Annotated in this window: 115 protein-coding genes and 1 tRNA gene (2 of these 116 only partly in view); 49 read left to right on the top strand and 67 right to left on the bottom strand. The window is 29.7% G+C overall.

Annotation, left to right across the window (positions count from 1 at the left end):
* Together OD91_RS07285 and rnpA are read right to left on the bottom strand one after the other, a co-directional pair.
* Positions 1-1228: the 5' portion of a S41 family peptidase gene (locus OD91_RS07285; RefSeq protein ID WP_255513203.1), read on the bottom strand. 401 nt of this gene lie to the left of the window's left edge; only the first 1228 of its 1629 coding nucleotides appear in the window; it begins with the start codon at positions 1226-1228; its stop codon lies beyond the left edge, outside the window.
* Positions 1225-1605 carry a ribonuclease P protein component gene (gene rnpA / locus OD91_RS07290; RefSeq protein ID WP_144895729.1) on the bottom strand — a complete coding sequence of 127 codons (381 nt, stop codon included), beginning with the start codon at positions 1603-1605 and terminating at the stop codon, positions 1225-1227. The genes OD91_RS07285 and rnpA overlap by 4 nt, the downstream gene beginning before the upstream one ends.
* Positions 1606-1786: 181 nt before the next feature.
* Here rnpA and OD91_RS07295 point away from each other — a divergent pair, with 181 nt between their 5' ends.
* The 6 genes from OD91_RS07295 (at position 1787) to OD91_RS07320 (ending at position 6683) form a co-directional block, all read left to right on the top strand.
* Positions 1787-2965, top strand: coding sequence for an acyl-CoA dehydrogenase family protein (locus OD91_RS07295; RefSeq protein ID WP_144895730.1), 1179 nt, complete (start codon positions 1787-1789; stop codon positions 2963-2965).
* Positions 2966-3062: 97 nt separating this feature from the next.
* Positions 3063-3296 carry a hypothetical protein gene (locus OD91_RS07300; RefSeq protein WP_144895731.1) on the top strand — a complete coding sequence of 78 codons (234 nt, stop codon included), beginning with the start codon at positions 3063-3065 and terminating at the stop codon, positions 3294-3296.
* Between the two features lie 90 nt (positions 3297-3386).
* On the top strand, positions 3387-4280 hold the full coding sequence (locus OD91_RS07305) for a metallophosphoesterase (protein WP_144895732.1): 894 nt from the start codon (positions 3387-3389) through the stop codon (positions 4278-4280).
* Positions 4280-5476, top strand: coding sequence for a GNAT family N-acetyltransferase (locus OD91_RS07310; protein ID WP_144895733.1), 1197 nt, complete (start codon positions 4280-4282; stop codon positions 5474-5476). The genes OD91_RS07305 and OD91_RS07310 overlap by 1 nt, the downstream gene beginning before the upstream one ends.
* Positions 5466-6335, top strand: coding sequence for an acyl-CoA thioesterase II (locus OD91_RS07315; protein WP_144895734.1), 870 nt, complete (start codon positions 5466-5468; stop codon positions 6333-6335). The genes OD91_RS07310 and OD91_RS07315 overlap by 11 nt, the downstream gene beginning before the upstream one ends.
* 3 nt (positions 6336-6338) lie before the next feature.
* Positions 6339-6683: an SdpI family protein gene (locus tag OD91_RS07320; protein WP_144895735.1), complete on the top strand. Its 345-nt coding sequence runs from the start codon at positions 6339-6341 to the stop codon at positions 6681-6683.
* Position 6684: 1 nt separating this feature from the next.
* On the opposite strand, the gene OD91_RS07325 is transcribed toward OD91_RS07320, so the two are convergent.
* The 3 genes from OD91_RS07325 to OD91_RS07335 are packed head-to-tail and all read right to left on the bottom strand — an operon-like array spanning position 6685 to position 12187.
* Entirely contained in the window at positions 6685-9138 is a 2454-nt protein-coding gene (locus tag OD91_RS07325; protein ID WP_144895736.1) for a TonB-dependent receptor domain-containing protein, read from the bottom strand.
* Positions 9138-9860, bottom strand: coding sequence for a DNA repair protein RecO (recO, locus tag OD91_RS07330; RefSeq protein WP_144895737.1), 723 nt, complete (start codon positions 9858-9860; stop codon positions 9138-9140). The genes OD91_RS07325 and recO overlap by 1 nt, the downstream gene beginning before the upstream one ends.
* Complete coding sequence (locus tag OD91_RS07335; RefSeq protein ID WP_144895738.1) at positions 9860-12187, bottom strand: two-component regulator propeller domain-containing protein; 2328 nt, start codon at positions 12185-12187, stop codon at positions 9860-9862. The genes recO and OD91_RS07335 overlap by 1 nt, the downstream gene beginning before the upstream one ends.
* Before the next feature lie 77 nt (positions 12188-12264).
* Here OD91_RS07335 and OD91_RS07340 point away from each other — a divergent pair, with 77 nt between their 5' ends.
* The gene (locus OD91_RS07340) at positions 12265-12738 is read left to right on the top strand and encodes a CYTH domain-containing protein (protein WP_144895739.1); all 474 of its coding nucleotides are present in this window, start codon (positions 12265-12267) and stop codon (positions 12736-12738) included.
* Positions 12739-12976: 238 nt separating this feature from the next.
* Here OD91_RS07340 and OD91_RS07345 read toward each other — a convergent pair whose 3' ends face one another.
* Both OD91_RS07345 and OD91_RS07350 read right to left on the bottom strand, forming a co-directional pair.
* A complete protein-coding gene (locus tag OD91_RS07345) occupies positions 12977-13618 on the bottom strand; it encodes a hemolysin III family protein (protein ID WP_144895740.1) in 642 nt (213 codons plus the stop codon).
* Positions 13590-14381, bottom strand: a complete 792-nt coding sequence (locus tag OD91_RS07350; RefSeq protein WP_144895741.1) for a 1-acyl-sn-glycerol-3-phosphate acyltransferase — start codon at positions 14379-14381, stop codon at positions 13590-13592. Before OD91_RS07350 ends, OD91_RS07345 begins: the two co-directional genes overlap by 29 nt.
* A gap of 90 nt (positions 14382-14471) precedes the next feature.
* Between OD91_RS07350 and trpS the strand changes: the two genes are divergently transcribed.
* Positions 14472-15440, top strand: a complete 969-nt coding sequence (gene trpS, locus OD91_RS07355) for a tryptophan--tRNA ligase (RefSeq protein ID WP_144895742.1) — start codon at positions 14472-14474, stop codon at positions 15438-15440.
* On the opposite strand, the gene OD91_RS07360 is transcribed toward trpS, so the two are convergent.
* From OD91_RS07360 to OD91_RS07415, 12 genes are all read right to left on the bottom strand, one after another.
* Positions 15434-16471: a hypothetical protein gene (locus tag OD91_RS07360; protein ID WP_144895743.1), complete on the bottom strand. Its 1038-nt coding sequence runs from the start codon at positions 16469-16471 to the stop codon at positions 15434-15436. The genes trpS and OD91_RS07360 overlap by 7 nt on opposite strands.
* Before the next feature lie 5 nt (positions 16472-16476).
* The gene (locus tag OD91_RS07365) at positions 16477-17595 is read right to left on the bottom strand and encodes an MBOAT family protein (protein ID WP_370511743.1); all 1119 of its coding nucleotides are present in this window, start codon (positions 17593-17595) and stop codon (positions 16477-16479) included.
* 429 nt (positions 17596-18024) lie between these two features.
* Positions 18025-18522, bottom strand: a complete 498-nt coding sequence (locus OD91_RS07370; RefSeq protein WP_144895745.1) for a DUF1761 domain-containing protein — start codon at positions 18520-18522, stop codon at positions 18025-18027.
* A gap of 94 nt (positions 18523-18616) precedes the next feature.
* Positions 18617-19600, bottom strand: a complete 984-nt coding sequence (locus OD91_RS07375) for a DUF4837 family protein (protein WP_144895746.1) — start codon at positions 19598-19600, stop codon at positions 18617-18619.
* Between the two features lie 4 nt (positions 19601-19604).
* Positions 19605-21122: a lytic transglycosylase domain-containing protein gene (locus OD91_RS07380; protein ID WP_144895747.1), complete on the bottom strand. Its 1518-nt coding sequence runs from the start codon at positions 21120-21122 to the stop codon at positions 19605-19607.
* A gap of 1 nt (position 21123) precedes the next feature.
* Positions 21124-21885: an exodeoxyribonuclease III gene (locus OD91_RS07385; RefSeq protein WP_144895748.1), complete on the bottom strand. Its 762-nt coding sequence runs from the start codon at positions 21883-21885 to the stop codon at positions 21124-21126.
* 93 nt (positions 21886-21978) lie between these two features.
* Positions 21979-22635 (bottom strand): 3-oxoacid CoA-transferase subunit B, encoded by a 657-nt coding sequence (locus tag OD91_RS07390; protein WP_144895749.1) that lies wholly within the window; start codon positions 22633-22635, stop codon positions 21979-21981.
* A 32-nt stretch (positions 22636-22667) separates the two neighbouring features.
* Positions 22668-23018 carry a four helix bundle protein gene (locus OD91_RS07395; RefSeq protein WP_144895750.1) on the bottom strand — a complete coding sequence of 117 codons (351 nt, stop codon included), beginning with the start codon at positions 23016-23018 and terminating at the stop codon, positions 22668-22670.
* Positions 23019-23051: 33 nt separating this feature from the next.
* Entirely contained in the window at positions 23052-23753 is a 702-nt protein-coding gene (locus OD91_RS07400) for a CoA transferase subunit A (RefSeq protein ID WP_144895751.1), read from the bottom strand.
* Positions 23754-23771: 18 nt separating this feature from the next.
* Positions 23772-26069 carry a transglycosylase domain-containing protein gene (locus OD91_RS07405; RefSeq protein WP_144895752.1) on the bottom strand — a complete coding sequence of 766 codons (2298 nt, stop codon included), beginning with the start codon at positions 26067-26069 and terminating at the stop codon, positions 23772-23774.
* A gap of 5 nt (positions 26070-26074) precedes the next feature.
* Entirely contained in the window at positions 26075-26572 is a 498-nt protein-coding gene (locus OD91_RS07410; protein ID WP_144895753.1) for a gliding motility lipoprotein GldH, read from the bottom strand.
* Entirely contained in the window at positions 26547-27863 is a 1317-nt protein-coding gene (locus OD91_RS07415) for a regulatory iron-sulfur-containing complex subunit RicT (protein WP_144895754.1), read from the bottom strand. The genes OD91_RS07410 and OD91_RS07415 overlap by 26 nt, the downstream gene beginning before the upstream one ends.
* 298 nt (positions 27864-28161) lie before the next feature.
* Between OD91_RS07415 and OD91_RS07420 the strand changes: the two genes are divergently transcribed.
* Entirely contained in the window at positions 28162-28356 is a 195-nt protein-coding gene (locus OD91_RS07420) for a hypothetical protein (protein WP_144895755.1), read from the top strand.
* 45 nt (positions 28357-28401) lie between these two features.
* Complete coding sequence (locus OD91_RS07425) at positions 28402-28788, top strand: hypothetical protein (protein ID WP_144895756.1); 387 nt, start codon at positions 28402-28404, stop codon at positions 28786-28788.
* A gap of 87 nt (positions 28789-28875) precedes the next feature.
* Here the strand turns inward: OD91_RS07425 and OD91_RS07430 are convergent, their stop codons facing one another.
* Positions 28876-29847 carry an IS110 family transposase gene (locus OD91_RS07430; protein WP_144894406.1) on the bottom strand — a complete coding sequence of 324 codons (972 nt, stop codon included), beginning with the start codon at positions 29845-29847 and terminating at the stop codon, positions 28876-28878.
* Positions 29848-30212: 365 nt separating this feature from the next.
* Between OD91_RS07430 and OD91_RS07435 the strand changes: the two genes are divergently transcribed.
* Positions 30213-31874, top strand: coding sequence for a serine hydrolase (locus OD91_RS07435; protein ID WP_144895757.1), 1662 nt, complete (start codon positions 30213-30215; stop codon positions 31872-31874).
* Between the two features lie 160 nt (positions 31875-32034).
* Here OD91_RS07435 and OD91_RS07440 read toward each other — a convergent pair whose 3' ends face one another.
* The gene (locus tag OD91_RS07440; RefSeq protein ID WP_144895758.1) at positions 32035-33066 is read right to left on the bottom strand and encodes a rhodanese-related sulfurtransferase; all 1032 of its coding nucleotides are present in this window, start codon (positions 33064-33066) and stop codon (positions 32035-32037) included.
* 204 nt (positions 33067-33270) lie between these two features.
* On the opposite strand from OD91_RS07440, the gene OD91_RS07445 reads away from it, so the two are divergent.
* The 4 genes from OD91_RS07445 to OD91_RS07460 are packed head-to-tail and all read left to right on the top strand — an operon-like array spanning position 33271 to position 36519.
* Positions 33271-33768: a GNAT family N-acetyltransferase gene (locus OD91_RS07445; protein ID WP_144895759.1), complete on the top strand. Its 498-nt coding sequence runs from the start codon at positions 33271-33273 to the stop codon at positions 33766-33768.
* Between the two features lie 5 nt (positions 33769-33773).
* On the top strand, positions 33774-34763 hold the full coding sequence (locus tag OD91_RS07450; RefSeq protein WP_144895760.1) for an aspartate-semialdehyde dehydrogenase: 990 nt from the start codon (positions 33774-33776) through the stop codon (positions 34761-34763).
* A gap of 10 nt (positions 34764-34773) precedes the next feature.
* Positions 34774-35820, top strand: coding sequence for a ferredoxin--NADP reductase (locus tag OD91_RS07455; RefSeq protein ID WP_144895761.1), 1047 nt, complete (start codon positions 34774-34776; stop codon positions 35818-35820).
* Positions 35821-35838: 18 nt separating this feature from the next.
* Entirely contained in the window at positions 35839-36519 is a 681-nt protein-coding gene (locus OD91_RS07460; RefSeq protein ID WP_144895762.1) for a LysE family translocator, read from the top strand.
* Here the strand turns inward: OD91_RS07460 and OD91_RS07465 are convergent.
* The 7 genes from OD91_RS07465 to OD91_RS07495 all read right to left on the bottom strand — a co-directional run bounded on the left by OD91_RS07465 (position 36516) and on the right by OD91_RS07495 (position 42367).
* A complete protein-coding gene (locus OD91_RS07465) occupies positions 36516-37121 on the bottom strand; it encodes a HupE/UreJ family protein (protein ID WP_144895763.1) in 606 nt (201 codons plus the stop codon). The two genes, OD91_RS07460 and OD91_RS07465, sit on opposite strands and share 4 nt — an antisense overlap.
* Entirely contained in the window at positions 37106-38962 is a 1857-nt protein-coding gene (locus tag OD91_RS07470; RefSeq protein ID WP_144895764.1) for a M1 family metallopeptidase, read from the bottom strand. Before OD91_RS07470 ends, OD91_RS07465 begins: the two co-directional genes overlap by 16 nt.
* 76 nt (positions 38963-39038) lie before the next feature.
* Entirely contained in the window at positions 39039-40676 is a 1638-nt protein-coding gene (locus OD91_RS07475; RefSeq protein ID WP_144895765.1) for a S8 family peptidase, read from the bottom strand.
* A gap of 13 nt (positions 40677-40689) precedes the next feature.
* Positions 40690-41535 (bottom strand): MBL fold metallo-hydrolase, encoded by an 846-nt coding sequence (locus OD91_RS07480; RefSeq protein WP_144895766.1) that lies wholly within the window; start codon positions 41533-41535, stop codon positions 40690-40692.
* Between the two features lie 116 nt (positions 41536-41651).
* Positions 41652-41722, bottom strand: a tRNA-Cys gene (locus OD91_RS07485).
* Between the two features lie 49 nt (positions 41723-41771).
* Entirely contained in the window at positions 41772-42134 is a 363-nt protein-coding gene (folB, locus tag OD91_RS07490; RefSeq protein ID WP_144895767.1) for a dihydroneopterin aldolase, read from the bottom strand.
* Between the two features lie 17 nt (positions 42135-42151).
* Positions 42152-42367 (bottom strand): zinc ribbon domain-containing protein, encoded by a 216-nt coding sequence (locus tag OD91_RS07495; RefSeq protein ID WP_144895768.1) that lies wholly within the window; start codon positions 42365-42367, stop codon positions 42152-42154.
* Positions 42368-42478: 111 nt separating this feature from the next.
* Between OD91_RS07495 and OD91_RS07500 the strand changes: the two genes are divergently transcribed.
* Both OD91_RS07500 and OD91_RS07505 read left to right on the top strand, forming a co-directional pair.
* Complete coding sequence (locus tag OD91_RS07500; RefSeq protein ID WP_144895769.1) at positions 42479-44164, top strand: glutamine--tRNA ligase/YqeY domain fusion protein; 1686 nt, start codon at positions 42479-42481, stop codon at positions 44162-44164.
* A 50-nt stretch (positions 44165-44214) separates the two neighbouring features.
* On the top strand, positions 44215-44523 hold the full coding sequence (locus tag OD91_RS07505; RefSeq protein ID WP_144895770.1) for a DUF6370 family protein: 309 nt from the start codon (positions 44215-44217) through the stop codon (positions 44521-44523).
* A gap of 1 nt (position 44524) precedes the next feature.
* On the opposite strand, the gene OD91_RS07510 is transcribed toward OD91_RS07505, so the two are convergent.
* Together OD91_RS07510 and pgk are read right to left on the bottom strand one after the other, a co-directional pair.
* Positions 44525-45565 (bottom strand): aldo/keto reductase, encoded by a 1041-nt coding sequence (locus OD91_RS07510; RefSeq protein ID WP_144896940.1) that lies wholly within the window; start codon positions 45563-45565, stop codon positions 44525-44527.
* A 192-nt stretch (positions 45566-45757) separates the two neighbouring features.
* Positions 45758-46945, bottom strand: coding sequence for a phosphoglycerate kinase (pgk, locus tag OD91_RS07515; RefSeq protein WP_144895771.1), 1188 nt, complete (start codon positions 46943-46945; stop codon positions 45758-45760).
* Between the two features lie 238 nt (positions 46946-47183).
* Here pgk and OD91_RS07520 point away from each other — a divergent pair, with 238 nt between their 5' ends.
* Positions 47184-48326, top strand: a complete 1143-nt coding sequence (locus tag OD91_RS07520; RefSeq protein ID WP_144896941.1) for a DNA polymerase III subunit delta' — start codon at positions 47184-47186, stop codon at positions 48324-48326.
* Positions 48327-48422: 96 nt separating this feature from the next.
* Here the strand turns inward: OD91_RS07520 and OD91_RS07525 are convergent, their stop codons facing one another.
* Positions 48423-48980 carry an MOSC domain-containing protein gene (locus tag OD91_RS07525; RefSeq protein WP_144895772.1) on the bottom strand — a complete coding sequence of 186 codons (558 nt, stop codon included), beginning with the start codon at positions 48978-48980 and terminating at the stop codon, positions 48423-48425.
* 93 nt (positions 48981-49073) lie between these two features.
* Between OD91_RS07525 and OD91_RS13665 the strand changes: the two genes are divergently transcribed.
* From OD91_RS13665 to OD91_RS13495, 4 genes are all read left to right on the top strand, one after another.
* Complete coding sequence (locus OD91_RS13665) at positions 49074-50135, top strand: 7TM diverse intracellular signaling domain-containing protein (RefSeq protein ID WP_144895773.1); 1062 nt, start codon at positions 49074-49076, stop codon at positions 50133-50135.
* Positions 50136-50312: 177 nt separating this feature from the next.
* On the top strand, positions 50313-50573 hold the full coding sequence (locus tag OD91_RS07535) for a hypothetical protein (protein ID WP_144895774.1): 261 nt from the start codon (positions 50313-50315) through the stop codon (positions 50571-50573).
* A 19-nt stretch (positions 50574-50592) separates the two neighbouring features.
* Positions 50593-54090 carry a LamG-like jellyroll fold domain-containing protein gene (locus tag OD91_RS07540; protein ID WP_144895775.1) on the top strand — a complete coding sequence of 1166 codons (3498 nt, stop codon included), beginning with the start codon at positions 50593-50595 and terminating at the stop codon, positions 54088-54090.
* A gap of 28 nt (positions 54091-54118) precedes the next feature.
* Entirely contained in the window at positions 54119-54289 is a 171-nt protein-coding gene (locus OD91_RS13495) for a hypothetical protein (RefSeq protein WP_186434420.1), read from the top strand.
* Between the two features lie 43 nt (positions 54290-54332).
* On the opposite strand, the gene OD91_RS07545 is transcribed toward OD91_RS13495, so the two are convergent.
* The 11 genes from OD91_RS07545 to OD91_RS07595 form a co-directional block, all read right to left on the bottom strand.
* Positions 54333-55829: a GH3 auxin-responsive promoter family protein gene (locus OD91_RS07545; RefSeq protein ID WP_144895776.1), complete on the bottom strand. Its 1497-nt coding sequence runs from the start codon at positions 55827-55829 to the stop codon at positions 54333-54335.
* A complete protein-coding gene (locus tag OD91_RS07550) occupies positions 55830-56687 on the bottom strand; it encodes a M23 family metallopeptidase (protein WP_144895777.1) in 858 nt (285 codons plus the stop codon). It lies immediately after the preceding gene.
* 65 nt (positions 56688-56752) lie between these two features.
* A complete protein-coding gene (locus OD91_RS07555) occupies positions 56753-57622 on the bottom strand; it encodes a hypothetical protein (RefSeq protein WP_144895778.1) in 870 nt (289 codons plus the stop codon).
* Between the two features lie 75 nt (positions 57623-57697).
* Positions 57698-58147 carry a hypothetical protein gene (locus OD91_RS07560; RefSeq protein ID WP_144895779.1) on the bottom strand — a complete coding sequence of 150 codons (450 nt, stop codon included), beginning with the start codon at positions 58145-58147 and terminating at the stop codon, positions 57698-57700.
* 53 nt (positions 58148-58200) lie between these two features.
* Positions 58201-58575: a hypothetical protein gene (locus tag OD91_RS07565; RefSeq protein WP_144895780.1), complete on the bottom strand. Its 375-nt coding sequence runs from the start codon at positions 58573-58575 to the stop codon at positions 58201-58203.
* 6 nt (positions 58576-58581) lie between these two features.
* Positions 58582-59145: an RNA polymerase sigma factor gene (locus OD91_RS07570; RefSeq protein WP_144895781.1), complete on the bottom strand. Its 564-nt coding sequence runs from the start codon at positions 59143-59145 to the stop codon at positions 58582-58584.
* A 134-nt stretch (positions 59146-59279) separates the two neighbouring features.
* Positions 59280-60140: a hypothetical protein gene (locus tag OD91_RS07575; protein ID WP_144895782.1), complete on the bottom strand. Its 861-nt coding sequence runs from the start codon at positions 60138-60140 to the stop codon at positions 59280-59282.
* Positions 60141-60245: 105 nt separating this feature from the next.
* Complete coding sequence (gene nadD / locus OD91_RS07580; protein WP_144895783.1) at positions 60246-60830, bottom strand: nicotinate (nicotinamide) nucleotide adenylyltransferase; 585 nt, start codon at positions 60828-60830, stop codon at positions 60246-60248.
* Between the two features lie 3 nt (positions 60831-60833).
* The gene (gene gmk / locus OD91_RS07585; protein WP_144895784.1) at positions 60834-61415 is read right to left on the bottom strand and encodes a guanylate kinase; all 582 of its coding nucleotides are present in this window, start codon (positions 61413-61415) and stop codon (positions 60834-60836) included.
* A 1-nt stretch (position 61416) separates the two neighbouring features.
* Entirely contained in the window at positions 61417-62283 is an 867-nt protein-coding gene (locus OD91_RS07590) for a YicC/YloC family endoribonuclease (RefSeq protein WP_255513206.1), read from the bottom strand.
* A 33-nt stretch (positions 62284-62316) separates the two neighbouring features.
* Positions 62317-63213: a DMT family transporter gene (locus OD91_RS07595; RefSeq protein ID WP_144895785.1), complete on the bottom strand. Its 897-nt coding sequence runs from the start codon at positions 63211-63213 to the stop codon at positions 62317-62319.
* A gap of 96 nt (positions 63214-63309) precedes the next feature.
* Between OD91_RS07595 and OD91_RS07600 the strand changes: the two genes are divergently transcribed.
* Positions 63310-64344, top strand: a complete 1035-nt coding sequence (locus OD91_RS07600; RefSeq protein WP_255513207.1) for a glycosyltransferase family 9 protein — start codon at positions 63310-63312, stop codon at positions 64342-64344.
* Positions 64345-64397: 53 nt separating this feature from the next.
* Here the strand turns inward: OD91_RS07600 and lysM are convergent, their stop codons facing one another.
* On the bottom strand, positions 64398-64868 hold the full coding sequence (gene lysM, locus OD91_RS07605; protein WP_144895786.1) for a peptidoglycan-binding protein LysM: 471 nt from the start codon (positions 64866-64868) through the stop codon (positions 64398-64400).
* A 116-nt stretch (positions 64869-64984) separates the two neighbouring features.
* Here lysM and upp point away from each other — a divergent pair, with 116 nt between their 5' ends.
* Complete coding sequence (gene upp / locus OD91_RS07610; RefSeq protein WP_144895787.1) at positions 64985-65638, top strand: uracil phosphoribosyltransferase; 654 nt, start codon at positions 64985-64987, stop codon at positions 65636-65638.
* Here upp and OD91_RS07615 read toward each other — a convergent pair.
* Positions 65633-66544 carry a DUF6427 family protein gene (locus OD91_RS07615; protein WP_222428673.1) on the bottom strand — a complete coding sequence of 304 codons (912 nt, stop codon included), beginning with the start codon at positions 66542-66544 and terminating at the stop codon, positions 65633-65635. The two genes, upp and OD91_RS07615, sit on opposite strands and share 6 nt — an antisense overlap.
* 41 nt (positions 66545-66585) lie before the next feature.
* Here OD91_RS07615 and OD91_RS07620 point away from each other — a divergent pair, with 41 nt between their 5' ends.
* The 9 genes from OD91_RS07620 to hppD all read left to right on the top strand — a co-directional run bounded on the left by OD91_RS07620 (position 66586) and on the right by hppD (position 74213).
* Entirely contained in the window at positions 66586-66807 is a 222-nt protein-coding gene (locus OD91_RS07620) for a hypothetical protein (protein ID WP_144895789.1), read from the top strand.
* 12 nt (positions 66808-66819) lie between these two features.
* The gene (gene trmB / locus OD91_RS07625; RefSeq protein WP_144895790.1) at positions 66820-67491 is read left to right on the top strand and encodes a tRNA (guanosine(46)-N7)-methyltransferase TrmB; all 672 of its coding nucleotides are present in this window, start codon (positions 66820-66822) and stop codon (positions 67489-67491) included.
* Between the two features lie 56 nt (positions 67492-67547).
* Positions 67548-67877 carry an MGMT family protein gene (locus OD91_RS07630; RefSeq protein WP_144895791.1) on the top strand — a complete coding sequence of 110 codons (330 nt, stop codon included), beginning with the start codon at positions 67548-67550 and terminating at the stop codon, positions 67875-67877.
* Positions 67878-68201: 324 nt separating this feature from the next.
* Positions 68202-69341, top strand: coding sequence for an Mrp/NBP35 family ATP-binding protein (locus tag OD91_RS07635; protein ID WP_144895792.1), 1140 nt, complete (start codon positions 68202-68204; stop codon positions 69339-69341).
* A gap of 3 nt (positions 69342-69344) precedes the next feature.
* Entirely contained in the window at positions 69345-69581 is a 237-nt protein-coding gene (locus OD91_RS07640; protein WP_144895793.1) for a NifU family protein, read from the top strand.
* Positions 69582-69718: 137 nt separating this feature from the next.
* On the top strand, positions 69719-70774 hold the full coding sequence (locus OD91_RS07645) for an NAD(P)/FAD-dependent oxidoreductase (protein ID WP_144895794.1): 1056 nt from the start codon (positions 69719-69721) through the stop codon (positions 70772-70774).
* A 72-nt stretch (positions 70775-70846) separates the two neighbouring features.
* Complete coding sequence (locus OD91_RS07650; protein WP_144895795.1) at positions 70847-71410, top strand: hypothetical protein; 564 nt, start codon at positions 70847-70849, stop codon at positions 71408-71410.
* Between the two features lie 213 nt (positions 71411-71623).
* Positions 71624-72781, top strand: coding sequence for a homogentisate 1,2-dioxygenase (locus tag OD91_RS07655; protein WP_144895796.1), 1158 nt, complete (start codon positions 71624-71626; stop codon positions 72779-72781).
* 268 nt (positions 72782-73049) lie between these two features.
* On the top strand, positions 73050-74213 hold the full coding sequence (gene hppD / locus OD91_RS07660) for a 4-hydroxyphenylpyruvate dioxygenase (RefSeq protein ID WP_144895797.1): 1164 nt from the start codon (positions 73050-73052) through the stop codon (positions 74211-74213).
* A gap of 105 nt (positions 74214-74318) precedes the next feature.
* On the opposite strand, the gene OD91_RS07665 is transcribed toward hppD, so the two are convergent.
* The 7 genes from OD91_RS07665 to OD91_RS07695 all read right to left on the bottom strand — a co-directional run bounded on the left by OD91_RS07665 (position 74319) and on the right by OD91_RS07695 (position 82349).
* Entirely contained in the window at positions 74319-76100 is a 1782-nt protein-coding gene (locus OD91_RS07665) for a ribonucleoside-diphosphate reductase subunit alpha (RefSeq protein WP_144895798.1), read from the bottom strand.
* Between the two features lie 3 nt (positions 76101-76103).
* On the bottom strand, positions 76104-77378 hold the full coding sequence (locus OD91_RS07670; protein ID WP_144895799.1) for a ribonucleotide-diphosphate reductase subunit beta: 1275 nt from the start codon (positions 77376-77378) through the stop codon (positions 76104-76106).
* A 331-nt stretch (positions 77379-77709) separates the two neighbouring features.
* Positions 77710-78222 (bottom strand): hypothetical protein, encoded by a 513-nt coding sequence (locus OD91_RS07675; protein ID WP_144895800.1) that lies wholly within the window; start codon positions 78220-78222, stop codon positions 77710-77712.
* An 18-nt stretch (positions 78223-78240) separates the two neighbouring features.
* Entirely contained in the window at positions 78241-78768 is a 528-nt protein-coding gene (locus OD91_RS07680) for a hypothetical protein (protein WP_144895801.1), read from the bottom strand.
* Positions 78769-78911: 143 nt separating this feature from the next.
* Complete coding sequence (locus OD91_RS07685) at positions 78912-80501, bottom strand: T9SS type A sorting domain-containing protein (RefSeq protein WP_186434421.1); 1590 nt, start codon at positions 80499-80501, stop codon at positions 78912-78914.
* A gap of 12 nt (positions 80502-80513) precedes the next feature.
* A complete protein-coding gene (locus OD91_RS07690; protein ID WP_144895803.1) occupies positions 80514-81068 on the bottom strand; it encodes a hypothetical protein in 555 nt (184 codons plus the stop codon).
* A 12-nt stretch (positions 81069-81080) separates the two neighbouring features.
* Positions 81081-82349 (bottom strand): DUF4412 domain-containing protein, encoded by a 1269-nt coding sequence (locus OD91_RS07695; protein WP_144895804.1) that lies wholly within the window; start codon positions 82347-82349, stop codon positions 81081-81083.
* A 98-nt stretch (positions 82350-82447) separates the two neighbouring features.
* Here OD91_RS07695 and OD91_RS07700 point away from each other — a divergent pair, with 98 nt between their 5' ends.
* The gene (locus tag OD91_RS07700; RefSeq protein ID WP_144895805.1) at positions 82448-82996 is read left to right on the top strand and encodes an RNA polymerase sigma factor; all 549 of its coding nucleotides are present in this window, start codon (positions 82448-82450) and stop codon (positions 82994-82996) included.
* A 1-nt stretch (position 82997) separates the two neighbouring features.
* The gene (locus OD91_RS07705) at positions 82998-83621 is read left to right on the top strand and encodes a tetratricopeptide repeat protein (protein ID WP_144895806.1); all 624 of its coding nucleotides are present in this window, start codon (positions 82998-83000) and stop codon (positions 83619-83621) included.
* Here the strand turns inward: OD91_RS07705 and OD91_RS07710 are convergent.
* From OD91_RS07710 to OD91_RS07730, 5 genes are all read right to left on the bottom strand, one after another.
* On the bottom strand, positions 83601-86399 hold the full coding sequence (locus tag OD91_RS07710; RefSeq protein ID WP_144895807.1) for a CHAT domain-containing protein: 2799 nt from the start codon (positions 86397-86399) through the stop codon (positions 83601-83603). The two genes, OD91_RS07705 and OD91_RS07710, sit on opposite strands and share 21 nt — an antisense overlap.
* A gap of 111 nt (positions 86400-86510) precedes the next feature.
* Positions 86511-90701: a leucine-rich repeat protein gene (locus OD91_RS07715; protein ID WP_144895808.1), complete on the bottom strand. Its 4191-nt coding sequence runs from the start codon at positions 90699-90701 to the stop codon at positions 86511-86513.
* Positions 90702-90707: 6 nt separating this feature from the next.
* Positions 90708-91193, bottom strand: coding sequence for a hypothetical protein (locus tag OD91_RS07720; RefSeq protein WP_144895809.1), 486 nt, complete (start codon positions 91191-91193; stop codon positions 90708-90710).
* A 5-nt stretch (positions 91194-91198) separates the two neighbouring features.
* A complete protein-coding gene (locus OD91_RS07725) occupies positions 91199-91777 on the bottom strand; it encodes a hypothetical protein (protein ID WP_144895810.1) in 579 nt (192 codons plus the stop codon).
* Between the two features lie 14 nt (positions 91778-91791).
* Positions 91792-93201, bottom strand: coding sequence for a hypothetical protein (locus tag OD91_RS07730; protein WP_144895811.1), 1410 nt, complete (start codon positions 93199-93201; stop codon positions 91792-91794).
* Between the two features lie 233 nt (positions 93202-93434).
* Here OD91_RS07730 and OD91_RS07735 point away from each other — a divergent pair, with 233 nt between their 5' ends.
* Complete coding sequence (locus OD91_RS07735; protein ID WP_144895812.1) at positions 93435-94169, top strand: LytTR family DNA-binding domain-containing protein; 735 nt, start codon at positions 93435-93437, stop codon at positions 94167-94169.
* A 14-nt stretch (positions 94170-94183) separates the two neighbouring features.
* Positions 94184-95644 (top strand): sensor histidine kinase, encoded by a 1461-nt coding sequence (locus OD91_RS07740; RefSeq protein ID WP_144895813.1) that lies wholly within the window; start codon positions 94184-94186, stop codon positions 95642-95644.
* Here OD91_RS07740 and OD91_RS07745 read toward each other — a convergent pair.
* Positions 95624-96205: a DUF3109 family protein gene (locus OD91_RS07745; RefSeq protein ID WP_144895814.1), complete on the bottom strand. Its 582-nt coding sequence runs from the start codon at positions 96203-96205 to the stop codon at positions 95624-95626. The two genes, OD91_RS07740 and OD91_RS07745, sit on opposite strands and share 21 nt — an antisense overlap.
* An 85-nt stretch (positions 96206-96290) precedes the next feature.
* Between OD91_RS07745 and OD91_RS07750 the strand changes: the two genes are divergently transcribed.
* Positions 96291-96872: a MarC family protein gene (locus OD91_RS07750; RefSeq protein ID WP_144895815.1), complete on the top strand. Its 582-nt coding sequence runs from the start codon at positions 96291-96293 to the stop codon at positions 96870-96872.
* A complete protein-coding gene (locus OD91_RS07755; RefSeq protein WP_144895816.1) occupies positions 96872-97480 on the top strand; it encodes an NAD(P)/FAD-dependent oxidoreductase in 609 nt (202 codons plus the stop codon). The genes OD91_RS07750 and OD91_RS07755 overlap by 1 nt, the downstream gene beginning before the upstream one ends.
* 115 nt (positions 97481-97595) lie before the next feature.
* On the opposite strand, the gene OD91_RS07760 is transcribed toward OD91_RS07755, so the two are convergent.
* The 5 genes from OD91_RS07760 to OD91_RS07780 all read right to left on the bottom strand — a co-directional run bounded on the left by OD91_RS07760 (position 97596) and on the right by OD91_RS07780 (position 102887).
* A complete protein-coding gene (locus OD91_RS07760) occupies positions 97596-98162 on the bottom strand; it encodes a helix-turn-helix domain-containing protein (RefSeq protein WP_144895817.1) in 567 nt (188 codons plus the stop codon).
* A 146-nt stretch (positions 98163-98308) separates the two neighbouring features.
* The gene (locus OD91_RS07765; protein ID WP_144895818.1) at positions 98309-98494 is read right to left on the bottom strand and encodes a hypothetical protein; all 186 of its coding nucleotides are present in this window, start codon (positions 98492-98494) and stop codon (positions 98309-98311) included.
* Between the two features lie 134 nt (positions 98495-98628).
* Positions 98629-100485, bottom strand: a complete 1857-nt coding sequence (gene glmS / locus OD91_RS07770) for a glutamine--fructose-6-phosphate transaminase (isomerizing) (RefSeq protein ID WP_144895819.1) — start codon at positions 100483-100485, stop codon at positions 98629-98631.
* A gap of 14 nt (positions 100486-100499) precedes the next feature.
* On the bottom strand, positions 100500-102065 hold the full coding sequence (locus OD91_RS07775) for a DUF4270 family protein (RefSeq protein WP_144895820.1): 1566 nt from the start codon (positions 102063-102065) through the stop codon (positions 100500-100502).
* A 6-nt stretch (positions 102066-102071) separates the two neighbouring features.
* Entirely contained in the window at positions 102072-102887 is an 816-nt protein-coding gene (locus OD91_RS07780; protein WP_144895821.1) for a glycogen/starch synthase, read from the bottom strand.
* Positions 102888-102983: 96 nt separating this feature from the next.
* Here OD91_RS07780 and panC point away from each other — a divergent pair, with 96 nt between their 5' ends.
* The 5 genes from panC (at position 102984) to radA (ending at position 107768) form a co-directional block, all read left to right on the top strand.
* The gene (gene panC, locus OD91_RS07785) at positions 102984-103832 is read left to right on the top strand and encodes a pantoate--beta-alanine ligase (protein ID WP_144895822.1); all 849 of its coding nucleotides are present in this window, start codon (positions 102984-102986) and stop codon (positions 103830-103832) included.
* Positions 103833-103859: 27 nt separating this feature from the next.
* The gene (gene panD, locus OD91_RS07790) at positions 103860-104210 is read left to right on the top strand and encodes an aspartate 1-decarboxylase (protein ID WP_144895823.1); all 351 of its coding nucleotides are present in this window, start codon (positions 103860-103862) and stop codon (positions 104208-104210) included.
* Between the two features lie 2 nt (positions 104211-104212).
* Positions 104213-105157, top strand: a complete 945-nt coding sequence (locus OD91_RS07795; protein WP_144895824.1) for a lysylphosphatidylglycerol synthase transmembrane domain-containing protein — start codon at positions 104213-104215, stop codon at positions 105155-105157.
* A gap of 65 nt (positions 105158-105222) precedes the next feature.
* Positions 105223-106356, top strand: a complete 1134-nt coding sequence (locus tag OD91_RS07800) for a peroxiredoxin (protein WP_144895825.1) — start codon at positions 105223-105225, stop codon at positions 106354-106356.
* A 53-nt stretch (positions 106357-106409) separates the two neighbouring features.
* Complete coding sequence (gene radA / locus OD91_RS07805; protein ID WP_144895826.1) at positions 106410-107768, top strand: DNA repair protein RadA; 1359 nt, start codon at positions 106410-106412, stop codon at positions 107766-107768.
* A gap of 64 nt (positions 107769-107832) precedes the next feature.
* On the opposite strand, the gene OD91_RS07810 is transcribed toward radA, so the two are convergent.
* Together OD91_RS07810 and OD91_RS13725 are read right to left on the bottom strand one after the other, a co-directional pair.
* Positions 107833-108579: a uroporphyrinogen-III synthase gene (locus OD91_RS07810; protein ID WP_144895827.1), complete on the bottom strand. Its 747-nt coding sequence runs from the start codon at positions 108577-108579 to the stop codon at positions 107833-107835.
* Positions 108580-108593: 14 nt separating this feature from the next.
* Complete coding sequence (locus OD91_RS13725) at positions 108594-109223, bottom strand: DUF4271 domain-containing protein (RefSeq protein ID WP_144895828.1); 630 nt, start codon at positions 109221-109223, stop codon at positions 108594-108596.
* Positions 109224-109307: 84 nt separating this feature from the next.
* On the opposite strand from OD91_RS13725, the gene OD91_RS07820 reads away from it, so the two are divergent.
* Genes OD91_RS07820 through OD91_RS07835 form a run of 4 tightly spaced genes read left to right on the top strand, consistent with a single transcriptional unit; the run spans position 109308 to position 112302 of the window.
* Positions 109308-110030, top strand: a complete 723-nt coding sequence (locus OD91_RS07820) for a polyprenol monophosphomannose synthase (protein ID WP_144896944.1) — start codon at positions 109308-109310, stop codon at positions 110028-110030.
* A complete protein-coding gene (locus OD91_RS07825; RefSeq protein WP_144895829.1) occupies positions 110030-110491 on the top strand; it encodes a GNAT family N-acetyltransferase in 462 nt (153 codons plus the stop codon). The genes OD91_RS07820 and OD91_RS07825 overlap by 1 nt, the downstream gene beginning before the upstream one ends.
* A gap of 8 nt (positions 110492-110499) precedes the next feature.
* Positions 110500-111840: a dihydroorotase gene (locus OD91_RS07830; protein ID WP_144895830.1), complete on the top strand. Its 1341-nt coding sequence runs from the start codon at positions 110500-110502 to the stop codon at positions 111838-111840.
* Positions 111841-112302, top strand: a complete 462-nt coding sequence (locus tag OD91_RS07835) for a DUF4296 domain-containing protein (RefSeq protein ID WP_144895831.1) — start codon at positions 111841-111843, stop codon at positions 112300-112302.
* On the opposite strand, the gene OD91_RS07840 is transcribed toward OD91_RS07835, so the two are convergent.
* Positions 112286-113281: an SDR family oxidoreductase gene (locus OD91_RS07840; protein WP_144895832.1), complete on the bottom strand. Its 996-nt coding sequence runs from the start codon at positions 113279-113281 to the stop codon at positions 112286-112288. The genes OD91_RS07835 and OD91_RS07840 overlap by 17 nt on opposite strands.
* A gap of 62 nt (positions 113282-113343) precedes the next feature.
* Here OD91_RS07840 and tyrS point away from each other — a divergent pair, with 62 nt between their 5' ends.
* On the top strand, positions 113344-114639 hold the full coding sequence (gene tyrS, locus OD91_RS07845) for a tyrosine--tRNA ligase (protein ID WP_144895833.1): 1296 nt from the start codon (positions 113344-113346) through the stop codon (positions 114637-114639).
* A gap of 75 nt (positions 114640-114714) precedes the next feature.
* On the opposite strand, the gene OD91_RS07850 is transcribed toward tyrS, so the two are convergent.
* Together OD91_RS07850 and OD91_RS07855 are read right to left on the bottom strand one after the other, a co-directional pair.
* Entirely contained in the window at positions 114715-115155 is a 441-nt protein-coding gene (locus tag OD91_RS07850) for a YHS domain-containing (seleno)protein (protein ID WP_144895834.1), read from the bottom strand.
* Positions 115155-115343 carry the 3' end of a YHS domain-containing (seleno)protein gene (locus OD91_RS07855; protein WP_144895835.1) on the bottom strand. The gene runs 267 nt beyond the window's last position, so the window shows 189 of its 456 coding nt (coding positions 268-456); its start codon lies beyond the right edge, outside the window; it ends in the stop codon at positions 115155-115157. Before OD91_RS07855 ends, OD91_RS07850 begins: the two co-directional genes overlap by 1 nt.

A 115343-nucleotide genomic window follows, 5' to 3' on the forward strand; every position in this document is an offset into this window, starting at 1 on the left:
CAAAATTAAAAATCGCCCTCGATCTTAATAAACCTTTTGTATTGTCATTTTGTTGTGTTCGATTTATTTTAACGTCAGGCATAACACCACCACCATCAAAAACTTTTCTGCCATTTGTTGTAGTAAAACTATTTACAATACCATCTGAAAACTTAGGGACTTTATTTGTTTTACTATCTCTATTAGCATAATCTAATTCTTGAATACATCTTCCACTAGGCGTATAGTATTTAGAAATTGTGATTTTTGCCTGCGTTCCATAAGTTAATGGAAAATAACGTTGTACCAATCCTTTTCCAAAAGATCGCTCTCCTAAAACAACCGCTCTATCGTAATCTTGCAACGATCCTGAAACAATTTCTGAAGCAGATGCAGAACGTCCATTTATTAAAACTACAATCGGAATTTCTAAATCTAACGGTTCTTTATTTCCTTTATAGGTCTTCGTCATTTTTTTAATCTTCCCTTTAGTAGTAACAATTAAACTGCCTTTAGGTAAAAAGAAATTTGAGATGTTAATTGATTCAAATAAAGATCCTCCAGGGTTAGACCGTAAATCAAACACTAACTTTTTCATGCCTTTATCCTTAAGGGATTTAAAAGCTTTTTTAACTTCTTTAGAAGCTTTTGCGTTAAAACGAGTGAGTACAATATATCCTGTATCCTCATTTATCATATCAAAAAATGGAACTGGATTTACAGTTATCTTATCTAACGCTAAATTAAAATCTACAGTTTTTCCAAGTCGATTTACTTTTAAATTAAGTGGTTTTTTTGGGTTCCCTTTTAATTGCATCGATAATTGATCTCTTTCCAACCCTTTTAATGATTGACCATTTACTTCTGTAATTAAATCACCAACTTTTAACCCAGCTTTATCTGCAGGATACTCTTTGTAAATTTCTGAAATTGTAATTCCTTGTTTGCTGTAAAAAACCGAAACACCAATTCCACCATATTCACCTTCACGTCTAATTCTAGCGTCTTCTACATCTTGTGCATTATAGTAATTTGTATATGGATCTAGATTTTGTAATGTGTTTTTTATCGCTTTATTTGTAAATTCTGCTGGACTTATTTCGTTATAATAATATTTATTTAACTCTTTAAAAAGGGTATTATAAATTTCTATATGTTTTGCTACTTCAAAAAACTTATCCTGAAAAGAATACGAAGCAATTGCAATTACAAAAACCAAGGTTACTTTTAAATATTTATTTTTCATCATCTGTTCTTTTTTAGTTCCAACACAAACTTGTTTAACAATTTTTCCATCTTTGTATATAGTTCTGTGTATGGAAATTCTTCTTTCCCAATATACGAAATCATAAAAATATAGGGAATATCGGCGTTAGTATAGACAATTTCTTTTTGTAAACGATACACTTCTCGCATCAACCTTTTTAATCGATTTCTATCTACAGCATTTTTAAAGTTCCTTTTTGGAACAGAAAAACCTGCTTGAACTGGAAAATCTGAAGTATGTTTTACCTGTAAAAAAACCATTCTAAAAGGAAAAGTTTTTATAGAATTCCCTTCTATATATAACTTTTCTATTAGTTTTCTACTTTTTAATCGTTCCTGTTTTCCTAAGGTAAACTTCATCTTTACAAACTTAAATGAAATCCATAACTTTTTAATTGTTTCTTATGATGAACTTCAAAAATTATGTACATTTAAAATAATAATATCTTTTTTACTTAAAAAAGTATAAAATTAAACAACAATACATATTTTTGTTAAATATTATACATTTTAAAAATATCAATTTTAATAGATAAACTATATGAAACCGGACTTATTTCAAGCACCAGATTATTATAATTTAGATGATTTACTAACTGAAGAACACAAATTAGTTCGTGAAGCGGCAAGAGATTGGGTAAAACGAGATGTTTCTCCAATTATTGAAGAATATGCTCAAAAAGCAGAATTTCCAACACAAATAATTAATGGTTTAGCAGAGATTGGAGCATTCGGGCCTTATATTCCTGAAGAATATGGTGGCGCAGGTTTAGATCAAATTTCTTACGGATTAATTATGCAAGAAATTGAACGTGGAGATTCTGGAGTTCGTTCTACAGCATCAGTTCAATCATCTTTAGTAATGTATCCGATTTTTAAATATGGAAATGAAGAACAACGTAAAAAATACTTACCAAAATTAGCTTCTGGAGAGTGGATGGGATGTTTTGGATTAACAGAACCTAACCATGGATCTAATCCAAGTGGAATGGAAACTAAATTTAAAGATATGGGAGATCATTATCTTTTAAATGGAGCAAAAATGTGGATTTCTAATGCGCCTTTTGCACAAGTTGCAGTTGTTTGGGCGAAAAACGAAGAAGGTAGAATTCATGGATTAATTGTTGAGCGTGGAATGGAAGGTTTTTCTACACCCGAAACGCATAATAAATGGTCACTTCGCGCTTCTTCAACTGGTGAATTAATTTTTGATAACGTAAAAGTTCCAAAAGAAAATTTATTACCAAATAAATCTGGACTTGGAGCCCCATTAGGATGTTTAGATTCTGCACGATTTGGAATTGCTTGGGGAGCTATTGGCGCAGCTATGGATTGTTATGACACAGCTTTAAGATATTGTAAAGAACGTGAGCAATTTGGCAAACCAATTGGTCAATTTCAATTACAACAAAAAAAGTTAGCTGAAATGATTACTGAAATCACCAAAGCACAATTATTAGCTTGGCGTTTAGGGAACCTAAGAAATGAAGGCAAAGCTACATCTGCACAAATTTCTATGGCAAAACGTAATAATGTAGAAATGGCAATTAAAATTGCTAGAGAAGCAAGACAAATGTTAGGTGGAATGGGTATTTCTGGAGAATATTCAATAATGAGACATTCTATGAATTTAGAATCCGTAATTACCTATGAAGGAACACATGATATTCATCTGTTAATCACAGGTTTAGATGTTACAGGTTTAAATGCTTTTAAGTAATTTAAAACAGGTATAAATACCTAATTATTTGATTTCTAGTATATTTTCAGGAATTAATAGCTAACTTGCTGGCTAACTAATTTAAATATACTACATAATGAAGAAAAAATTATCAATTTTAGCAGCATCAGTTTTTATGATGACATTGTTTTCTCAATGTGAACTTTTTAAACATAGAATTAATCATAAAGGAAAAATTATTGAAGTTTCTAAAAATGCACTTGAAGCTCACCTAGCTCATGGAGATGTTGTTATAGCAAACATTTACAAAAAAGACGATGGAACTTTATGTGAAGGATTAGATTGCTTGAATGGTACACCACCACAATAAAAATTTAATTAATTACTTTTATTATAAAAAACCGAGTTTTAAAACTCGGTTTTTTTATGCATCTTTATAGGCAGATCTTAAAAAGATAAAATGTCTTCAAACAGTAGAATTTCTAAAGCGTTTAAAGAAGCAAAGAAACTGCCTTTAAACAAAGATTCTAAATATATTTTATTTAGTGATTGTCATAGAGGTGATAATAGTTTTGCAGATGATTTTGCAAGAAACAGAAATGTTTACAAATATGCCTTTAATCATTATTTCGATGAAGGTTTTACCTATATAGAGTTGGGTGATGGTGATGAATTGTGGGAAAATTCTGACTTCAAAAACATTTTTAGAGCAAATAAATATATCTATTTGTTGCTTAAAAAATTTCATGATGATAACCGATTACATTTTATTTGGGGGAATCATGATATGGATTATAAAGATCCTAAATACATTAAAAAAAACTTACATTATTATTATGATGAAGTTTCAGAAACTGATAAAGAACTACTAATTAATGCCTCTTTTTCTGAAGCAATCTTACTAGAAAATCAAGAAACAAAAAAATCAATCTTTTTATTACATGGGCATCAAGCAGATTGGTTTAATTATACATTTTGGAAATTAAGCAGGTTTCTTGTAAGGGTTTTATGGAAACCACTACAAATACTTGGCATATCCGACCCAACAAGTCCAGCACAAAACTTTAAAGGGTTGATAAAAGTTGAAAAAAGAATTGAAGATTGGATTAAAGCAAATAATAATCAAATGGTTGTAATTGGTCATACACACAGACCAAGGTTTCCAGACGCAACGGAAATTCCTTTTTTTAATGACGGAAGTTGTGTTCATCCAAGAGCAATTACAGGTTTAGAAATAGAAAACAATCAAATTGCATTGATAAAATGGCATATGACAACTAAAGAAAACGGAACTTTACAAATTATTAGAACTGTCTTAGAAGGACCAGAAGATTTAAATCATTTTATAAATTAATGTTGAATTGTTGTACTAATACAAATAATGCACTGTATTTTAATACAGTAAATGATATTCCAGATTCAATTTGGGAGGCATTAAATTGTACAAACAACCTTTATTTTAGCCCAAAATATTTATCATCTATAGAAAAACACAATCCACAAATTAGTTTTTCTTACATCGTTTTGGTTGATGAAACTCAAAACCCAATTGCATTTGCTTCTATACAAATTATCGATTTTTATCTAGACGGAATTAGAAATGATTTAGAATTACTAGTTAGAAAAGTAAAAAATATTGGTAGAAAATTAGGTGTCATTCCTCACAAAAAACCTTTTAAAATTTTAAACTGTGGAAATACTTTTGTGAGCGGTGAACATGGAATCTTCATCAAAGAAGATCAGGATAAAAAAATCATCATAAAAGAATTAGCAAAAGCTATTCAGCATTTTGTAAACGCTAACAAAACACTTTCTAAAGAAATTAGCGCATATATGCTAAAAGACTTTATTAAAGAATCTCTATTTATTACTGATGAATTACATGATTATAGCTATTATTCTTTTCATGTAGATCCGAATATGGTGTTGTATTTAGACGAAAAATGGAACAATTTTGACGATTATTTAGCCGCCATGAAAACCAAGTTTAGAGTAAAAGCTAGAAAAGCCTTTAAACAAAGTGCTGATATCGTTATTAATGATGTTACGAAAGAAAATATTGACGATTTTCTCCCAAAAATGACAGAATTATACAAAACGGTTTCTTCTAAAGCTGAATTTAATTTAGGCGATTTTAATCTGGAAACGTATAAAACGTTAAAAGATAAATTAGGCGATAAATACATCATTAAAACTTATAGTATTGACGATAAAATAGTCGGATTTTTATCAGGTTTAATTAATCAAACATCTTTGGATGCTCATTTTGTTGGTATAGATTATTCACTAAATAAAGAATATGCTATTTATCAAAGAATGCTGTACGATTATATAGAAATGGCAATTAAGCATAAGATAGCATGCATTAATTTTGGAAGAACTGCCAGTGAAATAAAAAGTTCAGTGGGTGCCATTCCTCAAGATTTAACAATTTATTTAAGACACAAACAATCGTTAACCAATCGAATTTTAAAGCTATTTTTACAAAAAATAGAACCTACAGCTTTTCATCAAAAATTTCCATTTAAAAATACATTTAATGAAAAATAGTACTGATTTAATTACCCTTTTAACACTAAAAGAACTTGATAAAAATAATTTTAGTGGAGACAGTTTTACAATCGGTAGCCCTCATGTTTTTGGTGGTCAAGTTGCTGCACAAGCAATAAATGCGGCATATAGAACAGTTTCAACAACAAGAATTTTACATTCTTTTCACTCCTATTTTTTAGAAGCTGGAGATTTAACAATTCCAATTCGTTTTAAAGTTGATGAAATGAGAACAGGCGGAAGTTTTTCTACTAGAAGAGTTACTGCCATTCAAAAAGATAAAGTCATTTTTATTTTAGCAGCTTCTTTTCATAAAAAAGAGGAAGGGTTTGAGCATCAAAAAGAATTTCCTAAAGACATTAAACAACCCGAAGAATTATTAAGTTGGGAAGATATGGTAGATCAATTTGGAGATTTTTTACCAAAGCCACTTAAATATTTCCTTAGTATTGATCGTCCTGTAGATTTTAAGCCTGTAAGAGTTCCTAATCCAATGGATCCAGAAAATTTACCTGCTAACGAACAGGTTTGGTTTAAGTTAAAAGGAGATAATCATACGGATATTGAAACGAGAATGAAACAACAAATTCTAACCTATCTTTCAGATTATAATGTTTTAAACGCAGCATTTAACCCTAATGCGAGTGAATATAGCTTTAGAAATACACAAACTGCAAGTTTAGATCATTCGATGTGGTTTTTTAGAGATTTTGATTTTGATGATTGGATGCTTTTTTCGGCAGAATCTCCTAATACATTTGGAGCTAGAGGTTTTGTTACAGGAAATATATTTACAAGAAAAGGTACATTGGTTGCTTCTTTTACACAAGAAGGATTAATGAGACCACAAAAAAATTAATCTATGAATCCATATATATACGTATTAAATACTAACGGTATCTTATTCTTACTGAGTATTATTTTCTACATTTTTCCTCCTAAAAAAATAAACAATTTATACGGCTATAGAACACATCGATCTATGTTAAATGAAGATATTTGGAATTTTGCAAATACATTATTTAATAAAACGTTTATGGTTTATGCAGGTGTTTCTTTTCTTGCTGGAATCCTTTTTGCTTATTTGGCTACCAAAGAAATTACATGGCAACCCATGGTTTTAGTGTTGCTAACAATATTAGTGTGTATCATAAAAACCGAAAAAGGAATTTCTAATACATTTAATGAAGAAGGGAAGAGGAAATAGATTAAAAACTAGCCGTTAAAGCAACTGAAAAATTACGTCCTGGAGCAGAAAGACCAGAAGCAAATTCTCTGTAATGCTCATCAAGTATATTGGTAATCATTCCTTGGATAGTCCAATTATTATTTACTGTATATTTTCCATTTACCCCTAAGGTAACCCAACTTGGTGAACCATAATATTTATCAACATCACTGGTTGCATTTGCATTAATAACTGGTGTTAAATCATGATTATCAATCCCTTCCGTAAAATTAAAATCTGTTATTTTTTTCCTACTATTAAATCGGAGATTTGCACCTGCTTCAAATTTACTAGCAGTAAAATTCAGTTCAAAATTTCCAAATAATGGTGGAATAGAAGACATTGGTTCATTGGTATCATTTGTTTTCCCTTTTGTATAGGTAATAAACCCAGAAGTATTCCATTGTTCAGAAATTCTACCTAAATAACTAGCGGTAAATCCTGTTATATACGCTGTTTTTTTATTCTGATTAGCAACTGCGCTTCCAAGTTCTCCATCAAAATTAACTTGATACCCTAGTTGGTCTCTAATAATATAATTATCGAGTAATGTATAATATACATTTCCACCAATTCTAAATCTTTTATTATTAAAATATTTCTGAATCCCAATTTCTGCATTGTAAGCAAACTCAGGTTTTAAAGTAATATTTGGCACTGTTACATTACCTGCTTTTTCTCTAACCCTACCAACATCGTCTATGTTTGGTGAACGGAAACCTGATGATAAAACACTATTTAATTGCCAACTTTTATTAGGTTTAAGAACATAACCTAAAGTAGCAGTAACTGCAGAATTATTTAAGCTAATATCTGTTTCTGGCAATGTTATAAAAGTTTGATCTATCCAAGTTGCGTTTAATTGTGTATTGGTAAATCTTACCCCAGAATTTAACGTAGATTTATCACTAATATCCTGCCTATAATCAACATAAACTGCAGAACTTATATAGTTACTTCCTCCATCTGGATATCGAGATTGTACTTTAAATGTATTTGAAAAACCAGTGATTTCATTTCCAGAAATTGATAACGTTTCACCTTTAGAAATAGAATTTACGTCATTATATGCGAACTCAAAACCATATCCCATGTTTCGTTTCTTATTAGTAGTTAGTGGAACTGAGAAATCTCCGTTTAAACTAAAAACATTAACTTTTTCAGTTCTATTAGACCTGTCTAAACTAGAAAATTTACGTTGAATTCTACTTTCTTTAATATTCTGATATGCAAAAGTAATCGTTCCTTTTTCGATCCATTTTTTTTCTGGATGAATCTCTAATTGAGGTGCAATTAAGAATCTACTCTGTGGGCCATAATGCCATTCTGCAAACTTTAATGTTCCATTAGAAATTTCTGTTAACCTATCAAATCTTGGAATATCTGAAGATTCAGAATATTGCATGTTTATTTTTAAATCGGTCTTTTTTGATAAAGGAATAAATAGTTTTTGTAAAATATCTGTTTGTGTATAGCCCGTATTTATTTGTAAATTAACATCAGAATTTATCGTTGGACTTGCTTGGTAATTATCAGATCTGTTTTCTGAATACGATCCTACTTTTCCCCAATTTTCAAATCCGTGAGAACGATTTTTACCCATTTTTAAGTCTCCAAAATTACTGTAGGAAATACTCGTAAAAGATCCCCAGTTTTTAAATCTTAATTCAGCAGAAAAGTTCGAAGTTACTTCTTGATTAACCGTTGAAAATCTAGAGAAAAACCCGCTTTTTACCTCTTTTTTTTCTGACAACTTTGGTGTTTTTGTATAATAATGAATTACACCTCCTAATGCATCTGAACCATAGATAACCGATGAAGGTCCAAAAACAACTTCAGTTCGATCTAATTGATTTGGACTTACAGTTATTGAGTTTTGTAAATGTCCTTTTCTATAAATTGCGTTATTCATTCTAACTCCATCAACTACCAGTAAAACACGGTTAGATTCCATTCCTCTCAATACAGGACTTCCACCACCAAATTGCGACTTCTGAACTTTTATTCCAGGAATTGCTGCTAACAAATCTGCTGAAGTTTGTGGTGATATTTTTTGAATATCTTTTGATGATAACACTGCAACTTGCTCTGCAATTCGATTCGCCTTTGCTTTGTTTTTAAAAACTGATAATACTACTTCGTCTAATTGTTCAGATTCTCTAGTTAAATAAACTATAACATTACTTGGTATTTCTTCTTTTTTTATCTCAAAAATAGTATAAGAAAGGTGTGAGAAGTATAAAATATCATCGTTTTTAAATACAGAAATATCTGCAAAACCTCTATTATCTGAAATTGTAGTTGCATTTTGTTGTTCATTAAAAATAGTCACATTTTTAATGATTTTTCCTGTTTCTTTGTCTAAAACTTTGATTTTTTGTGCAAAAACAACAAGATTACTTAGTAAAACAAGTATAAAAATTACTTTCTTCATTAACTAAAAACTACTTTTAAAATATCTAATGATTTTGGGCTCTTAAATCCGTCCAAATGTAATTCAAAATATCTAATTATCATTTGTAAAATTTGTTGTCTTTCATGTTTAGAAAAAGACACTTTTTCTATTGCATCAAAATTTATGCCCAACAACTTTTTTAACAGTGTTAAATTATTTCCTGTAATTATTAATTTTTCATGAGTTGCATCTGTAAATCTTCCTTCCATCAAATTAAATCCAAGTTTTTCTTTATCTATTAAATCTGGATAAAATCCTAAAAACTTAGTTAAATTCAATAAAAAAAGTAAATGAAAGTTTGAAATTTTCTCATGTGTATCTAACCAAATAAATGCAGTTTCTAAAAAAGAGTATAATGGCAAGTTTTCTTCTTCTTCTTGTATTGTTTTTGATAAAACTTCTGATAAAAACAACACAACAGACTGTTTTACAATATCTGTATAAATTGTTTTATACGGATGTACAATATGAACCTCTTTTAATGTGTTTAAATTTGAAGTTGGTTTATGAGTTGCTATTATTTGAAGTTGTGTTAATTGTTGAAAATACGCTGCTTTTATATTTCCTTTTTTTGCCTTTAAAACACCTCTAATTAAATATGATTTTAACCCTTCTTTTTCTGTGTAACATTTAACAATTAAACTAGAATCACTATATTTTAATGAACTTAAAACGATAGCTTTTGTAGAAACAATTGCCATTAGTTTACAATTGCAATTTTAGTTGTTCTAGTTTCTGAAGCATCTTCATTAGTTAATAAAACAATATATACACCAGAAGCTACTTTGCGTCCGGCAAGATTGGTTTTATTCCAAACTACTTTTCCTCCTTGTAATTCTTGTCCTTCAACAACATTTGTTTCATGAACAAGATTACCAGAAACATCAATAATTTTCACATTGGTGCCTTTAGGTAAATGAGTTCCGTTTCTACCATCAATTGTAACTGTTTGATGATTTTTTAATGCAGGATTTGGATACGCATACACATCGGTTAATTCTTCTGCATATGGCGCAACATTACTATTATACGCAACAATACCTTTATCGGTAGCGAAGTATACTTTACCTGTTGAATTATCTACCCTAATTTTTAAAATTTTATTGGATGGTAATGGCGAATTATCGGTACTAAAATTTGCTAGCGTAGTTTGTCCGTTTGAATTTGTATATAAAACACCTGCGTTGTCCGTACCAAACCATTTATTATCTGCTCCATCTACCTGAATACTATTAATAGATTGATCTCCTAGTAATTTTTTTGCAATTCCATCATCTAAAATAATTACAGGTTCGGCATTAATATTATCAGTATCAAAAACACCAGAAGCATTACTAAAGACAACTAGACCAGAAGGTGTACCAATCCAAATTCTATTATTTCTATCTACTGCTAAAGATTTTACATTTAAATCTGGTAGACTTCCTTGATTAGAAGTTGTTGTTAATCCTTTTTTTCTTTCACCATTAGGATTAAAAACCATAACTCCATTTCTCCGAGTGCCCATCCATAAAGTATTGTTAGAATCAATAATTAAATCACTAAGGCCAGGAGCAAAAATTAAATCCAAAGAGCTTAAATCATATCCTTTCCATTCTCCAGAAGGAGATAATCTTTGCAATTTATTACTAACCTCTTGGTTCGTAATCCATAAATTACCTTGCTTATCAAAAACAGAATTATTTATTCTAATATTAATTGATGGAAGACTTACTGATATACTCTCTATTGTACTATTTAAATGATTATAAAAAATTTTCGTTTTAAAATCTTCAATAACCCATAAACCACCGGTAGAAACTGAGTTTACATTTCCTGTAACACCAAAAGAACTTATATATACTTTATTTTCATTTTCTGGATCAATTGTCAGATTTGTTAGATCTGTAACAGGAAAATTAGGGTCATAAGGAATATTAATCCATTTCTCTCCATCAAAATTACTATATCCTTGTTTTTTAAAAATTGACCCATAAATATTATTAAAACCACCATATACCACCCATAATTTATTATTCTCTCCTGCTGTTATTGAAAATACATCATTAGATAATGGACCATCTGGATGAATCTCTTTATAATTTGATGGACTTGCACTATCTGACTTTAAAATTCCAAACTCCTTTGTTCCCAAATAAATTTCATTATTATCAAAAAAAGCATTGTTTAGCGTAAAATCAAATTCTGAAGTAGCATCTAGTTCTAGTAATTGATTTAAAGACGTATCAAATATGAATCCTATTTTACTTAAAGCAACTGTAATACTCGATTCAGAGCTTTTAATTCCAATAATTGTTTCAGAAAAATCTCTAATTTGAGAAAGACTTGCATTATCAATCTTATATAAAATTGAATTTACAGTAGTAAAAACTTGATTATTAAAACTTGTAATGTTTTTAAAACTTTGTCCTGAAAAAAATTGATTCCAATTATTAAAATCAATCAAAGAATTACTGGTGACATCTGCAACAAAAACACCTACTTCTGTAGCTGCATAAATTTGATTATTAACAATTGTCGTTTCATTAATGACTATTTCCGTAGAATTATTTCCTATAAAAAAAGTATCGCCAAATTCTAACTTTTCAACATCATATTCGATAATTGCAAAAGGTGTCGAGAGGTATAATTTATTATTAAATTCTGAAATATGATTGATACTTTTTTCACCAGCTTGGTTAAAATTTACAATATCTGCAGAAATGGTAATTGTATTGTCTTCATCTACAACTTCAATTAATCCGTTTTCATAACCAATTACTAATCTTTTAAAAGTTGAATTGTAATGTATTGCTGATGTAACATTGCCAGAAAGTCCTTTTACAGAAGATAGTTTTTCAATCTTTTCTGTTGATATAGTATATGAAAAAACAGCATTATCTGTTAGAGCATAAATAACATCGTTAGTTTTTACAAAATCTTTTACATTGTTGTATGAAAAAAAATCTTCCCAAGAATCACTATAATCAGTTTGTGAAAACAGTATTGATGAAGTGATAAAAAATAAAAAGAAAACAATTTTTTTCATTACAAAAATCTAAAGTTCAAATATATTTATTTATAACGATAAAACGTCTACATTAGTACAATTAAGAATCTCTTTAGATGGACATAGAAATAGAAAGAAAATTTTTAGTTAAAGACACTACTTATAAAAAAGAAAGTTATGATTGTAGGTATATAAAGCAAGGTTTTTTAAACTCAAATAAAAACAGGGTTGTTAGAATTAGAATCATTGATAAAAAAGCTTTTCTAACCATAAAAGGAAAGTCAAACAAGAAGGGTACAACACGTTTTGAATGGGAAAAAGAAATTTCTGTTTCTGATGCTGAAAATTTATTTTTGTTATGCGAAAAAGGGATTATTGAGAAGTATAGATATTATATAAAATCTAATAAACATGTTTTTGAAGTTGATGAATTTCTTGGTGACAATATAGGATTAGTAGTTGCTGAAATTGAACTCGAGAATGAAAATGATGATTTTAAAACGCCTAAATGGTTAGGAAAAGAAGTTACTGGGATATCTAAATATTACAATTCAAACTTAAGTAAAAAACCTTATAAATCTTGGGCATAAAAAAACCTCGAACAAAAGCTCGAGGAAATTTAATAAACCTACCCCCTAAATAAGATTTATAAATATCTAACACATTTCTGCAATTAGACTCCGCAAATATAATACTTTTATTAACTATTTCAAAAAATAATTACTCTTTTTATTTAATTATCATTTTAATGTTAATTAATACCTATAAATTAAAAAAAACAGTGTTAAAAATGATGTTTTATTAATCTTAACATCCATTAATTTCATTTTATATATAAAAATAGATTGAAATAAAGTGAGCGAGACTTCCTAATAAAACAAACACATGGAAAATGGCATGATTATAAGATAATTTCTTTATTGAATATAAAATTGCCCCTATTGTATAGAAGATACCTCCTAAAAACAACCAAAATACGCCATCTTCAAAAAAGTTAGCTAATAAAGGTTTTATGGCAAAAATAACTTGCCAACCCATTAATAAGTACATAGCGGTGGAAAGTTTATCATATCGTCCAGTAAAAAAAAGCTTTAGTATAATTCCTATAAATGCAAATATCCATGTAGCAATAAATAGTATCCAGCCTAACCTACCTTCTAAAATAATTAAAGTAAAAGGAGTATATGTCCCAGCAATTAAAACATAAATAGCTGCATGATCAAAAATATTAAGTTTTCTCCTTTTTTTATCTTCTTTAGAAGCATGATAAAAAGTTGATGCAGCATATAAAATTATAATGCTTAATCCGTAAACAATAAAACTAAAAGGCTTCCAAAAACCATCAAATTGAAAAGACTTATATACTAAAAAAGGGAAAGCAAGAATTCCTAACCCTAAGCCAAAAGCGTGTGTAAGTACATTAAAATACTCTTCTTTTTTACTATAACGGTGAATAGTGTTCTTTGTCATTATCTGGTCTATTTGTATCCTTCATGTATTTTTCATCTTTCACCAATTCATTATAAACAATGTCAAAAGCCTCTTCTCTAAGTGTTGGAATATCTTCTGATGTTAACCCTTTAGTTTCAATAAACTTCGTTTGTTTTATTCTAAAAGTTCCCAGTCCTCCTTTTTTAAAATCCCAAGAAAATAGCCGTTTACAATCGTAATAAATTTGTGGTACTATTGGTATTTGATGTTCTATTGATAAACTAAAAGCACCATTTTTAAAATCTCCTAAAACTACATTTTCTGTGGGTACTAACCCTTCTGGAAAAATAGCTATACTGGTTCCGTTTTTTAATCTTTTTTTAGCTCTTTCATATACATTTTTTCTGCTTTTTTCAGAACTTCTATCAACCATAATAACCACCTTTCTGTAAAAAAATCCAAAAATCGGAATCTTAACCAGCTCTTTTTTTCCAACAAAAACAATAGGGTTTTTACTTAAAACAATCATAACCCAAGGATCAATCAAAGAAGCATGATTTGCAATAAACATATAACTTTGATCTCTCTTAATTTCTTGTTCACAATCAATTTTTAATCGAAAACCCATTCCATAAATCAATAAAAAAGACCAAGCTCGCACCATTTTCCAAAAAGTAGGGTAATACTTTTCATCAGATGTTAAAATCAATAAAAACGGCAACATTAAAATTATTGTAGTAAACATTAAGATGTAGAACCAAGCTCTCCAAATGTATAATAAAGGTATTTTTAAGAATCTCACTAATGCGAATGTAGTAAATTAATATCTTACTGTGATTTTCTTTTCTAAAACAGTATTTTTGCTTCCTTAGAGACACAATTAAAAAAGAAAATGTCAAGAATTTTAACTGGAGTACAAAGTACTGGAACACCTCATTTAGGTAATTTATTAGGCGCAATTTTACCCGCTATAAAACTATCTAATAATCCTGATAATCAATCTTTTTTGTTTATTGCAGACATGCATTCTTTAACTCAAATTAAAGATGGAAAAGAACTACGAGAAAACACCTACAGTACAGCTGCAACTTGGTTAGCTTGTGGGCTTGACATTAACAAAACTGTGTTTTATAGACAAAGTGATATTCCAGAAGTCACTGAATTAAGTTGGTATCTAAGTTGTTTTTTTCCATATCAACGTTTAACCTTAGCACATAGTTTTAAAGATAAAGCTGATCGTTTACAAGATGTAAACGCTGGTTTGTTTTCGTATCCAATGTTAATGGCTGCAGATATTTTATTATACGATGCTGATATTGTTCCAGTAGGAAAAGATCAGTTACAACATCTAGAAATGTCTCGAGATGTTGCTAATAGAATGAATAATCTTGTAGGTTATGTGTTAATTCCGCCAGATGCAAAAGTTCAAGAACATACTAAATTAGTTCCTGGAATTGATGGTGAAAAGATGAGTAAATCAAGAGATAATATTATCAATATTTTCTTATCTGATAAAAAACTACGTAAACAAATAATGAGTATTCAAACCGATAGTACTCCATTAGAAGAGCCTAAAAACCCTGATACTGATAATGTTTTTGCGTTGTATAAATTATTAGCAAGCGATTCACAAATTGAAGAAATGCGTGCTAATTATTTAGGCGGAAATTACGGTTATGGTCATGCTAAACAGGCACTGTATGAATTAATTATAGAACAGTTTGCTGAAGTAAGAACAAAATACAATCATTTTATGGAAAATAGAAATGAGATAGATGAAGCATTAGCCATTGGTGCTGAAAAAGCCAAAAAAGTAGCGAATGAAGTTTTAGCAAGAGTAAGAAATAAAGTAGGTTATTGATTATCATTCATTATTATCTCTTTTATTTTTTTTGATATTAATTTTGTCGCTATTGGTGACCAATGTGTATCATCAAAAAAATACAAATCTTTTTTTTCTTCCATTATTTCATTAAGTATTTTTTTGGAATTTATAAAAATATATTCTTTTTTATATTTTGATAAATATTCAAAGAATATAGGTTCGGGATATTTCTCTTTACTTTTAAAATATTTGTAATAAATATCATACTTATCCGGGCTTGGTAAAACAATTAATTTAACCCCTTTTTGTTTTAATTTTTTTGACAATAAGTTTAATTCTTTATTAAGATTTTCAATTTTATCTTTATTGGTATCTATTGCATTTTTATAATCTTCCTCTGAAAACAATAATTCTTTATTACCTATAGTAAATAACTGTTTACTAGTCTTTACACGATAAACTTTAGAGAAAAAAGCATTATCATCAAAATGATATAAAAAGTTTAATGGGAATTTCACAATACTCGGAGAAAAAAATTTGGGCAGGTCTAATGTTTTTTTTATAATTTCTATGTCTCCGTTTTTATTGCCTCCAATAAGGTCATCAAAAAACAATGTTTTATTAATTTGGATATCATTACTTCTACTCAAAATATATCTTTCAGCTGATTGTATTAAAACATATTTAATTTGTAGTTTTTCAAAAAAATCTCCTTTTATAAAACTATATAAAGTTTTTAATGAATTACAAGACTTATTGTAATGTAAGACACTAATATTTTTTTCTGACAAGTAATTTTGATATCCGTATCCTTTTTGTTGGGAAAAAGAATCACCTATGGTAAACAAATCGAATTTCCTTTTACCATTTATATTTGAAAACTCTGTATATAAAATTTCTTTAGAAAAATCATTCTGGAATTTTTCTCTATAATTTTTAGTTTTATCTATTAAGTACCCTATTCTTAAAAGATCTCCTTTTTCTTCTGAACCAAAAAATAAAAACCCTAAATACGATAAAACAAAAGGGAGAATGAAACATGCTATTTTTAATTTGAATTTTTTCATAACTCTTAAAACTGAAAATAAATAAATTGCATATTATCTTGACTAAAAATGAATATTAAAATAATTAAGGAGAAATAGAATGAATACCTTATAAAAGAATTCCATTTTAATCCAATTTTTTCAATTCCATATTTATTTCTTCTACCAAACCATTCAAACATCATAAATAAACAAATCAAAATCAAAGTCTTTAGTGCCTCAATACCTCCAAAATTATCAGGCATTTCAAAAAAAGAAATAGAAAATATCTCATTAATGTAATTTACAGCATCCTTAATACTTTTTGATCTAAAAAAAATCCAGGCAAATACCGTTAAAATAAAAGTTGATAACATTTGAAATACTTCTTTAACAGATGGAAACATATTATCTTGAGCGACTATATTTAAATGATTTCTATTTTTTTTTGTAATTAAAAAGGGTAAAAAATAGCAAGCATTTAAAAAACCCCAGGTAATGAATGTCCAATTTGCACCATGCCAAAATCCACTAATAATAAAAATTGTAAATATGTTTCTAACTTTTTTTAAAGTACTACCTCTATTTCCTCCTAAAGGAATATATAAATAGTCTCTAAACCATGTACTTAAAGATATATGCCATCTTCTCCAAAATTCTGCAACATCTCTAGAAAAATAAGGAAAAGAAAAATTTTGCTGAAGATTAAACCCAAATAAGCGTGAGGTACCAATAGCTATATCAGAATAACCTGAAAAATCTGCATAAATTTGAAACGCAAAAAAGATTGCTCCTATAAATAATGTGCTTCCATTTAAATTTAAATAATTGTCAAAAACTAAATTAACAACTATAGCAGAATTATCTGCAATAACTACTTTCTTAAATAAACCCCAAAGTATTTGTCTTAAACCATCTACTGCATTCTTATATATAAATTTTCTCTTTTTATAAAATTGAGGTAATAAATTTTGTGCACGTTCAATTGGTCCTGCCACTAATTGAGGAAAAAAACAGACAAATGAAAAGAATGAAAGAATATTTCTTGTAGGTCTAATCTTACGTCTATAAACATCAATAGAATAGCTTAATGTTTGAAATGTATAAAAACTAATTCCTACTGGTAATATAATATTCAATCTACTTATTTCGATTGATTTTCCCATTAAAGTAAATACTTCTGTAAAGCTTTCTGCAAAAAAATTAAAATATTTAAAAAAACCTAACAAGCTTAGATTAACAAAAATACTAGTCAATAATAACAATTTTCTTGTTTTAATATTATGAATTTTATTAAGATAAAAACCTACAAGAAAATCTACTGAAGAACTAAAAATTATTAAAGACAAAAATCTCCAATCCCAACATCCATAAAAGAAATAACTGGCAACAAGAAGAAATCTATTTTGATGTTTTATGCTTTTACTAGCTAAGTGCCAGTAAATCAAAAAAGTTATCGGTAAAAAAATTACAAATTCTATTGAATTAAATAGCATTCATTTGATTTCAAAAAATTAAACAATATTGAAAAATTAGCATTAAAAAAAATCGTCTATAAAATTTAGACGATTTTTTAATTTAGTTAAAGATTTATTTTAAGCAAATTGACATAAAATTCCACCCATAATAGCAATAGTTACAATCCAGTAACCTGCATTGATAGCAACATATTTAAAACTTTTTCTTTCAAAAAGTGCGTTAGTACCCATAACTGGTAATACCACAAATAGTCCAATCATAGCACCATGTAGTGCTCCATGACCAAAAGTTCTAAATCGATCACCATATTGAGCCATGAAATCTTGAAAGTATGTTAATTCTGCTCCAGTAAGTGCTGTCTCTCCAGCTTTCATCAACGTAGAAGAAACTCCAAATTGGTGAATTACTAATGTTTGCAACATAAATGCAAGTAAGAAACTAAGCACATAACTTAACCCGAAGATTAATGCCATATTAGCACCTTGCATGGATTCGTCTGTAAAACCTACTTCTTTCATCCAAGCATTTTTGAATAATATTGGGCCATACCATAAAAAGCCCATTACTAAAGGTACAAGTGCAACTACTGCGCACATTAAAAGATTAAATTCCATAATATTATAAAGTTTTTGGTTCTTTCAAATATACTAAAAAAGCATCAAATTGAAATTTGATGCTTTTTTTATTTAAATTAACTTTATATTTTTATTACTTGATAATCATAGATTTAGCAATCGCTTCAAGTTCAAAAATAAACTCTCTCTTTTTTACAGATGGAGCGTACGTAAATCCTTCGAAAACTAAAACACGATTATTTTTTTTATCAAGTATTGTATAATTTAAAAAAGGACCTGCCATAAAATCATTTTTAACTTCCCACTTCCCTCGAGTTTCATAAGCTTTATTTTTAGCAAATTCTATATCATAAGTAAAAGGTGTGTAAGCTGCTTCTGTAATCATGTGCATCCCTTCTTTTGAACCAGGAATGTATTTTTTTCCAATCGAGTCCCTAACTGCAGTTATATTTTCTGAAATAGTTTCTATGTTTTCTAACGGATATGAATACACTAAAATGTTATTACTTCCAGCTCCACGTGCAATTCCACCCAATAAATGCTGACGTAACCATAAAAATTCTCCAGTATCATCAACCGTTTTAAAACTTTCTGGAATTGTTAAAGAAAGATTTAATTTCTGAAGGGTTTTGTATTTAGAATCATCAACTTTTTTCTCTGAAAAATAGTTTTGTAAAAAACGAATATCAGAACTCCTGAAGGTTTCCAGAATTTCTTCTTCATATTTTTTTACTTGCGCTAATAATTCATCTTTATTTTCTGCAGTTACATAAACAACTGTTTGCGGTTTAGCATACACATTTGTTTTTACGGTAAAAGAATTTTTATCACTCTCTTCTATCACCAAAATATTACGGCCACTTCTCATCATAGAGTTAAACCCTTTTGGTTGAACTTGAGAAACAGAAATTTGAGTTTCTGGTTGTGGTAAACCAACCATAGGCTCTCCTAGATAATTTCGTAATTCTTTACCAACATCACCCAACCAATTACTGCTTTTAGTAACAATTAAAACTTTATTGACTTTACCAACCGATCTTGGTAAAATTAACTCTCCATTTCCTTGACAAGAAATTAAGAAAACTGATAATAAAACAAGTGTAAGTAAATTTTTCATGCTGTTAGCTTTTAAAGATTTTTAGTATAGTTCCAGGTTTTAAATCTTTTACTCTCCAAATATTATTCCATTTTTTAATTTGATCTACTGTAATTTTAGGAAATTTCTTAGAAATACTCCATAATGAATCTCCTTTTTTTACTGTATATAAAACATGTTCTCCTTTTTTAGTACTTATTTTCTTTGATGAAGAGACAGTCCTATTATTATTATTTCGCATCTTTTTAGGATAAACACTTAAACGTTGTCCAATTTTTAAACGATTACTTCGTAAACCATTCCAACGTTTTAAATCGCTAACACGAACTCCAAATCTATTAGCAATTTTACCTAAATAATCCCCGCTTCGCACTCTATATCGAATACGTTTATCCATTTCGAAATACTTAGGTAAAGGTTTTTCACCTTTTGCTTCATCTTGATCTGCCAAAGCGTAAATTTCTTTTTCTTTATCTAAGAAGTCAATAATCCTTTTTCTAGGCAATCTTACTGCATAGTTTTTATCTTTAACAAAAGGTATAATATCTAATTTATAAGAAGGATTTAAGGTTGATAACAAGTCTATTTCAATATCAGTTTTTTCTGAAATCTGATCAAAATTAATCGTCCTTTTTACACGAACGGTATCGGTTTCAAAATTAAAATATTCAGGAATTTCTGGGTAAATCTGATGCTCATCAGCATATTCAAAAATATACATGGTAGCATAAAAAGCTGGAACATAACCCGCTGTTTCTTTTGGTAAAAAAGAGCGAATATTCCAATAATTTTTGAATCCTCCAGATCGTTTTATAGCTTTCGATACATTTCCTGGTCCGGAATTATAGGCCGCTAACGCTAAATCCCAATCGCCAAAAATTTTATATAACTGACTTAAATATTTACAAGCTGCAATTGTAGCCTTTACTGGATCTTGACGTTCATCTACGTAAGAACTCACTTTTAAATCAAACTGAATTCCTGTTCCGTACATAAATTGCCATAAACCCGTTGCACCAACTCTAGATCTTGCTCTAGGTTTTAATGCCGATTCTACAATGGCTAAATACTTCATTTCTAATGGAACATCATATTGATCTAAATACTGTTCAAACATTGGGAAATAATATTTTGCTTTTGCCATTAAAGCAGGATAATATCTTTTTCGATATAGCAAATAACTATTAATTACCTTTTCTAATGCTGGATTGTATGATAAATTAAAAGGTGTTCTAGTATTTAAATCTGACAACCTTATTTTTAATGTTTCTGGAGTTAAAATGGAGGTTCTATTCCCAACAATATCTTTGTCATCAATTAGATACTCAAGTGTATCAATTAATGCTGAATTAAATTTTTCTTCCACCAATAAGCTATCAATTAACTTTAAATCCTTGTCAGAAAATAATTCTTCAATAGGTGTTACTTTAATTGAATCTTTGGCAATAAAAACTGTATCGATTATTGATTCTACAATAGAATCTTTAGGCTCTTGTGCAAAAAAAGAAAGTGTAAAAAATAAAAGAGGGAGAATTTTTTTCATCTTAGATGTCTAATTCAACAACTATTGGACAATGGTCTGAGTGTTTCGCTTCAGGTAAAATATAAGCTCTTGATATCTTCTCTTTTAAAGGTTCCGAAACCATAGCATAATCTAAACGCCAACCTTTGTTATTAGCTCTAGAATTAGCTCTATAACTCCACCAAGAATATTCTTGTCTATCTGGATTCTTAAAACGGAAACTATCAATAAATCCACTATTAATAAAATTACTTAACCAATCACGCTCTTCTGGTAAAAACCCAGAAACTCCTTTCATTTTGGGATTATGGATATCTATTGCTTCGTGACAAATATTATAATCTCCACAAATAACTAAATTTGGAATTGTTTTTCTTAATTCAGTTGCGTAGGCTAAAATTTCATCCATATAATTGAATTTAAAGTCTAATCTAGCTTGATTTGTTCCAGAAGGTAAATACATACTCATTACAGAAACTTCATCAAAATCTACACGAAGATTTCTACCTTCAAAATCCATAGTTCCAATTCCGGTTCCATATTCAATATGTTTTGGTTCTTCTTTACAAAAAACAGCTACAGATGAATATCCTTTTTTCTGTGCAGAAAACCAATAATGAAAGGGATATCCAGCGTTTTCAAACTCAGTAACATCCAATTGTTCTTTATGTGCTTTAGTTTCTTGAATACAAATTACATCTGGATTTGCAGCTTTTAACCAATCTATAAAACCTTTTTTTAAGGCTGCTCTAATTCCGTTTACGTTGTATGATATTATTTTCATTTTTCCTTCTTTACTTTTTCCCAAAGGGAAGAAAACTTATTCTCAATACTAATATTATTTTAACTAATTAAAGTCCTTTACTTTGGAAAGGATTTAGGATAGGATCATCTCTGGTATTTCACCATTTACAATTAAAGTTCCTTCTGTAGCATTTCTTATGTCTTCTACAGAAACACCTGGAGCTCTTTCTAATAAATGAAAAGTATTATTTTTTACTTCTAAAACTGCTAAATTAGTTACAACTTTTGTTACACAGCCAACACCTGTTAAAGGTAAAGAACATTGTTTCAGAATCTTTGATGCTCCACGTTTATTAGTATGCATCATGGCAACAATAATATTATCTGCCGATGCTACTAAATCCATCGCGCCTCCCATTCCTTTTACCATCTTACCTGGAATTTTCCAATTGGCAATATCACCATTTTCGGCAACTTCCATAGCACCTAAAATTGTTAGATGAACATGTTTCCCTCGAATCATAGAAAAACTAGTTGATGAATCAAAAAAACTTGCACCTGGCATGGTCGTTATGGTTTGTTTTCCTGCATTAATAATATCCGCATCTTCTTCTCCCTCAAAAGGAAAAGGTCCCATTCCTAAAACTCCATTTTCACTTTGAAATTCTACTTCAATATCATCTCTAACATAATTCGCAACCAACGTTGGAATTCCAATTCCTAGGTTAACATAATAACCATCTTGAACTTCTTTTGCGATTCTTTTAGCGATTCCTATTTTGTCTAACATAAAATGTATCAATTAAACAATTTATAAATGTATCAATTCTGTTTACGAGATTTAATACTTGTACTTAATATCTTATATATAATTAATCCTAATTCATTAACTTTAGTATTCAAACCTGAATGATTTGGATAATATTTTGATTTCTCACATAGAGTCAACCAATATTTTGTTTCTTCTAATTCTTTTGCTGCAATTTTTATTTTATGAATAAAATCTGCTTTACTTTCTGCATTTTGAGCTTCATGAACATTAGCACCAATACTTGTTCCTGATTTTAACAATTGACGAGAAATTACATATTTTTTCTCAACTTGTAAAAGCTCACAATATTCAATTATTGATAATGCAACTTCTATAGATTTTTCAACTACAGGGTTTTTCATTGTTACATTATTTTAATTTTTAAATTGATTAAATTATTCTCGTTTACGAACAGTTCTTTGTTCAATTCTTTTCTCATATTTTTCTCCTTGAAAAATACGTTGTACAAAAATTCCTGGAATATGAATATTATTAGGATCTAACGTTCCTACTGGAACTAATTCTTCTACCTCAGCAACGGTAATAGTTGCAGCTCCACACATATTCGGATTAAAATTGCGTGATGTACCTTTAAAAATTAAATTGCCTGCAGCATCCCCTTTCCATGCTTTTACAAATGCAAAATCTGCTTTAAAAGCGGGTTCTAAAACATGCATTTTTCCATCAAAATCTCTTGTTTCTTTTCCTTCAGCAACTTCTGTTCCGTATCCTGCAGGGGTATAAAAAGCTGGAAAACCTGCTTGCGCCGCTCTACATTTTTCTGCTAAAGTTCCTTGTGGCGTGAGCTCTACTTCTAATTCTCCTGATAACATTTGACGTTCAAACTCATCATTTTCACCAACATAAGAAGAAATCATTTTTTTGATTTGTTTGTTCTGTAATAACAACCCCAATCCAAAATCATCTACTCCAGCATTATTAGAAATACAAGTAACATCTCTAACATTTAACCGTACTAATTCAGCTATTGCATTTTCAGGAATTCCACATAATCCAAATCCGCCAAGCATAAAAGTCATTCCGTCTTTTACTCCAGAAACTGCTTCTTCTACATTATTTACTTCTTTGTTTATCATCTTTTCTATCTTTAAATACTAGAAATCCGTATCGTCATCTTTCTTTTTATCTTCTTCTTTTTCTTCATCATTTTTCTTCGCATATGACTTATCACAATTGATATTAATTGATAAGTTATCTGGTTTTTCAAAATCTTCTACACTAATATTTAGTGATGTATCTGCATAACATTTTCTCATGAAAATTGCCCAAGTTGGTAAAGACATTGTTGCTCCTTGACCTTTATAAATTTCTGCAAAATGGGCTGCCCGATCTTCTCCTCCAGTCCAAACACCTGTTACTAAATTAGGCACCATTCCCATAAACCAACCATCTGATTGATTTTGCGTTGTCCCTGTTTTACCTGCCATTTGATTGGTGAATTTATACGGATATCCAGTAATATAACTAGGTCTTTTATAAAAAGTTTTCAGTCGAGCTCCAGAACCAAATTGTGTAACCCCTTTTAATAAATCTACAATAACATAAGCAGATTCTTCACTAATAACTTCTTTTGTAGTAGGTGTAAACTCTTCTAAAACAGTTCCGTTTTTATCTTCAATTCTAGTAATCATCATAGGATTTACCCGTAATCCTTTGTTAGCAAATGTAGAATATGCACTTACCATTTCTTTTAGTGATAAATCTAATGCACCTAATGCTATGGAAGGGTTTGCTTGAATTTCTGAAGTTATCCCTGCAGATTCTGCTAATCTCGCTACATTTTCTGGTGTAACTTTATCAATTAAATTTGCTGTTATTACATTGATAGAACCAGCAACAGCTTGTTTAAGTGTTTTTTCTCCTCCATACTTTTCTCCATCATTTTTTGGACTCCAATCTTCTGGAATTCCGTATTTTCCTTTAGGAATTGTATATTTTACATTCGGAATTTTATCGCAAGGCGACATTTTTAACTGATTAATTGCTGTTGCATATACAAACGGCTTAAAGGTAGAACCTACTTGACGTTTCTGTTGTGAAACTGCATCATATTTAAAATGTTTATTGTTTATACCGCCAACCCATGCTTTTATATGACCCGATTGTGGCTCTATTGATAATAATCCTGAACGTAAAAAGAATTTATAGTACTTAATAGAATCATTCGGTGTCATTATCGTATCAATATCTCCTTTCCATGAAAAGACTTTCATCGCTGTTTTTGTACTAAAGGATTTACTGATTTCCTTTTCTGATTTACCAGCCTTTTTCATTCGCTTATATCGATCTGAATTCTTTTTCGCTCTTCTATGAATTCCGTCTATTTGCTCCTTATCAATATCATAAAACGGTGCTGTTTTATTTTTTTTATGCTCTTTAAAAAAGTAGTCTTGTAAATTAGACATATGCTCGGTAACTGCCTCTTCTGCATATTGCTGCATTCTAGAATCAATCGTAACATACACCTTTAGACCATCTTTATAAATATTATACGGTTTGCCATTTGGTTTGATATTATTTTTTGCCCATCTTTTTAATTTTTGCTTCAAGTTTTCTCTAAAATAAGTAGCTAAACCGTCTGAATGACTTTCTGGTGTAAAACTAATTTTTAAAGGTAATTTCTGAAGTGAATCTTTTTCTTGTTCTGATAAAAAACCATTTTTATGCATCTGTAAGAAAACTACATTTCTACGTTGTAAAGATTTCTTTTTAGAGCGTTCTCTATGTGGATTAAATTGCCTTGGATTTTTTAGCATCGCAACTAAAATTGCTGATTCTTGCAAGTCTAATTCTTTGGGTTCTTTTCCAAAATAAATTCGCGCAGCAGATCTAATTCCAGTTGCATTAAACAAGAAACCTTGCGTATTTAAATACATTGCAATAATTTCTTGCTTGGTATATTGACGCTCTAATTTTACCGAAACTGCCCATTCTTTCATTTTTTGACCAATTCGGACAAAAATATTTCTAGACGCTCTACCTGTAAATAAATTTTTAGCTAATTGTTGTGTAATTGTACTTGCTCCACCACCTGTTCCTAATTTTGCAACAGCTCTTGCTAATCCTTTAAAATCAATTCCAGAGTGGGTATAAAAACGTTCATCTTCTGTAGCTACTAATGCTGTAATTAAATTTTGCGGTAATTCTTTATATAAAATCGGTGTTCTATTCGCTTTTACATAATATTTTCCTAATGTTTTTCCATCTGCAGAAATTACCTCTGTTGCTAAATCACTTTTAGGATTTTCTAATTCTTCAAAGGTCGGTAATGCACCAAATGCACCCCAAGAAGCCAGTAAGAATAATAAAACAACAATACCAAAACCACCAAGCGTTATGCTCCAAAACCATTTGATATATTTCTTTTTATTATTTTCTTGTTCTTTTGCCATTTAATTTAATTTTTTTCAATTCTAAATCCAACATCTGAAATTCCCAGTAAATTCTCTAACGAATTAACAGCACCATTTTTTCGCATTGCTTGAGAAATTTCTACGCTATATTCTCCTGAATTTTGAAACACTTTTTGTTCTTTATAAAATAATTTATTTTCTTTTATCTCAGTAAAACCATTCCCTAAAAATTGACCGCTTGCATCTGCCATTTCATACTCTAACGTATCAATAATTTTAGTGTTATCTGGTAAATTTAACGTTGTAATTAAATACAAATTACTAAACTCATAATCATTATTATTTCTAAGATTGATAAATAAATTATGCTTAGAAATCGTATCAGAAATGGTAAATTGAAACTCTGCTGGTTTATTATTTTTCCAAACAGCATTTTCAAGTGAAATATACCGATCAAAAACTGCTTTAGAATCACAAGAAACAAAACCAACTACCAACAATAGTGTTATTCCTAAACTACTTGCTTTGTTGATTATTTCCATTTTTGTTTCTGTTATTACGCCTTTTATTTCTGTTATTTTTATTGGGGTTATTTTGAGTTGCCTTTGGTTGATTCGGTTTTTGCTTAGTATTTGTTCGTTCTCCTTGTTGTTGATTCCCTGCCTTAACTGGAACTTTCTTCTTTCTTTTATTCCTGTTTCGGTTTCTGTTCTTGTTCTTTCTAGATTTAGGAGCATCAAAACGGGTTAAACTATCTTGACCGACAACATTTTCGAAATCAACTTTTACAACTTCTTCAATATCAGACTCATATTCTTCTAACGAAGAAGCTTTTTCATTATTTTTATTGAGCTCAATAATTTCTTGAACTTGCTCTAAGGATAACTTATACCATTTAAAACTATCGTCTTTGTACGTGTACCAAAGCAGTTCTTTAAAAATATCCATTTTCACAAAAACTGCATCACCTTTTTCGGTTTTTAGGACTTTGTCTTGTTTCGGAAATCCTTTTAAAGCATCTAAATATGTATCTAATTCAAAATTTAAACAACATTTAAGTTTACCACATTGTCCTGCTAATTTTAACGGATTTAATGATAATTGTTGATAGCGTGCAGCAGTGGTTGTTACCTTTCTAAAATCTGTTAACCAAGTAGAACAACATAATTCTCTACCACAAGAACCAACACCGCCTAAACGTGCTGCTTCTTGACGCGCACCAACTTGTTTCATTTCTACTCTAATAGAAAACGCACCTGCTAAATCTCTAATTAATTGCCTAAAATCTACGCGACCTTCGGCAGTATAATAAAACGTTGCTTTATTTCCATCACCTTGATATTCAACATCAGAAAGCTTCATTTGTAGCCCCAATCTCCCTAGAATCTCTCTTCCTTTTCTTTGAGTTTCTACTTCTTTACCTCTTGCGGTTTGCCAAACATCTATATCTCTTTGAGATGCTTTTCTATAAATTTTCTTGATTTCTTCGCTATCAAAAGAAATGTTTTTCTTTTTCATTTGGACTTTCACCAATTCTCCAGCTAAAGAAATGGTTCCAATATCGTGTCCTGGCGAACCTTCTACCGCAACAACATCACCCATAGAAACGGATAACTTCTCTGTATTTTTAAAGAAATGTTTACGTCCGTTTTTAAAACGGATCTCGTAAATATTAAAAGGCGCTTGCCCTGTTGGCAACGTCATATTAGAAAGCCAATCAAAAACTGCTAGTTTTTCACTACCGCTTCCACACGTACCCGAACCACAATTACCATTACTTTTACAACCTTTTGGTACGCCATTTTCTGTTGTACCACAACTTCCACATGCCATGTAAGTATATATATTTTAGAAAAGCCTAAAGCTTTGCCTGTTCATAATTTGATTATCAGATTGATACAAAATAGCAATCGATTTATCTGTAATCAGTAAATATACGGAATCTAGCGGAAAGTTAAAACCTAATTTTTTAGTAATAAATTACTGTTTTTTGCTGTTCAATTTAGTTTGTTTCTAAACCAAAAATTCTCGAATTTAGCTAACTCAGAATATAAATCATTGAAACGATGCATATTCGTAAAGTTGCCATTCATTGACAGAACACACTAAAAACAGGAAAAAAAAGTGAATTATGGATAAAAAAAAGGAAAATAGAGGAAGTTTGATTTCAAGTATTGGAGGGTTATTTACAATAATTGGAATGACATTATTAGCAATGAAAAGTTCAGTAATACTTTATCTATCTTGCACAATAATAGGTGTGATTTTAGCTGCTTATGGAGTTTTCGTAATGTTAAAAGCTGGACAATTAAAAAAAGAAAAATAATCTTTATTAATTCTTTTATAAAATATGTTTGAAAAAGATTATTTAATGCGACTTATCCAAACTCTAATGGATGCTATCAATAGAATTGTGAACAACCTAGATAAAGATGATATTGAAGGCGCAAAGATACAATTAAGTGATTCTTTTAGATTATTAGGAAATCAAAAGGAATACTTTCACAACACTGAGTGTGAAGAATTAATTGAGTTTTTTAAATTAAAAGAAGGAAATTATCTAAAAAGAGTTGAATTTTTAGCTGAATTAATTTATTTAGACGCTACAATTGAAGAGGATAAAACCAGTAAATTTGAAAAATTTGAAAAATCAAAAAACCTTTTTCAGCATTATATTGAATATTCAAATGAATACTCTTTTGACATAAATAATAAATTAATCTTAATCAAAAGTAAACTTGAGAAATTAAAAGAATAAAACAGTGGAATTTACTCAAAAATAGAACTTTGAAAAAAACAACGAAATGGCAACAAAGTACTGTGGTAAAAAACAAGTAAAAACTCATTAAATATTCACTAAAGTACTTCTATAAGTATCATCATATATTAATCCTGATTTAGCAATGGCAAATGCTTGTTTTAATAGTTTATTACACACCGCTATTAATGCTAATTTTTTACTCTTTCCTTTGGCAACTATTCGTTCATAAATTTCTCTACAAGCCTTGTTGTATTTACAAGCATTAAAACTGCACATAAATAATAAATTTCGAAGCTTCTGGTTGCCTATTTTACTTATTCTGGCTCGTCCATTTATACTACTTCCACTTTGTCTAATTACAGGAGTTAATCCAGCATAACTACACAATTCACTTCCGCTTTTAAAACGATCAAATCCATCTGTTAAAACAACTAGCATTAGCGCTGTTTTATTTCCAATTCCAGGTATTGTTTTTAAGCGTGTTAAAACATCTTGATGTAGCTTTCTTACTAAAATTAATAATGCTGCTTCTACCTTTTCTATTTGTTTTGTTACCTGTCTCAAACTACTTTTTAATGAGCTCGTAACTACTTTACTTGGATTGCCCAAAACTTCTTCTCCATGTATTTTGTTTTTTAACATAGTACTCTGTTTTGTATACACAGAAAGAAGTCTTGTCATTTGTAAGCATTCTAACTGATGTTTTGAATTACCTTGCCATAACTTTAATTCAACTTGTTTTGCATACTCACAAATCAATCTTGAATCGCTTTTATCTGTCTTTATTTTTGATAACTTCATCTGGATAAAGCGTTTCACCGACAGAGGGTTTTCTACTGAAACTTTTATACTGTTTTCCTGTAAAAAATAAGCCAACCTGTAATGGTAATAACCTGTAGCTTCCATTACACAATGACTATTGTAATCTAGATGTTTTACAAATTTTTTAAATCCAGTTACATTGTTTTTAAACTGATAGTAATTACCAGAAGAATCTGTAACATCAAATACTAAATGACTAATGTCTATTCCAAAATATTTAATATCTTTATTCATAAGAAAATGTTTTAACGAAAGGACAACCTACGCAAGTTTCAACGACTTAAAATCGAGGTCTGAAGCCTCATAAAACTGTACGAAATCTGTGTAGAAAAGAGAGGGGATTTTCAATGTTGACGAGATCAATAGTCTCTCCGTATATAATAACCTTAATCCTCTCTTCTGTGCTTTCTAATTTATATTGCTTAATTTAACCTTTTTATTAAAATGCTAACTTAAGACGTATAAACTTTATTGCTAGTTTTAGCTCACTTGGGAAATTCCTTCGGAATTTTTCCGTTCGTGTTTTATTTAGTAAATTCATTGCCTGAAACACGCAACAAAGCTTATACAATAACGTTAGCTTGAATATCACAAATAACATGAAATTAAAGTGTACATTTTTTTTACTAATCTTTTTTAGCTTAGTTACAGCACAAGCTCAATTGAGTGAAATTCAATCTCAAAAAATTAACAGTTTATTTAATTCATGGACAGAACCTAATCAACCAGGAGGTACTCTTGGAATTATGCAAAATGGAAAAATTATTTACTCAAAAGCATTTGGCTTAGCTAGTTTAGAATATCAAGTGCCAAATACTACAGAAACTATCTTCAATATAGCATCAGTTTCTAAACAGATAACTGCTATGGGAATTGTATTACTTCACCAGAAAGGTTTACTGTCAATAGATGATGATATACGCAAACATTTGCCAGATATGCCAGATTTTGGACATACTATTACTATACGTCATATGCTACATCACACAAGTGGAATGCGTAGCTTACACTCTATGCTTAGTTTAGCTGGCTGGCGACGAGGAGACTATAGGACTAATGATGATCTGTATCGTTTTATGCTAAAACAGAAAGAATTAAACTTTATTCCTGGTGATGAATATTTGTATTGTAATACTGGATACATACTAATGACCAATATTATTGAAAATGTAACTAAAGAAAAGTTTCCACAATGGATGAAAGCTAATATTTTTGAGCCTTTAGGAATGACAAATACTTACGTAGAGGATAGATATGACAGAATTGTTCCAAATAATGCCACTTCTTATTATGATTCAAAAGATGGTTTTTTTAGAGCAGTAGAGTTTTGGGGATATGTAGGCTCTGGTAACGTACACTCAACTACAAGAGACCTATTAAACTGGTCGCAAAATTTTAGTAAACCATCTTCAAATTGGGGTTCTGCTTTTGAAATGCTGAAGACAACTGATAAACTTAATGATGGTAGTGAAAATAATTATGCCTTTGGTGTATTTATTGATGAATTTAATGGATACAAAACAATTCAACATGGAGGTAGCATTGGAGGTTTTAGATCTTCTCTAAGTAGTTATCCTGAAGAAAAGTTAGATATTGCAATATTGGCTAATTTTTCTTCATCCAAAATCGGAAAAATAGAGCGTGATATTGTGAGAATTTTATTAAAAGATAAACCAAAGACAATTGCAAAAATTACAAAGCCAAATATTCCAAATAATGAAACCATATATGCTTTAGAACAGATAATAGGGAGATACGAAGTCAAATTAGGAACTATAGCTAAAATAAGTATAGAAAATGACTCTTTACACGTATTACAAGAATGGAACAAATCTGAATACAATATTTACAATACTAATGGTAATGTTTATAAAATATCAGAAAAATCTAAAGTTGAGTTTGAATTTTCAGAATTAAAAAACAATAAAGCTCAAGTACTTACAGTATATAATAATGGGAATAAATCTGAAGCAAAAAGATATTTAGACAAAGATTTATCTGATATTAATTTAAACGACTATATAGGAAGATTTTACAGCCAAGAACTTGAAAGCACAATTGATATTCTTCCTAAAAAAGAGCAAATAATTGCTCATCATGCTAGACTTGGAAATTATCCATTACAACTTCTCGCAAAAGACACATTAAAAAACTCAAACTTTGGGACAATAAAAATTATACGTGATATTGAAAATATGATAATTGGAATTAGAATTTCCAATGGAAGAGCCAAAAATGTTTGGTTTGAAAAACAGAAGTAATATATACTCAAGCCAACAAAGTGTATAGCTAAAGGTAAGTGATTTTTTATAAAGCTAGTGTTTAACTCTAAATTTTGTACATTTAAACACGCAACAAACTATACACAAAACGTTAGCGAAACCAATAAAAAAGAGTCAAAATTGAAATATTTTTTAAATTCTATTTCTTAAACTTCAAAACTTCACTTCTACCTTTTTTAAAAATTTTATTACTATTTCCTTTACCTTTTCTTAACTCTTTTTGTTCTTCAAAAGATAATTGAATTATTTCTTGGCAATCAGTAGAACAGGTATTTTCTGTTTTTTCTGCACAATCATCACATTGAATAAACAGTAAATGGCAGGCTTCGTTTGCGCAATTTGTATGATTGTCACATGGTTTTCCACATTGATGACAATTAGCAACAACATCATCAGTAATTTTTTCTGCTCTTCGATGATCGAAGACAAAATTTTTACCAATAAATTTATTTTCTATACCCTCAGAATTTACTTGTCGTGTATATTCTATAATTCCGCCTTCTAACTGAAAAACATTCTTAAATCCTTTGTGTTTATAATAGGCTGAGGCTTTTTCACATCGAATTCCACCAGTACAATACATCAATAAATTTTTGTCATCTTTATACTCTTTTAAATCTTCTTCAATCAAATCTAAAGAATCTCTAAACGTATCAACATCTGGTGTTACGGCGCCATCAAAATGCCCGATTTCGCTTTCGTAATGATTTCGCATATCCACACAAACCGTATCTGGATTTGTTAGCATTTCGTTGAATTCCTTCGCATTTAAATGAACCCCTTTATTAGTTACATCAAAAGTTTCATCATTTAAACCATCGGCAACAATTTTGTTTCTAACCTTCACTTTTAATTTTAAAAACGATTTATTGTCTTGCTCAACAGCGATATTCAAACGAATATCTTTTAAAAAAGAAATCGCATCTAATTGATCTTTTAAAGCATATAAATTTTCTGACGGAACGGATAATTGCGCATTAATTCCCTCGTAAGAAACATAGATTCTTCCAAGAACGTCTAACTCGTTCCATTCTAAAAATAATTTATCTCTAAGTAATTGTGGATTTTCTATCTTATAATATTGATAGAAAGAAATTGTAAGTCGTTCTTTACCAGCTTTGTCTATTAATTCAGCGCGTTCTTTGGCGCTTAACTTGTTGTACAGTTGCATGCTATACTATTTAAGTTATACGTTATTTTATGATTTTTATAAAAATCGATACAAATGTACTGATTTTTTGATGTTTAGTGTTTAAAATCACACTTTTTGCATCAATTTGATATTTTTTAAACTTTAACAAAAAAAAGTACTAAAAGAGATACAAGCAATTCAATTTTTTTTAAACCTTTGCAACGTATTTTTTTGAGAAAAAAGATGTTAAGAAATGTTACTTTACAAGATGCGGAAGCAATAAAAGAAATCTACAATTATTATGTAGAAACTTCTGTTGCTAATTTAGAAGAGCATATTGTTGATTTAACTTATATTGAAAACCAAATTGAAACTATTACCAAAGATTTTCCTTGGTTGGTTTTTGAAGATGAAAATGAAATTGTTGGTTTTGCATATGCAAGTTCTTGGAAAAACAGAAGTGGTTATAACAAAACCGCACAAGTTACGGTGTATTTAAAAAATGATGTAACTAAAAAAGGGATTGGAAGTCAGTTATATAAACAATTAATTGATCGTTTAGAAAAAACTGATTTGCATGTTTTAATTGGCGGAATTTCTTTACCAAATGAAGCTAGTGTTAGATTACACGAAAAATTTGGTTTTGAAAAAGTAGCACATTTTAAACAAACAGGGTTTAAATTTAATAAATGGGTTGATGTTGGTTATTGGCAACTAATTATTAATCAGAATAAAAAGTAATAAAAATGAAAGTAGCTGTAGTGGGCGCAACTGGAATGGTTGGCACAGTAATGTTAAGAGTATTAGAAGAACGTAATTTTCCTATAACAGAGTTAATTCCTGTTGCATCGGCAAGATCTGCTGGGAAAAAATTAAACTATAAAGGAAACGATTATACCGTTGTTACCTTAGAAGATGCTGTTACCATGAATGCAGATGTAGCATTATTTTCTGCCGGAGGTGATACTTCTTTAGAATGGGCTCCAAAATTTGCAGATGCTGGTACAACAGTAATCGATAATTCTTCTGCTTGGAGAATGGATCCGACAAAAAAATTAGTAGTTCCAGAAATTAATGGTGATGTTTTAACTAGTGATGATAAAATTATTGCGAATCCAAACTGTTCTACGATTCAATTAGTAATGGCTTTATCTCCATTACACTTAAAATATAAAATGAAACGTGTGGTTATTTCTACCTATCAATCTGTTTCTGGAACAGGTGTTAAAGCGGTTCAGCAATTAGATAATGAAGAAGCAGGAATTGAAGGCGAAATGGCATATCCACATCCTATAGGTAGAAATGCATTACCTCATTGTGATGTTTTTATGGAAAACGGTTACACCAAAGAGGAAATGAAATTGGTGAAAGAACCTAAGAAAATTTTACGCGATCAATCTTTTTCTGTAACAGCAACTGCAGTACGAATTCCTACTGCTGGTGGGCATTCTGAAGCTGTAAATGTTCAGTTTGAAAATGATTTTGATGTAGCAGAAGTTCGTCAATTATTAAGTGATACACCTGGAGTTGTTGTGCAAGATGATTTGGCAAATAATGTATATCCGATGCCAATTACTGCAAACGATAAAGATGAGGTTTTTGTTGGTAGAATTAGAAGAGACGAATCTCAAGAAAATACCTTAAATTTGTGGGTTGTTTCTGATAACCTTAGAAAAGGTGCAGCAACAAATACCGTTCAAATAGCCGAATATTTAGTAGCAAATAATTTGGTGTAAAACATTTTTAATGGCAGCATTTTACAAAGTAAACATACAAGAAGTTATACAAGAAACCGCAAATGCGGTTTCTGTTTTATTTGATATCCCTGAAAACTTAAAATCTAATTTTTCTTTTACAGCAGGGCAATATATCACGCTTAAAAAAGAAATTAATGGCGAAGAAATTAGAAGAGCCTATTCTATTTGTTCTTCACCAAAAAGTGGTGATATTAAAGTTGCTATAAAAGCAGTTGAAAACGGAACATTTTCTGTCTTTGCTACTTCTGAGTTAAAAAAAGGTGATGAAATTGAAATTTCTGAACCTGAAGGGTTGTTTACACTTCAACCAGAAGCTCATAAAAATTATATTGGATTTGCTGCTGGTAGTGGAATTACACCCGTTTTATCGATGATAAAAACAGTTTTAGAAACTGAAAGCTCAGCAAATTTCACTTTAGTATATGGTAATAAAACTGATGATAGTGTCATTTTTAAAACTGAACTAGAAAAATTAGTTATCGATTATCCAAATAACTTTAAACTCCACACCATCTTTAGTAGAGAAAATGTAAAAAATGCTCTACGAGGTAGAATTGATGGAAATGTTTGTAATTACTTTGTAAAAAATATGTACAAAGAAACTTCTTTTGATGCTGCTTTTTTATGTGGTCCAGAAGAAATGATTCAAGAAGTTACATCGGCTTTAAAATTAAACAATTTTTCTAAAGAAAATATTCATTTCGAGCTTTTTACCGCTTCAGTTGATGAAGAAAAAGCGAGTCAAGTTAAAGAAGGTTCTACAGAAGTTACGGTGCTTTTAGATGATGAAGAAACTACGTTTACCATGGCGCAAACTGATGATATTTTAGCAGCTTCTTTGCGTAATGATATCGATGCTCCTTATTCTTGTCAAGGTGGTGTTTGTAGCTCATGTTTATGTAAAGTAACTGAAGGAAATGCGGTAATGGTGAAAAACTCTATCTTAACCGATGGTGAAGTTGCTGACGGATTTATTCTTGCCTGTCAAGCACATCCAACAACTCCAAAAATTTCTATTGATTTTGATGACGTATAAAATCCGTATATTTCACTAATGGATTTTTACGATTTAAAAAATGCTTTTTTTATTGGATTTTTCATGTCTTTCATGATTGGTCCAGTTTTTTTTATGCTTTTAAAAACGAGTATTTTAAAAGGAATTAGAGCCGCTATTGCTTTTGATATTGGTGTTATTTTAGGTGACATTACCTTTATACTCATCGCATATTTTGGCAGTAGAAGTTTACTAGAAAAAATTAAAGACGATCCACGACTATTTTTTATTGGAGGTTTGGTGTTAATCATTTACGGATTGATTACCTATCTAGATAAAAACAATAAAAAAGAAATGGAAGAACCTCAAGTTGAAATTCCAGAAAGCAATAATTACTTTCAATTGATGATAAAAGGGTTCTTTTTAAACTTTATTAATGTTGGTGTTTTAGCTTTTTGGTTGGGAACCGTTTTAGTTATTGGTCCATCACTTGATATGAATTCTACGCATATTTTTTGGTATTTTGCAGTAGTAATTCTTGGATATGCAATTTCCGATATTGGTAAAATACTGCTTGCAAAGCAATTAAAAAACAAACTAACTCCATTAGTCATTTATAAAATTAAACGCGGAATGGGCATTTTATTAATTGTTTTTGGAGCCGTTTTAATGTTAAAAGGCTTTATCCCTAAAGATAAAATTGACACCTTAATGGAAAAGGTAGAAATAAAAAAAAGTTAGTATATAATTTGCTTTATTATCATTGGGAAAGAAATACAAATTACAATTATTGAAAATCCTAAAATCCAATTTACTTTTGATATTTTAATAAATTTTTGAAGAAGCGTATTTACAAGTAATAATAATAAAATTATTATTGATATAGAAGAGATAACACCAAATGCAACTTCAATTAATGGGATAAATTCACTTTCATTTCTGCCAATTAACAAGTTGAAATTCTCCGAGGATCCCAATCCATTAAAAAAGCCAAATAGCACTGCAAATGCAAATGCCATATATTCTTTACTCTTTAAATGTTCTTTAAAACTAAACCCGTTTATAATGGCTAAAGAAAAAATAAGTAATGGAATAACAAACTTAATAATATCAAGTTTAACATTTATACCGCTAAAGACAATTAATGCCATTGCGATTAAATAACTTCCAGTTATTAATACAACTAGTAAACATACTTTTCTCCATTTTTTGAAACTAAAAACAATTGACAAAAGAACTAAGAATAGTATGTAATTATAAATAGAAAATTTTAGTACATGTTTTGCTCCTATTTTTAAAAAAGAAACAAATGAATTAAAACTTAATACTATTTTTTTTTTGATAAACCGATTGCATTATTTCCTAAATTAATATCCGCCAGTAAACCACTTGAATCAATTTCAACAGATTTTACTTCTTTTGACGTTGTAAATGTATACGTAGGATGCGCCCACGTCCAATCTTCTAAAATAGTAGCTGATGTTGGTTTTTTTCCTCGCATCATGCGTAAAGGAATATTAAAACTTTCTTTGCTATCATCAATATAAGTTACCTCAACATCCATTGGCATAGGCATTTTACCTATTCTTTCTAATGTGATAGATTTTCCATCAATAGATTTTACTCCATAATCAATGGTATGTATTGTTTGTGTCCATTCGTTTAAATACCAATCTAAATGAATACCTGAAACTTTTTCCATTGAACGCTTAATATCATTTGGTGTTGGATGTTTAAAAGAAAAGTCGTTAAAATACTTTTTAAGTCCTTTAGCAACATTTTCTGCACCAATTACATATTCTAACTGGGATAAGAAAATATTCCCTTTAGAATAACTTGCAACACCATAACCTGTATTTGTAGTATATCGATCTGCATGGGTAGAAAGTGATTCTTCTATCTTATTTTTCACCACATAATTATATCCTCTATAAGATCCCGTATGAGGATTTTTTTGTCCTTGATTTAAAATTTCATTTTCTGCTTTATTAGAAATATAGGTTGTAAAACCTTCATCCATCCAAGGATGTAAACTTTCGTTGGTTGCTAATAAAAACTGAAACCATGTATGCGCCATTTCGTGCGCAGTAACACCAAATAAACTACCAAACTTTCTTTTACCTGTTATTAATGTAGACATTGCATATTCCATTCCGCCATCACCCCCTTGAATCACTGAATATTGTTTATATGGATATTGACCAACATGTTTAGAGAAATAGGTCATTAACTCAGCAGTTTTAGGCTGTAATTTTTTCCAATTTTCTAAGTATTTTGACTCTAAATTCTTCTTATATAAAAAGTGTAAATCAATTCCATTACTCATTTTTAAAATATCATGAATATATTCTGGATCAGCTGCCCAGGTAAAATCGTGCACATTTGGTGCTTTAAAATGCCATGATAATTTATTTGTTTTAGATACCTCAACTGGCTTGCTTTTATCTTGATATCCATGACCAATATCTTGCGGATTTTGTAAATATCCAGACCCTCCAATGGTATATTTTTTATCGATATGAATGGTGACATCAAAATCTCCCCAAACACCATGAAACTCACGTGCAATATATGGCGGTGTGTGCCACCCTTGAAAATCATATTCTGCCATTTTTGGATACCATTGCGACATTGATAAAGCAACTCCTTCTGCACTATTTCTACCAGATCTTCTAATTTGATTTGGCACTTGAGCGTCAAAAATCATATCAAACGTTACACTTTCTCCAGGTTTTATCCCTTTATTTAAAGTTACTTCTAAAATAGTTCCAATAGTTTCATGCTTAACAGACGATCCATTTTGTTTTAACGAATTCACTTTAATATACCCTATTTCACTAGGTGATAATTTAGAAATCTTATCGCCAATTTTTTTACTTGGATCTTTAATATTTCTATTGCGGATATCCATTTGAGAATTCGGCTGAAAGGCATTAAAATATAAGTGATAAAAAACCTTATCTAATTCATCTGGTGAATTATTTGTGTACACTAATTTCTGAGTTCCTTTATATTGATATGTATTTACATTCATATCAATATCCATCGTATAATCTACATGTTGCTGCCAATAATTATTGGTACTTAAAGCTACATTAGTTTTTTCTGAATAGGTTGCAGTTTTTGTGTTTGCACATGCAATTAACACAGCCGTAGCAATTGCCAAAACAACTAGTTTTTTCATCTTATATTTTGTTAACTATATTCTCAAAAAAAGAGCATTAATCTAATAATGCTCTTTTAACTATTCTTTTATATTCTTATCTACCATTAACCATTCTGTCAGCCATACGTAATGCATTATAAGCATTTACTACTCTACCTGAAACCGACAACTCTGAAAAAGGAACTAATTCTCCTTTAGGATTTGCTTGGCTTCTAGAACCTGGTTTTACAACTTCTAAGTCAACTTTAGTACCTGAATTCATTAAAATATGTTTTACCTGACTTGCAGATAACTTAGGATAATACGATCTAATTAATGCTGCCACACCTGCAGTAGATGGAGCTGCCATAGAAGTACCACTAAATTTCTTGTAATCTCCTTCTGGAGTAGTAGAATGTATTTGAACACCTGGCGCAAAAACATCTACATTAATTTTACCATAGTTAGAAAAACCTGCAGGCATATTCTCATTATAATTAGCACTCATGGCACCAATACAAATAAAATTATCTGAAATTTCAGTTTTTAAATCTTCTGAATCATTTGGAAACGTTTTTTCTACATCAATATTTGCACCGTCATTACCTGCTGCATTTACAATCAATACATCATTTTTTTCAGCGTATTTTATTGCGTCAAAAACCCATTCTTTATTTGGAGAAAATCCTTTACCAAAACTTGTATTAATTACTTTTGCTCCATTATCTACAGCATAACGAATTCCTAAAGCTACATCTTTATCGTATTCATCTCCATCAGAAACAGATCGTACTGCCATAATTTTTACATTATTAGCAACACCGTTCATTCCTTTTCCATTATTTCTTGTTGCTCCTATAATTCCAGAAACATGAGAACCATGTGCTTCATCTTTTGTAGAATGTCCAGAATTTCCATCGCCATTTCCAGGTTTATCATTTATATCATACGCATTATCTCCAACAGGAATTCTATAATCTGTTTTTAAGTTTTCACCACTTAACGTTGCATCGGCTTTTTTAACTAATCCTTCTAAAACTTTTTTAATTCCAGGGATTGTATATCCGTTTCTTTTAGCAAAGTCTGCTGTACCCTTAGCTGCTTTTAACTTTTCATCATCGGACTTAATTGCCTCTATTTCTTTATCTGTATAATCTTCTTTACCGAGATGACCTGATAAAATTTTATGTGCAGAAGTCACGTTATCTAGCATTCCTCCGTAGCGTTTTTTATTACCTTCCGCTTCTTTCACCTTTTTATCTTGAAACTTTTTAACCTCAGCTACAGTTTCTGCGTCAGCAATAGAAGGGTTCATTAAAATACGTTCGTATTCTAAATGTTCTTTATATGAATTTCCTAAAAAATTCCACCCATTAATATCATCTACATACCCATTATTATCATCGTCTTTATTATTTCCTGCAATCTCTTTTTTGTTAACCCAAGCAACATCTTTTAAATCTTCATGTTTTAAGTCTGTACCAGAATCAACAACACCAACAACAACCTCAATACCTGTTTTTCCTTTTAAAAATTCGTAAGCTTTGTTAATGCTCATTCCAGGAATAGAATCTTTTTCTAAATCTAAATGTTGCCAATTATCTTTTTCTGCATCTGTTAATGCTCCTTTTTTAGCTGTTGCATTTACAACTATATTTGATCCGTTTGGAACGGCTATTTTATTTATTGAACTACAACTTGACAAAACTGTTGCCGCAACAACGCTGTACATTAATGGTTTTAATACTCTCATAATCTCACTTATCTTAATTAAATATATCTTTAAATTTATAACTTTCTTTTAATCGTACTCCTTTTTCGGTTTGTTTTACGGTACATAATTCATTGTGTGCATCATGCTCTAAAAACAAGTAATAATCATTTTTAGCAGCTTCGTTTAAAAAAGCTGATTTTTCTTTAATCGTTAACAATGGTCTTGTATCATACCCCATTACATAAGGTAACGGAATATGGCCAACAGTTGGTAATAAATCTGCCATGAAAACAATTGTTTTCCCTTGATATTGAATCTTAGGCAACATTTGCTTTTCTGTATGACCATCCATAAACAACACATTAAAACCAACTTGGTCTTTTGCGTTTCTGTGGACAAAATTTAATTGCCCACTTTCTTTTATTGGATTGATGTTCTCTTTTAAAAATGATGCTTTCTCTCTTGGATTTGGTTCTGTTGCCCATTTCCAATGATTTTCATTAGACCAAAACTTTGCGTTTTTAAATGCTGGTTGATAACCCGTTTTAGCAGCATTCCATTCAATTGAACCACCGCAATGATCAAAATGTAAATGTGTTAAAAAAACATCGGTAATATCATCTCTATGAAAACCATGTTTTGCTAACGAAGCGTCTAAAGAAAAATCGCCAAACAAAAAATAGTACCCAAAAAACTTTTCAGATTGCTTATTTCCCATCCCTGTATCTACTAATATCAGTCTTTCACCATCTTCTATAAGCATGCAACGCATACTCATTTCTATCATATTATTACTATCAGAAGGGTTAGTTTTTTGCCACAAAGATTTTGGAACAACGCCAAACATTGCACCACCATCTAACTTAAAGTTTCCTGTTTCTATTGGATAAATTTTCATCAAATATTTAAAAAAGAAAGCCTTTACCTAGGCAAAGTTTACAAATATGCAGAAAATTAACGAATTTTTTGTTAAATAAAACAAAAAACGCATCAATAAGTTGATGCGTTTTTTTGAGGTGTCGAGCGGATTCGAACCGCTGTAGATGGTGTTGCAGACCACTGCCTAGCCACTCGGCCACGACACCCTTTTGGGACGACAAATTTAAGTAATTTATCGTTTTGGGCAAGCCTTTTTTACTTTTTACGCTTTTTTGATAGAATTACTGCAACCTCAGCAACATTTCCACCAATTGGCGGATTTAATTTTGCCACTGATACTTCTGCTTTTTCTAGCATCGAAATTTCATCAAAAAAACGTGTCATTATGCGTTGAGCTACTTCTTCTAATAATTTAGAACGTATTGCCATTTCTTGTTTTACAATATAGTTTAACAATACATAGTCTACCGTATCAGAAAGTTCATCTGATTTAGAAGATTTTTTTAAATCAGCCTTAACCTCAACATCAACTCTATACCAAGAACCAATTTTCGCTTCTTCATCTAAACATCCATGATAGGCGTACAATTTTATATTGCTCACTTTAATTCTTCCCATAAAACAAAGATACTATCTTATCCTGTAAAGAAATCAAAAATATTACTTAATGCGCCAGTTTCTGCTTTATAAAATTCGGTATAACTACAACGTTCACAAGTTACACTTGAGTATTTCTGATTTTGAATGTCAAAAATTTTAGATAAAGTTCCGCCAGTAGCTCTCAACTGTCCAACTTTATAATGTTTACTTGAACATTTTGGACAGGTATAATTTAATGGTTTGTTATTCATAAAATATAGGGTTTACTTATTAGAAGCTTAATTTGCTATAATGTTACAAAACCAGCTATTTTACAACATAAATTTTATGTAATTTTGCAGCTTCAATCATAGAAAAGAAACATGTCAGAAGAATCAAAATCTTTAAATTTTTTAGAACAAATTATTGAAGAAGATTTGGCAAATGGAATGCCGAAAGAAAATTTACGTTTTCGTTTTCCACCAGAACCTAATGGATATTTACATATTGGTCATACTAAGGCAATCGGAATTAGTTTTGGTTTGGGTGAAAAATATGATGCGCCTGTAAATCTTCGTTTTGATGATACAAACCCTGCCAAAGAAGAGCAAGAATATGTTGATGCAATTAAAGCAGATATTAAATGGTTAGGATATACTTGGGCAAACGAATTGTATTCTTCAGACTATTTTCAACAATTATATGATTGGGCTATTTTATTGATAAAAGACGGAAAAGCATATGTAGATTCTCAATCTTCTGAAGCTATGCGTGAACAAAAAGGAACACCTACACAAGTTGGAACAAACAGCCCTTTTAGAGATAGAACTATTGAAGAAAACTTGGAATTATTCCAAGGAATGAAAGATGATAAGTTTAAAGAAGGTGATCATACATTACGAGCAAAAATTGACATGGCTGATGATAATATGTTAATGAGAGATCCATTAATGTATAGAATTATGTACAAAGATCATCATAGAACTGGTTCAGATTGGTGTATTTATCCAATGTATGATTGGACACATGGTGAAAGCGATTATATTGAACAAATATCTCACTCTTTATGTTCATTAGAATTTAAACCTCACAGAAAACTATACAACTGGTTTCGTGAGCATGTGTATGAATATAGCAAATCAGAATTTCCAAACCCACCGAAACAACGTGAGTTTTCTAGATTAAACTTAAGTTATACCATTATGAGCAAACGTAAGTTGCTAAAATTGGTAGAAGAAAATATTGTATCTGGTTGGGACGATCCTAGAATGCCAACTATTTCTGGTTTAAGAAGACGTGGGTATACACCAGCTTCCATCAGAAATTTTATTGAAACTGTTGGAGTTTCTAAGCGCGAGAATGTAATTGATGTAGCTCTTTTAGAATTCAAAATTCGAGAAGATTTAAACAACACTGCAAAAAGAGTGATGGGCGTTTTAGATCCTGTAAAAGTGATTATCGATAATTATCCTGAAGATAAAGAAGAAATTTTAGATGCTAATTATAATGATTATGAAGAAGGGTTTGGAAGTAGAGAAGTTCCTTTTTCTAGAGAGATTTATATAGAACGAGAAGATTTTAGAGAAGAAGCAAATAAAAAATTCTTCCGATTAAAATTAGGGAAAGAAGTACGTTTAAAAAATGCCTATTTTATTACAGCAACTAGTTGCGAAAAAGATGAAAACGGAAATATTACTGTAATTCATTGTACCTATGATCCGTTAACAAAATCTGGAATGGATACCGAAGAAAGCAAACGAAAAGTAAAAGGTACGTTGCATTGGGTTTCTGTAAAACATGCTATAAAAGCAGAAGTTAGAGCGTATGATAGACTGTTTTTAGATGAAGCGCCAGATAGCCATAAAGACAAAGATTATATGGAGTTTGTAAATCCAAATTCTTTAGAAAAAATTACTGCTTTTTTAGAACCTAGTTTACAAACTGCAAAAATTGGAGAGCGTTTTCAGTTTCAACGTTTAGGGTATTTTAATGTTGATGATGATTCTACTTCAGAAAACTTAGTATTCAATAAAACAGTTGGATTAAGAGATAATTGGTCTAAAAAATAAACGAAATGTCAGTTCGAGACGCACTAAAGAACTCTTAAAATAGTTAACTTATGAAAAAATTACTTTTAGTATTCGTACTGATTTTAACTTCTTGTGCAGAACAGAAAGCAAAAAAACAACTTGCAGAAGTTTCTTGTGGTCAATGTAAGTTTGGATTAGAAAGTCAAAGTGGTTGCGATTTAGCCATAAAAATTGACGACAAAGCTTATTTTGTTGATGGTGTACATATTGATGATTATGGTGATGCACACGATCTTAACACAGGTTTTTGTAATGTTATCAGAAAAGCAGAAGTTGTTGGCGAGATTAAAAATAATCGCTTTTTCGCTTCCTCATTAAAATTAGTTGATAGCGAATAATCTATGGTGCTGGATTAGGAATTTCTTGATGTACTTTTTCAATTTCAGATAAAGTTTCATCAGATAAATTAATATTAATACTTCCAATATTTTCTTTTAATTGACTCATTTTTGTTGCACCAATAATATTAGAAGTTACAAACGGTAATTGATTGATAAAAGCCAAAGACAATTCTGTTAATGAGATATTATTTCTTTTAGCAATCTCTAAATATTTTGACACAGCGGTTGTAGAACTTTCTGATGTATATCTAGCCACAAAACGAGGAAATAAGGTTCCTCTAGCTCCTTCCGGTAAATTTCCGTTTAAATATTTTCCAGTTAGAATACCTTGTGCTAAGGGTGAATACGCCAATAAACCTATATTTTCTCTTAAAGAAACTTCACTCATTCCAACTTCATACCCTCTATGAATTAAAGAATAGGAATTCTGAATAGTAACGGGTCTTGGTAACTTATTAGCTTCTGAAGTTTGCAAATATTTCATGGTTCCCCAAGGAGTTTCATTAGATAAACCAATGTGTTTTATTTTTCCTTGTTTGATAAAATCTTGCAGAGTTTCTAAAATTTCTAAGTGATTTTCAGCTTCTTTGGTTGCTGTCTTAAAAGGGTAATCTCTAACCCCAAAACAATTAACACCTCTTGATGGCCAATGTAATTGATATAAATCTATATAATCGGTTTGTAAACGCTGTAAACTATTTTCTAGAGCTTCAATAATGGCTCTTTTACTAAACCCATCTTTTCTAATATGAGCTGTATAATCTCCACCACCAGCAATTTTAGACGTTAGAACAACCTTTTCTCTATTCCCAGTTTTTTTAAACCAAGATCCAATAATTCTTTCTGTATCACCATAACTTTCTGGAGTTGCAGGAACAGGATATAATTCTGCAGCATCAAAAAAATTGACCCCTTTTTCTAAAGCATAATCCATTTGCTCATGTGCTTCTGCTTCTGTGTTTTGCATTCCCCAAGTCATGGTTCCTAAACAGATTTTAGAAACTTTTACATCGGTATTTGGTAAGGTTGTGTATTTCATTTTTTGATGTGTATGCGTTAATTTGTTTAATGGTGTAATTGTAAAATCTAATGAACTCGAAAAAAAAGTCAATAAACGAAATTAAAGCTTATTCAGCTTAAAAACAATAAGCGTATAATTTTTAAAATTATACGCTTATAAGATTCTATTATAGTTGCTTGAAAACGAATAAACCGTTAAGCAAATAAACTTTTATTTTAAAATAGCTTCAATTCCTGGTAAAGATTTTCCTTCTAACATTTCTAACATAGCACCTCCACCAGTAGAAACATAACTTACTTTATCAGCAAAACCGAATTGTTTAACAGCAGCAACAGAGTCTCCACCACCAACTAAAGAAAACGTTCCGTTTTTAGTAGCTTTATCAATAGAGTGCCCAAGAGCAATTGTTCCGCCAGCAAAAGATTCCATTTCAAAAACACCTAAAGGTCCATTCCATAAAATAGTTTTACATTGATTTACAATTCCATCAAAAATTTCTCTTGATTTTGGACCCGCATCAACACCTTCCCATCCATCAGGAATTTTATCAATATCAAGAATTTGTTGATTGGCATCATTAGAGAAATCATCAGCAGCAACAACATCTACAGGAATATGAACTTGTACGTTTTTAGCTTTTGCTTGTTTTAAAAGATCTAAAGCCAATTCCATTTTATCATCTTCACAAATAGAGTTTCCAATCTTTCCTCCTTGCGCTTTAATAAAGGTAAAACTCATTCCACCACCAATAATTAAGTGGTCTACTTTGTCTAAAATATTTTCGATAACAGTAATTTTCGATGATACTTTTGCACCTCCTAAAATTGCCAAAACAGGTTTTTCCGAATTGTTTAAAACCTTATCTATACTTTCAATCTCTCTTGTTAATAAGTTTCCAAAACATTTATTATCTTCAAAAAATTGAGCAATAATAGTTGTAGAAGCATGCGCTCTATGCGCAGTTCCAAAAGCATCATTTACATAGATATCTCCATGTTTTGCTAACTTCTCAGCAAAATCTTTATCACCTTTTTTCTCTTCATCATAAAAACGAAGGTTCTCTAATAATAAAATTTCTCCAGCTTCTAAATTAGTAACAGCTTCATCAGCTTTTTCACCAACACAATCATCAACAAACTTTACATTTACACCTAAAATTTCTGTTGCTTTTGCTACAATATGACGTAAAGAAAATTGATCTTGAACTCCTTTTGGTCTTCCTAAATGCGACATTAAAACACAGCTTCCTCCTTGTTCTAAAATATCTATAATTGTTGATTTTGCTGCCTGAATTCTAGTGGCATCTGTTACTTTAAACTCGTCGTTTAAAGGCACGTTAAAATCTACACGAATTATCGCTTTTTTGTTTTCGAAATTAAAATCTTTTAATATTTTCATTGATGATGATGTTTTCAACAAAAGTAACTAATTCATTACGTTTATTGAAATTGAAAAGTCAAAAACTAATATAACGTTTGCGTAATTTAATCACTTATATTTTTTCAGTAGAAAACTAAATTTATCGCTAAAAATGCTAAATTTAATTTTCTTCAAGAAACGCTTCGCTAGTTCATGATTTTTATTTCATTTCTTTTATTGGAAATTTTAAATGAAAAAAAATCATGTACTTTTGCACATGCTTTTCAACCAAATTATCGGTCAAGAACATATTAAAAAACATTTGCAGACGTCTGCAGAAAATGGCAGAATTCCGCATGCGCAATTATTTGTAGGAAAAGAAGGAAGTGGTACGTTGCCAATGGCAATTGCCTACGCACAATTTTTATTGTGTAATTTTTCTGATGATTCAGAAACCTGTAATATAAAATGTAACAAATTACAGCATCCAGATTTACACTTTGCTTTTCCGGTAACCACTAACGATTCTATAAAAAAACACCCAGTAAGTAATTTGTTTTTAGAAGATTGGAGGCAGTTTATTAACGAACAGCCGTATGGAAGTTTATTTAACTGGTTACAACATATTGGTGTTGAAAACAAACAGGGTTTAATAGGTGTTGATGAAGCCTTAGAAATTGTAAAAAAGTTACAACTTAAAAGTTATGAAGGTGGTTTTAAAGTGATGATTATTTGGATGGCTGAAAAAATGAATATTGCAGCTGCCAATAAATTATTAAAACTGATTGAAGAGCCGCCAAACAAAACTATTTTCTTGTTAGTTACAGAAAATGAAGAGCAAATTATTAATACAATTAAATCGCGTTGTCAAGCATTACATTTTCCTAGTTTAAGCGAACAAGACATTGCAAATTCTTTGCAGGTAAATTACCAAGTTTCTGAAAACGAATCGGCTAATATTGCCCAACAAGCTGAAGGAAATTATAACAAAGCCCTTCATTTATTAAATAATGATTCTGGAGACGTTATCTTTGAACAATGGTTTGTTACTTGGATTAGAACTGCTTTTAAAGCCAAAGGAAATGCTGCTGTTGTTCAGCAATTAGTAGCTTGGTCGGATACAATTGCAAAGTCTGGACGAGAAACTCAAAAACGATTTTTGAATTACTGTTTACAGTTTTTTAGACAAGCCTTATTGCTTAATTATAAATCGGAAAATTTAGTTTTTATGGAAACAAAAACAGGTTTCGATTTGTCTAAATTTGCTCCTTTTGTACATGCTGGTAATATTCTAGAAATAGAAAAAGAATTGAATGATGCCATATATCATATCGAAAGAAACGGAAATGCAAAAATAATTTTATTAGATTTATCAATGAAATTGACTCGTTTTTTGCATAAAAAAGAGGCTAAGGTCTAATACTGTCATTACGAGGAAGAATGACGAAGTAATCTGTTTAATTTAATTCTTGTTTTTTAAGAGAGATTGCTTCACTTTGTTCGCAATGACAATTAATTAAATCCCCTTTGCAATTCTTTTAGCAACATATAAATCTGCAATAGTAGGGTTTTCTGGACAGGCTTTTATTTGCTCAAAAACATCTCCTGCTTTTACAAAACCTGTCTGTAAAACTTTAAAATAAACGCCACACATTGTTGTATTCCAGAATTGTTTTACAATTTTTATATCGTTAAAACGAATACCTAATTTATAACACGGATTTCTTTGAACTGTTGCTTCTAAAATAGCATCACCAACTTTAAAAGTATCTCCAGAATGAATTTTAGTCTCATCTAAATCATCAATGGTTAAGTTCTCACCAAAAATTCCTAGTTGCCAATCTAAATCTGGATAATATGGCTTGAAAAAATCGTAATGCTTTAAAGAATATCCATAGATTGCTTGTAAAATTCCACCATGGTTTTCTCTATTGCAAATAGCATCACCTCTAACATCTTCTGTATCTAAAAAAATAGGTTCTTCAACAGGAAATTTAAAAATACCAGTAGAAACTGTTTTTCCTTTCCATTCAACGTCTCTTTTTTCTCCGATGTTTGTTGCTATAATTTTCATGATATAAAGATAATTTTATATTTTGCATTGCCCTATTATTCAATCAATTTTTCTTTTTTTATCATTAAGTTATTTGATAAAAAACATTTTTTTATGATTTTACTTTTATCCTCCAAATTAATGAATATCAAATATGCACTCTCTGTAAGCTTAACTTATCAAAGCACAGAACCAGTAAGCAATTTTGAAAGTAGTACACATGTGCCTAGCTTATTTATAGGGATTTTTTTTGGATCTATGTTAGTAATGGCCATTTACAATCTCTTGTTGTACTTTTCACTAAAAGATAAAATGTATCTTTTTTACGTAGGTATAGTACTATTTAATATACTTACAATATTAGCTATACATGGTATTAGTGGTGAATTTTTTTGGTCAAACAACCCTGAATTAGATAGAACTATATACATCACTTTTGCAGGAATAAGCATGTTTTTCTCAAGTAGATTTGCAGCACTTTATCTTGATTTAAAAAACCGTCATAAATCTTTAAATAAGTTTATGTGGGGTTTAGCGATTTTGAGTGTTTTATTATCAATTAGTAGTTTACTTTTAAGTGATAAATTTGTAATTCCTTTTGGTAGATGGTTGGTGTTACTTTCTTTTCCATCATATATAATAGTAGCTGCTTATGCTCATAAAAAAGGGTTTAAAGCCGCAAAGTATTATTTAATTGCATGGATTCCTTATGCAATAGGTTTAATAATTAGAACAATGCATGGTGCAGATTGGTTGCCAACAAATCAATTTGTTTTATCCTCTATAGAAATTGGTGGAGCTCTTGAAATAGTTTTGCTTTCTTTAGCATTAGCCTACAGAATTAAAGAAATACAAGAAGAAAATTCTCAAATGAGAAATCAACTACAAAACTATATTTCTCAAGTTTTAAGTTTAGAAGAAAAAATAGATTCTTCTGCTAAAAGTGATGAAAATTTACCAGAGCAAAAAATAGCAAAAATTGCCCAAAAGCATAGCTTAACTGAAAGAGAAACAGATATTTTACTGCAAATAGTTCTTGGATTAAAAAACCAACAAATTGCAGATAAATTATTTATTTCCATAAACACAGTAAAATATCATACAAGAAATATCTATGAAAAGTTAGATGTACAAAAGCGTACAGAAATTACTTCTAGAATATTATTTGACAATTAGATAATTTTAGATTGAGTTAATAATCTAACAAGACATCTTTACTTTTTCCTTATTAAACTCCACATATAAAGGCTTCTTAATTAAAAAACTATCCAAAAGGGTGGGTTAAACTATCTAAAAAGGTGGGCAAAAAACTTCTTGTTGTTTCTAATATTGTATCAAAATTAATTCAGATATATGGAAACAACTGTTCACAAGAAATCACTCATTTATTCTTTACAAGAGAACAAAGAAAAAGTTAAAAAACAGACAAGATTACTTGTCGTTTTTACAGTGGCAATCACTGCTTTTTTATTGGCATTTGCTTTTACAAATATTACACAATGGTATGCTTTAGCAATTATATTTTTTAGTGGCTATGTACTATATCTATGCTACAAAATAATTAGTCTATGGCAAAGACATAAAAAAATTAAAGAGAAATTAAAAACATTATAGAAATTCAATCTTATATAACATGAAAACAATTACACAAAAATTATTCTATAAACTGCTATTAATAACAATGTTAATTGTGTATACTATAGATACTAATGCACAATGTAGCACAGCACATACTCCAGAAATAACAGGTGGAGGGCATGTTGATGATATATTTACAAGTTACCAAGGTAATGCAGATGCAAGTCCTCAAATTCATTATGCACTTACCATAGCACAAAGCTTTACAGCAAATTGTGATGGGATTTTAAGTAAAATTGGAATTTACAAATTTGTTCTAAAAGGTAGTTTAACTCGGTTTGCAATTTATAATGGAGAAACCGCTTCTGGTACACCTGTACAATTAACAAATGTAAATGTAGAAACCGCTTTTGTTCAAGATGGTGCTTTAACATATATAGATCTATCATCATTAAATAAAGTTCTTGTAAATGGTCAACAATACACATTTCTTATAGAATCTGTTGATACTGGTGGATCTGGAAATGCAAACATTCAGCAAATTGCACCAGGGATTGCTGATTCAAGTTATCCATATGTAGGAGGAAAGATTATTGCACCAAGTGGATGGGATACTAGAGATTTAGCTTTTAAAGTAATTACCAATCCTTTTGTTCTTCCAACCGTAACTACAACAGTTGCAAGTTCAATAACTCAAGTATCTGCAGATTTTGCAGGTAATATAACTTCTAACGGAGGATCAGCAGTTACAGAAAGGGGTGTAGTCTATTCAATAACAGATACAACTCCAGAAATTGGAGAAACAGGAGTAACTAAAGATAATAATGGCACAGGTACTGGTGTTTTTACAGAAAATATTACAGGTTTAACTAAAGGGAATACATATTACCATCGAGCTTACGCAATAAATTCAGTAGGTACATCATATGGAGAAATTAAAAATTTTAGAACATTTAATAATACTCCCACAGTAGCTACAATTTCTGCTACTAGTGTAACTACAACTTCTGCTTCTTTAGGTGGTAATGTTGAGAATGAAGGAGACAGCTCAGTTACAGAACGCGGTATTGTCTATTCTAGTACAGATACCAACCCAAAAATTGGAGATAATAATGTTACCAAAGACGATAATGGAACAAGTATAGGAACATTTTCTGAAAGTATTACAGGGTTAACCGCAAATACTACGTATTTCTATAGAGCCTATGCAATTAATACGCAAGGTACTTCTTATGGAGAAGTAAAAAATTTTAAACTAAACAATGCTTTAAATTTTGATGGAACTAATGATAGAATTACCATTGCAGACAATGCAGCTTTTGATTTTTCTTCTGGTTTTACAGCAGAAGCATGGATAAATCCAGATGTATTAGGTACACAAACTTATCTAAGTCAATATGATAGCGGTCAAGAAGCATTTGCCTTTATACTTTTATCATCAGGTAAAATAGAATTTACAGTGACTACTGATGGTAATTCAGATCAATTTTTTGAATCTTCAACAGCCATCGTAGCTGGAATTTGGTCGCATGTAGCACTTACTTTTGATGGAACTACAGTAAAAGCATATATAAACGGAGTTGCATCTGGAACTAATTCTGTATCAGGAACTATGTTTGCTAGCACTGCGCCAATAGAAATTGGAGCAAGGAATAATGCACATTTTTTTAATGGTACTATAGATGAGGTTAGAATTTGGACACGCACATTAACCATTACAGAAATTTTAGCACAAAAAGATGGTGTTTTACCTTCAACAGTTAATGGTTTAGCTGCTTATTATAAAATGAATCAAGGTATTGCAGAAGGAGATAATACTGGAATTACCACTATATCAGATAGTGGTCCAAATAATTTAGATGGTACTTTAACTGGTTTCACAAAAACTGGTGCAACATCTAATTTTGTTTCTGGTGTTTCTAGTACTTTTGAAAACGGGGTAATGGCGCCAAACACTTTTAAGACCACAGGAAATTGGTCAATTGCAAGTAATTGGAATTTAGGAGTTGTACCAACACAAATAGATAAAGTTACTATTGGTTCTGGAAAAACGGTAACTATAGATGTAGATAATTTAAAAATTAATGATTTTACGTTAGAAAATACAGCAGTATTAAACATTCCTAAAGACAAAGAAATTACCATTCAAAATTCTTTTGTAAGTAACGGAACTTTAGAATTAAGCTCAGATAGAAACGATAGTGGTGTTTTATTATTAGAAGGCACAGCCACGGGCAACGTCACTTATAAACGTGGTGGTTTATTAGCAAATAAATGGAGTATTGTTACACCTCCTGTTAGTGGCCAAACAGTAAAAACCTTTGCAGAAAATGCGGCCAATAATATTAGGGTAAATACAATACCAGATCCAGATAGATATGCTATTGGTTTTTATGATGATTCTCAAGCAATAGGGAACAAATGGCAATATTATGATGCCAATGTTTCTGCAAGTACAGAATTTATAGCTGGTAATAGTTATTCAATATCTAGAGCAACAGATGGAGAAGTTTCTTTTACAGGAACTCTCACTGCAAGTAATGTATTTAAAACTTTAATTGCTGATCAATGGAATGCTATTGGTAATCCTTTTACTACTTATTATCCTGCCAATAAGAATTCAAGTAGTAGTTTTTTAAATGATAATATAAATGCTTTAGATGATAATTTTAAAAGTTTATATCTATGGGATAATGATCAAAATAAATATGTAGCTGTTTCTGAAGTTGATGCTGCAAATAGATCATTACCACCAGGACAAGGTTTCTTTATAAGAATGAAAGCGGGTCAAACAGAAATAAATTTTAAAGAAGCAAAAAGAAGTGCAAAACCAGCAAGTGGAACTACAGATTTTGCAAGAGTTTCTAACAATACGCCAAGTATAGAATTAAAAATTTCTGATGATACAAATACAGTTAAAACAGCTATTAAATATTTTGATGTCGCAACAGTAGGTTTAGATCCAGGCTATGATATTGGAAACTTTAACGGAGCAAGTTTAGATATATTTACTCATTTACTAGTAAAAAGTACGGGTACAGATTTTACAATTCAATCTTTACCAACCAAGAATTACGAAAACATGATTATTCCCGTAGGTGTTATTGCTAAAAAAGGAAAAGAGGTTACAATTACAGCAGAAATATTAAATCTTCCTAATAATATAGAATTGTACTTAGAAGATAGAGAGCAAAAAATATTCACCAAATTAAGTAAAGAAAATTCTAATTATAAAATTGTTTTAGAAAACAATATAAACAGTATTGGTCGATTTTATTTACATACAACAAGTGAAGTTTTAGGAACTGATAAAACTACAACGTTAGTGGGTGTTAAACTATATCAAACCAATAATATACTTACTATTAAAGGTCTCTTAGATGAAATCATAGGTTTAAAAATATATTCTGTTTTAGGAAAAGAGGTTTTACAAACATCCTTTAGAGGAAACAATAATAATAAAGTTTCATTACCAAAGTTAACAAGCGGTGTTTACATAATTAAGTTAGAAACAGCACAAGGAAAGTTGGATGCAAAAATCATTATAGAATAACCTCTAATTTTAAAAAAAGTAAATCATCATGAAAAAACAAGATATACAACTACAAGAAGAAATTACTAGAAAAGAGGCTTTAAAAAAATTAGGGAATTACGGTAAATATGCTGCCTTAACTGCCTTAGGAACTTATCTAATTCTTAATCCACAAAAAGCACAGGCAGCTTCACCTGAAGCTCCTGGGAGTGGGTTTTAACAAGGGAGAGAGAAAAACCGAAGTAATTATTTACTTCGGTTTTTTATGCTTTTAAAAAGTTTTGTAAAACATCTGCAATTTTTCTGTTATCAGATAATTGCGGTATTTTATTTTGACCTCCAAACTTACCAATTGATTTCATGTATTCATGAAATCCACCTTTTTTAACTTTCCTGATAATTAAAGGTTGTAATATTTTTCCGGTAATCAAGTCGAAATAATAAACATTCTGCGCTTGCATCGATGCATCAATCTTAGATGCTAAATCTTCTAAATTATCAGGTTCATTTTCAAATTCTATAAACCATTCGTGATATGGTAAACCATCTTTCGGATTTACTTGAGGCGCTACTGTAAACTCACTAATATTTATTGATGTTCCTTTTATAGCGTCGTTCAATGCCTTTTCTACTTCTTTTCCAATAACATGCTCGCCAAAGGCAGAAATAAAATGTTTAATTCGCCCTGTAACTTTTATTCGATACGGTTTTGTTGAGGTAAATTCTACAGTATCACCAATATTATATCCCCACAAACCTGCGGAAGTATTTAAAATGATAACATAATTTACACCTAATTGAACGTCTTTTAAAGAAATCCTCGTTGGGTTTTCATCAAAGAATTCTGATGCCGGAATAAACTCATAAAATATACCTGAGTTTAGTTGTAACAACATTCCTTTTTCTTTCTGAGAATCTTGATAAGCAATAAACCCTTCTGATGCTGGATACAATTCTACGTAATCTATTTTCTTACCAATTAAGGTTTCAAACTTATTTTTATAGGGTTCAAAATTAACACCTCCATAAACGAAAAAGTTAAAGTTTGGGAAAATTTCAGAAATTGATTTTCCTGTTTTATCAATTAACTTTTCAAAATACATTTGTACCCAAGACGGAATTCCGCTTATTACCGTCATATCTTCATTAATGGTTTCTTCAACCACTTTATCAACTTTGGTGTCCCAATCTTCAATGCAGTTTGTTTCCCAACTTGGTAATCTATTTTTTAATAAATAATTAGGAACATAATGTGCTGCAATTCCACTTAAACGACCTAGTTTTACTCCATTTTTATCTTCTAAAACGGGACTTCCTTGTAAAAAAATCATTTTTCCGTTTACAAAACTAGCATCATTTTTTTCAGCCGTATAAAATAACAAAGCATTTCTTGCTGCTTTAATATGCGTTGGCATCGATTCTTTGGTAATCGGAATGTATTTTGCTCCTGAAGTAGTCCCTGAAGTTTTGGCAAAATATAACGGTTTTCCTTTCCAAAGGACATCTTTTTCGCCAGCTACAATTCTATCAACATACGATTTTAACCCTTCGTAATCATTAACTTTTACGTGGTTTTTAAAATCGTTATAGGTTTTAATATTCTTAAAATCATGATCAATTCCAAAAGCGGTATTTTTTGCTTTTTTAAGCAAATATTTAAAAACCTTTTCTTGTGTTTTATGTGGGTTATTTGCCCATTTATACACCTGTTTTCTAACTTGTTTAGCAAATGGAATGGCCAATTTAGATTTAACACTCATTTACTGAAAATCTATATAATTAGTTGGATTAACTGCATAACCGTTATTCCATAATTCGAAATGAAGATGCGGACCAGTAGTTAATTCTCCTGTTGAACCTACACTAGATATTACTTCCCCTGATTTCACAAAATCTCCTTGTTGTTTTAACAAATTACCATTGTGTTTATAAACAGAAATAAAGTTGTTAGCGTGTTGTAGAGAAATTACATATCCTGTTTCTGCTGTCCATTCTGAGATAATTACCGTACCATCTGCAATAGCTTTAACAGCTGTACCCGTTTTGGCAACAATATCGATGGCAAAGTGTTTATTTTGTGCATCAAACTTCTGTGTAAAACTTCCATTTACTGGTGCAAAAAACACAATATTAGCTTTTTGATTTGTTTCTTTAGCTAAAGGAAATCTATCTTTACTATCAATCTTTTCTCTGAATAAAGAATCCGTTTTTGAAGCATTTAATTTGCTTTCGTCAAGTAAAAATGATGATGTTACTTTTTTAATAGAATCAACTGCTGCTGGTTTTAAATCTCCTTTTAAAACTGGTTTTAAAGCATTTATATAATTATCTAAAATAGCAACTCTTAGTTTTAAAGAATCTGCCTCAAAAGTTAATTTAGCCGCTTTTCTTTTTAATGAAGAAGATGAATAACCAGGTATATATTCTCTTAATGGTGTGAATGCAATTAATAATGTAGTAAAAACAATGACTAAAATTGAAAATACACCACTTAAAACAAATAGGTTTAATACTGATAATTTTAAAGAAAATCGCTCTTCAAAAGATTCTTCATTTAGTACTACAAGCCTAAATTTATTAGTTAATTTTTGTTTTAATTTACTTTTTTTACTTGCCACTTTTATCTGGTTAATTTAACAAATATACAACGAAAAAAAAACGTGAACTATTTCTTTAACTAGGTTTATAATTCTAATAAATATCCAATAGAAAAATTAAAGTTGGTGGTAATTCCAAGATTAGATTCTCCTTCTAACGGAGAAGGAACATTTACTGTAAAACCGAATTCAAAGTCAAAATCGGATACATTTAATTGTAGCGGAACTTGTAGTTGTGTATTTAACAACCCAAAATCATTATTAGTTATATAAGAAATAGAGCCATTATTTATTTGTGCTAATTGAATGGTTTGGTCTGCGACGATAATATTTAATTGTGGTCGAAATTTTAAATGATAGTTTTTAGATTTATGCAAATCTATTTGCGCATAACTAGATGATACTATTTGAAAAGATTCATCATCACCAAATAAGTAGGTTGTTGTTAATTCTGTACCTAATGTTTTACTTTTATTATCTACTTCTAAACCTAAAGAAAATGCATTTTTAAATGGATTATCATCTGTGTTATCAGTAAAAAAATATTTTGCATATGAACTTGTCCATCGATATTTTTTATCTTTTCCAAAATTTTTCCCATAACCAACAGTGGCTGCTACATAATCCCACTTTGGTGAAAACTGACTAAAATAAATGCTGGATAACCCTGCAAAAAAACCGTTAGAGTTTATATATGAAATTTGTGGATTGGTATTAAATTGGTCAGTGCCAATATCTCTACCAGAAAAATAAGTATTGTTATTATAATCTACTGTAAAATATAAGAATTGAATATTGGTTGCAGATTTTATAAAGTCTTCAATACTTTCTTCACCTAAAAGAAGATCTATAATCTCATCTTCTTCATTTGTAAGTTCTTCTTTTATTTCTAGTTCTTGTCCGTAAAGATTTGTAAATCCGACTAATAAAAAGAAAAAGATGTATATTTTTTTCATGTAGAACGTAAAAATACAAAAAGTGGTTGAGAAATCTCAACCACTTTTTGTATCAATCTAAAAAAGAAGGAATCATCATCCTCCGTTTCTTTTTCCTTTTTTTCCTGCTTTTCTTAATTTTCCTCTAACGTTTTTTTTATTTCGTCCTTTCTTGCCTTTAAAACGTTTTTTTAATTTTTGCTTTTGATTTTTTGTTAGCGTTCCCCGAAACTTAGATTTTGCTTGTTTAACACTAGCATCATTTAATGCAATTAATTTTCTTTGTGATGAATTAAGAGATTGTTTTAACGCATGTTGCCTTTGAACTTTTGTTAAGGCTTTATTTTTTAAAATAGTTAATTGCTCTGATGTTAATGTAGCTTTAAATGCTGCTCTATTCTTTTTTAATAATTGCTTTTGTGCTTTTAACAATTGCTTTTGCTGTTTAGAAAGCTGTAAGTTTTCTATAGCATCTTGAGCGATTATAGTTGTAGTCCCTAGAAAAAAAGAGAAAAATACACACACTAAAATTTTAAAAAGTTTCATTTTATTATATTAAATACTATTCTTTAGACCCAAAGTTTCTAATAAAGTTTAGATTACTCAGAAAAAATTTCGTCTGTTAATAATTCATCATTTACAAACTCTTCTAAAAGCTGATCTACATTTGCATCTTCTGTAACTAAAGAAGCTATTAAAATATCATTTTCAAACTCGTTTTGAGACTCAAAAGGATTAAATACAAATACAGTAAACAATAAGGCGATTACTGCAGCAGCAGACCAAACATATAAATTTCTATACAAAGGCACTACTTTTCCTTTCTCTTCATCTGCTATTTTATTTAAAATAGACTGTTTCGATTTTGAAAAATAATCTTCAGGAATTTTAAGTCCTAAATCTGTATTATGTCTTTTTTCTGTGTTCACATCCAATGTATTTCTGGTGTTAAAGTTATCATTTTGTAAGTTCATAACAAACTATGCTTTAATTTTTTCTACATACGCTACTGCTGATATGTTGTTTTCTATATGCTTTACGGCACTATAATAATGTGTTTTTATAGTACCTTCTTTTATCTTTAAAATATCTGAAATCTCTCTAAACTTAAGATTGTCATAATATTTCATATCAAATACTTTCTTTTGATTTTCTGGTAATTGACTCAAAACTTCTTGGAGTTTTAACTGCGCTTGGTTACCATCAAAAAAAACATCATCTTTTATACTTTCTAAATAATTATCGCCAACCTCATCTAAAGAATACGCGTATTTTTTCTTTTCTTTTTCTAAGAATCTAATAGACTCGTTATACGCTATTCTGTACATCCAAGTATGCAAAGAGCTTTGTTGTTTAAAATTCGCTAAACTTTTATACACTCTTAAAAATGTATTTTGCAATACATCATCTGCATTTTCATGCGTACCAACTATTTTCCTAATGTGCCAATACAAACGTTCTTGATATAAATCTAACAATTTTGAAAAAGCACGCTCTTTATGCTTTTTACTAGTTAATTGATTTATAAAATCAGTTTCGTTCATCGAATTGGTTAGTTCCTTTTTGTTAGACCCAAAAAAGTAAAAAAAGTTTAGAAAAATTTTAAAATGTTAATTTACGACATTTCAATTAGACAAAAAAGCCAGCAAACTGCTGGCTTTTTTTAACTAAATCTAAATTACGATTTTTTGCGTTTCTTTCTCTTACGCTCTTTTAAAGTAATTTCTTCCACATTTCCATCAGCATCTGTTAATGTTGCAATATTGTCACATGTTCCGTCTCCAAAATCTAGGGTAAATGAAGCGCCATCTTTTGTTATTGCAATAACCCCACTTACAATATGTTTACAAGTACCTTCTCTTCTTAAATTTGTAGTAATTGTTGCAGTTTTAGCAACACCTTCTTTATTTACAGACTCCCAACTACCAGAAATAGAATACACATCATCTTCTATATCTTTTGTATCTGCTCCAGCTGTTTTCTCTTTTACTTTAGTTCCTTTTTTTACAATGTTAACACCATCTTCTACAGTAACCGTAATATCTGTTGTATGTGTTTTTTCTGGGTTACCATTTGCATTTTCTTTAACTTTGGTAATAGATTTAGATCCAGTTACAGGATTTCCATCTACAGCAAAGTTTTCAAAAGTTACTGTTTTAGAAAAACTATCATCAGCTTTTACGTAGGTAATAATTATTTTTCCAGAAAATTCTTTTCCGTTTTTTCTTTCACAGCCGTCACCAAAATCAATAGTAACAATTTTTCCGTTTGCTGTATCTTCTTTTGTACGTGTTCCACATTTTGTTTCACTACTTGCTGCGACTCTTCCGTTTGCAAAAGTTCCTGTTTCATCAGATTCTACTAAATCATCTACATCTTCAGATATGTCATCTGCAAGAATAAGATTTGTTGCTTCATCTTCTGAAATTGATGTTGGAGTGTCTAATGCTAAGTCGTCATTGTTTTGACAAGAAGTAAATACAAGTAAAGTAAATAATGATAAAAAGCCAATGCTTTTTTGTAGGTTTCTGTAATTCATAATTTCTATTTTTAAAAGTTATCGATTCTAAGACCTAGACACTTTTAAAAAGTTTGAAAAAAAATTGAATTATTTTTTATTTATCTGATTATCAGTAAAATAATTTTATTTTTTGTAGAAATTCATTTCATCTACATAGTTCCAAACTTCTGAAGAAAGTAAAGGTTGAATATTTTTTTTGGCTTTTATTCCGTTTCTAATCATGGTAGAAGAAATTTCAACAATTGGCGCTTTTACTTTATGGATCTTTGGATGATTATCAAACTGAGTTTCAATTGTTCCATCAGAAATTCTTGGATACACATAAATGTGATGATGTTCTAAGATAACATCGTAATTTTTCCACTTATGAAGACTTTTTAGATTGTCTTCACCCATAATTAAGCTGAAAGTATTATTTGGATATTTATCTGAAATATGTGCTAAAGTATGTACTGTATAATTTGGTTGTGGTAATTTAAATTCGATGTCAGATGCTTTAATTTTAGGATAATTCTCAGTGGCAATATCAACCATTTGCAATCGGTGATTGTTGTCTAAAAGTGAGCTCTTTTTCTTAAATGGATTATGTGGAGTAACTACCATCCAAATTTCATCTAAATCTGAATTTTCCACCATATGATTGGCGATAATTAAATGCCCAATATGAATTGGATTAAAGGTTCCAAAATATAATCCGATGTTTTTCATTGTTTACTTTCCTAAAAAATCACTGACTAATTCTTCTGCTTCTTTAAGCGCAACATCTAACTCGTAATTTTTTATAATTTTATCAAATTGTGGTGCTGTTGCTAATTCTACAGAAGCTTTTGCAATACGCATATTAATCTTGTCTTCGCTTTCTGTTTTACGCTTTTTTAATCGAATTTTTAATTCGTCTACACTTGGTGGCTTCACAAAAACCGATAATGTTTCTTCTGGAAACTTCTTTTTTATTCGTAATCCTCCAGCTACATCAATATCAAAAATCACATGTTTTTCTTGTGCCCAGATTCTCTCTACTTCAGTTTTTAAAGTTCCGTAAAAATTATCTCTATACACTTCTTCCCATTCCAAAAAAGCATCCTCTTTTATGTGTTGTTTAAATTCTTTGGTAGAAATAAAATAGTAGTCTTCACCATTTTTTTCTGTTCCTCGAGCTTCTCTAGAGGTTGCTGAAATAGAAAAAGCTAAATCTAATTTTTCTTGTTTTAATAAATGACGAACAATGGTAGTTTTGCCAGAACCAGAAGGTGCAGAAAATACAAATAACTTTCCTTTAAACTTTTTTGCCATTCTATAGAACGTTTAAAATTTGCTCTTTTATTTTTTCTAATTCGTCTTTCATTTGAATCACTAATTTTTGCATAGGTGCATAATTAGCTTTAGATCCAGTAGTATTAATTTCTCTACCAATTTCTTGAACAATAAAACCTAATTTTTTACCATTAGACTCATTGCTTCCTAACTCTTTTACGAAATATTCTAAGTGATTTTCAAGTCGAACTTTTTCTTCGTTGATGTCTAGTTTCTCTAAATAATAAATCAATTCTTGCTCAAATCTATTTTCATCAACCTCAACTTTTAAGTCTGATAACGATTTTTGTAACCTAACTTTTACATGTTCAATTCTATCTGCATCTAAAACTTTTATCTCTTCTAAAATTGCTTTAATATTGGTAATTCTTTCTTTAAAATCGTCTTCTAAAGAAGCAGCTTCATCAGTTCTATATTGTACAATTTCTTTTAAAGCACTATCAATAGAATCTTCAATTTTACTCCATTCAGTTTCATCTAATTCTTCACGCTCAGTTTTTAATGCGTCTGGCATTTTTACAGCCATTTTTAACAATTCCACATCATCTTCAGAACCAGAAAACATTACATTTCTTAATTGTTCAATATATGTTTTTACAACACCTTTATTGATTGATGTTGATGTTTCATCCGCAGTCATTTCAACAAAAATTGAAAAATCTACTTTTCCTCTTACTAAACTTTTAGCTAATTTTTTTCGAACTGACAACTCCTTATCTTTATAATAAGAAGGAATTCTTGCATATAAATCTAAATTCTTACTGTTTAAAGATTTTATTTCTATAGTAACTTTTTTATTTGGTAATTGAAGTACAGATTTACCATAACCTGTCATAGATTGAATCATATATGATGTTTTAAGAAATACAAATATACATATTTATTTAGCTGCTTTTTTAGCTTGTTTAGACACTAAATAAACACCTAAAAATATTAATCCAGCCGAAGCAATTTTTATTACATTTAAAGTATCTGCTCCAACAAATATTGCATATAAAGTTGCTACAACTGGCTGAAGATATATAAAAACACTCACCGTTGTTGGTTTCAATTTCGTTAAAGCAAATAAGTTAAAAAGATAAGTGATACAGGTAGTAAATATAATTACAAAACCAATTTTATAATAAATAACTTCTGGCATTGTTTCCCAATTAATTGCTAGCGCTTCTTTTATGCTAAAAGGTGTTACGTAGAGTAACCCAAATAAGTACAGCCATTTTACAAATACTATTGGATTGTACTTTGTTGCTAGTTTTTTTACCAATACCAAATACAATCCAAAGGAAGCTGCATTAATAAAAACTAAAAAATTACCTAACATTACGTCTTGTGCTCCTTCTACTATTTTTCCACCATAAATTATTAAAAAAACCGCTCCAATTAGACCTATTATTACACCTAATATTTTTCGAGCATATAATTTTTCTTTTAATAAAATACTTGAAAAAATAAGCACCATTATTGGTGATATCACAGCAATTACAGAAGCATTTATCGGAGTTGTTAAACTTAATCCTTTAAAAAAAGTAAGTAAATTTAAACTTACGCCAAAAAAAGCGGCAATAGCCATTGTTTTGAAATCTTTTCTATCAATTTTTTCTGATTTCACAAACAATCCTAAAACCCAAAAAACCAAAGTTCCACCTGCTACTCTTAAAAAAATAAACCCAAATGGTTTTACATATACTGGCATTACATCTTTAGCAACTGTATAATTTATTCCATAAATAATAGAAACAATGGCGGCTGCAATAAGTGCTAATGTTCTTGCGTTCATAAGAATCAATAGGTTTAAGAGCGCAAAATTGAGGATAAAATTTAGATTAGTTATAAATTTTATTTGAAAAGATTACTTTTACATTAAATAAGAAAGTTGGAGACAAACAACAAACATATTTTAGTTATACGATTATCCGCCATGGGCGATGTTGCTATGTCTGTACCAGTTATTAGAGCTTTAGCAGAACAGCATTCTGATACTAAAATCACCATACTTTCAAAGCCTTTTTTAAAGCCTCTTTTTAACAATATTAATAATGTAAATTTTGTTTCTGCTGAAGTAGAAGGGAAACATAAAGGAATATTCGGATTATTTAAATTGTATAAAGAATTAAAAAAGTCAAATATTACTCATATTGCTGATTTACATAATGTTTTACGATCTAAAATAATTCGCTCTTTATTTAAATTTTCTAAAACCTCAATTGCATTTATTGATAAAGGAAGAGTAGAAAAAAAAGCATTAACTAGAATTAACAACAAAGTATTTAAACAACTAAAAACATCGCACCAGCGCTATGCTGATGTTTTTGAAAAGTTAGGTTTTACTGTTGATATTACAAAGTCAATAAAAATTATTAAACCTAAATTAAACTCAAATATTTTAAAAACTACGGGTGAAAAATCGCAAACTTGGATTGGGATTGCTCCTTTTGCAGCTTTTGCTTCTAAAACATATCCATTAGATTTATTAGAAAAAGTAATTTCTGAACTCTGTAAAAACAAGTATCAACTTATATTATTTGGAGGAAAAAACGATGTTTTAGTTTTAGAAAAAATAGCAGAAAAATATAATAACATAATTTCTGTAGCATCAAAATTAGGTGGATTAGAGAACGAAATTAACCTAATTTCTAATCTAGACGTAATGCTTTCTATGGATTCAGGAAACGCACATTTTGCTGCTATGCAGAATGTAAAAACAGTTACTATTTGGGGAATTACACATCCGTTTGCAGGATTTTCTCCCTTTAATCAATCAAAAGACTATTGCATTTTACCGGATTTAGAAAAATATCCAAACATTCCTTGTTCTATTTACGGGAATAAAGTTTGTAAAGGATATGAAGATGTAATGAGAAGTATTCCGCCAGAAAAAATTATCAAAAAAATAATTTCTATTATATAAAAAAGCTTCTAAAGAATATTCAGAAGCTTTTTAATTTGGTTATCAATTTTTGATTAGTCCACTAAAGGTGGTATTCTTAATACTTGACCTGGATAAATTTTATCTGGGTGAGAAAGCATTGGCTTGTTTGCTTCAAAAATTTCAGGATACTTCATTGGGTTTCCATAATATTCTTTTGCAATTTTACCTAAAGTATCTCCACTTACAACTGTATGAAATTGTGCCATAGCTGCTTCATCAATTTCTTCTACTTCTGCAACAGTCATATTATCATCAACAGAAGCTACACCGTCTGTATTACCAACTACTAATACAACTTTTTCTTTAGTTGCTAGATCTGCTGCTTCACCAGAAACTGTTACCGCATCATCTTCTACTATAATACCTAAGTCAGTTACCACTAAACCTAAGTCGTTTACTGCATTTCTTAAACTTGCAGATTTTTCTGCATTTTCTTCTTCCGTTGTTTTTCCAATTCCAAAGACTTTTGCTCCGGCGTTTTTAATGAATGAAAAAATTCCCATTTTTTGATTTTTTAAAATTAATAATTCGATTTTTTGTATGTTGACAATATACAATATTATAATGAAAAGTTTACTACTGCTGTACAATTTTGTAAATTCACCTAAAAATAATTTACATGTATATTCATCATATAGGTTCTGAAAATTCTGTTTTAAATAACTTCATTTCAGAAATAAGAGATAAAACTATTCAAAAAGATTCTTTACGTTTTAGAAGAAACATAGAACGGATTGGAGAAATTTTAGGGTATGAATTAAGCAAAGAATTAGAATATCAGTCTAAAAAAGTTGAAACACCTTTAGGAATAAAAACAATCAATTTACCAATAAAAAACATTGTTTTATGTTCAATTTTACGTGCTGGATTGCTTTTACATCAAGGGTTGCTAAATTATTTTGATGATGCCGAAAATGCTTTTATTTCTGCATATCGACATCACCCAAATAATGATGAAAATTTTGAAATTGTAGTAGAATATTTTGCTGCTCCTTCCATAGAAAACAAAATATTATTATTAGCAGATCCAATGCTCGCTACAGGTAAATCGTTGGTGGCAGTTTATGAAGCAATCAATGAATATGGTACACCAAAAGAAATTCATTTAGTATCGGTAATTGGTTCTTCGGAAGGAATTGATTTTATTGAAAAACATTTCCCTAAAAACACACATTTATGGATTGCTGCCATAGATGATACTTTAAATGATAAAGGATATATTGTTCCTGGTTTAGGTGATGCAGGTGATTTAGCTTTTGGCACAAAACTATAACCAAAACAATATAAAAGGAAGTATAGCAAAGGCTATAAAAATTAAATCTCTTACTATCTTATTTTTTAAAATTTCGAATCCATTTCCTAAAATAATCGCTGTTGGAAACAATAGAAATTGAAATTCTAGCTCTGATTTATTTGGATAAAAAAACAAAAATATAAAAGCTATTAAGAGATGTACTAATAATAATATCCAACTAAATTTAAAAGTATTACTTACTGAAATCACTTTGGGTGTTTTTATAAAAACAGAAATCACAGAAAATATTCCTAAGAAAAGTATTGGGATTAAAAATTTCGATTCTAAAAGAATAGAAAAGTCAAAATCAAAAACTACACTAAATAAGTTATTAAAGTCTTCTGTAGCTTCATTCCAAAAACAATACGTAAAATATAAAAATAAAGGAGTAACAAAACCAATAATAGGAACTAATAGTTCCCTAAAAGTTATTTTTTGATATAAATAAACTGCGGCATACAATAAGAAAATAAATACAATTATATACGGTTCAAATAAAAAACAAATTCCTAACCAGAAACCTCCATCAAAAAGCTTTTTTATTCCGTTTGTATGATTCTGCAAACTATATACTTTTCTTAAAAAAAGTAACATAAAAACTCCAAGAAAAAGACTTTTAATATTAAAAAAAATTGAACTAAATAGTCCTAAACCAACTACAAAAAAGAAAAATGAAAACGTATTGTCGTAAGTCAATCCATTTTTTTTAACAATAAAATTGAATAAAAAAAACTGTCCAATTAATAGTAGAAAACAACCACCCAAACTGAGTAAATAAAAAGTAGCAAAATCATTAATAAGTGATGCAAAAAAATATAAAATAAAAAGTCCAGCGATTAATATAAAATTAATAGGTTTAGAATTCTCAAAAAAATTGGCTAGCATTATTTGTTTTTCTATTTTTGCAGTGTAAATATAAGTAAGTTATGATAGCAGGCAATATTTTTAGATGGATCGGAGATTTTTTTAAGTGGACATTTAGTTTTTCTTTCGATATGCTTCGTTTAGATTTAGCAACAAAAGATGCAGGTTGGTGGATTTCTAATGTAGTTAACTGGTTATTCTTAGTTGTTCTTTTAGTATTATTCTGGTACTGGATGAAAGAATCTGCTCGCTTTGTAAAAGAAGGAACAGAAGATAGAGCCTAATTTTATAGCAAATTGGGAAGTAAAAATAAATTAAAACGTTTCCAAGAGAACGAAACGTTTCCAAATGTCATTCAGCCAACAAGAGAAGAAGTAATCAACAACTTTTCTTATAAAGGTAAGTGGCATTCTTTTTTTAAGAACGATAACCCTATTGTTTTAGAATTAGGCTGCGGAAAAGGCGAATATACGATTGCTTTAGCAGAAAAAAATCCAGAAAAAAATTTTATTGGTATTGATATAAAAGGAGCTCGTTTTTGGCGTGGAGCAAAAACTGCGATTGAAAACGACATGAAAAATGTCGCTTTTATAAGAACACAAATAGAATTGGTCGATTATATTTTTGCTGAAAATGAAGTAGATGAAATCTGGATAACTTTTCCAGATCCACAAATAAAATATCAGAGAACAAAACATAGAATGACAAATGCTACTTTCTTAAAAAGATATCATCATATCTTAAAAGAAAATGGAATTATGAACCTAAAAACTGATAGCGAATTTATGCACGGTTATACTTTGGGTTTACTACATGGTGAGGGTCATGAAATTATACACGCCAACCATAATGTGTATAAAAATGAAGGTGCTCCTGAAGAAGTAACTTCTACTCAAACTTTCTATGAAAAACAATATCTAGCTGTAGATAAAGCAATTACCTATATTCAATTTCGATTGAAATATTAACTTGCGTCATCCTGAACTTGTTTCAGAATCCCATAAAACTTTCCTATCTTCACTAAGTGAAAGAAACGGATAATTTTTTTGAAAGAGTTTATAAAACAGCTCGATTAATTCCAGAAGGAAAAGTAACTAGTTACGGTGCAATTGCAAAATATTTAGGAGCGGCACGTTCTGCAAGAATGGTAGGTTGGGCAATGAATAAAGCTCATAATTTAGAAGATGTTCCTGCACATAGAGTTGTGAATAGAAAAGGATTATTGACAGGAAAACATCATTTTGATGGCACAAATCTGATGCAACAATTATTAGAAAATGAAGGAATTGTTGTTGTAGAAAATCAAATTCAAGATTTCGAAAAAGTGTTTTGGAATCCTGGTAGCGAATTATAATTCGTTCGTCATTCTGAACTTGTTTCAGAATCACATAAATACTCAACAAAAAAGTTTATCAACCTTACCCTAACTATTTCCTAATATCTGTAAAATTTAAAAATAATAACAAAAGTTGATATCCATAATCTATCCTTATCAACCAATAAATAAACACAATCTACTTCCTTTATTTTCTGACGACTAAGCACTATCTTTGCAATCTAGAATTAATCCTAATAAATTAAAGGAAGCAAAAAATGTCTCCTCGAGCGCAGTCGAGAGGTTTTTAAAAGACAAGCTTTTTTAAGGTCTCGACTGCGCTCGACCAGACAAACAAGAAATATGAGTTTTAAAAAACAAGATATATACAACGCATTAGAAAAGATAACTGCTCCAGGCGAAGGAAAAAGTTTAGTAGAAAACAAAAATGTAACAAATGTAGTTTCTTTTGGTAATGAAGTACTAATAGATGTAACCATTAGCAATCCAACATTACAAGCAAAAAAGAAGATAGAAACAGAAATAACAAAAGCTATTCACAAAAATGTTGGAGAGAATATTGATGTAAAAGTGAATGTAAAAGTTGTTGCTGCAGCACCAAAAGAAAAACCGAATCAAATTAGAGGAAAAGAAATTCCTAATATTCAAAATATTATTGCCATCGCTTCAGGAAAAGGAGGCGTAGGAAAATCTACCATTACTGCAAATACAGCAATTACATTAGCCAAAATGGGTTTTAAAGTAGGTGTTTTAGATGCAGATGTTTACGGGCCATCACAACATATTATGTTTGATGTAGAAAAAGAAAAACCACTATCTGTTAAGGTACAAGGACGTTCTAAAATGAAACCCGTAGAAAATTACGGAGTTAAATTATTATCGTTAGGCTTTTTTACAAATCCAGATCAAGCAGTAATTTGGCGAGGACCCATGGCATCCAAAGCATTAAATCAATTAATTTTTGATGCAGATTGGGGCGAGTTAGATTTTCTATTAATCGATTTACCACCAGGAACAGGAGATATACATTTATCCATCGTACAAGCATTACCAATAAATGGAGCGGTTGTTGTAAGTACTCCACAAAACATCGCGTTAGCAGATGCTAAAAAAGGAGTTGCCATGTTTCAACAAGAAAGTATTAATGTTCCCGTTTTAGGAATTATAGAAAATATGGCATATTTTACACCAGAAGAATTGCCAAATAATAAATATTATATCTTTGGTAAAGATGGTGCAAGAAATTTAGCAGAAGATATTTCGACAAAGTTTTTAGGAGAAATTCCTTTAGTGCAAAGTATTAGAGAATCTGGTGATGTTGGTCATCCAGTAGCGTTACAAGAAAATACGCCACTAGAAAAAGCGTTTACAGATATCACTAAAGAAATGGTCTCAGAATTATTAAAAAGAAATGCAAATTTACCACCAACAGAAGTGGTAAGAATTACAACTATGAGTGGTTGTAGTGCAGTAAAAAAATAAAATATGACAGCACAAGAAACACAAAATAATGTAGAAAAAGCGTTAGATGAAATCCGTCCTTTTTTAATGAGCGACGGAGGGAATATTAAACTTATTTCTATTGAAGATGCTATTGTAAAAGTGCAATTAGAAGGTGCTTGTACAGGTTGTTCTGTAAATCAAATGACCTTAAAAAATGGTGTAGAAGCAACTATAAAAAAATATGCACCACAAATAGAACAAGTCGTTAATATCGATTAATAAACCAATATTTTGGGCGTTTCCTAAAGGTCGGGCTTTACGCTATATCTTTTTTATTGTCATTCTGCGAAAGGCAGAAATTTCCTCAAAAAAAGGATGCCGCTACAATCCCTAACGCGCTCAGTAGAACTTACAAAATGATACAAACTGATATCTTAATTATTGGTGCAGGACCAACAGGATTATTCACCGTTTTCGAAGCAGGATTATTAAAATTACGTTGTCATTTAATAGACGCTTTACCACAACCAGGCGGACAATGTTCAGAAATTTATCCAAAGAAACCTATCTACGATATTCCAGCATATCCAGAAATTTTAGCTGGCGATTTAACCGATAAATTATTAGAACAAATAAAGCAATTTCAACCAGGATTTACATTAGGAGAAAGAGCAGAAACCATCGATAAACAAGAAGATGGTTCATTTATAGTAACCACAAATAAAGGAACAAAACATCAAGCTCCAATTGTTGCCATTGCTGGCGGATTAGGAAGTTTTGAACCAAGAAAACCACCAATTCCAAATATTACAGATTTCGAAGACAAAGGAGTTGCGTACATGATTAAAGAACCTGAACTTTTTAGAGATAAAAAAGTAGTTATTTCTGGTGGAGGAGACTCAGCATTAGATTGGTCTATCTTTTTAGCAGATGTTGCATCAGAAGTAACATTAATTCATAGAAGAAACGAATTTAGAGGCGCTTTAGATTCAGTAGATAAAGTGCAAGAATTAAAAAATGCAGGTAAAATAAAATTAATTACACCAGCAGAAGTAACAGGAATTTTGGGCGATGATAAAGTAACAGGAGTTTCTGTTTCTCAAAATAAAGAAGAAGAATTTACAATAGAAACTGACTATTTTATTCCACTTTTTGGCTTGTCTCCAAAACTTGGTCCAATTGCAAATTGGGGATTAGAAATTGAGAAAAACGCTATAAAAGTTAACAACGCTTTAGATTTTCAAACGAATATTCCAGGAATCTACGCTATAGGAGATGTAAATACCTATCCAGGAAAATTAAAACTGATTTTATGCGGATTTCACGAAGCAACATTAATGTGTCAAAGTGCCTATAAACGTATTTTTCCAGACAAAAAGTATGTGATGAAATATACAACTGTAAGTGGTATTTCTGGTTTCGACGGAACTAAAAAAGAAGCACCAAAAGCTGTAATTAAAAAGATTGAGTAACGTCATTGCGAACGCAGTGAAGCAATCTCTAAAATTAAAAGATTTTTCTTATCTTGGTTAAAAATTAGAATTATGATAAATGGATTCTTAATGTATTTTAATGTGATTTCTTGTTTTGGTGATTGTCATAATTCAAGTTCATTTACATTTATGGAGCTAACTTTTTTCGGGATTATATCATTTTTTTTAGTTTCTTTTTTACTCTGGTATTACAACAATATCCCAAAAAGCAATTTTAATGAAAACGAGACAGAAATAGAACTAAAAGCTTCACGCTTGCCTAGACTAATTCTTTATCTTTCAATTGTAATTCCAAGTATAATTTTACTAATTGATTTTTTTAATTTTGGAAATCTATTTACAAGTTTTGATATATTTATGTTGTGTTCTGTAGTTACATTGATCTTATATTTTAGTATAACTCCGAAGGTTAAAAAAAGATTTAAGAGGCAAAAATTAGACAACCCAATTTATCAATCAAAAGATATCTTATTACAATCAAAAAGTTTAGATGCTAATTTTATAATTGCAGAAAAAACCACATCTATTTGGATGAAAATTTTTGTGTTTGTATTAATTGGAATTGTAGCAGTAACCCCATTATATGAATTATTAAATACAGGTTACTTTTTATAAACTTATTTCTTCAAAAGACTTTTCCTATCTTTGTATAAATAACGAAATCGATTGAAATGAATTGGTTAGACTTACTTTCACATTTAAAATATTTAATCAAGAGAAATCCTGAGTGATAATTAATGTAACAATTGATCAATTTAATAATGTATCAATTATGTTCTTATAAAACATTATTACATTAAAATATTAATTCATTATTACATTAAAAATATGCCTTTTTATCATAAATTAGGGAAAATACCACCCAAAAGACACACACAATTTAGAAAAGCTGACGGAAGTTTGTATTACGAACAATTGTTTGGTACTATTGGTTTCGACGGAATGTCTACCAACAGCTATCACGAACATAGACCAACAATGGTCAAAGAAATAAGAGAACAATATTCGGTTGAACCAAAAATTGCGAAAGCAAATAATATTCAATCCTATCGATTTCGTGGATTTCAAGTTCCGCCAGAAAACGATTATTTAAAAAGTAGAAAAGTAGTATTAACAAATTCCGATTGTAATATTATTTTATCAGCGCCAAAACAATCCACCAAAGAATATTTTTATAAAAACACAGATGCAGATGAAGTTATTTTCATTCATAAAGGATCAGGAAAATTAAGAACACATCTAGGAAACATCGATTTTAAATATGGAGATTATCTAGTTATTCCACGCGGAATTATTTACAAACTAGATTTTGATGATGAAAATAATCGACTTTTTATTGTTGAATCTTATTCGCCAGTGTACACGCCAAAACGATACAGAAATTGGTTTGGTCAACTATTAGAACATTCGCCATTTTGCGAGCGCGATATTAGAAGGCCTTATGAATTAGAAACTAATAATGAAAAAGGCGATTTTTTAATCAACGTAAAAAAACAAGGAGAAATTATAGAAATGATTTATGCCTCACATCCTTTTGATGTGGTGGGTTATGACGGATATAATTATCCGTACGCGTTTTCAATTCACGATTTCGAACCAATCACAGGGCGTATTCATCAACCGCCACCAGTACATCAAACTTTTGAGACAAACGCCTTTGTAATTTGCAGTTTTGTGCCACGTTTGTACGATTATCATCCAAATTCAATTCCTGCGCCTTATAATCATAGCAACATAGATTCCGACGAGGTTTTGTATTATGTAGATGGCGATTTTATGAGTAGAAACGATATCGATCAAGGTCATATTTCTTTGCATCCAGCAGGAATTCCACACGGTCCTCATCCAGGAACTACAGAAAAAAGTATTGGTAAAACAAAAACCGAAGAATTAGCGGTTATGGTAGATACTTTTAAGCCTTTAAAAGTTACCGAAGAAGCCATGAAAATTGCTGATGAAGATTATTATAAATCGTGGTTGGAGTAAGCCCATCTTAATCTTCCCAAAGGGAAGAAATACTCAGATGAGAAAATAAGATCATTAAAATAAAAATTAGAAGAAGCTATTTCTTGCTTTTCACTGTATCTTTTTTAAGAAAAATAAAAAAGGATGCCGTTTCAATCAAGGCTAAACTTGTTTACAAACAAATTGCTTTAAAAAAAGAAATAGCTAATTTATAAACAAAAATAACAAACACTAAATTCCCAGTAGAGTGTTCCTTCCCTTTGGGAAGGTTAGGATGGGCTTTCATATTATGAGTAAAAAAGAAATAAAATCAGTAAACTACGGTTTAGAAAAAATATTTGAAGGAGCACAAGATTTCCTTCCATTATTAGGAACAGATTATGTAGAATTTTATGTAGGTAACGCAAAACAATCTGCACACTTTTACAAAACAGCATTTGGGTTTCAGTCTTACGCGTATCGTGGATTAGAAACAGGCTCTACAGATTCTGTAAGTTATGTATTAACGCAAGATAAAATCAAGTTGATTTTAACAACACCATTAAACAGTAAATCACCAATAAACGATCATATTGTAAAACATGGCGATGGTGTAAAAGTTGTTGCACTTTGGGTAGAAGATGCAAGAAAAGCGTACCAAGAAACTACTTCAAGAGGCGCAAAATCGTACATGGAACCAACAGTAGAAACTGACGAACATGGTGAAGTTGTAAGAGCAGGAATCTATACATATGGTGAAACTGTACACATGTTTGTGGAGCGTAAAAATTATAACGGCCCATTTTTACCAGGTTTTCAAAAATGGGAATCCGATTATAATCCACCAGCGGCAGGATTAAAATACATTGATCACATGGTTGGTAATGTAGGTTGGAATCAAATGGATATTTGGGTAAAATGGTATGAAGATGTTATGGGATTTGAAAACTTTTTATCGTTTGATGACAAGCAAATCCATACAGAATATTCAGCTTTAATGAGTAAAGTAATGTCGAACGGAAATGGAAGGATTAAGTTTCCAATTAACGAACCGGCAGAAGGAAAAAAACGCTCTCAGATAGAAGAATATTTAGACTTTTACGAAGGTGCAGGTGTGCAACATATTGCTGTTGCAACCGATGATATTATAAAAACAGTAAGTCAATTAAAGGCAAGTGGAGTTGAGTTTTTATCTACGCCGCCAGAAGAATATTACAAATCTGTTCCTGGAAGATTAGAAGAATTTAGTCATGAATTAAGAGAAGATATCGAAAAACTAAAAGGTTTAGGTATTATGATTGACGCTGATGAAGAAGGTTATTTATTACAGATTTTTACAAAACCAATTGAAGACAGACCAACGTTATTTTTTGAGATTATTCAAAGAATGGGTGCAAGAGGTTTTGGTGCTGGGAACTTTAAAGCATTGTTTGAATCAATAGAAAGAGAACAAGCTAAGAGAGGGACGTTATAATCTTTTTTATCATTACAAATAAGAAAGATATTACTTCACAATTTTAAATAAAAAAGAGAAGCTTTTACACTTCTCTTTTTTCTTAACTTTTAATTTATAAAGTGATTATCCTTCGCAAGAAGCACACTCTTTCTTTTGCTTAAATTTCTGCGCAGCATTCATACTGTGCTGGTAATACATAGATTTTACACCTAATTTCCATGCATTTACATATACTGCATTTACATCTTTAATTGGCATATCTGGATGTACCATAATGTTTATAGATTGTCCTTGATCGATATGGTTTTGTCTATTTGCTGCTTGATAAACAATTACGTTTTGGTCTATTTCTGAATAGGTTCTAAACACATCTTTTTCTTCTTCTGTTAAGAAATCTAAATGTAAAACAGAACCATCATTATCTCTAATACTGTTCCAAACATCTTTTGTATTTCTTCCTTTTTCTACTAGAACTTTTTCTAAAATTGGGTTTTTTATCGTCGTTTTTATCTTGGCAATATCTTTTACATAAATATTAGACCAAATTGGCTCAATTCCTTGAGATACTTGCCCTAAAATAAACGCAGAAGATGTTGTTGGTGCAATAGCGTTTAAGGTTGTATTACGCCTTCCATACCCTTTTAAAATAGATGGCTCTCCATATTCTTTAGCCATTTCTTTTGATGCATTGTAAGACTTTTCTTTAATTACTTTAAAAATTTCGCTGTTTAACGTATATGCTTCTGCACTATCAAAAGCCAACATTTTAGATTGTAATAAAGAATGCCATCCTAATGCTCCTAAACCTAACGCTCTATTTTCTTTTGCAAAATTATAGGCTTTCTCCATAAAACGAAACGTAAATTGATCGTCTCTATCTTCAGAATTTTTATACACATCTAATTTTGTGATAAACTCTTCCATTACAGCATCTAAAAAGTAGGTCAATGTTTCTACAGCATCTGTGTCTTTCCATTGGTCATAATGCAATAAGTTTACAGATGATAAACAACAAACAAAAGACCAATCTTCATTAGAAGGTAACATGATTTCTGTACATAAGTTACTTGCGTAAATCTCGTGACCTTTGTCTTTATAAACATCTACGGTTCCATTATTTGCATTGTCTCTAAACAATATATATGGATATCCTATTTCTCCTCTTCTTTGTAAAATTTTAGCCCAAATACTTCTTTTTTCTACATCACCATCAATCATTTCTTGCATCCATTCGTTACCAACAGTAACACCATGAGTAAGTTCTTGAATTGGATTTCCTTCTGTACCTATTTCTAAAAATTCTTTAATATCTGGATGATCTATAGGTAAATATGGAGAAAAACGACCTCTTCTTACAGAACCTTGACTTACAACATCAACCATTTTTTCAAACAATTGCATGATGTGAACTGAACCAGATGATGATCCATTATTTTTTACATCTGCTCCTCTTTCACGCAACTTACCAAAGTAACCAGAAGTTCCTCCACCTAGTTTGGACATCATACCAACTTCTGATTGTGAGAATAAAATATCTCCCATATCATCTGCAACATGTGAACCAAAACAACTAATTGGTAAACCTCTTTTCTTACCAAAGTTAGACCAAACTGGTGAGGCTAAAGAGTAATATCCTGCAGCCATATATTTATAGAACTTATCGGCAAATCCTGGTTTTCCTAAAATACGTTCTGCATTGTCTGCTATTTCGCGTATTCTTTCTTCAGGTGTAGTTTCTCCTGTTAAATATCCAGACTCTAAAAATTTACGACTATTTTCTGTTAGCCATGTAATTTCTGGATCTTTCATGTTATCTAGTATTTTTTTTCTAGAAACATTTCTTGCTTGAATCATTCTTTCGTGCTCGGTAAGTTCTTTAGTTGTTTTTTGGTCGTTTAGGTTCATAGTTTAAAATAAGTCGTCGCTGGTTATACTTTTGGTTCTTTTACTATAGTTGATAGATCTTTTAACGAAGAAATCGCCATGTTTTGTTCCAATAATTTCATCATCAAACCAATCTGTTTCTGATACTAAAGCTTCATCTATATCAAATACTTTTTCTATTCCAATGCTTTCTAATGATTTATTGAATCTGTTTTTTATGAATTCTTTAATTACTGCTTTAGGTAAGAAATCTAATTCTCCGTTTTCGAAAATCCAATCAATTAATTTACTTTCAGAAAGAAAAGCTTCCTTACAAGTTTCTTGCACTAATAAACTATGATCGTCATCAAACCAATCTGGATTTTCTTCTTTGATAATTTTAATCACATCGATACCAAAATCTCCATGAATTTGCTCTTCTTTTGAGGTTGCCTCTACAACATTAGAAACTCCTTTTAATACATTTTTATGCTTGTTAAAAGCCATAATAATTAAGAACTGTGAAAATAACGACACATGTTCTATAAATAAAGAAAACAAAATAATTGATTCTGAAAACTCTTTATTGTCTTCACTATTTACATTTTTTAATGCTAATTCTAAATAATTAACACGTCTCATAATTACTGGGTTCTTCTTTAAGTTTTTAAACTCGTTATTCAACCCTAATATTTCTAATAAATGCGAATATGCATCATGATGTCTAACTTCACTTTCTGCAAATGTAGACCCCACAGAACCAATTTCTGGCTTTGGCATTCTCTTATAAATATCTCCCCAAAAAGTTTTAACTGCTACCTCAATTTGAGAAATTGCTAACATGGTGTTTTTGATAGCATTTTTTTCTACGGGTGTAAGAATTGTCTTAAAATCCTGTATATCACTGGTGTAATTAAATTCTGTATGAATCCAATAAGAGTGTCTAATTGCATCGACATATTCATTTAATTCAGGATAATCGTAAGGTTTTAAGTTTAATCTCTTTTCAAAAATATTTCGCTTTCTACTTCTAGCTTGTTCGTCTCTATATAAGATATAAGCTTTAGCAACATCTCTAAATGTGCTATCCATTAACTTATCTTCTACAATGTCTTGTATTTGCTCTACGGTAGGTGTATAATTAGGTTCTTTTAACTTCCTTTCTAACAACGTACCGATTACAATTTTAGAAATTGCTATTGCATCTTCTCTTGTTCCGTTATTTACGGAATTCATAGCATTTTCAATAGCTTTTGTAATTTTGTCTAACTCGAAACTACTAGTTTCTGAGTCTCTTTTTATGATTTGAGTAATTTGCACAGTAAATTGATGTTATTAAAGAGTTAAATAATCGTAGCTAACGACCTCTACAAAGATTGCATTTTTTGCTCCAAAAAGAAAGCCATACTTATTCACAAAACCCTTGAAGTTTTTAACAAATTGATGTTTTTTTGAAAAAAATCAAATAAAAAAACTCGAACTAAATATCTGTATTTCAAATATTTATATGCTATTTTTTTAAAGACCTATTGATTTTGCTGACATTCTTAAAAAAGCTTAAATTAAAAGTATGATTCGTTTTTCGAAATAAAAAGGCATAAAAAAACCTGCTCAATTTTAAGCAGGTTAATTAGTATTTTTATAAAATAGGTTAATTTAAAGTAGCAGTAAGACCTACAGTAGCTTCAACTTCAAAATTCATGTCTCCTGCATCTGATAATGTACTTCCAGCAAATTCAAAACTTATTTGATTTCCACTAGAAAACAATGAAGTTAATTCTTCTAATTTTGCAGCATCTGTTACAGAAACAGAATTACCGCTTGCGGCTGAGACTTTTACATCTACAACAGAAACAATCTCTTTACCATTTACTTTTATATTTAAAGACACTATTCCGTCTGCATTTCCACTAAACTTATCAAATTTATAAGAAAATGAAGTTACAGATATCGCAGATAGATTTCCAATGTCATTTATATAATCTCCTAAATTGGCTGTTGCTGCTTTTGTAAAGCTAACTGCAGTTCCATTAGTTTTTGGAACTGTAATTTGACCTGTTGATTGTGAAAAAGAAGTTGCTGTAGTAAGTTTTGGCGCTTTAAGTGTATCACAAGATGTGATTACAAACGTTAAAATGGTTAGTAATAGTGTAATTTTTTTCATAGTTTGCTGGAGTAAACTTTAATTTATCGTTGCGGTTAATTTAACACTTACTTCTATATCAAATTCCATTTTTCCTTCATTAGAGAGTAAACTTCCAGAAACAGAAAACATTGAAGTTGTATTGTTTAATAGAAATACTTTCTCTAATTCTTTAATAATTGTTGGATCAGTAATTTTATAAACTGTACCTTTTGTTGCTTCTTGCGATGGATTTACATTGGTAATAGACATTAATGTTAATGCATCTGCTGCTTTAACACTTAATGATTGTATAATGCCTTTTGTATTTCCTGTAAAGTTTTTAAGTTGAAAACTTACCTCACTAATTGCAATTCCAGTTACATTGTTAACATTAGAAATGTATTCTGCTAAATTAACAGCTGTTGATTTTTTTTCGAACTCGAAAGGTGTATTGTTTGTTTTTGGAACAACAACTCTAATTGCTTTAGAGAAATCACTTTTAGCCATTATTTGAACTGCTTCTTGATTTATTTCACAAGAAATAAACAAAACTAATAACGTTACTACTGTCGTTATTTTTTTCATTGAGGAATAGTATTAAATTAGTGTTGCAAAAATACGAATAAATTGTTTAAACTCTTTTTATGATGCAAAAATAAACAGTGTTAGCAATGCTAACACTGTTATCACAATTGATAATGATACCAAAACAATTTTCAATTGTGGTATTACTTTTTCACAAACTTCTTTAGATACTCCCTTCCTTCTCCTTGTATTTTTAAGAGATAAATTCCTTTAGAGAAATTTGATACATCAAGGTTTATAATTGATTGATTATCGATTTTCTTACTCAAACTTTTTTGTCCCATTAAATTAAAGATTTCAACTTTTTTAATAGAGCTATTATTTTGTAAAGAAATGTTTATAGTAGTATCTGTAGGGTTAGGATAAACACTAACTTTTTCAATATCAAACTTATTTACTGAAAGCGTTAAAGGTGTATATTTCCACATATCATAACCAGAACCTGTATAGTTTGCGGCAAAATATAAACTATTTTTATAACAGAAAAATTGTGATGGAATTGACCCAAAAAATGCATCATTTACTGCTTCTTGTGGTGCTATGGGAGTAGCATTTCCAGTCGTTTTAAACTCAAACAATCCATGTTTACCATTATACGCTCTAAAATACATGTTGTCTCCACAGTTACAAAATGCTGATGGACTACCACCAATCGAACCAGAATAAACATCTTCTGCTAAAGTAGTAGAACCGTTTCTTCTAACAAATAATTCGATTCCTGTTTCTGGTTTTGCTGCAGTAAAATACATTCCATCATTATAAACAATTGCTGGAGAAAAACCCCCACCTTCGGCTCCTGGTTTAAGGTCTAATTCTCTTGTAACACTATTTGTTGTTAAGTTGTACTTATGCATTTCTATTCCATGTTCATCATCAGATTGTGCTTGAAAAAACAAACTCTCGCTATACACAAAAAACTTCGCTGGATGGCTAGATTTATCTTCTTCATAAATATCTTTTATCATTACTGTTCCGGATTCGGTACCATCAGTTTTCCATAACTCAGTTCCTTTAGAAAGTGTTTCTGCAGAAAAATAAATTTTACTTGCATACTCAATAAAGTATTGTGGAGAAGAACCAGGAGCACCAACATAGATATCTTTTATCATTTTTGTTCCAGAATCTGTTCCGTCCGATTTCCAAAGCTCACTACCGCCTGCACCATCATTTGCTCTAAAAACAATACTGTTTTCAAAAGGCATTAATTGAGAGTTAAATTGTAAACTACTCCAACTATCTGGGTAAATATCTTTGACCAAAGTTGTTCCAGAAGTAGTACCGTCAGATTTCCATAGTTCTTTTCCGTTTGTTGGATTTTCACCCACAAAAAACAACAAGTTGTTTGCTACAGCAAAACTCCCTGTTGGTGTTACCGCATCCTTTACTAAAACTGTTCCTGATTCTGAACCATCGGTAACCCATAAACCATTATTACCACCTTCATTAGCAATAAAGTATAATTTGCCATTATATTCTATAAAACTTCTTGGATCTGAACTATCGCTGGAGTTAGGATTAATATCTTTTATTTTAACCGTTCCTGATTGTGTTCCGTCTGATTTCCAAAGTTCTACACCGTCATCATCTTTTGCTTGAAAAATTAACATACCATTATATTCTGTAAAATATTTTGGTTGAAAATCTCCAAATTGATTGAAGTCAAATAATTCAAACGTTTGAGAAAAACCAAGTGAGGTTATAAAAAGAATTAGTATTAGTAGTGTTTTTTTCATCATTATATGTTTTTATTTTCTTCTAGATTCTCTTGCAAGAAACTTTACCGAAACAGTTGTTTTTATATTTTTTTTTGATCCATCGTCCATAACATATTCAAAAGCTACTTCATCAGTAAAACTTCCTGTTACAAACCGTCTATCTTTTATTGTTCTTTTTTTCCATGGTGTTGTACTTGTGATTTTAGTATTTGTACAGCCCGAAAAATTTCCATTGATTCTTCTATATGGTTTTTCGTTTTTAAAATCTAAAAAATTCAAAGCGCCACAACCCGAAGTATGTTTTTTGGCCTTATAGCTTCCTTTATTGGCTTCACCTAAAAAATGACGATTTATATAATGTATCTGCATTCCGTTTTCTGCAACCAATTTAGAAGCGTTAAGATTACTTACCCCTTCGAAAAGTTCTAAATTAATCTGACTTACAAAATTTCCTTTCTCTGGATAAAATTTATGTGTTCCTTTAAAGTCTCCGTCATTAAAAGTAACTTCTATAAACACTTTTTTTTGTTGAGCAAAAGTTACAATTGAGATAAAAAAAAGTAGCATTAATATTTTATTTTTCATGATTTTTATTTTTTAAAATCCCATTGATTTATAATCGTTGGTATTAATAGTTACACTTTTATTTTTATTGTATTTAACTGCTTTCATATTACCAGTGTCATTACCAGATTTAGAATCAATTTCTAAAACAAAACCTTCAATTATTCCGCCTTCTCGCATACCAAGCATTGTTATATTTGTATTATTTGCTGGAAAATCTTTTGTAGCCCAAACACTTACATAACCACCTTCATTTGTATATTTATATTCATAACATGTAAATCCTAAAATAGATTTTGATGCGCCTGTTTTCTTTAATTCGTCTGGATTTGAAGGCACTTTATCAGAAAAATCTGTTTGAGAAAACTGATCTTGAGCCACGGTTTTTTTCATTTTCATTCCGCTAACATTTATAAACATGGTAATGCTTTTTGGAGTAATAACATTATATGCTATACCTCCTTCACCCATATCTTCGGATACAATTGACATTCCATAAATACTAGGATAATCTCCTAATAAAAACTCCATGTCTGCAGTACTTCCATCATTACTTGTCATTTTTACTTCTAAACTAGATGTAAAAGAAAATTTACTTGGAATTTTAATATCTGTTTTATTACTATTGATGTTTGCAAACGGGTTAGTAGAATTATTGTTTGTGTTATTTGAAGTATTTTTATTAGACGTTTCTGATCTATTTTCAACAATTCTTTTATCTATAATTTCTGAAACACTTAAATTAATATAAGAACCCGAAATTGGTTTGTCTCCTTCTGTAGTATTCCAAGTTCCTTTTAGTGAAAAAACAACTTTTTTACTATCAGCATGATGAATTATTATTTGTCCTTCTTTTGGATTTAAAAACCCGCTTCCATTAAAAGCAAGCGCATATCCATCTGGAAAAGCATCAACAGGTTTTATAACCCGATCTTCATTATATGTTTTTACAGAATTTGATAAGTTGTCTTTTGTAAATTTTCCATAAACAGAAATAGCAATGTCCTTTGTAATATATTCATAACCATGACTATAAAGTTTTAAGATTCCAGAACCACCAGAAAACACGGGCAATTGATTAGATTGCTCAATTTTTGGTTCGTCTTTCTTTTTCTCTCCATCAAAGGTTTTGTCAATTACCTTATCGGTTTCTTTATCTAATTTTTCTTCTACTTTTTGCTCAACTTTATTTTGAACTTTTTTCTTAAGTTTTTTCCAAAATTGAGCTTGGGTTGGCGCACAAACACCGAATACGAATACAGCAAAAAATGCTGCTTTTTTGTAGTTAATTTTTGGTATCATTTTTATATCGTTTTATTCTTTATGTATTTTTAAAAGAAAGGTTAACATTTTTATTTTATTTTTATATTTCTGTTTACCTTTTCCATTTTAAATCATTAATGAACAAAAACCAACGTATACTACTTTTAAAACAAGCTGATAGAAATGCTTTAAAGGAATTGTATACAGAAAACAGAGATGCCTTTATAGAATTTGGTTATAAGTTTTCTAAGAATAAAGAGGATATTTTAGATGTCTATCAGGATGCGATAATTGTTCTACAAGAACAAGCATTAGAAGGAAAAATGGATAATTTAACATGTACTGTAAAAACCTATTTATTTAGTATTGGCAAGTATATGTTGTATGACAAAAACAGAAAAAATAATAAGAGTGTAACATCAGATTTTTTAGAAAAAGAAGATTATAATTATAAAGAAATAGCTGCTGATTTTACTGATGACACATCAAATGAAAATATAAAAAAATTACAAATTGCTTTTGGAAAAATAGGGAAGAAATGCAAAGAAGTATTATCGCTCTTTTATTATAGAGGGTATTCGATTGATGAAATTGCAACCTCCTTAAATTATGAAAATAAGAATGTAGTGAAAAGTCAGAAATCTAGATGTTTAAAACAGTTAAGAGAATTATCTAATAAGGAATAGGATGGAAGAGTTTGAAAATGATGTAAAAAAAGCGATTCGTAATCACGAAAGAGCAGCGCTTAAATCTGAATTACAAGATTTAGAAGCTACTATTTCTAAGAAATCGACACTAAAAAAAGGAACTCCAAAATGGTTGGTTGCTGCATCTGTTGCGTTGTTGATTTCTTTAAGCGGTTATTATTTAATTGCTGGAAATTCGCTAAATAATCAAGAATTATACGCAGAATATTATCAACCTTATAGAAATGTTATACATCCAGTTGTAAGAGGAGATTCAAGTACTGATTTAAAAACAACTGCTTTTGTTTATTATGAAAATAACAACTACAAAAAAGCATACGATACTCTTTTAAAACTTTACAAGAAAGATGTAAATCCTGATTATTTATTATACCAAGGAATTTGTTTATTGGAATTGAATCAACCCAAAAAAGCAATAACTATTTTTTCTAAAAGTTTAGAAAACAACACAACTTATTCTACAAAAGTAACTTGGTATTTAGCACTTTCTTACCTTCAACAAAATGATATAGAAAAAGCTACCTTTTATCTAAATAAATACTTAAAATCAGGTGATTTATTTAAAAAAGATGAAGCTGAAACTTTACTTAAAAAATTGAAGTAAGTTCTTTTTAAACAGAAGAAAAATAACAAGTATTATTACAAGGCTAAATATCCAAAAAGTATAACTTGTGTTTTCAACAATTGCTGTTTGATTTCCGTTTAAAACAAAACCTGCCCAATAAAAAGGATGTAATAATTCTGTGTCTTTTACAGTGTTTATATATTCTTTTTTAGCGAGTTGTAAAGCTTTACTTTTAGCGTTTCCATCTTTTAGATAGGTGTAAAAAGATGTCATTATTTGAGCCGTTTCTTTATCGGGTACTTTCCATAAACTCATAATTGTACTTGGTACACCTGCATAGAAAAAAGCTCTAGATAAATTGATAACACCTTCTCCTTTTTCAATTTTACCAAAACCCGTTTCGCAAGCACTCAAAACTGCAAGCTGAGAATTTATACTTGTGTTATAAATTTCTGAAACTGGCAAACTAGCATCATTAAATTTAAGGTTGCTAAATTCTGGTATTTCACTATTTATTTCTGTGTGCATTGCTAAATGAATAATACTAGAATTTTGTCCATATAGTTTAAAATTCTCCTTAGAAGCTTCTTCATTAATATATATGTTTCCGCTCATTAGTTTTCCAATCGATTTAACTTCTTTATGAATATTTTTTAGTTGTAAATTGCCTGAATAGTTAGGTGAAAAACCAATCCAATTATTTGTGAATTTATCATCCTTTTTGTCTAATTGTTCTAACAACAAATTGATAGATCCTGCGTAACTTATGGTATGGTTTTTAATTACATATTGATTGTTTTTATCTTTTAAAACCTCAAAAGGAATGGTATTTAAAACAGCGTCTTTTATAATAATTAGTTCTTCTTTTTTATCCTTAAAAGGAGTTAGTAAAAATTTATGAAGCTCTTTTGAAAATGCATCAATAGGCAACCTATTTGAAATTCCTTTTTGCAGGTTTTTTGTTAGTTTTTTTATTGTACTTACTTCACCTATTTTTTGAAAGCTAAAATTTGAATTTGTGATTGAAAATCCAAAAATGTAATCATCTGAGACAAAATAAGAAATGATTTGTTGTGTTTGTTTTAAAACTTTTTGTGCTTCATTAATTGTTGTTATTTTTGGGAAACGAATTGCTTTTTTATAACTAGGGTATTTTTTATAAATCTCATATTCTAGCGCAGCAATTTTTTCATAAACTTGAGTTCTAGAATCGTATAATTCTTGTAATTTTTTTATTGAAGGTGTATCAGCAGTTTCTTCAAAATATAAGTTTAACCGAATTTTGTTACGTTCCTCAATTAACACTTTATTTTTCTGAATAAAATCTTCTGGAATTTTAGTTTTTAACTTGTTCCTTTTTACTCCAGAAAGTAAAATAGCATTTCTATTAAATTCAAAAAGTTCAAAAGCTTTATCGCTATATTTTTTGTTATTGGTTTTAGAGAATAATACCCAACAAGTTTCTAAATCTTCTGCTACAATTTCTTTTATTTCTTTTCCAAAAAGCAATCTTGATTTTTCCGAAGAAAACCCACTTCTAATATGTCTAATTAATGCTAATTTTTGATCGATTAAATTAAATTGAGCATCAAAATTTCCTTTCTCCCCAAGCTTTTTACTTTTAAACACTAAGGCTTCTAAAACTTGAAAAGGAGCTAAAAGACTATTCAAATTTTTAGGTGAATAATTTGATGATTGAAAGACAGAATCCACAAATTGCAAGTTATTTGTAACCTTAGAAAGTGTTAGATAGGTCTCAGCAATTTCTTCATGTTTATTTCCATACACTTTCTTATAAATTTGCATAGATTCTTTTACAATAGATATTGATTTTTCTGAAACTTTATTCAGTTTTTGATGTACTTCAGCTAATAATAATTTTGTAGCAGCTTGGTATAAGTTTTTCTTTGTTTTTTTACCAATTTCAATACTTTTTTCTAAGTGTTCTTCTGCTTTGTTATATTCTTTTTCTAGAAAAAATAACTCTCCTAATTTTAAATAAGCTTCACATGTCCAATGATGATTTTTTCCATAAGTTTTTTCTCTTATATTTTTACATTTTTCAATGAATTGCAACGCTTTTTTATATTCTTTTTTTCGTTTTAAATGTGATGCATAAGAGATATAAAAAAAAGTAATATCAGGAGAATTTTCTCCATATTTCTGAATGGCTAAATTCAATGCTTTTTCTACATAAATTTCTGCATTGTCAAAATCCCTTTTTAAAGAATATGTATTAGAAATACCTAAATACGTATCTGGTAAAAACGCTGTATTTTTAGATTTTAATAGATATTCTCCAGAAGTTTTATAAAGATCAATTGCTTCATTAAAACGCCCTAAATCTTCATAAACAATAGCAATATTATAGGATGTTATTGCCAACTGTTCATTATCTGCTTTGTTTACTTTTTTAAGTTGGTAAGCTTTATTATAATGAAGTAATGTGCTGTCTAAATTTCCTTTAAAATAGTATGCAACACCAATTAAATTTATTGCAGAAGCTTCTTCTAGAGTATTATTACTTTTTTTATAAAACTCAATAGCTTTTTTAGATGATTTTATTGCGTCATCATATTTACCTAAATCAATTTCTACTCTTCCTTTGGTAAAAATCGTGCGTCCTTTTAAGAAATAAGATTCAGCTTTTTTTTGTACTATATTTTCTAATTGAGAAACTTTAGTAAACGCCTCTTTATACTTTCCTTTTCCTTTAAGTTTTAAAACTTGAGTAATATTATTTTCAACAAAAGTTGTATCAATTGTTTGAGCACTAATTTGAAAACTAATCAGTAGCAGAAAAAGTAATAAACGCATGGTGTACAATTTTCAATAAATATATCAAATTATTTTAAAAAAATACAGCGTTAGAATTAACTAACGCTGTAGTAAACAATTAAAAAATGATACCCCACATATTCAATTGCTTTATTTAATCATAACTTTTTTTAGATAACTCCTCTCTTCTCCATTAACTTTTACATAATAAATACCTGCAGCTAATTTTGATGTGTTTATTTTAATTTCTTTTTGTTGATCTGCATTTTTAAGCAACAATTTTTTTCCGTTTAAAGAATATATTTCTATCGTTTTTATAAAATCATTTTTAAGCAAAACTGTAAATTCTTTATTGATAGATGGATTTGGATATACTGCTATTTCTTTGTTGCCGGTTATAAAATTATCAGTAGACAAAGTAGCTGTTTCTTTTGCTTTAATAGTAAATGTTCCATTTTCTGATTGACTACTAGTTCTTGAACCTGAGCTTCCTTCTAACCAAACTTTTAAATAAAATTTTGCAGCAACAGTTAAATTTGATAATGAAATATTATCACCACAAGCAATTGCAGTTGAACTACTACAGGTTTGATAAATTGCAAATTTTAAATTACCACCAACAGCCGTTCCTTGAATACTAAATTCTCCACTTTGTGGTACAACAACTGTATACCAAACATCCGCAATTACATTTCCAGAAGCACACGTAGGATTGTTATTTATAGTACCACTATTAATATCTCCAGGTGTTTGCTGGTTAAAAGTTAAAGGAATCGCATTAACACAATCGTCATTTGCTGGTGCGCAATCTGTAGAAAAAGAAGCTGCTGCATCTTTATTAGTCCAAGTTGTTTGGCTATAATTAACATTATCTACTTCAATACATGTAAGATTTGGGTTGTTTTTAATATTAAAATTATCAGTTGATATTGTCGATTGACTTTGTAAATTTAAACTTTCTAATAAATTATCATTTCCCCAAAATGTACCTAAAAAAGCATTCTCTCTTAGGTCTAAATTTTTAAGTTGATTATCATTACAATAAAGAGTTCTTAAATTCTTGTTTGAGTATAAATTTAACGCTTCTAATTGATTGCTCTGGCATCTAAGGCTCCACAAATTTTTTAATTGATGAACCTCAATAGAAGTTAGATTATTACTTCCTAAATTAACTTGTGTTAAACTTAGGTTATTTGAAAGATCTATAGATGATAATTGATTTCTCCCAAAATTTATATTGTCTAACTTAGTATTTTTACTTAAATCTACTTGTACAAGACTATTATTATAAGCTGATAAAGTTTTAAGGTTAATAAAATCTTGAATACCTGAAAGACTAGCTATATTTTTATGTGATAAATTTAAAATTGAAAGTGAACTTATAGCTTCTGTTAATACAAAACCATCATTTTCAATACCATTTCCTAAATTTTGTTGTTCTAAATACGCTTCAAAATTTGTGTCAGGTATTGCAGTTAAACTTGTACAGTTTGTATAAAATCTTGTTTGAGCATCTTTGTTTGTCCAGTTTGTGTTACTGTAATCTACATCATCTACTTGAACACAATGTAAATTTGGATTTCCAGAAACTTTAAATCTACTACTGCTTAGATTTTGATTATTACTGTTTTTTATACTTACACTTTCTAATTGATTGTTGATTAAGTTAAACGAGTACAATTTTTTATTTTCATCTACATTTATTTTTTTTATTTTATTTTCAAAAGCAGATACTATTAATAACTCCTTATTATTGGTGAGATTTAATTCTGATATCTGATTTTCACTACAAATTAAATCTTTCAATTCTGTTAATAAAGAAACATCTAATTCTTGTAGTTGATTATTAGAAACATCAAGAATAGTTTTTAAATTTATATTTTTAGATACATCTATAGATGTAAGTTGATTATTTTTTAAAACCAACCTTTCTAGTTTTAAGTTTTTACTTAAATCGACCTGGGTAATAGTATTGTTTCTTGCTTCTAAATGATTTAACTCGGTAAAATCTTCTATTCCAGTGATATCTGAAATGCTTTGACCAGAAATGTCTAAATATGTTCTTGTATTTATTTTTTCCGTTTCAACTAATCCGTCATTTGCAATTCCGTTTCCTAAGTTTCTTGCTTCTAAATATGCTTCAAAATTTGCGTCTGGTATTTTTGTATACGTTGGGCAAGTTTCTTTAAAAGAAGTGTGTGTATCAATTAAAACTCCTGAACGATTATTCCAAGCATTAGAATCATCTACCTGTATACAAGTTAAAGAAGAATTACCTTTAGCTTCAAATTCTCTAATTATACTATTATTTCCATTCTTAATATTTAAACCAATCAAACTATTGTTGTTAGCATTAACTATTTCCAGCTTAGGATTGTTACTTAAATTTAAATATTCTAAAGAGTTATCATCTGCATAAAAAGAATATAAATTTTCATTAGTACTTAAATCTATGTTAGTTAATTGATTTTTATCTAGGTTTAAAATTCTTAGTTTAATGTTTTTGCTTACGTCTAAAGTTTTGAATACGTTTTCTGAAAGTTCAAAATAATCTAATTCTAAATTATTAGTTAAATCAATTGTGTTTATTTGATTAAAGTTTATTGTTAAATTTTTCAGCTTTTTATTTTTTAATAAATCTAATTCTGTAAGATTATTTTTTTGAATTAATAAACTTGTTAAGTTTTCATTACTAGAAACATCGATTGTTTTAATTGAATTTCTTGAAAGACTAATGGTTTCTAAATCTTTATTTTCAGAAAAATTGATGTTTGTTATTAAATTATCAAAACTAATAAAACTCTTTAATTTTAATAGGTTTGAAACATCTATAGAAACTATTTTATTCTTTGAAATATCTAGACTTTCTAGTAACGTGTTTTTTGTAACATCTATTTTTGTAATATTATTACTATCTACTTTTAAACTTTTTAGAGATTTAAAATCTTGGATACCTGTTAAGTCTGATATTCCCTTAGCTATAGGTGATAATTCTGAAATGTTTTCAATATCAGAAGTTGGTACTCGGCCGTTTAAAGTTTGATCAGAATCTATATTAGCATCAATTAAATATTGCTCAAAATTTGCATCTGGAATTTTAGTAGTTTCTATAATTGGATCATTTGTAATAGTTCCAAAAGTCTTCCAAACTTCTGCTGCTTCATAAGTAGTTTTTGTATTGTCGGGAACTTTTAAAGTAACATTACTTAGCGTGATATTTTCAAAAACATTAGCGTTAATAGTTAACGGAGTTTGCCAATTTACAATAACAGCAGATAAACTTTCGCAATTTTGAAAAGCCATTCTTTCAATAATATTTACTCTCTCTGGGATATTAATTTTTTTTAGCTTAGAACATCCAGAAAAAGCTTCATTATTAATTCTAAGGGTATTTTCTGGTAATGTAATATTTTCTAGTGATGTACAATTTTCAAACATTCCGCTAGAAATAAATCCAACATTAGCAGGAATATTAACTTGTTTTAATTTTGTGCAATTTTTAAATAAATCTCCACTTAAAGAAGTGATAGATTCTGGCAATACCATACTTTCTAAATTAACACAATCTCTAAAAGCACCACTTCCAATTTTAGTAATAGTTTCATGTAAATTAACTTCGGTTAAATTGGTACAGCCTCTTAAAAAGTAAAATGGAATTTCTGTTATGTAATCTGGAATTGTAATACTTGTTAAATTTTTACAATTCTGAAATAAGCTTGATGCCACTGTGGTAATAGTATTTGTAAAAGTAAATTCAGTTAAACCAGTTCCACTAAAAGCACCAACATCTAAACTAGTAACAGACTCAGGAATGTTTATTTTAGTCAAATTCTCACAATTGTAAAAAGCGTATTTCCCTATTAATTCTAAAGAATTAGGTATCATTACGTTTGCTAATGATTTACAACCACTAAAAGCACTGTCTTCTATTTTGGTAACAGAATTGGGAATATTAATCTCTTGAATGATTGTATTTTCAAAAGTATTTACACCTATTTTGGGAATCGAATTCGGTAAAGAAACTGTTGCAAGTGTTGTACAGTTGTAAAAAGAATATGAACCTATTGAAGTAACAGAATCTGGTATTTCTATACTAGTTAACACATTGCAATTTGAAAAAGCAAAATCATTTATTTTGGTTATTGTGTATGTTACACCATCATAATCAAATGGGCTTTGCAACGTTAAATCTCCTGTAAAGCAAGAAGTTGAAGCGATAGATACATGATTTTTTGATGTATCAGTTACAGTATAAAGTACTCCATTAAGTTTAAAACTTTGTCCTTGTATATTTAAAGCCGATATAAAAAATGCTATTAATAAAATTCCTTTTGCTTTCATATTGCTTTATTTTGATCTTCCTGGTCTTTTTCGTAAAATAAAGTTGATACTTACTGGAGCAATCTTACCTTTTACATCTTTTGGGTTTGCTTGAATTTCTACAATAAAATCTCCTTCTTTTTTTACCATATCATCCCAACTTGTTACCATATCATCCCAACTTGTTACCATATCGTCCCAACTTGTTACGATAAAATTATCTCCTGGGAAAAATGAAGGCGTACTTTTTAATGCTGTTTTTTTTACCGTTTCTCCGTTTCTTTTTACAACAGATACTATAACAAAAGTTACTTTTTGATTTTTTTCGATTTCATTCGCTTTAAAAGAAATTTTTAATGATTTTAAATGCTTCGTTACTTCTTCTAAAGAATTTGAAGTCAACTTTATTTCTGTTTTAGAGCGCTCATTTAAAGTTAATTTTCCTTCTACAGTTTGTGCTTTTATTGTAGAAATAGCAAATATGCAAACGAATAAATAAATGATTTTTTTCATAGTTTTTATTTTAATAATGGGGTTTGTTTTGCCAATTTTAGTACAATACTTTTATAATCTCTTTTTTTGTCTTTTTCTATCTGATTAAAAGCACTTCCTGGAGCAGTAACAGACATTGTGTAGTCTGTAAATTTTATAATTAATTCTCTTTTTTTACTTTTATACATGGCAGCTTTCCCTAAACCTTTTATCCATTTAGCAGATTTAGAAACTCCTTTTTGAATTTGCCAAGAATCTATCCAAGAAGAACCATCTTCAAGTTTGTCTTTTTCTTCATAAATATTAATAGAGCCTGTTATATAATCAAATTCATTATCAGACATTTTAACTCGGATTGAACAAGCGGTACTGTTTTGATTTCCGATAAGGTGCACATCTTTTTCTGCAACGTTGTACATTTTAGCGATAGTTCCTTTTGTTATATAATTACAAGGTGAGTTTATCTCAGAAAAAGAAACTTTATTTTTAAAACTTTTAGCAACAAAAGATTTGTCATTAAAATCGGTTCCAATACCGCTTTTTTTATCACCAAAACAAGATGATAATAGAAAGCAAATAAAACTTAATGCGATTAGTTTTTTCATAATTTACTTTCTTTTTAAAAGCCCATTTTTTTGTAATCCGAACTATTTATAGTGATGTTTTTATTAGAAACTTTTATCACTTTAACACCATAATTTTGCCCTTTATGAGTAGCATTTAACTCTAAAACAAATCCTTGAAAATATGGATTGTTCAATTTCATACCCAACATTGGTATTTGTTTGTTTTGAATAGGAAAATTTTTTGCAACCCAAAAACTTGAAGAACCCTTTTCGTTTGTGTAGTTATAATCTACTCTGTATTCATGGCAAGTATATCCTAAAATTGTTTTTGTATTTCCAGTTTTTTTATACTCAAAATCACCATCTTCAGGTAATTTACCTGTCATGTTATATTGTTTTCCTAATTGATCCATAGATGTAGATCTTTTCATTTTCATGCCAGCTACATCCATAAAAGCTGTAGATGATTTTGGTGTCATTACCATTACAACTTTACCTTGACCTTGCATTTCTTTACTGGCAACAGACATTCCATAAATATCTGGATAGTTTCCTAGCAGAAATTCCATCGGATGTTTATCGCCTCTATTATCTGTAAATTCTAATTCAATACTTTTATTGAAAGAAAATGAACCAGGAATATTTACTGTTGGAGAAATTTTTCCTTTAATAAATGCTTTATCACTTTCACTTAAATTTGTGTTTTGAGTATTCTTATTAGCTTCTTTTCTTTCTCTACTCATTGTAAAAATTGGACTTGTAGTGCTTACCATTCCGCTTATTTCTACGGGAGTTTTTATATAGTCATATTCATCTATCCCGGTTGATTTTTTAACAGCTTTTGTTAATGTTGCGCTACCATTAAAATTGATAGAAACATTTTGATCTTTATTAAAAGTTACACTTACTGTTCCTTTTTCTATACTATAACTTTGCCCCTCTCCAGAAGACTCTCTTTCAGTTTGTTTTATAGGGTCATAACCTACTCTTAGTATCGCTTCTTCTGGAATTTTAAACGTTCTTTTTTCGTTTAATTTTTCGATATTAATTCCGTTTTTAATAATTAAATTATAACCATCAAAAACATCAATTCCGGTTGTGTTCCAATATCCTATAAATTGAAATTTATTTCCTGTTTTATTGACTTTGGTTTGTGTTAATTTATTGGAAGTTACTGTTCCATATTTAACTGAATGATTTATCGAAGCAAAACCAAAATTTTTAAAATGTGATTTATCTTTGATTGCTGATTCTTCAGTTTTTTCACTTGATTTCTCTTTAGTTTTCTTTTTATCAAAAACCTTGTTTAAAGTACTATCTGTAGTTTTATTAACTTTTTCTTCTACTTTCTGCTCAACTTTTTCTTGAACCTTCTTCTTTAATTTTTTCCAAAATTGTGCATTGACATTAGAATTTATTCCAATAGCAAGCACTAAAAGAATACTAAGTTTTTTTGTTTTCATGTTGGGTATCATATTTAATTACAATATCAAATTTGAACATTAATCATCATTTTTTTATATGATTTTGTATAGTTGGTACTAAATTTTGTATAAATGGTAAATTGAATATACAAGTCCAAAAACACCTTAAAACAAGTTATTTATACGCTGTTTTTATCATTCTATACATCATTTTATGAATAAAGACTTTTAAATAGTATTTTTGATTACACAACTAAAAACCAAATTTTTCTATGTTAAAAGCTGTTATTGTAGATGATGAGCCAAAGGCGATTCAGAGTTTTTCTTGGGAATTATCTAACTTTAATAAAGAAATAGAAGTTGTTGCTACTTTTTCTGAACCCGAAAAAGCTTTGTTATATTTAAAGGATACAGAAATAGACTGTTTATTTTTAGATATTGAAATGCCTACTATGGATGGTTTTCAATTATTAGAAAAATTGGAGAGAAAAGATTTTGCAGTCGTTTTTACAACAGCATATAATGAGTATGCAATTAAAGCTTTAAAAAATGAAGCTATCGATTATTTATTAAAACCTATTGATGCTGAAGATTTAGAAAAAGCAATCGAAAAAATAAAAAAACATCGATTAAGAAACTTTAATCCAGAAAAATTTGAACGTTTTCTTTTAGAATTTAATGAAAATAAAACGCATAAAAAAATTACTATTAGTACTGATGGAAAATTACTATTTTTAGAACAAGATGATATTCTATTTGCAGTTTCGGATGGTAATTATAGTACGCTTCATCTTCAAAATAATAAAAAAATTGTCTTAACAAAACAATTGAAAGAAGTAAGTAAAATATTGCCAGAAAAAGCGTTTTTTAGAATCCATAATTCTTACATCATCAACCTAAATAAAATAAAAGAATTTATAAAAACCGATGGGTATGTAATTCTAGAGAACAATCATAAAATACCTGTTTCTAGACAGCGTAAATCTGAACTATTAGAAAAGTTTTAATGTTAATATAATTGATGTCAAATTTTAAAAATTTTCTACTTTCCTCTACACATGAAAACGGTTTTCTACTCTTTACTCTTGGAATCGTATTTATTTTAACCATCTATAATTTTATTCTTTTTTTTCAGAATAAAAACAAGGCTTATATTTATTATGCAACCTATACGTTATTAATCTTTTTAGCCTATTTCACTGAAACAAAAAATGATTTTTTAGACAACTTAACTTCACCCATAAAACCCTTTTTTGAGTTAACACATCAGTTTTGGGTTTGGTTATATAATATTGTATATTTTTTCTTTGTTTTTCGTTTTTTGAATTTCAAAAAACACTTTCCAAAACATACAAAAGTCATTAGTTATTTACTTTTTAGTTTAATATTTGTTGCTCTATTTTCTGTCGTTTATGGATTATTTCAAAAAAATACAGACTTACTAGATTCTGCCTATTTATTTATATACATTCCAATAATTGTTACGCTAACATTATATTCTTTTGGTTTACTTATTAAGGTAAAAGAGAAAGCAAAATATTATATTTTAATAGGTTCTTTAGTATTATTTATTTCATCAATTTTAATAATTTTAATTCATGATGTTAAAATTATAGACAACCCAGAAATAGGGTTTTTAATTTTTTATTCTGGTGTAATTATAGAAAACATGTTTTTTTCTTTAGGATTAGGACAAAGACATAAATTAATTATACAAGAAAAGAACACAGCAAATTCTAAACTCGTTTTAAAATTGCAAGAAAACGAACATTTAAAAGAAAAAGTAAATCTACAATTACAAGAAAAAATTGATGCGCTAAACCAACAAATTACATTAAAAAAACAAATAGAAGATTTAAAATTAGAGACCTTAAGATCTCAAATGAATCCGCATTTTATTTTTAATGCGTTAAACTCTATCAAACAATATATTGTAGATAATGATCCTAAATTGGCTGCTCATTATCTTACAAAATTTTCAAAGTTAATTCGTAAGATTCTAGAAGCCACAGCAACTAAAGAAATTACTTTAGAAGAGGAATTAGAGACCATAAATTTGTATGTTACCATAGAAAACATTCGTTTTTCTAATCAAATTGATTTTACCATAGAAAATAATGCAGATTCTAATACATGTGCTATTAAAGTTCCGCCGCTTATTTTACAACCGTTTTTAGAAAACTCGATTTGGCATGGTTTATCTTCTAAGAAAGGAAATAAAAAAATCAGGTTAATTATAAATCAACCGAATAATAGGTTTTTAGAAATTTTAATTATTGATAACGGAGTGGGTAGAAAAGCATCCCAAAAAATTAATAAAAGTAAATCTATTCAAAGAAAATCGGTAGGGATAAATTTAACAAAGGAACGATTAGAAAACTTTACAACTTCGTTTAAAAATAAATATTCTATAGAATATGAAGATGTAGAAGAAGAAAATGAATTTGGAACTAAAGTAATATTAAGAATTCCTTTGATTTAAATGCTTTTCAGCTACTTTTTCTAGTTCATCATACCAATGTTGTCCAAACTTTCTAACTAACGCTTGTTTCACAAATTTATATACGGGCACTTGCAATTCTTTACCTAAAGAACAAGCATCATCACAAATTTCCCATTTATGATAATTTACCGCAGAAAACTCAGAATAATCTTTTACACGAACTGGATATAAATGACATGAAAGAGGCTTTTTCCAATCAATTTCTCCTTGATTATATGCTTCTTCAATACCGCAAAGTGCTGTCTTATTTTCGTCAAAAATAACATATGCACAATCTGCATTATTAATTAACGGAGTTTCAAGTTCTCCCCATTCACTAGTAACCCAAACACCTTCTTTTTCAATAACGTCAATACCTTCTTTACGTAAAAAAGGTTTTATCTTCGGATAAATTTCTTCTAAAATTTTGGTTTCTTCTTTCTCTAAAGGCGCTCCAGCTTCACCATCAACACAGCAGGCTCCTTTACAAGCGGATATATTACAGACAAAATCTTTCTCAATAATATCTTCAGAAACAATAGTTTTTCCTAGTTGAAACATGCCACAAAAATACACATATTTTTTTCGTTATATTTACAAAAGCATAAAGTTAGTTCGCTAATTTTGTAATCTAAAACATTAAAAAATGAACTTTAATTTTAAAGAAATTATTACTGCATTTATGGTACTTTTTGCAGTGATTGATATTATTGGAAATATCCCAATTATTATAGATTTACGTAAAAAATCAGGGCATATTCAATCTGAAAAAGCATCATTGATTGCTGGTATTATTATGATTGTTTTCTTGTTTTTAGGAAAAAGTCTATTAAATTTAATTGGTATAGATGTGTATTCGTTTGCTGTAGCGGGTGCATTTATATTATTCTTTATTGCTTTAGAAATGATTTTAGGGATTACATTATATAAAGATGATGAAAATACTGCCTCAGTTACAACTACTGTTTTCCCTTTGGCTTTCCCTTTAATTGCTGGACCTGGAAGCTTAACCACATTACTGTCTTTACGAGCAGAGTTTGCTATCGAAAATATTATTATAGCTGTGCTTTTAAACGTTGTTTTCTTATATATAGTTTTAAAAACATCTTCAAAAATTGAACGATTAATTGGTGCAAACGGAATTCAGATAATTCGTAAAATATTTGGTGTCATACTTTTAGCTATAGCTGTAAAACTATTTGCAGCAAATATTAAAGAATTATTTTAATGCAAGAATTTGATGTTTTAATTATTGGTGGTGGAGTTTCGGGTATGCAATGTGCTTTAGTTTTAGGTTCTGCAAAAAATAAAACCTTTGCCATTGAAAAAAAGATTGGAATTATTACGCATCAAAGAGCTTCTCAACTCCAAAATGCACTTTTTAATAATGTTTTAGGATTAAATCCAGGAACTTTAGGAGGTGATATTTTGACAGAAGGAAAAGAACAACTTTTAGAAATGTATCCGCATATTAATCAAATAGAAAAAGAAAAAGTACTTGTTATTGAAGATAAAAACGAAGGTTTTATAATCACTACTAATAAAAATGTATACTTTACTAAAATAGCAGTTTTAGCTTTAAATTACGCGAAACCTTTTACCATAAAAGGCTTAGATGATTATCTAGAGCCTCATAAAAAAGCGAGCCAAAAAAAGGATAGAGTTCAATTAATAAATAAGGATCATTTTATAAAAAGTGGATTGTATTGTTGTGGAACAATTGCGGGTTGGCGAAGTCAATTTGCAATAGCTTCAGGAAGTGGTGCAAGTGTTGCTACCGATATTCTAACACTTTGGAATGATGGAAATCATACTAAAGTTCATGATAAAATCTAACTAAAAAATCCAGCTATATAGCTGGATTTTTTGTTTTATATGAAGTCAAAATAAATTACTCTACAGTAACCGATTAATCTATAATGACCATTCACCTTACCCCTTATTTCTTTTATTAAAATTTTATTGAGGTCAACTTTTGTAGTTGATTATCAATTGTTCTTATATCTTCCCCAAAACTATTTTCTGTCAAGGTATATTTAATGTCAAACTTCTTCAACCTCTTTGAGGAAGCCGAATCTTTGTTAGAATATATCAGTCTTATCACAATTTCTTTATCTGAATCTAAACTAACAATCTCTTTATATCCATCCCATTGAAACGGAACAAAATCTTCAATATTATCAGACTCAATTTTTAAATCAACAATGTCAACATAGTCTTCTAATTCATTTGAAAAATAAAAATACCCTCCAATAGACAAAGAAATTAGTCCGAATAGAAAGATTAAGTAATTTCTATTTTCCTTTTCAAAAATGTTTCTCATAATCGTATGGTTTTTAAGATTAAAGTCTTTGTTAAGTACTTCACCAATTTTTTTTAATGAATAAACTGAAGGTTTTACCTCATCATTTTCAATTCTTTGAATTGTTCTTAATGATAACCCTGAATTCTCGGAAAGGTCAAGTTGTGTTAAACCTTTCTTTTTTCTCAATTCTTTAATTCGTGTACTTAATTTCATCTCTCAAAATTACTTCAAATTACTTCAATTCAAAAAAAAATAAACCGTCATGTAGACGTCATTTTATATAATTTACAAATTCAGAGGAGGAAACCAAAGGTTGGTTCTCTAACCCTTCTACATATTATTTTCTCTCATCATCATTACTAGTCTAACACTTCAACAATTGGAATAGAAACCTCTACGATATCTTCTCTATTCATTCGTTCTTCACGAATTAAATCTTTCTTGTATATACTAAAAACGTGGTTGTTTTTAAACACATTACCACGAGTTGTTTTTAACCCCTCTTCGTTAAGTATTTTAGATAACCTATGGGATAAGAAAATCATGCTTTAAACCTCTTATTTTGTCAAATAAAAACTATTGGTAATCACTATAACAGAAGTCTACAAGTGAGTAGTTCTAATTGATATTGAGAATGTTACGAGTAGTTTATAGGGGTAAGATGAATTGTTACGAGTAACTACTCCACTGTAACCGATTTTGCTAAGTTTCTAGGTTGATCAACATTTTTATCTAACATTACTGCAATGTGATAGGATAATAATTGAAAAGGAATTGTTGTTAATAAAGGTGTAAACGCTTCTTCCGTTTCTGGAATTTCAATTACATGATCAGCAATTTCTTTAACTTGAGTATCTCCTTCTGTTACAATTGCAATAATTTTTCCAGCTCTAGATTTTATTTCCTGAATATTACTTACAACTTTTTCGTAATGCCCTTTATTTGTTGCAATTACAAAGATTGGCATATTCTCATCGATTAATGCAATAGGACCATGTTTCATTTCAGCTGCTGGATATCCTTCTGCATGGATATAAGATATTTCTTTTAACTTTAAAGCACCTTCTAAGGCAACAGGAAAGTTAAAGCCTCTTCCTAAATATAAACAGTTTGTTGCATCTTTATAAACAGAAGCAATATATTTTACCTGATCATCAATTTCTAATAGCTTTTCAACTTGTTTAGGAATCAATTGTAAGGTTTGTAGATATTTTTGAAATGCTGGTTTTGATAAAACACCTTTTTCCCTTCCTAACTTTAATGCTATTAAAGAAAGTACCGTTATTTGTGTTGTAAATGCTTTTGTTGATGCTACTCCGATTTCTGGGCCTGCATGCGTATAAGCCCCAGAATGAGTTTCCCTAGCAATAGAAGAACCTACAACATTACAAACACCATAAACAAATGCTCCCTTAGATTTTGCTAATTTAATAGCTGCTAAAGTATCGGCAGTTTCTCCTGATTGAGAAATTGCAATTACAATATCTTTAGTGGTAATAATTGGGTTTCTATATCTAAACTCAGAAGCATATTCTACTTCAACAGGAATTCTAGCAAGATCTTCAAAGAGATATTCTCCAACCAAACCCGCATGCCAAGAAGTTCCGCATGCAACAATTATTATTCTGTCAGCATTTAAAAATCTCGGTAGATTATCGTCTATACTTGACATTTTAATAATGCCTTCATTTGCAAGAATTCTTCCCCTATAGGTATCTGTTATTGCCTTTGGTTGTTCATGAATTTCTTTTAGCATAAAGTGATCATAACCACCTTTTTCAATTTGCTCAAGATTCATTTTAAGTTGCTGAACATTTGTATCAACCATAGAATCATCCATAATTTTACGAACCTTGATACCTTTGCCTACCTTAATAATTGCTAACTCTTCATCTTCTAAATAAATAGCATCCTTAGTATATTCTATAAAAGGAGAAGCATCAGAAGCTACAAAAAACTCTTTATTTTCTTTTCCTACACCAATTGCAATCGGACTTCCTAATCTTGCAACAACTAATTCGTTAGGTTTTGTTTTATCAAAAACGGCAATTGCATACGCACCAACAACTTGTGTCAAGGCTAGCTGTACTGCTTTACCTAACTTACATCCTTCCTTCTTTTTTACTTCCTGAATTAAGTTAACTAATACTTCTGTATCAGTATCACTTTTAAAAATATAGCCTCTTTTTACTAATTCTTTTTTAATGGTATCATAATTTTCTATGATTCCATTATGAACTACGACTAATTCTCCTGAATTTGAAAAATGTGGGTGAGAATTGATATCATTAGGAATTCCGTGAGTAGCCCATCTAGTATGACCAATTCCGATTGTTCCTCTTTTTCTTTTTTCATCTCTATCGGTAATAATTTCAAGATCAGAAACTTTACCTTTTGTTTTAGAAAGGTGCATTTCTTCACCATCATACATCATAATTCCTGCACTATCATAACCTCTATATTCTAGTCTTTTAAGGCCATTAATTACAATAGGATACGCTTCTCTATAGCCTATATAACCAGTTATTCCACACATAAATAATGATTTTTTTAATTCTTTTTCTTAGTATAAGAAATTTTTAATTGCGCTTTTCTTGTTCCGTTACTTGGTAAATGATTTAATAACATTACTGCTTTTGGGTTCCAACTAAAGTTTCTTACAAGTGAATCACTAATTGCTCTTGAAGTTGGCAAATCTGTTGGGTTATTAAATACTTTTACAGATAAAGTCGGATTATAAGTAGTATTTCCATTCAATAAATCAGAAATATAATCTGTTATTCTAAAATTATATTTATTTGGTTTATTATCACTTGATGATTCTAATAAACCTCCATAAGTACTCAACCCTTCAGAAAGTAAATCTTTTACTTGAGAATATTTAATCGTATTATTTACAATATTCTTCTTTTGTAAGAATAATTTAAAAGGTGTAGAAATCGTATCAAACCCTACTGTATTTTGATCTACATATAATGTTAAAGAAGCATCATTAATTAACCAGTTTTTTGCTCTTAATTGTTCTAATTGATTCCCTAATAATATTTTAACTTCGGCATCCGAACCAGCAGCACCTTGAACAACAACTTGACTACTATTTGGTGAATTATTAGAAGACATTTTATAGATGTTATTTCTAATCCCAGATAATGCAAAAGAATCGTTTTTTAGCACCGTATCAATAACTTTGTTTGTAGATGTTTTAGTAACTGTATTTGTGTAATATACTTCAATTGAAGAATTATCAACTCCATTTAAATTTAATGACAATAACGATCCATTAGATCCTTTTGCTTCTAAAATAATTCCTCTAAAATAGTCGTTAAAATTTTCTTGAGTTGCAAATTCTGCTCCTTGATATTTATCTAAAAATAATGCTTTAATCTTTTGTTTTGATAACGGAATTCTAGCAAAAGGTCTATTATTAGATATTCTGATAGTGTCAATAAATTTAGAGCCGTCCTTTAATGTTCTATTCAAATAAAAAACTGTATCACTTTTATTAGGTATAAATTGATAATTTTGTGTGCTATTTAATTGCGTACCAACCTTATCATATACTGCATCAGAATTAAAAACATTTGTTTTACTTGGATCCGTAGGATTTAAACTATTTAAAAATGTGCTAGTTTGATAAACATTAAAATCGAAAGGAAGTGTTTGATTTCCGATAATTGAATCTAAAAAGTAATCATTTGTTGCAGCAACTTTTAAAGTAGACTGGTATGGTATTCTTAGAATTGCCGAATCGATACTAGTAAAAACCGAAGTATCAGCTTTATTTGTATAACTATCTTGAATTAATCTATATCCAGTATTTATAGCTAATTGAGAAACAATAGATGCTTCTATTTTTTCATAATTCGCATTATTATAAACACCAAGTAAATACTGACCTAATATTCCATTTTGCAATGTTATCCCGTCTGCTCTAACAAAATCTATATCAGAACCTGAGACTTCTACTTCTAAAATAGTATCGTGAGTAGAAAATTCGGTGTTGTTTATAATACTTGTACCAATGTCTGTAAAATCTTCTTCGCAAGAAATTACACCCATAAAAACAAAAGCAAATACACCTACAAAAGTTGCCTTTTTAACAATGTTTTTTAACATAAAACTCTAGTCTTGTGCTACTGAAATTAAATCAGCATAAAAATTTAAATATGATTTTTGTTCTTCTTCAGGTTTATATTCTAAAACCGGGATATCCTGATCCTGAATAAACGCTGAAATTTCTTCTGGAAGTTCTTCGCTACCATTAATAATTGCGTCAGAATTTTCTATCGCGCTTTTTAAAATAGCCGTATGGTTTGGTGTTTTTAATAATTCTATTTTATCCTCCGCAATTTTATCAAACATTATTTTGTCTGTTAACCCAGCATTTAAAGAACCTTCAAAACCTGCATTGTAAATTGATGTTACAATTTTACTTTCAGAAAATAATGGTTCTTCATTATAAAATTCTTTAAGATATAATGGTAATAAACTTGCCATCCATCCGTGAACATGAATAATATCTGGCGCCCAGTTTAATTTTTTTACCGTTTCTACAACTCCTTTTGCAAAGAAAATTGCACGTTCATCATTATCTTCAAATAATTGATCATCTTCATCAGTAAAAACCGCTTTACGCTTAAAATACTCATCATTATCAATAAAATAAACTTGCATTCTTTCTTTAGGAATAGAAGCAACTTTAATAATCAAAGGCATATCCATGTCGTTGATTATCAAATTCATACCTGATAAACGAATTACTTCGTGAAGTTGATGTCTTCTTTCATTAATTACACCATAACGAGGCATAAAAATTCTAGTTTGAACTCCGTTTGAATGTGCGTTTTTTGCAGAATTAAATGCTGTTGATGAAACCTCAGTTTCTGGCACATAAGGCACAACTTCTGAGGAAACATATAATATTCTCTTATCTTTCATTAAATCACCCTTTTATTCAGATGTGCAAAAGTACGAATTAATATGCTAATATCCTGTTAAAATAGTAAGTTTGCATCAATTTAACACGTTTTTCACATGCAAGTTTTTACTAAAAAGTCGCTCTTAAAAGAATATATTTCTCAGATAAAAGAACAAAGTAAATCTGTTGGATTTGTACCAACGATGGGCGCTTTACATCAAGGACATTTATCATTGATAAAAAAAGCTAAAAAGAAAAACGACATTGTTGTTGTCAGTATTTTCGTGAATCCTACGCAGTTTGATAATAAAGAAGATTTAGACAAATATCCAATAACTTTAGAAAACGATAAAAAACTACTTGAAAGTGTAGATTGTGATGCGGTATTTATTCCATCTGTAAAAGAAATTTATGATAAAAATATCGTTTCAGAAAAATTTGACTTCGATGGTTTAGAACATCAAATGGAAGGAAAATTTAGAGATGGTCATTTTGATGGTGTTGGCACTATTGTAAAAGCATTATTAGAAATTGTTATGCCTACAAAAGCATATTTTGGCGAAAAAGATTTTCAACAGTTACAAATCATTAAAAAATTGGTTGAAAAACACCAACTAAATGTTACGATAAAAGGGTGTCCGATTTTTAGAGAAGAAGATGGTTTGGCTATGAGCTCTCGAAATACAAGACTTACTAATGAGTATAGAAAAGCAGCTCCTTTTATCCATAAAACGCTAAAAAAAGCTAAAAAGAAATTTGGCATAAAAGATGCTGATAAAGTGACTGAATGGGTAGAAAATCAATTTAAGAAACATCCAATTCTAGAGTTAGAGTATTTTACAATTGCCAATGAAAAAACGCTAGAAACAATTACATCAAAAAAGAACAAAGAAAAACACCGTGCTTTTATTGCTGTTTTTGCTGGCGAAATTAGATTGATAGATAACATTCAATTAAAAAATTAGTAATCAAAAAAAACGTATTTTTGTAACATGTTAGTACAAGTTGTAAAATCTAAAATCCACCGCGTAAAAGTTACGGGTGCAGATTTAAATTATATAGGAAGCATTACCATTGATGAAGATTTAATGGATGCATCAAACATTATCGAAGGTGAACGAGTTCAAATTGTTAATAATAATAATGGCGAGCGTTTAGAAACCTATGCAATTCCTGGTCCTCGTGGAAGCGGTGAAATTACATTAAACGGAGCTGCTTCTAGAAGAGTTGCAGTTGGAGATGTGTTAATTTTAATTGTCTATGCTTTTATGGAATTAGAAAAAGCCAAAGGTTTTAAACCAGCCTTGGTTTTTCCAAATGAAAAAGACAACACCCTTACATAATTTTGGACATTAAAAAAGCTTTAAAAATAATATTACCGCTCGCATTGGGTGGTTTTTTAGTTTGGTATTCGCTCTCAAAAGTATCTTTAAGTACTTTATTAGAATATTTTAAAAACGCTAATTATTGGTGGATATTACTAGGACTTTCTTTTGGTGTTTTAAGCCATTTATCTAGAGCCTATCGTTGGAAATTTTTACTAGAGCCAATGGGTTACAAGCCGAAATTTGCAAATAGCACTATGGCAGTTTTAATTGCCTATTTAGTAAATTATGCAGTTCCAAGAGCAGGTGAAGTTTCTAGAGCAGCGATAATGACCAACTATGAAAACATCCCTTTTGAAAAAGGATTTGGAACCATAGTTGCAGAACGAATTGCCGATTTAATAATGATGTTAATTATTATCGGAATCACATTATTTGTTCAGTTTGATTTTATTTATGACCTTCTTACAAAGAACTTTGATCCAACTAAAATCCTTTTAAGCCTAGTAATTTTAGTTATAGGTTTTTTTATTTTTTCATCCTTTGTAAAAAAAGCAACTTCTGGGTTTTTATTAAAAGTTAAAAAATTTGTTTCAGGTTTAGTAGAAGGCGTCACAAGCATTTTTAAGATGAAACATAAGTGGGCATTTATTTTTCACACCGTTTTTATCTGGGCAATGTATGTAGCCATGTTTTGGGCAACAATTCCTGCTATTGAAGGACTAAATGCACCCATTGGCGCTATTTTAATTGGCTTTATTGCTGGTGGATTCTCTATAGCTGCAACCAATGGCGGTATAGGTTTATATCCTGTTGCTGTTGCTGGCGCTTTTGCATTGTTTGGAATTGCTGAAGAACCTGCAAACGCTTTTGGATGGATAATGTGGACTGCACAAACAGCAATGATTATTCTTTTTGGTGGACTTGCTTTTTTATTATTACCGATTTATAATAAGGCAAAGTAGTAAAACATATATTTGTTGATTTTTTTAAAAAAAGTTATTTTAGCTAAAATCAAAAAAATGCTTTTATGAAAACTTATGTCTTGGCACTTAGTATATTCTTACTATTTTTTTCTTGTGATAAAAGAAAGAACCATAAAGTTAAAACATCTTTAATAAAAGGTGTGGTAATCGCTAGACCTCAAAGTGACACTTTATTATTGGTAAAAAAAACTGGTGACTTATTTCAAAATTCTATAAAAATACCTATAGTAAATGGAAACTTTTCCTACAATTTAAAATCAAATTTTATTGAAGAATATGCAATAGGTTTTAAAGATGAATTTGATAAAGGCTTTTTTTTTAATAATTATTTCTTTAATGATAAAGACATTATAAAATTAACTCTATATCCCAACCAAAATGAACAAGATAATATTATTATTGGAGGAGAATTAAATACAAAAAAGGAGTTTTTAAGAAAGCAAGGTCTTCAGAGATTTTGGAGTAAAATTGATTCTCTATATGAGAAAAATGAATTAAGCTCAACGTTACAAACAAAAGTAGATAGTATTTATAATGAATTAAAAAAATGGCAAATTAGTAAGTTAAAAACTGATAACTCTCTTGTAGGCTTTTCAATGTTAATTGATAAACTATTAGACAATAAAAGAGATAAAACATTTAACATAAAGGAAATCGATAGAGCTTTTAAAAATTACAAAACTAGATTTCCAAAACATCCTTATACAGAAATTGCTATAAATATATTAAATGGAATTAAAAATGCGAATGTTGGTGGTTATTATACAGATTTTTATTCTAAAAAGAATGATGACCAAGTAGAAACTATTTCTTCTCTTATATCAAAAAATAAGCTAACTCTTATTGATTTATGGATGAACTGGTGTGAACCATGCATTTTAAAAGATAAGGAATTAGTGCCTTATTATGAAGAATTTAAGAAAAAAGGATTTGATATGTTTTCTGTAATGGGTGTTGATTCTAAAGAAAAATTCCTAAAAACAAAAAACAAATACAAGTATCCATGGCAATTAAACTACGAGGTAAAACATGAGTTTAATATTTGGGACAAATACAATATTTCAAATTCTGGAGGTTCTCAATTTTTAGTAGATTTTAAAGGTGAAATTTTAGCTATAAATCCAAAGCCAAAAGAAATAGACTCTATATTAAATTCTATAACTAAGATTAAGCGTTAAAATAATTTTGAAACCTGTAACTTTACTCCTTTCAAACTTTACAACTCTTTTAAATGGCTAAAACCAAAACTACTTTTTTCTGTCAGAATTGCGGAACTCAACATGCAAAATGGGTTGGACAATGTGGAGCTTGTAAAGAATGGAATACTATTGTAGAAGAAGTAATTAAGAAAGAAGAAAAACGAGTTTGGAAACAGTCTACAACTGCAAAACAAGTTTCTAAACCATTAAAAATTGCTGATATTCAGCTAAACCCAGAAGAACGAGTTATTACCAATAATAACGAATTAGATACGGTTTTGGGTGGCGGATTAGTAAAAGGTTCAGTAACACTTTTAGGAGGAGAGCCTGGTATTGGAAAATCGACATTATTATTACAAGTTGCATTAACTATTAATCAGAAAGTATTGTATGTTTCTGGAGAAGAAAGTCAGTCGCAAATAAAAATGCGAGCAGAAAGATTGGAATCTAACAACTCTAATTGTTTAGTATTAACCGAAACTAATACACAACAAATCTTTAAAAACATCGAAGAAACAGAACCAGAAGTTTTGGTAATCGACTCTATACAAACCTTGCATACAAATGCTATTGAAGCATCTCCTGGAAGTATTTCTCAAATTAGAGAAACTTCAGCAGAATTGATAAAATTTGCTAAAGAAACAGCAACACCAGTTTTATTAATTGGCCATATTAATAAAGAAGGACATATTGCTGGACCAAAAATATTAGAGCATATGGTAGATGTTGTGTTACAATTTGAAGGCGATAGAAATCATACCTATCGAATTTTAAGAAGTCAGAAAAATAGATTCGGTTCAACATCTGAACTAGGAATTTATGAAATGCTTTCTTCTGGATTACGTGAAATTTCGAATCCGTCTGAAATTTTAATTTCTAAAAAAGATGATGATTTAAGCGGAACCGCAATTGCATCAACTTTAGAAGGTATTAGACCTTTAATGATAGAAATTCAAGCTTTAGTTTCTACCGCTGTTTACGGAACACCTCAACGTTCTACTACAGGGTATAATTTAAAAAGACTAAACATGTTATTGGCGGTGTTAGAAAAACGTGCTGGTTTTAAATTAGGTGCAAAAGATGTGTTTTTAAATATAACTGGCGGTATTAATGTAGATGACCCAGCTATTGATTTAGCAGTAGTTGCAGCAATTTTATCATCTAATCAAGATTTGGCAATTAACCCTAATGTATGTTTTGCTGCAGAAGTTGGTTTAGCTGGAGAAATCAGACCAGTTTCTAAAATAGATCAACGAATTTTAGAAGCAGAAAAACTAGGTTATAAAAGTTTTGTAGCATCTAAATACAATAAAATCACTTCTAAAAATCATAGTATAAAATTAATCTTAGTTGGTAAAATAGAAGAAGCTTTTGCTACGTTGTTTGCATAAAAAAACCGAGCATTTCTGCTCGGTTTTATATTTATAAAAGTTTCTGAAACAAATTCAGAATATACTACTTCTTATTTACTGTTTTAATGTATTTTTCTAACGCCATAGTCATCGATGGAGTTTCTGGTGTTGGAGCAGCAATATCTACGCGTAAACCTCTATCTGCAACTGCTTTAATAGTAGAATTACCAAAAACTGCAATGCGTGTTTCATTTTGTTTAAAGCCTGGGAAATTCTCGAATAAACTTTCGATACCTGATGGGCTAAAAAACACTAAAACATCGTAAAAAACATCTTCTAAATCAGACAAGTCACTTACAACCGTTCTATATAAATTTGCTCTCGTCCAAGTAACACCCAATTTATCTAATTCTGTTGGAATTAATGCTTTTAATTTATCAGAAGAAGGCAATAAGAATTTTTCGTCTTTATGCTTTTTTATTAATTTAGTAAGCTCTGGAAACGTTCTTGTACCTACGTAAATTTTACGTTTTCTATAGACAACATATTTTTGTAAATAGTAGGCTACAGCTTCAGACTGACAGAAATATTTCATGTCATCTGGCACATTAAAACGCATTTCTTCAGCAATTCTAAAAAAATGATCTACTGCATTTCTACTTGTTAAAATTATTGCTGTAAATTGTGTTAAATCAATCTTTTGCGATCTAACCTCTTTTACAGAAATTCCTTCTACATGAATAAATGATCTAAAATCTACTTTTACTTTTTGTTTATCTGCTAAATCAAAATAAGGAGAAGTCTCCGATTTAGGTGCTGGTTGGGAAACCAAAATTGTTTTCACTTTCATTTTTCTTTTTTTATTTAAAATATTGATTTAAACAAAACCAATAGCGGTGCTATTTCGAAGGCGCAAAGGTACAAAATAAAATAAAACAACTTACTAAGAATCAGTTTTTTATTATAAATGAATAAAAACAAATATCGGATCAATATAAAAATCAACAAAAACCCTTTTACAATAGTAATATCATTAAAAATATAACTATTTATAATCAAAAATATAAACGTTAAAAAAGAAAAACTATGTAAAAAAGATGCTTTTGTAAACAGAAAAAAGTGACTAATCGGCTGTATTTCAAATAAAAAACTGAGTAAAAACTCTAACAACCATCTTACTAAAAAGTAACTAGTAACTGCGACAAAAACAGTTAAAAAAGAGGAGAAATTTAGTTGACTTTTATCAAAAAATAGACTAAAAAGTAACGAAAAAGTAATGGTGGTAAATAAAAATAAAACTCCGTTATAAAAACTAAATGGAGATGTATTTTCTTCTGCTTCTAATTCTAAAAATCCTTTATTAAAAAAAATAAACGAATATCCATTAAGTTTCACTGAATTCAACCCTTTTAATACTCCTATTAAAACAAGTAAAAAGACAAGTACACTACTTACTAAATTATTCGAAAAAAAAACCCTTTCTAAACCGTCCATTTTAAGGAAATGCTAATTTAAGATTAACACAAAATTAGTAATAAAATAATGTATCTTTGCTATTGTTTAGCATTAATTACTATGATCTCAGACACGCTAGTCATCATTCCTACTTATAACGAAAAAGAAAACATAGAAGCTATTATTAGAGCTGTTTTCAATCAAAAAAAAGAATTTCATGTTCTTGTTGTTGACGACAATTCTCCTGACGGTACGGCAACTATTGTAGACACATTAATAGAAAACGAATTTTCTAATCGCTTATTTATTGAAAAAAGAGCTGGAAAAAATGGTTTAGGTACCGCTTATATTCACGGGTTTAAATGGGCTTTAAAAAAGGAATACGGATATATTATTGAAATGGATGCCGATTTTTCTCATAATCCGAAAGATTTAAAAAGACTTTATAAATCGTGTGCAAAAAAAGGAAATGATGTAAGTGTTGGCTCACGTTATTCAAAAGGCGTAAATGTTGTTAATTGGCCAATGCATAGAGTTTTGTTGTCTTATTTTGCCTCCAAATATGTGCGTTTTATTACCGGAATTCCACTACATGATACAACCGCAGGATTTGTTTGTTGGAAAAGAAAAGTCTTAGAAACAATGAATTTAGATAAAATTGAATTTGTTGGATATGCTTTTCAAATAGAAATGAAATTTAAAGCTTGGAAGCGTAAATTTAAGGTAGATGAAGTCTCCGTTGTTTTTACAGATAGAACTTTAGGCGAATCAAAAATGAGCGGTAATATTGTTTACGAAGCATTATTTGGTGTGATAAAAATGCGTTTGAAAGGATTGCCTAAATAATGACTGAAGTATCTATAAGAAAAGCAAAAATTGAAGATCTTAAAACCTTGTTAGAATTTGAACAAGGCGTTATAGAGGCAGAAAAACCTTTAGACCCTTTTTTAAAAAAAGGTGATATGTTTTATTATAACATTCCGAATCTAATTACTAATAAAAACATTTATTTAGTTGTTGCGGTTTCTAATAATAAATTAGTGGGCTCTGGATATGTACGAATAGATAATTCTAAGCAGTATCATAAAAATCCGTTGCATGGATATGTAGGATTTATTTATGTAAAACCTGATTCTAGAGGTCAAAGAATTAGTGGAAAAATCATTGAAGCTCTAAAAAATTGGAGCAAAGAAAATAATTTAAACGAATTAAGGTTAGACGTTTATCATAACAATCCAGCTGCAATAAAATCATACGAACGTTTTGGTTTTAATAAAAGTATGATAAATATGAGAATGGAAATATAACACAGCAAATGACAAAAAGTATTTTAATACAAAACGCACAAATAGTAAATGAAAACGTTATTTTAAAAGGTGATGTTCTTATTGAAGATGAATTAATAAAAGAAATTTCTACAAATATTATTCCTTCAAAGAATACAACTGTAATTAATGCAGAAGGAAATTATTTAATTCCTGGAATGATTGACGATCAGGTGCATTTTAGAGAACCGGGTTTAACACATAAAGCTAATATTGGCACAGAAAGTAAAGCGGCTGTTGCTGGTGGAATTACGTCTTTTATTGAAATGCCAAATACAGTTCCGCAAGCTACTACACAAGAATTACTTGAAGAAAAATTTGATACTGCATCCAAAACATCTTACGCGAACTATTCTTTTATGTTTGGTGGAACTAATGATAATTTGGAAGAGTTGTTAAAAACCGATCCTAAAAAAGTAGCTGGAATTAAGTTGTTTTTAGGTTCTTCTACTGGTAATATGTTAGTAGATAATGAAGACGTTTTAGAAAAAATATTTTCATCAACAGACATGTTAATTTCCGTGCATTGTGAAGATGAAGCTACCATTAGAAAAAATACCGAAATATATAAAGCAAAATATGGAGATGATATCCCTGTAAAATTTCATCCAATTATTAGAAGCGAAGAAGCATGTTATTTATCTTCATCAAAAGCGATTGAATTAGCTAAAAAAACTGGAGCAAGACTACATGTTTTTCACTTGTCAACAGAAAAAGAAACACATTTATTTAGAAATGATATTCCGTTAGAAGAAAAGAAAATTACAGCAGAAGTTTGCATCCATCATTTGTGGTTTACAGATAAAGATTACGATAAAAAAGGAACGCATATTAAATGGAATCCTGCCGTAAAATCTCAAAAAGATAAAGACGGTTTATGGAAAGCTTTGTTAGATGATAGAATTGATGTTATTGCTACAGATCATGCACCTCATACAATCGAAGAAAAAGACAATGTCTATACAAAAGCGCCAAGTGGCGGGCCATTAGTACAACATGCAATAATTGCTCTTTTAGAAAAAGTAAAAGAAGGTGTTATTTCGATAGAGAAAGTGGTTGAAAAAGCGTGTCATAATCCAGCCAAACTCTTCCAAGTAGAAAAGAGAGGATTTATTAAAGAAGGATTTTATGCAGATTTAGTTTTAATAAATCCGACCCAAAAACAAACCGTTTCTAAAGAGAATATTTTATATAAATGTGGATGGTCTCCTTTTGAAAATGAAGCATTTTCTTCTACAATAACCCATACATTTATTAATGGAAATTTAGTCTATACTAATGGCGTTTTTAAGGAAGAATTAAAAGGAAAACGTTTAACTTTTACTAGATAAATGAAAAATTTAGTATACATAGCAGCTGTTTTCTTTTTGTTTTCTTGTACAAGCAATACAATCTATGAAAAGCCAAAAGATTTAATTCCTAAAGATACCATGGTATCTTTATTAACAGATATGTATTTAGCTGTTGCTTCAAAACAGACAAAAAATATTCATTTACAAAAAGACATTAATTATATGTTTTTAGTTTATGAAAAATACAACATTGATAGCACACGTTTTCGCTCAAGCAATTATTATTATACAACCATCATAGAGGAATATGAAAAAATGTATGATACTATTATAAAAAACTTAAAAAAGCGACATGAAGCAAGTAAAATTCTAGAAAAAATAAGTGATTCTATTAAAAGAGATTCGCTGCTTATGATAAAAACGTTAAATGCGAAGAAAGAACGATTAGGTAAAAAAGAAGAACTAAAACCTTTAAAAAAGATGCTTAAAAATCCTGAGTAGTTGCCTGGATAACAGTATCTATTTTTTCGAATTCAAAATTTAATTGTTTACTGATTTTTTCTGAAGAATATCTAGCAATTGAATGTGCAGATTTTGCTGAGTCTTTTGTTAAAAATGGCGCTTTTCCTGTTAATTTTGATACAACCCAACTTAATCTCCAAAAAATTGAAGTTTGCCAAGGTTTTATTTTAACTTTTGGTAGGTTTTTCCCAAAACCTGTTGCAATCCCATCAAAAACTTCTTTAAACGATTTGTTCTCAGCAACTAAAATAAAACGTTCATTATTAATATCAGAATTTAGTAATAAAATCATCGATTTCACAACATCTTTTACGCCAACAAAACCTGTAATTCCTTCAGTATAATACTTAAATCCGTTGTTAATTTGGGTGAATAATTTTCCAGTTCCTTCATTCCAAAAACCACTCCCTAAAATTACTCCAGGATTTACAATAACTACTTTAATTCCTTCTTGACTGGCACGCCAAACTTCCATTTCTGCACCAAATTTTGTAATCGCATATCCACTATGATGCGTTTGATCATTCCATTCGTTTTCTTCAGTAATTACTTGATTCTTAATTGCATCACCAACGGCAGCAATAGAACTCACAAAACATAGTTTTTCAATTTTTGCATCTATAGAAAGATTGACAATAATTGCAGTTCCATGAATATTTACTTTCCGCATTTCTCTATAATCATTCGGATTAAAAGAAACCAATGCTGCACAATGATATACTTTTTTAACTCCAATAAATACAGGAATCATAACGGGAACGTCAGTAATATCAGCTTGAATCCATTCTATTTTAGAAAAGTATTTTTCTACATTATCTGTATAATATGAAAATATTTTTTTGACATGATTTTTTTTGCTTTCAGTCCTGTAAATAGCTCTAATTATATCATTTTCTAAACATAAATGATACAATAAATGTGAGCCCACCAAACCTGTTCCGCCAGTAACTAAAATCATACTACGAATTTAGCTTTTTTTGGTTGATAAACTTATCTTTGCCAACTGATAAATTGATTACAATGAAGAATTTTATTGAAGAATTACAGTGGAGAGGAATGATGCATGATAATATGCCTGGAACCGAAGAACATTTACTAGAAAAAATGCGTAGTGCTTATGTTGGTTTTGATCCAACGGCAGATTCACTACATATCGGTAATTTAGTTCCTATTATGTTATTGGCGCATTATCAACGTTGTGGACATAAACCAATTGCTTTGGTTGGTGGTGCAACAGGTATGATTGGTGATCCTTCTGGAAAATCTTCAGAACGTAATTTGTTAGATGAAAAAACACTACGTCATAATCAAGAATGTGTAAAAGCACAATTAGGACACTTTTTAGATTTTGAAAGTGATGCTGAAAATGCAGCCGTACTTGTTAATAATTACGATTGGATGAAAGAAATTTCGTTCCTAGAATTTATTAGAGATGTAGGAAAACATATTACCGTAAATTACATGATGGCAAAAGATTCTGTAAAAAACAGAATTAGCGCAGAATCTAAAGAAGGAATGTCTTTTACAGAGTTTACCTACCAAATGGTACAAGGGTATGATTTCTTACATTTATTTAGAGAAAACGCTACTACCATACAAATGGGAGGTTCGGATCAATGGGGAAATATTACTACCGGAACCGAATTAATTAGAAGAATTGGTGGCGGAAAAGGATATGCAATAACCTGTCCTTTAATTACAAAATCTGATGGTTCTAAATTCGGAAAATCTGAAGGTGGAAATGTTTGGTTAGATGCAAAAAGAACCTCAGCTTATAAATTTTATCAATATTGGTTAAATACTTCAGATGAAGATGCAGAAAAGTATATAAAAATCTTTACTTTTTTAGATCAGGAAACAATAAATTCTTTGATTGAAGAGCATAAAGAAGCACCACATGTTAGAGTTTTACAAAAACGTTTAGGAGAAGAAGTTACAGTTTTAGTTCATGGAAAAGAAGAATATGAAAAAGCAATAGCTGCTTCTAATATCTTATTTGGAAAATCTACTTCTGAAGATTTAAAATCATTAGATGAACAAACTTTTTTAGATGTTTTTGATGGTGTACCACAAGCAGAAGTTGCTAAAGAAGATATTGATAATGGATTGGATATGATTGGTGCATTAGCCGCAAAAACTAGTTTTTTAAAATCTAATGGTGATGCTAGAAGAGCGTTAAAAGAAAACTCGATTTCAGTAAATAAAGAAAAAGTAAAAGACGATTATGTAATTACTTCAAAAGATTTAATTGCAACTAAATATGTACTTTTACAGCGAGGTAAAAAGAATTATTTCTTGTTGAAAGTTAACAACTAGAAAAAAATCTTATAAATGCGAAAGAGCTGATTTCTCAGCTCTTTCTATTTACCCCCTAAATAAATACTAACCTATTTAGTTGAAAATTTCTTTCCAATTTTTGTCGGCTTGTTTTGTTAATTTTTTAGGACTCTCATTATTCCATAGGTATAACGTATTTGTTCCCCAAGAATTGTAAAATAAATATAGTTTATTTTCTCGAATCTCAAAAGTTTTTGGATTAATACTTACTTTTTCACCTTTTAACGCAATAGCGTAAGCGCAATAACCACCATACTGTGGAATAAAATTTTCTGGTGCTTCATTAAACATATTTAGATGTTCTTTAGATGAAAATTTGAACATAGCACCATCATATGTTGCAGTGAATTTTTTATTCCCTTTTTCCGCCTTATTATAAAAATATGATACTACATCATAACCGTTTACAACATATCCTTTTTTGGTATTATACTCTTTTTGCGCATAAACACTTGAGATAAAAAAGATACAAAGTAGTGCTAAAATCTGCTTCATTAATTCTTTTTAAGTTTTATTTCTTCCCAATTTACATCTCCTTTACCTTGTAAATTTTTAGTATCTCCCTCTTTCCAATCTGTTAACTTACTAGAAATCCAAGAACTATAAAATAAATATAGTTTTCCGTCTCGGATATCATATTCTTCTGCATCAATATACATTTTGGTTTTTTTAGCAGCTACTGC

Source organism: Lutibacter sp. Hel_I_33_5 (genome assembly GCF_007827455.1).
In the GTDB taxonomy this organism is placed as follows: domain Bacteria; phylum Bacteroidota; class Bacteroidia; order Flavobacteriales; family Flavobacteriaceae; genus Polaribacter.

Excerpts from the sequence above, each read along its gene's own strand:
- OD91_RS07685 (WP_186434421.1), bottom strand. The coding sequence starts at position 80,501 with ATGAAAAAAACACTACTAATACTAATTCTTTTTATAACCTCACTTGGT.
- OD91_RS07365 (WP_370511743.1), bottom strand. The coding sequence starts at position 17,595 with ATGGGAAAATCAATCGAAATAAGTAGATTGAATATTATATTACCAGTA.
- OD91_RS07570 (WP_144895781.1), bottom strand. The coding sequence starts at position 59,145 with ATGAACGAAACTGATTTTATAAATCAATTAACTAGTAAAAAGCATAAA.
- OD91_RS13495 (WP_186434420.1), top strand. The coding sequence starts at position 54,119 with ATGAAAAAACAAGATATACAACTACAAGAAGAAATTACTAGAAAAGAG.
- panD (WP_144895823.1), top strand. The coding sequence starts at position 103,860 with ATGTTAGTACAAGTTGTAAAATCTAAAATCCACCGCGTAAAAGTTACG.
- OD91_RS07435 (WP_144895757.1), top strand. The coding sequence starts at position 30,213 with ATGAAATTAAAGTGTACATTTTTTTTACTAATCTTTTTTAGCTTAGTT.
- OD91_RS07375 (WP_144895746.1), bottom strand. The coding sequence starts at position 19,600 with ATGAAAAATTTACTTACACTTGTTTTATTATCAGTTTTCTTAATTTCT.
- trpS (WP_144895742.1), top strand. The coding sequence starts at position 14,472 with ATGTCAAGAATTTTAACTGGAGTACAAAGTACTGGAACACCTCATTTA.
- OD91_RS07475 (WP_144895765.1), bottom strand. The coding sequence starts at position 40,676 with ATGAGAGTATTAAAACCATTAATGTACAGCGTTGTTGCGGCAACAGTT.
- OD91_RS07455 (WP_144895761.1), top strand. The coding sequence starts at position 34,774 with ATGGCAGCATTTTACAAAGTAAACATACAAGAAGTTATACAAGAAACC.
- OD91_RS07775 (WP_144895820.1), bottom strand. The coding sequence starts at position 102,065 with ATGTTAAAAAACATTGTTAAAAAGGCAACTTTTGTAGGTGTATTTGCT.
- OD91_RS07410 (WP_144895753.1), bottom strand. The coding sequence starts at position 26,572 with ATGGAAATAATCAACAAAGCAAGTAGTTTAGGAATAACACTATTGTTG.
- OD91_RS07780 (WP_144895821.1), bottom strand. The coding sequence starts at position 102,887 with ATGAAAGATAAGAGAATATTATATGTTTCCTCAGAAGTTGTGCCTTAT.
- OD91_RS13725 (WP_144895828.1), bottom strand. The coding sequence starts at position 109,223 with ATGGACGGTTTAGAAAGGGTTTTTTTTTCGAATAATTTAGTAAGTAGT.
- OD91_RS07725 (WP_144895810.1), bottom strand. The coding sequence starts at position 91,777 with ATGAAAAAACTAATCGCATTAAGTTTTATTTGCTTTCTATTATCATCT.
- OD91_RS07295 (WP_144895730.1), top strand. The coding sequence starts at position 1,787 with ATGAAACCGGACTTATTTCAAGCACCAGATTATTATAATTTAGATGAT.
- OD91_RS07325 (WP_144895736.1), bottom strand. The coding sequence starts at position 9,138 with ATGAAGAAAGTAATTTTTATACTTGTTTTACTAAGTAATCTTGTTGTT.
- panC (WP_144895822.1), top strand. The coding sequence starts at position 102,984 with ATGCAAGTTTTTACTAAAAAGTCGCTCTTAAAAGAATATATTTCTCAG.
- OD91_RS07765 (WP_144895818.1), bottom strand. The coding sequence starts at position 98,494 with ATGATTTTCTTATCCCATAGGTTATCTAAAATACTTAACGAAGAGGGG.
- OD91_RS07825 (WP_144895829.1), top strand. The coding sequence starts at position 110,030 with ATGACTGAAGTATCTATAAGAAAAGCAAAAATTGAAGATCTTAAAACC.
- radA (WP_144895826.1), top strand. The coding sequence starts at position 106,410 with ATGGCTAAAACCAAAACTACTTTTTTCTGTCAGAATTGCGGAACTCAA.
- OD91_RS07665 (WP_144895798.1), bottom strand. The coding sequence starts at position 76,100 with ATGAACCTAAACGACCAAAAAACAACTAAAGAACTTACCGAGCACGAA.
- OD91_RS07650 (WP_144895795.1), top strand. The coding sequence starts at position 70,847 with ATGATAAATGGATTCTTAATGTATTTTAATGTGATTTCTTGTTTTGGT.
- OD91_RS07755 (WP_144895816.1), top strand. The coding sequence starts at position 96,872 with ATGCAAGAATTTGATGTTTTAATTATTGGTGGTGGAGTTTCGGGTATG.
- tyrS (WP_144895833.1), top strand. The coding sequence starts at position 113,344 with ATGAAGAATTTTATTGAAGAATTACAGTGGAGAGGAATGATGCATGAT.
- OD91_RS07400 (WP_144895751.1), bottom strand. The coding sequence starts at position 23,753 with ATGATAAACAAAGAAGTAAATAATGTAGAAGAAGCAGTTTCTGGAGTA.
- OD91_RS07415 (WP_144895754.1), bottom strand. The coding sequence starts at position 27,863 with ATGGCATGTGGAAGTTGTGGTACAACAGAAAATGGCGTACCAAAAGGT.
- OD91_RS07505 (WP_144895770.1), top strand. The coding sequence starts at position 44,215 with ATGAAAAAATTACTTTTAGTATTCGTACTGATTTTAACTTCTTGTGCA.
- OD91_RS07335 (WP_144895738.1), bottom strand. The coding sequence starts at position 12,187 with ATGAAAAAAATTGTTTTCTTTTTATTTTTTATCACTTCATCAATACTG.
- OD91_RS07510 (WP_144896940.1), bottom strand. The coding sequence starts at position 45,565 with ATGAAATACACAACCTTACCAAATACCGATGTAAAAGTTTCTAAAATC.
- OD91_RS07425 (WP_144895756.1), top strand. The coding sequence starts at position 28,402 with ATGCGACTTATCCAAACTCTAATGGATGCTATCAATAGAATTGTGAAC.
- OD91_RS07705 (WP_144895806.1), top strand. The coding sequence starts at position 82,998 with ATGGAAGAGTTTGAAAATGATGTAAAAAAAGCGATTCGTAATCACGAA.
- OD91_RS07835 (WP_144895831.1), top strand. The coding sequence starts at position 111,841 with ATGAAAAATTTAGTATACATAGCAGCTGTTTTCTTTTTGTTTTCTTGT.
- OD91_RS07370 (WP_144895745.1), bottom strand. The coding sequence starts at position 18,522 with ATGGAATTTAATCTTTTAATGTGCGCAGTAGTTGCACTTGTACCTTTA.
- OD91_RS07380 (WP_144895747.1), bottom strand. The coding sequence starts at position 21,122 with ATGAAAAAAATTCTCCCTCTTTTATTTTTTACACTTTCTTTTTTTGCA.
- OD91_RS07405 (WP_144895752.1), bottom strand. The coding sequence starts at position 26,069 with ATGGCAAAAGAACAAGAAAATAATAAAAAGAAATATATCAAATGGTTT.
- OD91_RS07575 (WP_144895782.1), bottom strand. The coding sequence starts at position 60,140 with ATGAATTACAGAAACCTACAAAAAAGCATTGGCTTTTTATCATTATTT.
- OD91_RS07305 (WP_144895732.1), top strand. The coding sequence starts at position 3,387 with ATGTCTTCAAACAGTAGAATTTCTAAAGCGTTTAAAGAAGCAAAGAAA.
- OD91_RS07390 (WP_144895749.1), bottom strand. The coding sequence starts at position 22,635 with ATGTTAGACAAAATAGGAATCGCTAAAAGAATCGCAAAAGAAGTTCAA.
- OD91_RS07535 (WP_144895774.1), top strand. The coding sequence starts at position 50,313 with ATGGAAACAACTGTTCACAAGAAATCACTCATTTATTCTTTACAAGAG.
- OD91_RS07740 (WP_144895813.1), top strand. The coding sequence starts at position 94,184 with ATGTCAAATTTTAAAAATTTTCTACTTTCCTCTACACATGAAAACGGT.
- OD91_RS13665 (WP_144895773.1), top strand. The coding sequence starts at position 49,074 with ATGATTTTACTTTTATCCTCCAAATTAATGAATATCAAATATGCACTC.
- OD91_RS07800 (WP_144895825.1), top strand. The coding sequence starts at position 105,223 with ATGAAAACTTATGTCTTGGCACTTAGTATATTCTTACTATTTTTTTCT.
- OD91_RS07720 (WP_144895809.1), bottom strand. The coding sequence starts at position 91,193 with ATGAAAAAAATCATTTATTTATTCGTTTGCATATTTGCTATTTCTACA.
- OD91_RS07500 (WP_144895769.1), top strand. The coding sequence starts at position 42,479 with ATGTCAGAAGAATCAAAATCTTTAAATTTTTTAGAACAAATTATTGAA.
- OD91_RS07635 (WP_144895792.1), top strand. The coding sequence starts at position 68,202 with ATGAGTTTTAAAAAACAAGATATATACAACGCATTAGAAAAGATAACT.
- OD91_RS07750 (WP_144895815.1), top strand. The coding sequence starts at position 96,291 with ATGAACTTTAATTTTAAAGAAATTATTACTGCATTTATGGTACTTTTT.
- OD91_RS07495 (WP_144895768.1), bottom strand. The coding sequence starts at position 42,367 with ATGAATAACAAACCATTAAATTATACCTGTCCAAAATGTTCAAGTAAA.
- OD91_RS07520 (WP_144896941.1), top strand. The coding sequence starts at position 47,184 with ATGCTTTTCAACCAAATTATCGGTCAAGAACATATTAAAAAACATTTG.
- folB (WP_144895767.1), bottom strand. The coding sequence starts at position 42,134 with ATGGGAAGAATTAAAGTGAGCAATATAAAATTGTACGCCTATCATGGA.
- nadD (WP_144895783.1), bottom strand. The coding sequence starts at position 60,830 with ATGAAAAACATCGGATTATATTTTGGAACCTTTAATCCAATTCATATT.
- OD91_RS07300 (WP_144895731.1), top strand. The coding sequence starts at position 3,063 with ATGAAGAAAAAATTATCAATTTTAGCAGCATCAGTTTTTATGATGACA.
- OD91_RS07540 (WP_144895775.1), top strand. The coding sequence starts at position 50,593 with ATGAAAACAATTACACAAAAATTATTCTATAAACTGCTATTAATAACA.
- OD91_RS07460 (WP_144895762.1), top strand. The coding sequence starts at position 35,839 with ATGGATTTTTACGATTTAAAAAATGCTTTTTTTATTGGATTTTTCATG.
- OD91_RS07700 (WP_144895805.1), top strand. The coding sequence starts at position 82,448 with ATGAACAAAAACCAACGTATACTACTTTTAAAACAAGCTGATAGAAAT.
- OD91_RS07445 (WP_144895759.1), top strand. The coding sequence starts at position 33,271 with ATGTTAAGAAATGTTACTTTACAAGATGCGGAAGCAATAAAAGAAATC.
- OD91_RS07315 (WP_144895734.1), top strand. The coding sequence starts at position 5,466 with ATGAAAAATAGTACTGATTTAATTACCCTTTTAACACTAAAAGAACTT.
- glmS (WP_144895819.1), bottom strand. The coding sequence starts at position 100,485 with ATGTGTGGAATAACTGGTTATATAGGCTATAGAGAAGCGTATCCTATT.
- OD91_RS07545 (WP_144895776.1), bottom strand. The coding sequence starts at position 55,829 with ATGAGTGTTAAATCTAAATTGGCCATTCCATTTGCTAAACAAGTTAGA.
- OD91_RS07615 (WP_222428673.1), bottom strand. The coding sequence starts at position 66,544 with ATGCTAGCCAATTTTTTTGAGAATTCTAAACCTATTAATTTTATATTA.
- pgk (WP_144895771.1), bottom strand. The coding sequence starts at position 46,945 with ATGAAAATATTAAAAGATTTTAATTTCGAAAACAAAAAAGCGATAATT.
- lysM (WP_144895786.1), bottom strand. The coding sequence starts at position 64,868 with ATGGGAATTTTTTCATTCATTAAAAACGCCGGAGCAAAAGTCTTTGGA.
- OD91_RS07320 (WP_144895735.1), top strand. The coding sequence starts at position 6,339 with ATGAATCCATATATATACGTATTAAATACTAACGGTATCTTATTCTTA.
- OD91_RS07525 (WP_144895772.1), bottom strand. The coding sequence starts at position 48,980 with ATGAAAATTATAGCAACAAACATCGGAGAAAAAAGAGACGTTGAATGG.
- OD91_RS07645 (WP_144895794.1), top strand. The coding sequence starts at position 69,719 with ATGATACAAACTGATATCTTAATTATTGGTGCAGGACCAACAGGATTA.
- OD91_RS07710 (WP_144895807.1), bottom strand. The coding sequence starts at position 86,399 with ATGCGTTTATTACTTTTTCTGCTACTGATTAGTTTTCAAATTAGTGCT.
- OD91_RS07450 (WP_144895760.1), top strand. The coding sequence starts at position 33,774 with ATGAAAGTAGCTGTAGTGGGCGCAACTGGAATGGTTGGCACAGTAATG.
- gmk (WP_144895784.1), bottom strand. The coding sequence starts at position 61,415 with ATGGCAAAAAAGTTTAAAGGAAAGTTATTTGTATTTTCTGCACCTTCT.
- OD91_RS07555 (WP_144895778.1), bottom strand. The coding sequence starts at position 57,622 with ATGAAAAAAATATACATCTTTTTCTTTTTATTAGTCGGATTTACAAAT.
- OD91_RS07565 (WP_144895780.1), bottom strand. The coding sequence starts at position 58,575 with ATGAACTTACAAAATGATAACTTTAACACCAGAAATACATTGGATGTG.
- OD91_RS07440 (WP_144895758.1), bottom strand. The coding sequence starts at position 33,066 with ATGCAACTGTACAACAAGTTAAGCGCCAAAGAACGCGCTGAATTAATA.
- recO (WP_144895737.1), bottom strand. The coding sequence starts at position 9,860 with ATGGCAATTGTTTCTACAAAAGCTATCGTTTTAAGTTCATTAAAATAT.
- OD91_RS07595 (WP_144895785.1), bottom strand. The coding sequence starts at position 63,213 with ATGAACGCAAGAACATTAGCACTTATTGCAGCCGCCATTGTTTCTATT.
- OD91_RS07745 (WP_144895814.1), bottom strand. The coding sequence starts at position 96,205 with ATGTTTCAACTAGGAAAAACTATTGTTTCTGAAGATATTATTGAGAAA.
- OD91_RS07735 (WP_144895812.1), top strand. The coding sequence starts at position 93,435 with ATGTTAAAAGCTGTTATTGTAGATGATGAGCCAAAGGCGATTCAGAGT.
- OD91_RS07420 (WP_144895755.1), top strand. The coding sequence starts at position 28,162 with ATGGATAAAAAAAAGGAAAATAGAGGAAGTTTGATTTCAAGTATTGGA.
- OD91_RS07850 (WP_144895834.1), bottom strand. The coding sequence starts at position 115,155 with ATGAAGCAGATTTTAGCACTACTTTGTATCTTTTTTATCTCAAGTGTT.
- OD91_RS07675 (WP_144895800.1), bottom strand. The coding sequence starts at position 78,222 with ATGAAAAAAATTACACTATTACTAACCATTTTAACGTTTGTAATCACA.
- OD91_RS07730 (WP_144895811.1), bottom strand. The coding sequence starts at position 93,201 with ATGAAAACAAAAAAACTTAGTATTCTTTTAGTGCTTGCTATTGGAATA.
- OD91_RS07760 (WP_144895817.1), bottom strand. The coding sequence starts at position 98,162 with ATGAAATTAAGTACACGAATTAAAGAATTGAGAAAAAAGAAAGGTTTA.
- rnpA (WP_144895729.1), bottom strand. The coding sequence starts at position 1,605 with ATGAAGTTTACCTTAGGAAAACAGGAACGATTAAAAAGTAGAAAACTA.
- OD91_RS07470 (WP_144895764.1), bottom strand. The coding sequence starts at position 38,962 with ATGAAAAAACTAGTTGTTTTGGCAATTGCTACGGCTGTGTTAATTGCA.
- hppD (WP_144895797.1), top strand. The coding sequence starts at position 73,050 with ATGAGTAAAAAAGAAATAAAATCAGTAAACTACGGTTTAGAAAAAATA.
- OD91_RS07430 (WP_144894406.1), bottom strand. The coding sequence starts at position 29,847 with ATGAATAAAGATATTAAATATTTTGGAATAGACATTAGTCATTTAGTA.
- OD91_RS07590 (WP_255513206.1), bottom strand. The coding sequence starts at position 62,283 with ATGATTCAATCTATGACAGGTTATGGTAAATCTGTACTTCAATTACCA.
- OD91_RS07830 (WP_144895830.1), top strand. The coding sequence starts at position 110,500 with ATGACAAAAAGTATTTTAATACAAAACGCACAAATAGTAAATGAAAAC.
- OD91_RS07655 (WP_144895796.1), top strand. The coding sequence starts at position 71,624 with ATGCCTTTTTATCATAAATTAGGGAAAATACCACCCAAAAGACACACA.
- OD91_RS07385 (WP_144895748.1), bottom strand. The coding sequence starts at position 21,885 with ATGAAAATAATATCATACAACGTAAACGGAATTAGAGCAGCCTTAAAA.
- OD91_RS07360 (WP_144895743.1), bottom strand. The coding sequence starts at position 16,471 with ATGAAAAAATTCAAATTAAAAATAGCATGTTTCATTCTCCCTTTTGTT.
- OD91_RS07620 (WP_144895789.1), top strand. The coding sequence starts at position 66,586 with ATGATAGCAGGCAATATTTTTAGATGGATCGGAGATTTTTTTAAGTGG.
- OD91_RS07690 (WP_144895803.1), bottom strand. The coding sequence starts at position 81,068 with ATGAAAAATAAAATATTAATGCTACTTTTTTTTATCTCAATTGTAACT.
- OD91_RS07695 (WP_144895804.1), bottom strand. The coding sequence starts at position 82,349 with ATGATACCAAAAATTAACTACAAAAAAGCAGCATTTTTTGCTGTATTC.
- OD91_RS07840 (WP_144895832.1), bottom strand. The coding sequence starts at position 113,281 with ATGATTTTAGTTACTGGCGGAACAGGTTTGGTGGGCTCACATTTATTG.
- upp (WP_144895787.1), top strand. The coding sequence starts at position 64,985 with ATGTATATTCATCATATAGGTTCTGAAAATTCTGTTTTAAATAACTTC.
- OD91_RS07640 (WP_144895793.1), top strand. The coding sequence starts at position 69,345 with ATGACAGCACAAGAAACACAAAATAATGTAGAAAAAGCGTTAGATGAA.
- OD91_RS07395 (WP_144895750.1), bottom strand. The coding sequence starts at position 23,018 with ATGAAAAACCCTGTAGTTGAAAAATCTATAGAAGTTGCATTATCAATA.
- OD91_RS07680 (WP_144895801.1), bottom strand. The coding sequence starts at position 78,768 with ATGAAAAAAATAACGACAGTAGTAACGTTATTAGTTTTGTTTATTTCT.
- OD91_RS07560 (WP_144895779.1), bottom strand. The coding sequence starts at position 58,147 with ATGAAACTTTTTAAAATTTTAGTGTGTGTATTTTTCTCTTTTTTTCTA.
- OD91_RS07810 (WP_144895827.1), bottom strand. The coding sequence starts at position 108,579 with ATGAAAGTGAAAACAATTTTGGTTTCCCAACCAGCACCTAAATCGGAG.
- OD91_RS07480 (WP_144895766.1), bottom strand. The coding sequence starts at position 41,535 with ATGAAAATTTATCCAATAGAAACAGGAAACTTTAAGTTAGATGGTGGT.
- OD91_RS07310 (WP_144895733.1), top strand. The coding sequence starts at position 4,280 with ATGTTGAATTGTTGTACTAATACAAATAATGCACTGTATTTTAATACA.
- OD91_RS07345 (WP_144895740.1), bottom strand. The coding sequence starts at position 13,618 with ATGACAAAGAACACTATTCACCGTTATAGTAAAAAAGAAGAGTATTTT.
- OD91_RS07715 (WP_144895808.1), bottom strand. The coding sequence starts at position 90,701 with ATGAAAGCAAAAGGAATTTTATTAATAGCATTTTTTATATCGGCTTTA.
- OD91_RS07340 (WP_144895739.1), top strand. The coding sequence starts at position 12,265 with ATGGACATAGAAATAGAAAGAAAATTTTTAGTTAAAGACACTACTTAT.